Source organism: Nocardia amikacinitolerans NBRC 108937 (genome assembly GCF_001612615.1).
In the GTDB taxonomy this organism is placed as follows: Bacteria; Actinomycetota; Actinomycetes; order Mycobacteriales; family Mycobacteriaceae; genus Nocardia; species Nocardia amikacinitolerans.
The window spans coordinates 57,672-173,014 of the sequence record NZ_BDAU01000012.1; the positions used below are offsets into that span (position 1 = coordinate 57,672).

Sequence of the window (115,343 nt, forward strand, 5' to 3'; positions counted from 1 at the left end):
CAGGGCGTCGGCCCGGATTCGCTGGTTGCGCTCGGCATGCGGCGCAGCATCGACCTGGTGGTCGGCATGTACGCGATCACGGCGGCAGGCGGCGGTTATGTGCCGCTCGACCCGGACCATCCGGCCGAGCGCACGGAACACATTCTCGCCACCGCGATTCCGGTCGCGGTGCTGACCTCCGGCGCGGATCTGGACCTCGCCGCGGCACAGGTCCGCATCGACCGGCTGGACCTGTCCGGCTACTCCGACGCGCCGATCACCGACGCCGAACGTCGCGGGGCGCTGCGCGCCGACAACACCGCGTACGTCATCTTCACCTCCGGTTCGACGGGCACACCCAAGGGTGTCGCGGTGAGCCACGGCGCGATCGTGAACCGGTTGCGCTGGATGCAGTCGGCGTACGTGGCGCTGGACGGCGACGACGTGCTGTTGCAGAAGACGCCGGTCGCCTTCGACGTGTCGGTGCCGGAGTTCTTCTGGCCGTTGCAGGTCGGCGCGCGACTGGTGCTTGCCGGCCCCGACGGTCACCGCGACCCCGCCTACCTTGCCGAGCTGATCCGGCGCGAGGGCGTCACCGCGGCGCACTTCGTGCCGTCCATGCTCGCGGCGTTCGTCGCCGAGGAACCCGAGGTGCCCAGCCTGCGGCACGTCTTCTGCTCGGGGGAGGCGCTGCCCGCCGCCACCGCGCAGCGGATGCGCGCGCTGACCTCGGCGCGGGTGCACAACATGTACGGGCCCACCGAGACGGCGGTCGAAGTTTCAGCGCACGAGGTCACCGATGCGGACACCAGCGTGCTGCCGATGGGTGGACCGGTCTGGAACACCCGGATGTACGTCCTCGACGCGCGCCTGCGGCCGGTTCCGATCGGCGTGCCCGGCGAGCTGTATCTGGCCGGTGCGCAGCTGGCCCGTGGCTATCTCGGCCGTGCCGATCTCACCGGAGATCGCTTCGTGGCCAACCCCTTCGGCGAACCCGGCGAGCGGATGTATCGCACCGGCGACCTGGTGCGCTGGACGGCGGCGGGGGAGGTCCAGTTCCTCGGCCGCACCGATTTCCAGGTGAAGGTGCGCGGCCTGCGCATCGAGCTCGGCGAGATCGAAACGGCGTTGCTCGCGGCTCCCGGGGTGGCCCAGGCCGCCGTGCTGGTGCGCGACGACAACGGCACCGGCGATCAGCTGGTGGCGTACCTGGTGCCCGACACCGCGCTCGATCTCGACCTGGTTCGCGCGGAGATCGCCCGTCGACTACCGGCCTACATGGCGCCAGCGGAGTTCGTCGTGCTGGACGCCTTCCCGGTGAACGCCTCAGGCAAGCTGGATCGCCGGGCGCTGCCCGCGCCCGCGCCGCGGACCGTCGAATTCCGCGCCGTCAGCGGCCCTGCGGAAGCCCTTGTCGCCGAGACCTTTCACGCGCTGCTCGACGCCGAGCGGGTCGGCGCGGACGACGACTTCTTCGCACTCGGCGGCAACTCGCTCATCGCGACCCAGCTCGCCGCGCGGCTGTCCAAAGCGACTGGAACGCAGGTGCCCGTGCGCGCCGTGTTCGACGCGCCCACGGTGCGCGAGCTGGCGAAGCACCTGAGGTTCGACGGCCCGGCCGCGCCGGTGACGCTGCCGCCGCTGCTCGCGCGGGAACGCGGCGAGTCCGTTCCGCTCTCGATCGCCCAGCAGCGCATGTGGTTCCTGAATCGATTCGACAGTGCCGGAGGCGGTTACAACATCCCGTTCGCGCTGCGGCTGACCGGCGCGCTGAACGTGTCCGCGCTGGACGCGGCCGTCGCCGATGTGATCGGCAGGCACGAGACGCTGCGCACCCTCTACCCGGAACACGACGGCGCGGCCACCCAGCTGGTGCTGCCGGCTGGTACCCGGCTGGTCGACCTCGCGCCCCAGGAAGTGCGCGCGGCCGAGCTCCCCGCTCTGATCGCCGCTGCGGCCGACACTGGGTTCGACGTGACTTCCGAAGTGCCGCTGCGTGTTCGGCTGCTCCGGCTCGCGGACGGTGGCGCCAAGGAGGAACACGTGCTGCTGTTCGTCGTGCATCACATCGCGGCCGACGGCTGGTCCTTCGCGCCGCTGACTCGCGATCTGGCCGCCGCCTACGTCGCGCGCTGCGCGGGGTCCGCGCCCGCCTGGCGTCCGCTGCCCGTCCAGTACGCCGATTTCGCGCTGTGGCAGCGGGACGCGCTGGGCGACGCGCAGGACCCGATGTCGGTGCTGGCCGGGCAGCTGCGCTACTGGACGCACCGGCTCGCGGGCCTGCCCGAAGTGCTCGCGCTGCCTTCGGACCGTCCGCGCCCCGCGGTGGCCTCGAATCGCGGCGGCGCGGTCGTCGGACGGCTCGACGCCGCGTTGCACCGCGACATCCAGGAGCTGGCCGCCGAATACCGGGTCACCCCGTTCATGGTGCTGCACGCCGCGCTGGCCGCGCTGCTGAGCAGGCTGGCCGCCACCGGCGACATCGCCGTCGGCGCGCCGGTGGCCGGGCGCGGCGACGAGGCGCTCGACGAGCTCGTCGGCATGTTCGTCAACACCCTCGTGCTGCGCACCGAGGTCCGCGCCGAAGCCACCCTCGCCGAGCTGCTCGCCGAAGTCCGCTCCGCCGACCTCGCCGCCTTCGAGCACGCGGCCGTGCCGTTCGAACAGCTCGTCGACACGCTGAATCCCATTCGTTCGCAGGCGCATTCGCCGCTCTATCAGGTGGCGCTGACGCTCCAGAACCAGACCAAGCCCGACTTCCGTTTGCAGCGCCTCGCCATCGGCGCGCTCGACATCGGTCCGGCCCCGATCCAGCTGGACCTGGACTGGACACTGACCGACCGCTACGACGCGGACGGCGAGCCCGACGGCATCGACGTGCACCTGCACTACGCGCTGGACCTGTTCGACGAGCGCACGGTCACCGGTTTCCTAGCCGGGTTCGAGCGGGTGCTGCGCGCGATGGCGCGCGACACCAGGACCGCGGTCGGCGATGTGGAACTGATGTCGGTCGCCGAGCGCGGGATGCTGCTCGCCGACCGGAACGCGACGGCGCATTCACTGCCCGCCGAGACCCTCGGCGACCTGCTCACGGTGCGCGCCGCCGCCGACGCGGACGCCCGCGCGGTGACCTGCGAGGACGAGTCCCTGACCTACGGCGAGCTGGCCGTGCGGGTGAACCGGCTCGCCAGGCATCTGATCGCCGAGGGCGTCGGCCCGGAAACCATCGTCGGGCTGGCCGCGCTGCGTTCGCTGGACATGCTCGTGGCGATGTTCGCGATCGTGCGCGCGGGCGGCGCGTACCTGCCGCTCGACCCGGCACATCCGGCCGACCGACTGGCGCAGGTGATCGAAAGTGCCGATCCCGCATTGGTGTTGGTCGTCGGCGGCGCGGAACTCCCGCCGCTCGACGCGCGCGTGCTTCGCCCGGCCGAGCTGGACCTGTCCGGCTACTCGGCCGAGCCGGTCACCGACGCCGAGCGCCGCACCGCGCTGCGCCAGGACAACACCGCGTACGTGCTGTTCACCTCGGGCTCCACCGGACGGCCCAAGGGCGTCGCGGTCACCCACCGCGCCATCATGAACCAGCTGCGCTGGCTCGAGCACCGCTACGAGGTGACCGCGGCCGACCGCGTCCTCCAGCGCGCGCCGCTGACCTTCGACGTCTCGGTGTGGGAGTGCTTCCTGCCCGTCGCGGTCGGCGCGCCGCTGGTGATCGCCAAGCCCGGCGGACACCTGGACCTGGCCTACTTCGCCGGGCTGCTGCGCGAGCACGGCATCACCATCGCCGAATACGTGCCTTCGGTGCTCGCCGCGCTCATCGGCGAGGGCATGGGCGACGCGCTGCGTTCGTTCCGGCACCTGCACTGCGGCGGCGAGGCGCTGACACCCGATCTGCTCGCCGCGATCCGCGCCAGCTTCGACGGCGCGGTGCACAATGCCTACGGCCCGACCGAAGCGGCGATCTCGGCGGTCTATCACGAATTCACCGACGCCGACGTGGCTTCCGGCCGCGATGTGGCGATCGGGCGTCCGTGTTGGAACACCCGCGTCTACGTGCTCGACGCGCGGCTGCGGCCGGTGCCGACCGGCGTGCCCGGCGAGCTGTACCTTGCGGGTGATCAGCTGGCGCGCGGCTACCACGGCCGCTCCGGGCTGACCGCCGAGCGGTTCGTCGCCGACCCGTTCGGGGTGCCCGGCGCGGTGATGTATCGCACCGGTGATCTGGTCCGCTGGAACCGCTCGGGCGATCTGATCTATCTGGGCCGCAACGATTTCCAGATCAAGCTACGCGGACAGCGGATCGAGCTCGGCGAGATCGAATCGGCGCTGACCGGTGTGCCCGGCGTGACCAACGCGGCCGTGCTGGTCGCGAAGGACAGCTCCGGCTACGAATGTCTGGTCGGCTATGTCAGCGGGGAGGTCGCGGCCGACGCCGTTCTGGACGCCGTGCGCGAGCGGCTGCCCGGTTACATGGTGCCCGCACACCTGGTCGTGCTGGACGAGATGCCGCTCACCACGGTCGGCAAGCTGGATCGCGCGGCGTTGCCGAAGGTCGAGGTCAGTGGCGGCGCGGTCGCCTACCGCGCGCCGAGGGAGGGCGCGGAATCGGTGCTCGCGGCCCTGGTCGCCGACCTGCTCGGCGGATCGGCGCGCATCGGCGCGGACGACGACTTCTTCGCGCGCGGCGGGAATTCGCTGCTCGCCATGCGGTTGGTCGCGCGCGCCAACGCGGCACTGGGTTGTGCGCTCACGGTGCGCGAGGTGTTCGAGGCGCCGACGGTTTCGGAACTCGCGGTGCGCGTGCGTCATTCGGCCGAGCGGGACGAGTCACGTCCGGCTCTGACGGCGGGTCCTCGGCCGGAGCGGATTCCCTTGTCGCTGGCGCAGACTCGGATGTGGCTGCTCAACCGGATCGATCCGGAATCGGCGGTCTACAACATCCCGATCACCATTCGGTTGACCGGTGCGTTGAATATCGTGGCGCTGGCCGCCGCGCTCGGCGACGTGATCGCGCGGCACGAGTCGCTGCGGACGGTCTTCCCGTCCGATGGTGACGGCCCCTTCCAGTCGGTGCGCGCGGAAGTGCCCGCGCTGGAATTGGCTCCGGTGACGGTTTCCGAGGCGGAACTTCCCGAATTCGTCGCGGTCTTCGCGGCGTTGCCGTTCGATCTGCGCGGCCAAGTGCCCGTGCGCGCCAAGCTCTTCCGCGCCGCGTCGGATGACCACGTGCTGGTCGTCGTCGTGCACCACATCGCGGCCGACGGCGTGTCCACCGCGCCACTGGCCCGCGATCTCATGGTGGCCTACACGGCGCGCAGTGCCTGCACCGCGCCGCAGTGGCGACCGCTCCCGGTGCAGTATGCCGACTTCACGCTGTGGCAGCACGAGGTACTCGGCGCGGCTTCCGATCCGGAATCGGTGCTGGCCAAGCAGATCGCGCACTGGCGCGCCGAGCTGGCCGACCTGGCGCCGGTACTCGAGCTGCCCACCGACCGCCCGCGTCCGCCGGTCGCCACCGGGCGTGGCGCCACGGTGGAATTCGCTGTCACCGCCGAGCTGACCGCGTCGATCGCGGAACTCGCCCGGCGACACGGTGTTTCCTCGTTCATGGTGGTGCACGCCGCCTTCGCCACCTTGCTCGGCAGGTTGGCGAGGATCGAGGACGTCGCGATCGGCACGCCTGTCGCGGGACGCGCCGAACAGGCGCTGGACGAGCTGGTCGGCATGTTCGTCAACACCCTCGTGCTGCGCACCGAGGTGCGCGCCGGCACGTCCTTCGCCGATCTGCTGCGGCAGGTTCGCGAGGTCGACGTGCGCGCCTTCGCCCATGCCGATCTGCCGTTCGAGCGTCTCGTCGAGGAGATCAACCCCGCTCGCTCGCAATCGCATTCGCCGATCGTGCAGACGCTGCTGACCTTCGAGCACCGCGACGACACAGTGCTGGAGCTGCCGGGGCTCGAGGTGTCGGCCTACCCGCTCGACAATCGCGTCGCGCAATTCGATCTGGCCTTGGAGCTGGTCGAACATCACCAGGGTTCGGGCACGGCGCTGCGCGCGCTGGTGCGCTACGCGACCGACCTGTTCGATCGCGCGACGGTCCAGTCTTTCGCGGCGCGGTTCGTCAGGATTTTGGAGACGGTGGTGGCCGATCCGGCTCTCCGAGTCGGCGATATCGAACTGCTGGACGGGGCCGAGCGCTCGCTCGTGCTCGAGCGGTGGAACGACACCGCGCACCCGGTCGCGGCCAGCCCGCACACCTTGATCTCGCTGTTCGAGGAGCAGGTCGCGCGCACACCCGAGGCTGTCGCCATGACTTTCGAGGGAACCAGCCTCGAGTACGGCGAGTTCGCCGCTCGCGTGCACCGGTTGGCGCGCTGGTTGGTCACCCAGGGCGTCGGCCCGGATTCCTGTGTGGCACTTGGCATGCGGCGCTCGCTCGACCTGATAGTCGGGATGTACGCGGTGACGGCGGCGGGCGGCGCGTACGTGCCGATCGATCCCGATCACCCGGCCGACCGCATCGAGTACGTGCTGGCCACGGCACGTCCGGTGTGCGTGCTGACCTCCGGGATGGATCTGGAAGTCGCCGCGGCGCGGCAGGTTCGGATGGATCGCTTGGATCTGTCCGCCTTCGCCGACGACCCGCTCACAGACGCCGACCGGATCGGCGAGCTCGCGCCGGGCCACCCCGCGTACGTCATCTTCACCTCCGGCTCCACCGGCCGCCCCAAGGGCGTCGCGGTGTCGCACGCCGCCATCGTCAACCGGCTGGTCTGGATGCAGGATCGCTACGGGCTGCGCCCGGACGACGCGGTATTGCAGAAGACACCCGCGACTTTCGACGTGTCCGTGTGGGAGTTCTTCTGGCCGTTGCAGATCGGCGCACGCTTGGTTGTCGCGCGCCATGACGGTCACCGCGATCCCGCGTACCTGGCCCGGCTCATCGCGGCCGAGCGCGTGACCACCTTGCATTTCGTGCCCTCGCTGCTCGCGGTGTTCCTCAACGAGCCGCTGGCCCGGGAACGCGCCGCGCTGCGGCGGGTTTTCGCGTCCGGCGAGGCGCTGCCCGCCGCCGTCGCCCAGCGGGCGCGGCGCGTTCTCGGAGTCAGGGTGCACAACCTCTACGGCCCGACCGAGGCCGCCGTGGACGTGACCTATCACGAGGTCACCGACGCCGACACGGACTCGGTGCCGATCGGCAGGCCGGTGTTCAACACCCGCCTGCTGGTGCTGGACGCGCGGCTGCGGCCGGTGCCTGTCGGCGTGCCTGGCGAGCTGTATCTGGCGGGTGGGCAGTTGGCGATCGGCTATGTGGCGCGGCCCGAGCTGACGGCGGATCGCTTCGTGGCCAATCCTTTCGGCGCGGTTGGCGAACGTATGTACCGCACCGGCGATCTGGTGGTCTGGACACCTAACGGCGAACTGGAGTACCTGGGCCGCACCGACTTCCAGGTGAAGCTACGCGGTTTGCGCATCGAGCTCGGCGAGATCGAAGCCGCCCTCACCGCCGTGGCCGGTGTCGACCAGGCGGTGGTGGTCGTTCGTGGCGGGCAGGTGTCCGGCGGCGACCAGCTTGTCGCGTATCTGCTTGGCGCGTCGATCGATATCGGTGCCGTGCGAGCGCGGCTGGCCGCCGGATTGCCCGGCTACATGGTGCCTTCCGCGTTCGTGGTGCTCGACGAGTTCCCGCTCAACTCCTCCGGCAAGCTGGACCGCAAGGCGTTGCCCGCGCCCGTCGTCGAGTCGGCGGCCTTCCGCGCACCGGAAACCGACGCCGAGCGAACCGTCGCGGCACTGTTCGGCGAGCTGCTCGGCGTCGAACGGGTCGGCGCGGACGACGACTTCTTCGCGCTCGGCGGCAACTCGCTGATCGCCACCCAGCTGGCCGCGCGGCTCGGCGCCGAGCTGAACACCGACATCCCGGTGCGGACGTTGTTCGACGCGCCGACGGTCGCGGCACTCGCCGAGCGGGCGGTCGAGCGCACGGGAGCGGCCCGCCGTCCCGCACTCGCAGTGGGACCGCGTCCGGACACGATTCCGCTCTCGCCCGCTCAGCAGCGCATGTGGTTCCTGAACCGCTTCGATCCCGCGGAGACCGTCAACAACATCCCGGTCGCCATCCGCTTCGTCGGCGAGCTGGACACCGCGGCGCTGACCGCCGCGATCGCCGACGTGATCGCCAAGCACGAGACGCTGCGCACGGTCTACCCGGACCGCGACGGCGTCGGCCACCAGCGGATCCTCGACGCCGCCGCGCCGTCGATCACCGAGCTGGACTCCGCCGACCCGGCTGCTGCCCTCGTCGGCTTCGTCGCCAAGCCGTTCGACGTGACCGCCGAGGTGCCGCTGCGGATCGGGCTGGCCGAGCTCTCGGAGCACGAGCACCTGCTCGCCCTCGTCGTGCACCACATCGCCGCCGACGGCTTCTCGATGGGACCGCTGGCTCGCGATCTCGCCGCCGCCTACGCCGCGCGCGTCACCGGGGCGGAGCCGGACTGGACGCCACTGCCGGTGCAGTACGCCGACTACGCGCTCTGGCAGCGCGAATTGCTCGGCGCCGAGGACGATCCGGAGTCGACCGCCGCACGTCAGCTGGACTACTGGCGGCGTGCGCTGCGCGGTCTGCCCGCCCAACTGGACCTGCCCGCCGACCGCCCGCGCCCGGCCGTCGCCTCGCACGCCGCCGCGAGCGCAACCCTGCTGCTCGACCCGGCGCTGCGTACCGGTATCACCACGCTGGCCGCCCGGCACGACGCGACGCCGTTCATGGTGGTGCACGCCGCGCTCGCGGTGCTGCTCGCCCGGCTCTCCGGCACAGCGGACATCGCCATCGGCGCGCCGATCGCCGGTCGCGGCGAACGTCGGCTGGACGACCTGGTCGGCATGTTCGTCAACACGCTGGTACTGCGCACCGAGGTGCCCGGCGCGGACTCCTTCGCCGCTGTGCTGCGGCGGGTGCGCGAGGGCGACCTGGACGCGTTCGCCAACGCCGAGGTGCCGTTCGAGCGGCTGGTGGAAGTCCTCGACCCGCCGCGCTCACAGGCGCGGCACCCGCTGTTCCAGGTCGCGCTGTTCTTCCAGAACCTTTCGCCGATCGAGGTGCGGTTGCCGGGGGTGACCGTCGCCGAGTACGAGTTCGACTACGAGACAACCCGATTCGATCTGCAACTCACCGTCTCCGACGACGCGGTGCGTTTCACCTACGCCACCGACCTGTTCGACGCCGCGACCGTCCACACCATGGGCGAGCGATTCCTGCGGCTGCTGACGGCGGTGATCGCGGACCCGGATCTGCCGGTGGGCGACATCGACTTGTTCGGCGCCGGCGAGTTGCGCAGGGTGGTCACCGAATGGAACGACTCCGCGCACACCGCGTTCGTGGCGGAGATGCTGCTCGACGAGTTCGAGGCGCAGGCCGCGGCCACGCCGAACGATCCCGCGCTGGTGTACGTCCCCGACGGCGGCGCGGCCGCCACGGTGCTCACCTACGGCGAACTGGATCAGCGCGCCAACCGGCTGGCGCGGCATCTCATCGAGGCGGGCGTCGGTCCGGAATCGCTGGTGGCCCTGGCCATTCGGCGGTCCATCGACCTGGTGCTCGCCATGTACGCCGTGCTCAAGGCAGGCGGCGCGTACGTGCCGATCGACCCCGACCACCCCGCCCAACGCATCGCCCACATCCTCGACACCGCACGGCCCGCCGCGCTGCTCACCACCGAACGCGACCGTGCCGAATTCGGCTACACCGGACGCGTCGTCTGCGTGGACACCGTCGCGCTGGACGGCTACGCCGACGATCCGATCGCGACGGAGGAGCGCGGCGCGCCGATCCACCCGGGGAACCCGGCGTACGTGATCTTCACGTCGGGATCGACGGGAAAGCCCAAGGGCGTCGGCGTGTCTCACGCGGCGATCGTCAACCAGATGACCTGGATGCAGTCGGAGTACCGGCTGCGCGCCGACGACGTGTACCTACAGAAGACCGCGACCACCTTCGACGTCTCACTGTGGGGCTACTTCCTGCCGTTGCGCGTCGGCGCGACCGTGGTGCTCGCGACGCCAGACGGGCACCGCGATCCGGGCTATCTCGCCGAGGTGATCGGTCGCTACGGCGTCACCGTCACCGATTTCGTGCCGTCGATGCTGAGCGTCTTCGCCGGACACGTGCACAGCTCCGGGCAGCGCCTGGACGCGCTGCGCACCGTGTTCGTGATCGGTGAGGCGCTACCTGCCGAGACCGTCCGCGCGTTCGGTGCGGTGAGCGAGGCCCGGCTGCACAACCTGTACGGACCCACCGAGGCCGCGGTGAGCATCACCTACCGTGATGTGACGGGCGAGACCGAGCGCACCGTGATGCCGATCGGCAACCCCGAGTGGAACAGCCGTGTCTACGTGCTGGATTCGCGGCTGCGGCCGACCCTGCCCGGGGTTGCGGGTGAGCTCTACCTGGCGGGGACTCAGCTCGCCCGCGGTTACCACGGCCGACCCGACTTGACCGCGGATCGGTTCGTGGCCAACCCCCTCGGTGCTCCTGGCGAACGCATGTACCGCACCGGCGACCTCGTCCGCTGGGACACCAGCGGCGACTCCGCCGAACTGGTGTACTTGGGCCGCACCGACTTCCAGGTGAAGTTCCGCGGCCAGCGCATCGAACTCGGGGAGATCGAAGCCGTGCTGGCCGGAGTGCCCGGCGTGTCCCAAGCCGCGGCGCTGGTGGTCGGCGAGCACCTGGTCGGCTACGTCGTGCCGACGCCGGAGAACACCGCCGAACTCCAGGACGCACTGCGCGCCGCGGCGCGGGTGACGCTGCCGTCCTACATGCTGCCCTCGGCCTTCGTGGTGCTGGACGCCTTCCCGCTCAACGCCTCCGGCAAGCTGGATCGAAAAGCACTGCCGGAACCCGCGTTCGATCGTCGCGCTTACACCGCTCCGGTCACCCCGGCGGAGCGCCTGGTGGCCGCCGCCTTCGAGGACGTGCTCGGTTGCGGACCGGTCGGCGTCGAGGACAGCTTCTTCGATCTGGGCGGGAACTCGCTCAGCGCGACCAGGGTGCTGGCCAGACTCGGCGAAAGGCTGGGCAGGCGCGTGCCCGTGCGGCTGCTGTTCGAGGCGCCGACGGTCTCCGCGCTTGCGGCGGGAATCATCGCCGAGGCGGGCGATTCGGTCGTTCCGCTGATCGCTGGTCCGCGTCCCGAGCCGGTGCCATTGGCGCCCGTCCAGCGCGGCATGTGGTTCCTCAACCGGCTCGATCCGTCGTCGGCCGCGCACAACATCCCGGTCGCGATGCGGATCCGCGGCGAACTGGACGAAGTGGCGCTCGGCGCGGCGTTCGCCGACGTGGTAGCGCGGCACGAGGTGCTGCGGACGATCTACCCCGCGGCGGCCGACGGCACGGCGCACCAGGTGATCCTGCCCGTGGCGCCCGCGCCCGTGCGGCTGGACGTCGAAGCGATCGATGCGAGCGGCTTCGAGGATCGGATCGCCGAATTCCTCGCCGCCGGTTTCGATGTCACGTGCGAGGTTCCGGTCCGCGCGGTGTTGCTGCGCGAGAGTTCGACGAGCCGGGTGCTCGTCGCGGTGCTGCACCACATCGCCGCCGACGGATACTCGATGCGCCCGCTGCTGCGAGATCTGCTCTCCGCCTACCTGTCTCGCGTGCTGGGAGCCGCACCGGCGTGGCCGGGGCTCGCCGCGCAGTACGCGGACTACGCGATCTGGCAGACCGCGGCGGTCGAAAGTGCGGCTGCCGAGGACCTTTCGTTCTGGCGCGAGGCGCTGCGCGAACTGCCCGAGGATCTGGCCCTGCCCACCGACCGCCCCCGCCCGCCCGTCGCGAGCAAGCGCGGCGGCAACGTGCGGGCCCGGATCGGCGGCGGCGTCGGCGGGCGGGTGCGCGAGCTCGCCCGTGCACAGCACGCGACGCCGTTCATGGTGGTGCACGCGGCACTGTCGGTGCTGCTGGCCAGGCTCTCCGGTTCCGACGACATCGCGATCGGCACCCCCGTCGCCGGTCGCGGTGCGGCGGCGCTCGACGACCTGGTCGGCATGTTCGTGAACACGCTGGTGCTGCGCACCCGGCCGCGTCCCGAACAGTCCTTCACCGAACTCCTTGCCGAGACGCGGTCCGCCGATCTGGCGGCGTTCGCGCACGCGACCGTGCCGTTCGAGCGGGTGGTCGACGAGCTCGGTGTGGCGACGACGCAGGCGCGGCATCCGCTGTTCACGGTCGCCCTGAGCTACCTGAACACCGGGGACGACACCTTCGCCGTGCCGGGGCTCGAGCTCTCTGCGGTCGAATTCGACGAGCCAGTGGCGCGTTTCGACCTCCAGTTCACCGTGGCCGCGGACCTCGACGCAGACGGACACTTCACCGTCGAACTGAACTACGCGACCGATCTGTTCGACGCGGACACCGCCGAAGGGCTGCTGCGCCGGTTCGGCCGGGTCCTCGGCACGCTCACCGCCGCGCCGGAACACCCGATCGGCGCGGTCGAACTGCTCGCGCCCGCCGAACGCGCCGAACTGCTCGCCAGGCGCGGCGCCGAGGCGGTGCCGCAGCGGACGCTGGCCGAGATGATGGCGGCGGCCGTCGCCATGAACCCGGACGGTGTCGCCGTGGTCTGCGGTGACCGCGAGCTGACCTACCGCGAGCTGGACGAGCAGTCCGCGCGGCTGGCCAGGCTGCTCGCCGGGCACGGCATCGGCGCGGAGGACGTCGTCGCGATCGTCATCCCGCGTTCGGCCGAGGCGCTGCTCGCGGTGTGGTCGGTGGCCAAGAGCGGCGCCGCGTTCGTCCCGGTCGATCCGACCTATCCGGCCGAACGGATCGCACATATGCTCACCGACTCCGGCGCGGCCTTCGGCCTCACGATCGACGCGGTCCACGCCGCGCTGCCCGGCGCTGTCGAATGGCTGGCGCTGGACGCACCCGCCACCGTGGCGCGGATGCGGCAGACCAGCGCGACGCCGCTCGGCGCGGACGAGCTGGCGCGTCCGGTGCGGGTGGACCACGCGGCGTGGATGATCTACACCTCGGGCTCGACGGGTGTGCCGAAGGGCGTCCTGGCGACGCACGCGGGAATCGCGGGAATTGCTCGCGCGCAACGGGATCGGTACTCGGTGACCGCCGACGCGCGCGTGCTCGCCGTGTCCTCGCCCAGCTTCGACGCCTCCATGCTGGAACTGCTGATGGCGCTCTCGGCGGGCGCGACCATGGTCGTCGCACCGGCGAGCGTCTACGGCGGGGCCGAGCTGACCGCGCTGATCCGCGATCGGCGGGTGACCCACGCGTTCATCACCCCGGCGGTCCTGCAAACCCTCGATCCGGCGCGACTGCCGGAGCTGCGGCAGTTGACCGTCGGCGGCGAGGCCTACGGCCCGGATGTGGTGCGGCGCTGGGGCGTCGGACGGTCGATGTACAACACCTACGGCCCCACCGAGACCACCGTCATCACCACGATCAGCGCAAGGATGCGACCGGGCGATCCGCTCGACATGGGCGCGCCGATCCACGGGATGTCCGCGCTCGTGCTCGACGACCGGTTGCGGCCGGTGCCCGTTGGCGTCGCGGGCGAGCTGTACCTGCGCGGTCCCGGCTTGGCGCGCGGATACCATGCGCGGGTGGGACTTTCGGCGAGCCGGTTCGTCGCGGACCCCTACGGTCCCGAGGGCGGACGGATCTATCGCACCGGCGACCTGGTCAGATGGGTGCCCGCATCGCGAAGCGATTCGATGAGGGGCGGTGGCCGGGCGACGGGTGGGCCGGCGTCCGGCGCGCTCCAGCACCTCGGGCGCACCGACCACCAGGTGAAGGTGCGTGGTCTGCGTATCGAACTCGGTGAGATCGACGCCGTGCTCGCCGCGCACGAATCCGTCGACCACGCGGTGACCGTCGGGCACACCGATGCCAATGGTGTGGCCGCGCTGGTTTCCTATGTGGTTGCCGCACCGGGTCATACGGTCGACACCGCGGAACTGACCGCTTTCGCGGGTCGTTCGCTGGCCGCCTACATGGTGCCCGCCGCCATCGTGGTCCTCGATGCGCTGCCATTGACGCCGGTTGGGAAACTGGATCGGAAGGCGCTGCCGGAACCGGAATTCCGCACTACCGCGTTCCGCGCGCCGGTGACCGCGGTGCAGCGGACGGTCGCCGCGACCGTCGCCGCCGTGCTCGGGATCGACGAGGCCGGTCTGGACGACGACTTCTTCGCGCTCGGCGGAAACTCGCTCACCGCAACGCAACTCGCCGCGCGGCTGGGTGCGGCGCTCGGCGTCACCGTCGGCGTGCGCACGGTGTTCGAGCACTCGACAGTCGAGGCCCTGGCCGCCGAGCTGGGCAGCGAAGACGCTTCGCCCGCCCGCCCCGCGCTGATCGCTCGCAGGGGCGACGAGCCGGTTCCACTGTCGCTGGCGCAGCAGCGCATGTGGTTCCTCAACCGGCTGGACCGCCAGTCCACCGCCTACAACATCCCGCTCGCGGTGCGGCTGACCGGCTCGCTCGACGTGGCCGCGCTGAACGCCGCCATCACCGAAGTGGTGGCCAGGCACGAGGTGCTGCGCACGGTCTATCCGCAGCGGACGGCAGGACCCGTGCAGGTGGTGCTACCGGTCGGGGACGCGGGCGCGCCGGTGCTCGCGCCGATCGCGGTGCCGATCGACGATCTGCCCCTCGCGGTAGCGGATTTCGTCGGTGCGGGATTCGACGTGACCGACGCGGTGCCGTTGCGCGCCAGGCTCTTCCGTCCGATCGCGGAGAATGGCTCGGCGGCAACGGAACACGTGCTGGTCGTGGTGATTCATCACATCGCGGCCGACGGTTCGTCGCTCGTTCCGCTGGCCCGAGACGTGATGCTCGCCTACGCCGCGCGCAGGCGGGGACGCGCACCGGAATGGAAGCCGCTGCCGGTGCAGTACGCCGACTACAGCCTGTGGCAACGGGAACTGCTGGGCTCGGAGGACGATCCGGAATCGCTGGTGGCGCAGCAACTCCGGTTCTGGACCGAGGCGCTCGACGAGCTGCCCGCGCAGCTGCCGCTGCCGACGGATCGGCCGCGGCCCGCGATCGTGTCCACTCGCGGCAGGCACGTCGATTTCGCGGTCGAAACCGAAACCCACGCGGCCCTGGTCGAATTGGGTCGCACGTCGGGCGCGACGCTGTTCATGGTGGTGCACGCCGCCTTCGCCGCCCTGCTCGCGCGACTGTCTGGCACCGGCGACATCGCGGTCGGCACACCCGTTGCGGGTCGCGGCGCGGCCGAACTCGACGACGTGGTCGGCATGTTCGTCAACACCCTGGTACTCCGCACCCGCGTGGACGCGGGCGACGGATTCAGCGCGCTGCTCGAACGGGTGCGCTCCGCCGATCTCGCGGCGTTCGCGCACGCCGACGTCCCGTTCGAGCGGCTGGTCGAGGTGCTCAATCCCGAGCGCTCCACCGCGCGGCACCCGCTGTTCCAGGTCGGGTTCTCGTTCCACAACCAGGCCGAGGCCGACTTCACCCTGGACGGGCTGACCGCGACCGCGGTCGACTTCGACTCCGAGGTCTCGCAATTCGACCTGCACCTGGTGGTCACCGACCGCTACGACGCGCAGGGCACGCCCGCCGGACTCGCCGCGACGATCACCTACGCCACGGCGCTGTTCGACGAGGCGACCGTCGCGGGCTTCGCGGGCCGGTTGCAGCGGCTGTTGAAAGCCGTGTGCGCCGCGCCGCGGCTGCCGGTCGGCGACCTGCCGCTGCTGGACGACGCCGAGACCGAACGCATGCTCCTCGCATGGAACGCCGCCGACCGGGAGTTCGCTCCGGACACGCTGGTCACCGCGTTCGAGGCGCAGGTGGCGCGCACGCCCGACGCGATCGCCGTCGTCGACGACGCGCACACGCTGACCTACGCCGAGTTCGCCGCGCGGGTGAACCGGCTGGCCCGGGTGCTGATCGGCCGGGGTATCGGCCCGGAATCGCTGGTGGCGCTGGCGGTTCCGCGCAGCGTCGACCTACTCGTCGCGATGTACGCGGTGGTGACGGCGGGCGGCGCCTACGTGCCGCTCGACCCGGCGCATCCGCTCGATCGGACCACCGGCGTGCTCGCCGCGGCGAACCCCGAACTGGTGCTCACCTCGGCGCGCAAGCCGATGCTGCCCGCCGAGGTGTCCGACCACGAGGCGCTGTTCGACATCACGACGGTCCCCGATTCCGTCGACGCCACGCCGGTCCGCGACGCCGAACGGGTCCGGGCGTTGTCGCCGTGGCACACCGCGTACGTCATCTTCACCTCCGGCTCGACCGGTGTCCCGAAGGGCGTCGCGGTCCCGCACCGCGCCGTCACGCACCAGCTGGACTGGATGCAGTCGGAGTACGGCCTCGGCGCCGACGACGCCACCCTGCTGATGACCTCGGCCGCCTTCGACCTCTCGGTCTGGGAATTCTGGTGGGCGCTGCGCACCGGGGCGCGGGTGGTGCTCGCGCCGACGGGCGCACAGCGTGACCCAGAAGGGGTACTCGACCTCGTCCGTCGAGCCTCGGTCACCACGGTGACGCTCGTGCCGTCGCTGCTCGCCATGTTGGCCGAGATTTCCAGCGGGCGCCCACTGCCCCGCTCGCTGCGCAGGTTGTTGGTGATCGGTGAGGCGTTGCCCGCCGCGACACTCGCGAAGGTCGGTGCGCTCACCGATGCGCGCGTCGACAACCTGTACGGGCCGACGGAAGCGGCGGTTTCGGTGACTCGGTACCGCACGGCGGTCGGTTCGGCGGCGGGGATCGGCGCGGCGGCGGAGTCCACTGGGGCGGCGGTGTGGGAGCAGGCCGGCTCGATCATGGCTGATCCGACCGGCGCGGCGGCGGGGCGGCTCGGAGCGGCGGTGGTGGAGCCGACTGGTGCGGCGATGCTGACGTCGACCGTCGCCGATACGACGATGCCGACCGGTGGAGCGGTTACCAGGCCGCTCAGCACTGGGATGCTCGTGGCGAGCGGCACCGCGACCCTGACCGGCAGCGTGCCGATCGGTACGCCCGAGGCGGGCACCCAGGTCTACGTCCTCGACGACCGGCTGCACCCGGTCCCCGCGGGCGTCACCGGCGAGCTGTACCTGGGCGGCGCGCAGCTGGCTCGCGGGTATCACGGCAGGCCGGACCTGAGCGCGGAACGCTTCGTGGCCAACCCCTTCGGCGCGCCGGGCAGCAGGCTGTACCGCACCGGCGACATGGTGCGCTGGAACTCCGAAGGGAATCTCTGCTACGTCGAACGGCGCGACTTCCAGGTCAAGGTGCGCGGATACCGCATCGAACTGGCCGAGATCGAGCACGCGATGCGCGCGAGGCCGGAGGTCGCGGAAGCCGTCGTGGTCGCGCACCTAGCGGATGGTGAGAACGCCATGCTGGTCGGCTATTTCACGACGGCGGCGCCGGTCGACACTCCGCAGCCGCACATCGCATCGCGTGTTGAGGGACCGGGCGCGAGGTTGGGCACCGGGTGGCCGCAGGCAGGGTTGGGCGCGGAGGTACCACGCGCTGGTTCGCACGCCGATGGGCCGCGTGCGGGGTTGGGCGCCGAGGGGCAGCGAGCTGGGCTGGACATCGACGGGCAACGTGCCGGGTTGGGCGCGGAGGCGCCACGCGCTGGGCTGCACGCCGATCAGCCACGCGCCGGGTCGGGCGTTGACGGGCCGCGCGCCACATCGGGCATCGAGGGGCCGCGTGCCGGGTTGGGTATCGACGGGTCCCATGCCTCGTTGGACACCGACGCGCTGCGGGCAGCGCTCGCGGGGGTCCTGCCCAGCTACATGGTGCCTGCCGCGCTCGTTCGACTCGACGCACTGCCGCTCAACGCCAACGGCAAGGTCGATCGGGCTGCGTTGCCACGGCCCGAACTGGCGGCGCGCGAGTTCCGCGCTCCGGCGACGGAGCTGGAACAGGCCGTGTGCGCCGTCTTCGCCGAGGTGCTCGATGCGGACCGAATCGGCTTGGACGACAACTTCTTCGAGCGCGGCGGCAACTCGCTGATCGCCACCCGCCTGGCCACGCGGCTGAGCGCGGAACTCGGCGAAACGGTCCCGGTCGTCTGGTTGTTCTCCGCGCCGACGCCCGCCGGACTCGTCACCCAGCTCGAGCTGACCAGGTCCGGCCGGGGCCGGGTCGACGCGGCGGAGGCCTTCGACGTGCTGCTGCCGCTGCGCCAGGGCGGCGGCAAGGCGCCGCTGTTCTGCCTGCACCCCGTCGGCGGCGTGGCATGGTCGTTCGCCGGTCTTGCCGCGCACATCGACCCCGAGCGGCCGATCTACGGCCTGCAATCCCCGGCGCTGAATTCGGCGGAACCGCTGCCGGATTCGATCGAGGACTGGGCCCGGCGCTACGTCGCGGAGATCCGCGCCGTGCAGCCGGAGGGCCCGTACCACCTGGTCGGCTGGTCGCTCGGCGGCGTTCTCGCGCATGCCGTCGCGATCCAGTTGCAGGACGAGGGACAGCACGTCGCGACGCTGGCCATGATGGACAGCCCGCGCACGGAAGCCGTGGCCGAGACCACCGTGCCGCTCGCCGACCTGCTCGGCGGACTGCTCGGCGAAAAGGCCGCTGATGCCGACACCGAACTCGGCCTTGCCGAACTCGCCGAACGCATCGCCGACCTGCCGGAACCGTTCGCCTCCTTCGGTGCCGAACGACTCGGCCGGGTGCTGGACGCGGGAGCCCATTCCCTCCAACTCCTCACCCGCTACCGCCCCCGCCGCTACAAGGGCAACCTCGTGTATTTCACCGCCGCCCTGGACGATCCGACCGGCGCGACCGGCGCCGCCGGATGGTCCGACGCCGTGGACGGCACCGTACACAACCACGCCGTCACCGCCACCCACTGGCGGATGACCTCCGAATCCGCCCTCGCCCGCATCGGCCACGTGCTGACCGCGGCCTTGGCCGACACCGACCGCGCATGAACCCGTCCCACCCGCACGAAAGGTGAACTATGACAAACCCGTTCGACGATGATGACGCCCAGTTCTACGTCCTCACCAACGCCGAAGGCGAACACTCCCTCTGGCCCATCTTCGCCGCCATCCCCACCGGCTGGACCATCGCCTACGGCGCCGCCCCGCGCAGCACCTGCCTGGAGTACGTCGAAGCCCACTGGACCGACATGCGCCCGAACTCCCTGATCGCCGCCATGACACCCAAATCCGACTGAAGGTGCGGCGCGCCGGTTCGCCATCCCCAAGTGCGCAGCGCGTCAGTACGCGCACGGCAGGAGCGAGGGCACAGGCAGGCCCCGCCGACCGGCGCGCCCTCGGCCCGAACGCGTTTCATCGTGCGTAGGGCGCGAGAGCTCCGGCGATCCGCTGGCGTGGCCGAACCCGCTACACGTCCATCCGCTGGGTGTCGATGACCTCCCGTGCTCGCTGCCGCCACTCGCTCACCGCGCGACCGCTGCCGTTCAGCAGGGCCGAGTCGAATCGCTTGGCGCGCTTGGTGACCGTCAGCCCGACGTAGGTGTGCGCGTCGGTGATGGCGGCGGTGGCGACCGCGCAGGCCTCGTCCACTTCGCCGGAAGCCAACAGTGCGGTCGCGTGTTCGAAACGCACCAGCGCGGGCTCCATCGTCTCCTGCGGGTCGTACCGCGAGATGGCTTCGGCTGCGGCGGTCGCCGTCTCGTCGGGCTTGCCGAGCCTGGCGTATCCGATTGCGCGGTAGAAGGCGAGCTTCTCCGGCCGGAACGAGAAGATGCCGATCGGCAGCTCCTCGGACCCCACGCTGTCCAGCGCCCGTGCGGATTTGTCTATGCAGTGGGCGAATTGGTGTTCGTCACCGAGATCGGCGTGCGCGCGCGCCGCCATGCCCCACAACCAGGCGGCGGCCGCGCCGGTCGCCGGGTCTTGCGCGAGACGTGGATCGAGCAGGCGCAGCACTTCCCTCGGTTTGTCGCTGTAGGTGGGCAGGTAGGCAAGACCGGCGAGCGCGATGTCCTCCGAGTAGCGGTCGCCGATGTCCTGTGCGGCGTGGATGGCGGTGGCGTACCACAGCCGCGCCTGGCCGAAATGCCCCTCGTTGAACAAGATCTCACCGACCACGTTGGCCAGCCGCCCGGCCGTGCGGACCAGCCTGATTTGATGGTGGGTGGCCTGGCGCTCACCGAGACAGGCGCGCACCGTGCGGAATTGGTCGAGCGTGCCTTGCAGCAGCTCGTGCGGCGGCACCTGGACGACATGCTTGCCCAGCGCCGCGGTGGATTCTTCCAGGAAACCGAGCCTGCGCTCGCTCATCGACCCGGCGTCCAGGGTCGCGAGCATCCGCTCCGGTTCGCTTGCCAAGAGTTCGGCAGCGTGTCCCGCCAGACCTGCGCCGATGCAGGCCAGCATTTCCCGCCTTCTCACGTCGTCATCCTCGACTTCCTCGTCGAGCCCGATCGGCGTCGACCGAACCTCCGGTCCGGCCGGCGCTTTGTCCCTACCGAGCTTGATTGTCCGATCGAGCGCCGCGCTCGCATCGTCGGTGTGGCCTGCCGCTTCGCGACCCGCCTTGATCGCACGCTCGAATCGCGTGACGACGACTGAATCGGCCTCGGACAGCACTCGATCGAGGAGTCGCCTGCTTGCGGCGTGCATCCGGGTTGTCCGGCCGTTCTCCCACAAGACCACGGTGCGCGGGGTAACGCCCACCAAACGTGCGAACTCGTAACGACTTCGCTTCATCGCCGTGCGAAGGGCAAGCACGTCCTCGCCCGTCCAGTCGACCTCAACCATAGGACCCGCTTCCTCGCATCAGGCCGATTCACTCGAAAATTACTCGCATTTATCGCATTCCGGACTGTTATGTACCCAATCGCAACGCGCAGTCTGTATTCGCACCCGGCGCCGGGGTTGTGCCCAGACCCTATGGGGGCGCCCGCTCTCCGGAATCCGGCGCACGGTCCCGACGCGGTCATGATCCAGCCGCCTCGAGCGCGATTCCGCCGGCGCCCCCGGCGCCGGGTGCACTGAACTCCGCGGAGGTGGACGATGAACGTACCGCATTCGGACTTGCGCGAACTGTGGCTTGTCCAAAGTCGTGACTGCGCAACGGAACCGCAGGTCCTGGACTACGACAAGGCGAGGTTCATCCTCTCCGTGCACGCAGGCCACGGCAGTGGCTGCCGCCAGTACCTAGCCGCCTCCGCCTACTGCTTCCGGCGCGCCGCAGACAAGTGATCCGATGTACTCGACGCTGTCCATCCTGACCGCGTGCGGTCTGGTCGTCTCCCTCATCGGCATCATCGGAACCTGCGTCGGCGACCCCCGATCCGCCACCGGACACCACGCTCCCACAACACCTTTCACTGTCTCCGAAGCACACCGCGCAATGCAGCTGCACCGCGGTTGCCGAGCAGATGCTTGCCCTCGCAAAGGAGCCGCCTTCCGCACTCTGGTCGCGGCAGGTCGCATTGTCCCCGACACCCGCGCCGACGGTTATTCGACATAGCTCTCGAAAGGTCTGCGCGGCAACCGAAGCCGACAGTTCGCGTGCGGGTAAGACGCTAGACCGCGCGGCTCGGAGAAAGTCGCGCGCCCGGAGTCCGTTGCGCGAATGAATCAAATGCCGTTCAAATCTCCGCAGTGCGAATTGATTTCGGTATCGGTGTCGTACTGGGCGAGGATCAGTCGAAATGGTCGATGGTCACCGTAAAAGTGTCGATCGGCAGCCCAGTCCGGTAGTGCGCCACGCTCATTGCGTCCTTGAACCTCGTTGGCACAGCCGCAACCGGCTCCGTAGTCGCAGAGCAGCCTGGAACCGCTCGGCGGTACACCGCAATTGCCAGCCTGACACGCTGTCACCCACGTCCGTAGTCGAGCATCCAGAGCGCACGATCGACGCCAGAGCGTCTGCCTGTCACCCCCGCAACCACCATTTCTCTCCCGTCGATAGAGAAATGGATTCGACGGTAGTCAAATGGTCGCTAGTTGATCTTCCAACGCCACCATCTGACTCGCCTCGATCGCACGTAGTTGTCCGGTCCGACGAGCGGCGTCGCACGCTGTTCGGGACGACCGCCGGTGCCGCCGCCCGTACACTCGCCGTGCGATGCCCCGCAGACCCGAGGGAGCCCGGCAGCACATGAGCGCCACGTTGAAACGACCGTTCCCGCTGCCGCTTCCTGCGTCGACGTCGCGGGCGGACGCTATTCGCGACAACGATTGGGCGGCCTTTCGGCAGCTGTCGGAACTGCACGACCACTGGACGCTGAAGGCGTGGTCGCCAGGGCAATCCGGCTACTACTGGTATCTGACCTTCGACGACGCCGAATTGGTCGATCTCGTCTCCCGGTGTCAGGCTGCGCTGGTCGATGATGGGATCGATCCTGTTCCGACGGACGGCCTGCACCTCACGGTGCTCGGGTTCGGCAAGACCAGCGAGGTGTCCGACGATCAGTTGTCGGAGGTCGTCGCTGCTGCCCGCGAGACCCTGTCGGACCAAGCGGCCTTCGATCTCGAGATCGGCCCGTTGACCGGTTCTCGTAGCGCGATCCGGTTCTCCGTCGCACCGTGGGACCCGCTGCTGAACCTGCATGGTCGGTTACGCGACGCGGTCGCGACAACCAGACCGGCGAACATGCCGCCGCAGACCACCGAGTTCCGCCCGCACCTCGGCATCGGCTACGTCAATCGACAGCAGTGCGCAGCCCCGCTCATCTCGAGTGTTGCCGCCCTGCGTGGCCTGCCACCGGTAACGGCGCGCGTTGACCGAGTGAGCCTCGTCGAACTACGACGTGAGGGGCGTGCGTACCGGTGGAACGATCAGGCGGAGATCCCACTCGGTGGCTGAGCACTGCGCGATTGCCGCGAAATCCATTGCCGTGGAGCGCTGACCACCTAGTCGCCGTCGACACTCCATCTTCTCAGCCCCCATACGACTCTCGTCGATCTCAGCGTTCGGTGTCGAGGTCCTTGATCAGGACGTCGAAGGTCGGGGCGTTCGGCCAGCTCGGGGTCAGGACCCCGGCGCGTGTCCAGCCCCATTTCCGGTAGGCCGCGTAAGCGCGCTCGTTGGTCGGCTCGACGAGTAGCGTCGCTCGTCGCTCGGGGCGGCTGCCCAACAGTTCGTCGTGCAGGTCTCGTGCCAAGCCGCAGCCGGTGTATTCCGCGCACACCATGATTTCCGACAACGCGAACGTACGGGTTCCGTCCTCGGTGATGAAGTCATCGCGGTCGGCGATGCCGGTGTCGGGCTGAAACCGTTTCCACCACGCCGCGTTCGGGCCGAGCGTCCATCCCCACGTCTGACCGGCGGGCTCGCCGCCGATCACCACGAACACCATCGCGAAACCACTGCCGCGCGCGGGGTCGGTATAGCTGTCGAAACGGTGCATGAACTGCTCGGGCGAATGGAACGGGTCGCCCGATGCGATTGCCTCGACATAGGAACGCCGGTAGATGTCCTCGACGGTGGGACGGATCGTGCGGGCTTGTTCGGCGTCGAGATATCCGAATTCGACGGTGCAGGAAAGGTTCATACCGTAGTCGCTTTCCGGGTCAGGGCGTCGAAACGTTCGCGGAACTCTGATCCATCCGACAGCGCGGCGGTGGCGTGCCGGACGGGTTCGAGCACTTTGAGGGTGCGGGGCGACGACACAGTGCCGGCCAAGTGATCCAGCACCGGCAGTGCTTCCGTGAGGGCTCCATTCAGGTCACCTGCCGCCGCTCGGGCGGACGCCAGCCACGCCCGATCGTTCACTCCGTTTCGCGTCCCGTTGTGCTCGCCGACGGCGGCCTCGAGCAGGTCCACGGCTTTGGCGACTTCGCCGACGCGTCCGAAGCCACGTGCCTCGTGAGCGCGAACCTCACCGTCGTTCACGAACCGTAGCCACCCCGGGCATTCCGCGATCGGTTCGTGCTCGGCAGCCTGATCCAGTTCCCGCCACGCTGTCGTGATCGCGCGTTGAAAGCCCGTGCGGTCGCCGAGAAGTGCAAGGGCTTGGGCTTGTCGAATCGCGACGAGGGCGTGGATCCGTCCCGGCGGACGACCCCGCGTGAGATCGCGCGCTCGGTCGACGAGTTTCAGCGCGTGGTGCGGGCTGGCCTTGCCGTTCCTGCTGAGCGCGATGGATTGGTTCGCGGCGTACAAGCAGGTGTGTGCCATCAGATCGGCGTTGTCGGATTCGCTCGCCAATGCCATCGCATCCGAGTAGCAGCGACGCGCCAGCGGATGTATCTCGGCATCAAAGGCCAACCAACCGGTCAGCACCGCCATTTCACCGACGGCGCTGGTGAACGCGTTACCCGTTGAGGTATCGAACGCACCGGTTTCCAGCCGATTCTTGGCGTGCGCCAACTGCTCGAAGGCGATGCTTACTAACTGTGCACCACCTGCTCGCTGGTCTTCCCGCTCCAGCACGTCTACAGCATCGAGCAGACGGCGTACGTCGGTCATGCCGAGCCGGTCCCCGCTGACGTCCCACGGGTCCAGCATCATGGCAGTCCCCGCCACTGCGGCCAACTTCCCGAACTCACGACGCCTCATGTCATCATCGACTTCCCACGAGTAGATTCCAGGCGCGCTAGCGTGCCGAACTGACACAGCCCCATCACCAGGATGCCCGGAATCCGGCTTCTCGGCGAGGGCGACCCAAAAACGTTCGGCTTGCTCGTCCGACAGGCGCGCGAGTTCGGAATCCAAGTCCGCGGCGGATCTGCCGCTTACCGGCCGAGACTCCGTAGCGCGCTCCCACTTCCGCACAGTCGGAGGCTGGTAGCCGATCCGTTCCGCGAACTCCTCCTGCGTGAGTCGCAGGGCAGCACGACGCAGCGCCTTCACGTGTGCGCCTGTCCAATTGGTAACGATCATGGTCCCCCGTCCCCGTGCCGACGATCCGCGGTAGCAGAACTGTATTACTTGCGTGCGTGTTCTGTGCCTGGGATCGAAAAAGCTGGTCAGCGAGGCTTGAACAGCACCACGGCGTCGGGCCGCAGGCGATTGCTCATCTCGTCTCGGATACGTGAACCGGCCGTGCGGGAGGTCGTGTAGGGCTCGGGCCCGTGCGGTCGGTCCGGCGCCGTGGTGCTCCCTAACCATCGCCAGGGGAGAGGCACGGATGTTGTCGTTGATGGACCGTATCGAGCAGTGGGAAGACGAGTATCGGGACTGCGCGAGCGTTCCGGTCGATCTGGATTTCGAGCGGGCCGCTCTGGTGCTGTCGAGGCACGCGGGGCATGGGCCGTGCTGCGGGCAATACCTCGCCGCGTTGGAGCGTGTGTCGACGGTACTTGGTGAATAGCGTTGTCGAAGAGCATTGTTCGCACGTCTGGGTATGGTGACCGCCCGACGCTTCCGCTGTGGCGAGAACTGTCCGCGGCGTTTCGAGGTGTGACCGGGCGTCGACCGGGTGATCATTTGGTCTTGCGATGGGCGCACGCTCTGGCGCATCTGCATCGCGCCCGAAACATGTTTCCGACCAAGGTTGTTCGTATCGACAAGCGCCGCGCCGATGTGCGGGTACTGATCGACAACTGGGTCATCGTCCATGTCCGACCTCGCCATCCGCAGTCGCCTACAGCCGGGTACGGGCAGGTCGTCGATGACATGGCGGGTGCGTACGTCGCCGCCGAACTCGTGCTAGCCGCGGATCACACCGCCGCCGAGCTCCACGCGTCGTGGTCACGCGTCGGCTACCTCGCCACCCACTGGTCCGACCTCGTCCACTTGGCCGTGGACGGCCAGCCGCCCACCGCGCCGTCATGAATGTGGCCAGCCTCGTCGTGCCCGCTGCCAGCAACTGGTCTCGGGAGGCCGGTGGTCTCGTTGTGACGGCCAAGAGTCGGAGCGGTGGAGCCGGGGTGGGTCGCCGCCCCGACGGTTACAGCGGAGCCACCGATACCGGAGCCGCGGCCAATTCGGCGCGGAGGTGGTCCTGCGGGCTGAGGGGAAGATCGGGGTGGTCCCGGATGTGCGGGGCGCTGGAGGTGCCTACCGTCGAGGTATGCGTTTCGTACCGATCGTTGTGGCTGTTTCCGCGGTGGCCTTGCTGACCGCCGGGTGTGCGGCGGACAGCGCGACGGAGTCGGTTGGGGTATCGGATGCTCGGCTCAGTGCTGTGCAGGAGGACATCGACCGGGTGGTCGGGGCGGGGGTTGTCGGGGCGATCGCGACGGTGACCGAGAACGGCGAGACCGTGGTCCGCACGGCGGGGGTGGCCGACCTGAGCACCGGAGCGCCGATCCCGACGCAACCCGCGCAGCGGACTCGCGTCGGCAGCATCACGAAGACGTTCACCAGCGCGCTGGTGTTGCAACTGGTCGCGGAGGGGAAGGTGCGCCTCGATGAACCGATCGACACCTACCTGCCCGGTCTGCTGCGCGGTGACGGCATCGATGGGCGCGCGATCACGGTCCGGCAGATCCTGCGCCACCAGAGCGGCCTGCCGGACTTCGCGGAAGACCCGCGCGTCGACGAATACCGCGCGGGACTCGAGAACCGCACGATGACGCCCGCCGACGGCATCGCGATGGTCAACAGCGGGCGGGCGGCGTTCGCGCCGGGCGAGCGGTACGAATACAGCAATGCGAATTACTTCGTCGCGGGGCTCCTGATCGAGCGCGTGACCGGGGCCCCGTACGCCGAGGAGTTGGAGCGGCGCATCCTGAAACCGCTGGGCCTCGCCGACACCTACCTGCCCGGTCCTGGCGAACGCGACATCCGCGGCCCGCACCCCGCGGGTTACGCCACCCTGGACGGCGTCGTCACCGACGTCTCCCGCATCGAGCCGTCGATCCCGTGGGCGTCGGGCGCGCTGGTTTCCTCGGGCACTGACCTGAACCGCTTCTACGGCGCGCTGCTGGCGGGCCGGGTGCTGGCCGCGGCGGAACTGGAGCAGATGCGCGACGGCGTGCCGATGGACCCGGAGTCGGGAATGGTCTACGGCCTCGGTCTCGGTTCCGTCCGATTACCCTGCGGCGCGGAGTACTTCGGCCACAGCGGCGGAATCCACGGCTACTACACGGTATCCGGCGCGACCGTCGACGGGCGCGCGATCACCGTAGCCCTCACGAAGGCGCCCGAGACCGAGCCCGACCTCATCGGCATGCTCGAACACGCGCTCTGCCCGTGAGCCTCGGCGCCCACGAGACTCCACGACTTCAGCAGATGAGACCCAGCGCCGCTGAACCGCCCACAGCACTCATCGCAGCCCGAGCAGTTCACCCTGCGCACAGTCCAGCGCCAGCTGGAATCCCGAGGAAACCACGGCCACCATGGCGAGCGTGCACACACCGGGCAGTACCGGCGAAACCACCTCGAAACGCGAAAACCACCGCACCCGAGTCCCTTCGGGTACGGACCGGAACGCCATGAACCCTTCGTCGTGCCGCAGCGGCGGCGTCGACCTGGTGATCCGATATCGCAGCAAGGTCGGCGGCCGATACTCGACGATCTCCTCCGTCAGACGCAGCAGCGGCGTGACCACCACCCGCACCGCACCGCGACCGTGGCAGTGCACATCACCGGGACGAATCAGCGTGACGCGCCGAACCACCGGCACCCGACGGTAATTCGTCGCGTCGGTGAGCCAGTCGAAGACGTCGGTGATCGGCGCTCGAATGGTCCGCGCGATGTCGACGGTGTGCATGCCAAGCCCTCAGACGAGGTTCTTTTCCTTGCGCATCCGGCGACGCAGATCGACCATCAGCGCGTGGCTGCCGCCGTGCCGCAGAAACCGAGGGATGAACCGGTTGACGAAGCCGACGAACACGAACAGGTGCTCGAAGCGGCGCTGATCGGCGGCGGTCCACTCCAACCGCATCTGCTCGCGAAAGTACGGCGCGAGGAATCCGATGGTCAAGAACTTCAACAGGTTTCGGAACGGCAGGCGCAGGTACCAGTGGATCATGCGCAGGTTCAGCAGGTCGTCGACGTAGGCGCGCACGTAGTCGTCGAGGACGGCCTGGCGGCAGGCCTGGTTCCAGTAGACGTCGAACTCGGCGCGCGTCTTGGGCCACATGTCCTCGGTGACCTGAAGCGTGGTGCCCAGCGTCGAGGACGAGGCGTAGAAGGCTTCGGCCTGCTCGTCGCTCATCTTGCCTTGCAGCAGCTGGTAGGTGTCCTCGAAGCCGATGTAAAGGCATGCGGCGACCCACAATTGGAGGTTGCGGTCGAAGGCGTTGTACTTCACCGGTGCGCCCGGCTCGGACCGCACGTGGCGATGCACCGAGTCGACCGCCTTGCGGTAGGCCACGCGCTCTTCGTCGGTGCCGAGGATCGCCACCGCCAGGTACTGGGTGGTGGTACGGGCGCGCTTCCACGGATGCTTCATCAGCGCACCGGATTCCACCTTGCTCTCCGCGACGCCGTAACCAACACCGGGCCTTGCCATTTGCATCGCCACGTTGGCCGCCGCGCCCGCGAACGACCAGAAGTCCAGCGCGTCGGACAGTTTGATCGGCCGCTTGGTGAACGGGCGGTGCGCGGAGCTGATGGGGATGCGCGTCTGCTCCTTGGTCAGTGGCGCCGGTTCGTTCTGGTACGAGGGGTGGGCGACCGCGGTCATCGGAGTCCTTCCGTCGTCTTCCTCGGGTGTGACCACCCATCCGTCGATTATGTTACCGATCATTCTGCATGACAAGGCCGCGTCGTGTTCGGAGTTTGCCCAGTTTCTTGGCGGTGTGAGCGGCTAGAAGTGTGGTCGTGTTCTGATCAAAAATATCCGCGAAGGCCTTCCGCTCCGCAGTGAATCGTGCGTAACATACGGGACCATGCCGGACCGGATCTCAGCGGTCGGGTACGCCGCGACGTCGCGATCTTCTTCGGTGTGCGCGGGTGACCTCGATCGAGTGCGGCCGGTGCAGGAAAGGATGCGACGTACATGCTCAAGAGGCTGGATCGAATATTCAGCTACGAGATGAAGGTTTCCGAGTTCCTCGGGACGCTCATCATCCTCGGAATCCCGTACGGGCTGGTCGGAGTCGTCTGGACGCTGACCCACACGAGTCATCTGCGCGAGATGCACGGCATCGACGTGGTGATCTCGTTCCTCGGATCGATCGTGTGCTGGCCGGTGCTCACCTTCTCGAATGTGTGCATGACCTGATGATGATCTTGGTGTGGCTCATCGACATCTTGGTGATCGGCGTCAAGATCCTCGGTGGGCGGATGAAGGTGAATCCGATTCTGCGCTACGGGCTTTGGCTCACTGTGCTGAGCGCCCTCGCCGCGGGCGTCGCCGCCGTCGGCTACGGATTGGTGGAGTTGCAGCACTTCCTCAGCGAACCGGCGTGAGCGGGTGTACCTGCTCGGGGCGCGGTTCTCTGCGTGAGTACCTGCCAACGGATAAGACCGGGTTGCCCGTGCGCCGTCTACACATATGGGCACCTGCCATCCAGGGGTGCGCTGACCGGACGTTACGTGGATGGTGTCCGGAACGGATGTGATTGTCTGGTCACTTCTCCAGCGTCGAGTGTCTGATATGGGCACGGAAGTACGGCGATCACCTGGACTTCTTCGCAGGTGAAACTGCCACTCGGTAATCGAAGCCAGCTCGTCCCGTGGGGAAGTATCCCCTCGGAAATGTTGAGAATTTCTATTCACATGTGACTTGTGTCGCCCGCCATCACTGTGCAACACTTCACACGCTCCGCGCCCTCGAGGGGGTCACCGTTACCGGTCGGCGAAGTGAGCGAAATCAGGCCGAGAAAGGACTCGGGCAGCGTGACAACCATCGAACGACCTCCGGGTCGGATCGAACCCGGGGACTCTCCGGAGCGCACCGACCTGGAGCAGACCGTCGAGGATCTGAAGGGTCTGTGGCGGCGTCATCCGCAGCGGTCGCTGGAAACACTGGGCAGGCAGGTGATGCTCGGGCGTGACGCGGTGATCGAACTGTTCCGCGCGATCGTCGCCCGGCGCTTCCCGTACCACGAGTTCATCCGGCAGTGCGCCTTCATGTCGAGCGTGTCCGCCGCGCCGACGGTGTTCGTCGCGATACCGATCGCCGTCGTCGTCTCGATTCAGGTCGGGGCGCTGGTCAATCAGGTCGGCGCGACGACGTTCATCGGCGCGGTCGCCGGCCTCGGCATCATCCGGCAGGGTGCGCCGCTGGTCACCTCGCTGATGATCGCGGGCGCCGTCGGCTCGGCAATCTGCGCGGACCTCGGCTCACGCACCATCCGCGAGGAGATCGACGCCATGATGGTGATGGGCGTCGATCCGGTGCGCAGGCTGGTCGCGCCGCGCCTGGTGGCGGCGGTGCTGGTCAGCATGCTGCTGTGCGGGTTCATCGTGTTCGTCGGCTTCGCGACGGCCTACATGTTCAACGTGTACGCCCAATCCGGCACGCCCGGTTCGTTCATCGGCTCGTTCGCGTCCTTCGCGGTGGCCAACGATCTCATCGTCGCGCTGGTGAAAGCGGCCATCTTCGGCGCGCTCACCGCGATCATCGCCTGCGACATCGGTCTGCACGCCAAGGGCGGTCCCGGCGGCGTCGCGAACGCGGTGAACTCCGCGGTCGTCACCTCGGCGCTGATGCTCTTCGCCACCAACATCATCCTCACCCAGCTGTACAACACGCTGTTCCCGACGAAGGTGATCTGAGGTGGGCACGAAGTACACCCCGCCCGCCCTGAAACCGTTCCGGGCCGTCGGTACCGCGGTCGCCGTCCCGTACCGGGCCAACCAGCGACTCGGCCACCAAGCCATCACATTCTTCCAGGCGCTCGCGGCGATTCCGTTCGTGCTCAAGCACTATCGCAAGGAAGTGCTGCGGCTGACCGCCGACGTCGGGTGGGGCAACGGCTCGCTCGTCGTCGGCGGTGGCACGGTGGGCGTGGTGATCATCCTGTGCGCGTTCGGCGGCATCACCGTCGGCATGGAGTCGTTCACCGCGCTCAACCTGCTCACGATGGGCCCGCTGACCGGCGCGATCTCGGGATTCGCCACCACGCGCGAGCTCGCTCCGATCCTGGCGACGCTGGCCTTCGCCATCCAGGCAGGCTGCCGGTTCACCGCGCAGCTCGGCGCGATGCGGATCTCCGAGGAGATCGACGCGCTGGAATCCATTGCCATCCGGCCGCTTCCGTATCTGGTGAGCACCAGGATGATCGCGTCCACGCTGACCATCGTCCCGCTCTACACCGTCGGCCTTGCCATGGCGTACCTGGCGACCAAGCTCTCGGTGCTCTTCCTCGGCGGCACCTCGGCGGGCACCTACGACCACTACTTCTTCCAATTCCTCATCGGGACCGATGTCTTCTTCTCGCTGCTCAAAGTCGTCGTCTTCGTGCTGCTCGCGTCGTTCATCCAGTGCTACTACGGCTACGTCGCCTCGGGCGGGCCGGAGGGCGTCGGCGTCGCGGCCGGTCAGGCCATCAAGATGGTGATCGTCGTGATGGTCTTCGCGAATCTGTTCATGACACTGGCCATCTGGGGCATCGACCCCGGCTTCCGGATCTCGGGATAGGGGCCGCGCATGCTTCTCGATCCCAGTGGCCGCGGGCCGAGCGCCCGCCAGCTCTCCCTGGCCGGCCTGGCCATGCTGACCGCCACCGCGATACTGCTCGGCCTGCTCATGCTGCGCTACAACGGCTTCTTCGAGGACAAGGTCCGCGTCACCGCCGAACTGACCAGCACCGGCGACGGCCTGCCCGCGCGCGCCGACGTGAAGTTCCGCGGCATGGTGGTCGGCACGGTCGCGGCCGTCGAGGTGGTCGCCAAGGGCGAACAGCAGCGCGCCGAGATCCACCTGAAACCCGCCGTCGCGCCGACGATTCCGGCCGGAGTCACCGCCAGGGTGGTACCCAACAACTTGTTCGGCGTCACCGCGATCGAACTGGTCGACAACGGCTCGGCGGGAGCGAAACTCGCTGCTGGAGCCGTGATCCCGGAGGACACCAGCACCGCGACGATGCAATTGCAGACCACGCTCACCGTGCTGCGCGACGTGCTCGACAACATCCAGCCCGAGAAGCTCGGCCGGGTGCTCGCGACCCTCGCAGCCGCACTCGATCCCGCCGCGCGCGTGCCGGGTTCGACGATCGAGCGGCTCGATCGCTGGGTCACGGAAGTGCGCGCGATACCCGGTGTCGGCGAGCTGCTCGGCGATCTCGGCCGTGCCACAACGGAGCTCAGCAAGTCGGCGCCCGACTTGGTCGGCGTGCTCGCCGAATCGGTGACGGCGGCCCGAACGCTCACCGAGCGCCGCGACAACCTCGTAGCGTTGCTGGCCAACGCGAGCAGCACCATCGACTCGGTCAATTCCTTGTTCGCCCGAAACCCGGATGCGGCAAAGGATCTGGTTCCCGGCTTGGACGAGCTGTTCGGCAGCTTGGCCCAGGACCCGCAGGCCATCCCGGACACCGCGCGCAACCTCAACGCGTCGCTGGCGAAGCTGGCCACCGTGTTCCACTTCGGCCCGAGCCGCCAGATGGTGTGGAAGATGGACGTCAGCTTCACGCCGTTCCAGCAGTACACTGCCGCGGACTGCCCGACCTACGGCTACCTCACCGGCCCGCGGTGCGGCGGCCCGACGGTGCCTGAAGTCGCACCGGAGCAGGAGTATCCGGCACAGTTGCAGCCGCGCTGGCTCGACGCGGCGGGTCCGCAGCCAACGCTCACTCTCCCGGGAGTCGAAGGGGCGCCTGCGCTTCCTGGCCTCCCCGCCATTCCCGGCCTGGCCATTCCCGGTCTCCCCGCGATTCCCGGAATCACCGTGCCCGCCACGGGCACACCGGCGGCGCGGCCGATCGCGGGCGGCCGAGGGCACGCCGGAGTCGCGGCGATCGTCGGCGGCCAACCCACCGCCGCGCAGCTCCTGCTGCTGACGCCGCTGCTGGCCGGCGGGTCGGTGACCGTGTACGACACCTCACGCACCGAAGGGGGCAACTAGATGAAATCCAGAAAAGCCCTCGCGGGCTTCGGCTTCTTCGCCGTGTTGGCCATCACGCTGACCTACACCATCTGGTCTACCTTGCAACGCTCGGTGCCCGGTGACACGCACACCTACTCCGCGACCTTCTCCGACGTAATGGGCGTGCGTGTCGGTGACGACGTCCGGATGGCGGGCGTGCGGGTCGGCCGCGTCGACCGGATCGACTTCGACGACGACTACAAGGCGGTCATCGATTTCCGCATCCAGGACCGCCAGCGGCTGACCACGTCGACCAAAGCGCTTGTGCGATACCAGAATCTGATCGGTCAGCGCTACATCGCGCTCGTCCCCGGCGAGGATGAGGGCGATCCGCTGCCGCCCGGCGGCCACATCACGCTGGCGAACACCGAACCGTCCTTCGACGTCTCGGCGCTGCTCTCCGGTTTCGAGCCGCTGTTCAGTGTGCTGCAACCCGATCAGGTGAACTCGCTGTCGGAGACGCTGATTCAGGCGCTACAGGGCGATGGCGTCTCGCTGAGCGCGCTGATCACCCAGGCCGCCGATCTGGCGGGCACCTTCGGCCAGCGCGACCGCATCCTCGGCGAGGTGATCACCAACCTGAGCAGCGTGATCGCCGGATTGGCCAACCGCTCAGCGGAATTGGAGACGCTCATCGCCCAGTCCAGGGCGCTCGTCGAGGCGCTCTACGCCGAAGGCGAGTCGCTGAAGCAGTCGGTCGATCTGGTGGCGAAGTCCACCGACTCGCTGGTCTCGCTCATCGCGCAGGTCCAGCCCGACCTGGCAGGGGCGCAGAACGACGCGACCACCGGCATCGCCATGCTGCTGCTGAACGGCGCCGCGCTGGACAAGGCCGCGGTGCAGTTCCCGACCCTGCTCAACGCGCTGGCCCGCTTCACCAGCTACGGCGCGTACGGCAACGCCTACATCTGCCGCCTGGACGTCTCGCTGTGGGGCGTGCTGCTCCCACCGGGCCTGGTCTCGCAGGTCGGCGGCGAATCCCAATCGGAGGTGTGTCGATGATGGCGCGGATTCGATTGCCGAGGTACTCGACGAACCGCTACCTCTGGCTCGGCGTGCTCGCCGCTGGCTTCGTCGCGCTGCTGCTGGTCGGATCCAGCGTGGTGTCCGAGGCGCGGCTGTCGGACAAGACGATCAAGGCCGAGTTCGCCCAGGCGGCGGGACTGCGGGCGGGCGCGACGGTCGACGTGTCTGGCATCGAGGTCGGTCAGGTCCGCGCGGTGCGGCTGGACGGCGACAAGGTGGTCGTCGATCTGCGCGTGCGCCGCGATCTGCGACTCGGCTCGAACGCGCGGGCCGCGATCAAGATGTCGACCATCCTCGGCAGGCTGCACATCGAGCTCACACCGGGCGACGGAAAGGGATTGCCGGACAACATCATCCGGCTGGCGAACACCTCGGTTCCGTACAACCTCGGCAAGGTCATCCAGGACCCGCAGTACAAGTCGTCCTTCGAGCGGATCGAGCGGATCGATCCGGACAAGCTGCGTCAGGCGTTGGACGTGTTCGACCAGCAAATGGGCGACTCGCCGCAGCTGACCGTCGCGGCGCTGGACAGCATCGGCGCGCTGGCCAAGGTGATCAACGACCGCCGCGACGAGGTCGACCTGCTGCTGAAGAGCATGGACGAGGTCTCGCAGCTGGTCGCGGACAACCAGAACAGCGTGCTGCTGCTGCTCACCCGCGGTGAGGCGATCGGCAACGCGGTCGCGCTGCGCCAGGACCTGCTGCGCCAGCTGCTCGACAACGTCGCGGCGCTGTCGGCGCTCCTCCAGGAGATGGGCATCGAGAACAACGACCAGCTCGGGCCGCTCATCCAGAACCTGAACACGATGACCGAGGGGCTGGAGAAGAACCGGGAGAACCTGGACCGGCTGTACGAGATCATGCCGGTGGCCATGCGCCAGTTCAACAACGCGCTCGGCAACGGGCCGTACGGCGAGGTCTGGGCGCCATGGGTTTTCCCGGACAACTGGCTGTGTTTCGCGCAAGCGGTACCGGGGTGCAACTGATGACTATTCGTGGAGTACTGAAACTGGCCGCCCTCTGCGTGGTCGCGGCGGTGAGCAGCGGCTGTTCGCTGCTGCCCGAGAGTGTGAGTTCGCTACCCGACCGATATCTCGGCGAACAATTGCGGATCAGCGCGGATTTCGAGAACGTGGCGGGTCTGTACGCGGGCAACGAGGTGGCCGTTCTCGGTGTTCCGGTGGGCCGGGTCGACACCGTCACCGCGCGCGGCAGCTATGTCGAGGTCACCATGTCCATCGACAAGGACGTCGAGGTGCCCGCCGACGCCATCGCCGCGCTGGTCTCCCCGCAGCTGATCACCAACCGGCACGTCGAGCTGGCACCGGCCTACACCGGCGGCCCGACCCTCGCCGACGGAGCGCACATCCCGTTGGCGCGCACCAGGACTCCGGTCGAACTGGACCGGATCCTGGAGAATTTCGACCAGCTCGGCGCGGCGCTGAAGGGCGACAACGAGAACGGGCCGATGGCGAGCCGGGTGCTGTTCCCGCTGCTCGACGGCAACGGCGACCGGTTGCGCGAGACGCTCGACGCGCTCTCCGCCGCCTTCGAGGTGACCCTCGCCAACAAGGACCAGATCGCCAACACCATCGTCAAACTCAACGAGATCACCCAGGTGATCGCTTCCAACGACCAAACGGTGCGCGACTTCAGCGGCAGGCTCACCGAATTGGTGCGTTTGATGGGTGAACAGTCGCCCGGCCTGCACGCGGTGCTGACCCAGCTCAACGATTTCGTGAACAACACCTCGACAGTGGTCGGACAGAACCGAGACCAGTTGGCGGGCGCGCTCACCCGTTTCGTCGCGATCACCGAACAGATGCGCGCGAACTCGCGCCAGCTCACCGAGATCGTCGACGTCACACCGCTGTTCTTCGAGAACATCACCAACGCGATGAGCCGCGAGCATCAGGCCGTCCGACTGCACGGCCTGCTCGACAAAGCCGTGCTGGACGGTGAAGCGCTCGCACTGTTCTGCGAGCGAATTCAGCTGCGGCTGGACGGCTGTCGCACCGGAAAGATCCAAGACATGGGACCGGACTTCGGTCTCACCGCCGCACTGCTGGGGATTGCGAAATGAGGACTAGGGCGGCGTTGCGCCGCACCATCGCGGCCGGGCTCGTCGCCGCGAGCATCGGCGCCGCGACCGGCTGCGCGGTGACCGTGGACAACGTGCCGCTGCCCAAGCCGGGCATCGGCGCACCCGGCTACAAGATTCACGCCGCCTTCCGCGACGCGCTCAATCTGCCGGATCGCGCGCACGTCAAGATCGGCGGCACCGACATCGGCGTGGTGACCGCGATCAGCACCACCAACTTCGTCGCCGACGTGGAAATGGAGATCCGCGAGGACATCAGGCTGCCGCGCGGCACCACCGCGGAACTGCGGCAGGCCACCCCGCTCGGCGACATCTTCGTCGCCATGACCCTGCCCGTCGCGCAGGACAACACGGAGATGCTGCGCCCGGGCGACACCATCGGCACCGAGCACACCTCCGCTGGTGCGTCGGTGGAGCAGCTGATGGTGTCGATCTCCATGCTGCTCAACGGCGGCGGGCTCAATCAGGCCGCCAAGATCACCGCCGAGATGAACTCCATGTTCGCGGGGCGAGCGCCGCAGCTGTCGCACCTGCTCATCGAATTGAGCAGTGCCATCGATGCCTTGAACCGGCGCACCGCCGATATCGACAGCGTGCTCTCCGGCGTCAACCTGTTGACCGGCGAATTGGCGGCGCGCAAAGCGGAACTCGGCGAGGCGGCCGACACCTTCCCTGCGCTGCTCGCGCTGTTCGCCGAGAACAACAGGGATATCTCGGCATTGATCGGCAAGGTGTCGGTGACCATGTCCGCGCTCGGCGATTTCACCGAGACGACCGGGCCGGAGTTCGTCGGCCTCTTCGACAGCATTCAACGGCTGATGTCCGGATTCACCCAGATGGGCGAGGAATTGGGACAGGCGCTGGAACGCTTCGATCAGATGTATCCGTCGGTCATGGCGTCGTTCGACGGGCCGAATCTGTCGGTGGCGGCCACGGTTTCGTATCTCAGCCTGGGCGCGCTGACCGATCCCAGCGGTAGCCGTCCGCCGGAGCTCGGTGACGTGCCCGCCTTCATCGGCAGCCTCGCACAGGTCATCGAGAAAGTCATCGGCAGGCTCACCAGCCCGCCGCGCACGGAGGGCGGACGATGAACATCCCGCTCTGGAATTACCTGGTACGCAAGCGCATCGCCGTCGCCAACCTCGGCCTCGTATTGGTTCTCGTCGCGGGCTCGGTCTACTTGAGTTCGCAGGTGCTGCGCTTCAACCCGGTGCCGAACACGTACCTGGTCACCGTGCAGTTGCAGACCTCCGGCGGGTTGCTGGCGAACAACGACGTCACGTTCCGCGGCACCAGGATCGGGCTGGTGCGCGAGGTCCGGGTGGCCGACGTCGGCATCGAGGCCGTCGCCGAAATCCAGTCCTCGGCGCGCATTCCGGTCGGCGGCACCGTCGCGGTCGGTCGCCTGTCCGCCGCGGGGGAGCAGTACCTGGATTTCCGGCCGGACTCCGACACCGGTCCCTTCCTCGCTGACGGCGATGTGGTGCCGGTGTCGCGGACGAAGGCGCCGGTCTCGGTGCAGTCCGTGCTGGCGAACGTGAGCGGCATGATCGGCGGGCTGAATCCGCAGCGGCTCACCGTGATCGTCGACGAACTGGACAAGGCGTTGGCGGGCGGTCCGGATCGGCTGCGCAACATGATCTCCGGGATCAGCAGGGCCATGGCGGGTCTCGACGGCCTGCTGCCGCAGACCAGGCAGTTGATCGAGAACCTCGAGATCATCGCGGAGACGACCTCGCACGCCCAACCCGACCTGACGACCCTCACCACCGGTGCGGGCGCGCTGTTCGAACAGCTGACCGCCGCCGATCAGGAGGTCCGGCGCTTCCTCGACCTGGCGCCCGGCCAGCTGGCGACGCTGGGCGGCTTCGTGGCCGAGACCGAGGACCCCGTGACCAATCTGGTGACGAACTTCGTGGCCATCACCAAGTCGGCGAAGCTGCGCCAGCCCGCCATCGCGGCGCTGTTCCCCGCGCTGCGCACCGGCACCGAGGCGATCGGCATCCCGGCGCACGACGGCGCGTTCCACACCCTCGTCGACCCCTGGCCGCGGCCGACCTGCGACTACGAGACGATCCCCGTCGTACCGACGCTGGCAACCACCGACACCAGGGTGCGGCTCTACAACTACTGCGTCACCAGCAATCCGGCGCTTCAGGTGCGCGGTTCGGCCAACGCACCGCGGCCCAACGTGCCCGACAACGGTTCCGGCCCGCCGCCGGGTGTGACCGGAAACGAACTGTCCCGACCCGTTCCCGGGCGATAGGAAGGAAAAGCCATGAGTGACAACGATGTCGACAAAGGCGCCGCGCCCGTGACGACGGGCGCGGCGGACACCGGGTCTGCGGAGCAGGCCGCCGCGGATACCGAGGCGCAGGCTGCGCTGTCCACCGACAAGTCCTCCGCGGATGTGAAGGACACTGCGGTGGCGGCCACCGCCATCGCGTCCGCAGATGCGAAAGGCACTGCGGTGAAGTCGAGTTGGCGTGATCGTCTGCGTATCCCCGGCGGAACCAAGGGCGTCGTCGCGGCACGCGCCGCGGTAGCCGTCCTGCTGGGTGGCGCGATCGCGTCCACCGGATACTTCTTCGTGCAGAACAAGGACAACGAGGCCCTGCTCGCGGCGCACGAGGAGGCAAGGGCGGCGGCCTGCGCGTACGCGCCCGTGCTCGCGAACTACGACGCGAAGAACCTCGATGCCTACTTCACCGCGGTGCTGGACGGCGCGACCGGCGACTGGAAGAAGCAGTTCGACGACACCAGCCGCGAGCTGAAAGAGGTGCTGTCCCAAGGCGAGGTGGTCTCCAAGACCAACGACGTGCAGTGCGCGGTGAAGACCGGCGACGAGACCTCGGCCGAGGCGATCGTGGTGATCGGCCAGACCATCACCAGCGTCGGCACCCAGGGCAAGCCCGCGCCCGGCCAGCTGTCCATGGTGATGCGCATGGCCAAGGTGGACGGCAAGTGGTTGGTCAACAAGGTGAACTCGCCGCTCGTACCCGCTCCGCAGCAATAGGTTTCGGCCGCGCGGCCGCGCAGTGCGGCGGGTGGTTCAACGCGGCGCCGCGGGCCTTCCGAAGAGGATGACCTGCATCAGGTGGATGACCCGTGTCTGCGAGCTGGACGGATTGTCCGGACCCAACCACTGACCGAGGTCGACGACCAAGGCGAAGGCGGCGTGCACCAGCACCCGCGACTCGGCGGCGGACAGTTCAGGGCGCACCCCGACGACGAGCTTCGCCCACTCTTCGACATTGAGCCGCTGGATGTTTCGCAGTACGGTGCGGTCCTCCTGCGGCACGTTGCTGATCTCGGCGTAGTAGACGAAGGTCAACTCCCGCTCGGCGAACGAGCCGGCGACGTAGAGCTCGATGAGCCTGGTGAGCGCGCGCTCCGGGTCACCGTCGGAGGCGGCGATGGCCGGACCGATGGCGGCCGAAACCCGGTCCGCCGCACGGCGAAACGCGGCGGCGAGCAGATCACCCTTGCTCCGGTAGAAGCGATAGACGGCCGAGGACGCGGGCAGCTCGGCGGCATTGGCGATGTCCTCGACGCTGACGTTCGGATAGCCGCGCTCGTGGAAGAGTTCGATGGCGCGCCGCAGCAGCAGCTCGTGCTTGAACCGGAGCGGGACCTCGGTGGCGCCCTCGGTGGACGGCGCGTCGCCGACCGGCGGCAGGTCGCAGCGGACGACGTCCAGGCACGCCGTGCGCAGCAGCTTGGTCAGCGACCGCACCGGGATGGACACGTGGTGATCGGAGATGCTGCCGATGACGCTGAGCACCGCGGTGGCCAGAACGACGCTGTCCGCGTTCGCGAGTCCGGGCCGTGTCTCGGCGAGCAACGCGCCGACCACCCGATACGCCTCGATCAGCTGGTCGATCAGGATCCGGTAGTCGTCCTGCTCGAGGTAGCGGCTCTGCCACCGCAGCAGGGCAGCGCCGCGGCGGTTGGCGATCGACTTCTCGATGAAGGTATCGATGATGTGCTCGAGCCTGCGCTGCGCGTCGGCCTCGGCCAGGTCGTCCGGCAGGCGCACCGCCTCCGCGCAGAGCGCGCTCAGCCGCAGCGCCTCCTCGCGGAACAGCGCGTACTTGCTGGGGTAGTGGCGATACAGCGCGGTGGAGCTGATGTCGAGCCGGGATGCGATCTCTTCCATGCTGACGCCGTGGTAACCGAGTGCGCCGAAGGCCTCGGCGGAGGTCGCCGCGATCTGCGCCCGCCGGTTTCGCGGCCGACGGCGGATCGCCCGTGCGTTCTCACCGCTCGCCGCCTCCCGGCGGGCGCCGCCTTTCTGCGCATCCATGCGGCGATGCTAACCCAAACGGATGCTCGGTAAAGCAGGCTTTCCCAGGCCGGAATCAAACTGAATGATAGATCACAAACAGGGAGTAACGGCCGCTATAACGGGCGCGATTAAACCGATGCGGACCAGAATGCTCGGTAACATTATCGCGGCATGGATCCGGCTGTCGACCCCGGTGCGGTGGTTTCAGCCCTGTGCCGGACGGCCGAACAACGCGACCTGCATCAGCAGTCGCACCCGGTCCTGCGCGGCGATCGGGTCGCTGCCGAACGCGCGGCCGAGATCGATCACCAGCGCGAAGGCCGCGTGGATCAGGAAGCGCGCCTCGGCGGGCGAGAGCTCCGGTCGCACCTCGCGTAGCAGCTTGGCCCACTCCTCGACGCTGAGCCGTTGGATATTGCGCAGGACGGTGCGCTCCTCGGCCGGAACATGTTGGAACTCGGTGAAATACACGAAGGTGAGGTCGCGCTCGGCGAAAGAACCGGAGACGTAGTACTCGATCAGCTTGGTGAGCGCGGCTTCCGGTCCGTCGGATGCGGCGACAGCGGGGCCGATCGCGTTCGAGACGCGTTCGGCCGCCCTGCGGAACGCGGCGGCCAGCAGATCGCTCTTGCCGCGGTAGAAGCGGTAGACCGCTGATGCCGCGGAAAGCCCTGCGGCGCTGGCGATCTCTTCGACGCTCACATTGGGATAGCCGCGGTCGTGGAAGAGCTCGACGGCCTTGTGCAGCAGCAGCTCGTGTTTGAACGACTCCGGGATCTCCACCGCCGCCGTGGGTTCCGCTTCAGCAGCGGCGGGCGGCAGTTCGGTGTTCGCCAGCGACCAGCAGGCCGAGCGGAGCAGGCGCGCAAGGGATTTGGCAGGCAGCGCGGCGTGGTGGTCGGCGATGCTCGTGATGGCGCTCAGCAGTGCGGCGCGGAGCACCCTGGCGTCGTCCTGGCCGAGTTCCGGGCGCAGCCCGCGCAATTCGGTGCCGAGCGCGTCCAACACGGTGGCCTGCTGCTCGGCCAGCGTCCCTTGGTCCTCCGGCTCCAGGTAGCGGCCCTCCCAGCGCACCAGCGTGACACTCGGGCGGTTCTCGATGGTGGCGCCGATCAATGCGTCCAGCACCGCGTGCAGCCGTTGCTCGGGGGAGAGTTCGGCGGCGTCGTCGGGCAGTTGGACCGACTCGGTCATCGCCCGGCCGACCCGCATGAGCTCCTCGCGGAACAGCGCGTACTTGCTCGGATAGTGCCGGTACAGCGCGGCCGAGCTGATCCCGAGCCCGGAGGCGATGTCCTCCATGCTCACGCCGTGATAGCCGAGGGCGCCGAAAGCGGCTGCGGACGCCGCGGCGATCTGCGCGCGCCGATTCTTCGGCCGCCGCTTGATCTCCCGTGGTGCCGAGTCGCCGCTGACTGCCTTTCGCGCCGTACGGCGATTGTCGACACTCATGCCGGACATCGTAACGACTTCGCGCCCGCCGTGATTTGCCCAGGTCGCGCTGCGTCGACCGGCTCGAGCGCTGGGCACGCGACCGAGCACCGCGGCCGTTCCGTGTGGTCTCGATGCGCGGTCGCTTCGAGACCACACGGTTCGCCGCTCGGCTCGCCGCGGCGGCGAGGCGGGATGCGCCGCGCCGAACCGTTCGGAGATCGGCGATCGAGCCTTCCGCACTGGGGGCACCAGCAGTCTGTCTGTGTCGATCGCCGAACGATGATGAACATACAGCAAAGTCAACCGAGGTAGAGCATAAATGAGATAGTGAATTGTCAGTCACTACAGTGCCCTGGTCCGTTGTCGGCGGTGTTACCGTTGCGGTGGTCCGCCGCAGCGGCGGTCGTCGGGAGAAGGGGGCTGCCGTGTCGGCATGTCAAATCGCGGTGGTGTTGTATCCGGGCATGACGGCGCTCGACGCGATCGGACCGTACGAGGTGCTGCGCTTCGCACCGGGTGCGGAAGTCCGTTTCGTCGGACACGAGATCGGACCGGTAGTCACCGACAGCGGCGCGCTCGCGCTCGGGGTGACCCACACCTTCGACGAGACGCCGGCCCCACGGCTGGTCGTGGTCCCCGGCGGCCCGGCCGCGACCGCCGTCGCCGCGGACGAGCGGGTGCTGGAGTGGGTGCGCACCGTGCACACCACCGCCGAATGGACCACCTCGGTGTGTACGGGCGCCCTCGTGCTCGCCGCGGCTGGCCTGCTGGATGGCCAACCCGCCACGACGCATTGGGCGGCGCAGCGCGCCCTGGGCCTGCTCGGCGCCGTGCCCCAACGCGGTGAACGGTTCGTGGTCGGCGACCGCATCGCCACGGCCGCCGGTGTCTCGGCCGGTATCGATCTCGCGCTGTGGTTGGTCGGCGAGGTCTTCGGCGAGGAGCGCGCCGAGGCGATTCAGCTCGCCATCGAATACGACCCCCGACCGCCCTTCGACGCGGGCCACCCCGACAAGGTCGCGCCCGCGGTACGCCGCTCGGCGTTGATCGACCAGGTCCGGCTGCTCGGCGACCTGCGGCACAGCGAAACCCTGCTGCGCACCCTCACGGGCGCGCAGCAAGCGTTGTGGCGCAGCGCGATTCGCCGAATCCGCAGCTGACCGGCGGCCAGCTGGCCGAATGGCGACTACGACGAAGAGGAGGAGTGACCGTGGCACTCGAGGCCCAGAGCTGGAAGGACGTGCGCGCGAAGGCCGAGCTCGATCCGGCCAAGGTGCGGCAGGCTCGGCAGCGGGAACTGGATGCTCAGCGTGCCTTCCGCCGCACTCGGGTGCGCGACCTCCTCACCGGCGCGCGGCAAGCGTTGTGGCGCAGCGCGATTCGCCGAACCCGCAGCTGACCGGCGCTTGGATTCAGCGCGCGGGGCGGATCTTCGCGTACCAGTCCAGCAGGTCCGGGTCGTCGACGGCGCTGCGCTCCACCACGCGGGCGGCCTCGGCGCCCTGGAACAGTTTCTTGATCGGCACCTCGAGCTTCTTGCCGGTGCGGGTGTGCGGGATGCCGGGGGCGACCAGGATCTCGTCGGGCACGTGGCGGGGCGAGACCTCGGTGCGGATGGTCGAGCTGATGCGGTCGCGCAGTTCGTCGGTCAGCTCGGCGCCGGGCGCGAGAACCACGAACAGCGGCATCCAGTACCCGCCGTCGGGCTGTTCCGCGCCGATCACCAGCGCCTCGGTGATCTCCGGCAGCCGCTCGACGGACTGGTAGATGTCCGCGCTGCCCATCCGGATGCCGTGCCGGTTCAGGGTGGAATCCGAGCGCCCGTGCACGACGATGCTGCCGTGCTCGGTGATGGTGATCCAGTCGCCGTGCCGCCAGACACCGGGGAACATGTCGAAATAGGCGTCGTGGTAACGCTTTCCGTCCGGATCGCGCCAGAAGCTCACCGGCATCGACGGCATGGGCTTGGTGATCACCAGTTCGCCGACCTCGCCGCGCACCGGCTTGCCCGCCGTGTCGAACGCGTCGAGCGCTACGCCGAGATACGGCGCCGAGAGCTCGCCCGGCCAGACCGGCACCGTGCGCACACCGCCGATGAAGGCCGAGACAACATCGGTGCCGCCGCTGATGGAGGCCACCGGAACGTGCTCACCGACGTTGTCGCGCAACCACAGCGCCGAGGAGGGCGGCAGCGCAGAGCCGGTGATGCCGACCGTGCGCAGCGCCGAGAGGTCGTGCTCGTCGCGCGGGACGACGCCCGCCTTGATGCAGGCCAGCACGTAGCCGGGACTGGTCCCCACCACGGTCGCGCGGGTCTCGGCGGCGATGCGCCACAGCGCGTCCGGCGCGGGATAGGTCGGACTGCCGTCGTAGCAGACGATCGTAGCGCCGACCAGCAGGCCGGCGATCTGGAAGTTCCACATCATCCAGCTCGGGCTGGTGTACCAGAAGAAGGTGTCGTCCGTGCCGATATCCGATTGCAGCGCAATGGCTTTCAGGTGCTCGAGCAGCACGCCGCCGTGGCCGTGCACGATGCCCTTTGGCAGGCCCGTCGTACCGGAGGAGAAGACGATCCACAGCGGGTGGTCGAAATCCACGCTCTCGGTCTCGATGACGGCCCCGGCGTTGTCGGTGCCGACCGCGTCCGCCCACGGCATGGCGTCCGGGACCTCGAGGCCGAGCCGCGAGACGGCGACCGTCGCGCGCAGCGACCCGAAACCCGCTTGCAGCGCGGCGATGTCGGCGCGCTTGTCGTGCGCCTTGCCGCCGAAACGGTAGCCGTCGGCGGTGACGAGGACGGTCGGCTCCAGCTGGCCGAGGCGGTCGAGGGCGGCCTTCGGCGAGTAGTCCTGCCCGCACGCGCTCCAGATCGCGCCGAGGCTCGCGGTCGCCAGGAAGGCGATCACCGCCTCGGGGATGTTCGGCAGGTAGCCGACGACCCGGTCGCCCGGCCCGACGCCCAGCTCGCGCAGGGTGCGCGCGAAGGCGGCGGTGGCGTCGATCAGCTCGACCCAGGACACCTCGCGGGTCGGCTCGTCCTCGCCGACGGCCAGAATGGCGGGCCGGTCGGTGCGGGCCTGGCGCACGACCTGGTCGACGTAGTTGAGCTTGGTGCCCGGAAACCATTGGGCCCCAGGCATCTCCGTGCTCGCCAGTACCTCGCCGTCGATGTCGCCGAGCTCGAAGTACTCCCACACCGCCCGCCAGAAGCCGGCCAGATCGTCCACCGACCACTGCCACAGCGAGTGGTAGTCCGAGGTGGCGACACCCGTGCGCTCGGCGACGAACCGCGCGAAATCGGTCACCTTGGCGTCGGCGATGTCCCGTTCGGTCGGCACCCACTGTGGTTGCACCGCAATACCTCCTGGCTCGTGGGGTGGATCAGTTCTGGCTGTGTGCGCGCCGCAAGATTTGTTCCGCGTGCCGCAGCACCGGGGCGTCGACCATCCGGCCTTCGAAGGCGAAGACGCCGCGGTGCTTGGGTACCTCGTCGAGTACCCGCCTCGCCCAGGCGATTTCGTCGTCGGCGGGTGCGTACGCCGCCCGGATCACCGCTACCTGGCTGGGATGGATCGCGACCTTGGCGTCGAACCCGATGGCCACCGCGTCGTCGGTCTCGGCCCGGAGACCGTCGAGATCGCGGATGTTCAGGTACACCGAATCGAGCGCGAACTTGCCGTAGGCCTTGGCGGCGAGCAGCGCGCTGGATCGCACGTGCCGCGCCACGTCGCGGTAGCCGCCGTCGGCGTGCCTGCTCGCGGTGCCGCCCAGACCAGCGATCAGGTCCTCCGCGCCCCACATGACGCCGATCGCATTGGGCGCCGTGACCGCTTGCCCGATGGTCAGCGCGCCGAGCGGTGATTCGATGAGCGCGATCACCTCGTAGTCGGACAGCGCCGTGATCTGTTCGGCTGACTCGGTTTTCGGCAGCATGACGCGGCGATATCCGGTCTCGGCCAAGGCGGCGAGATCGAGCGCGTGCTCGTCGGTGCCCGCCGCGTTGACCCGCACCACGGTGGTCTCCGGGTCGAGCGGGGACGCGATCAGGGCCGCGCGCGCCCCTGCCTTGTCACCGGCGGCGACGCCGTCCTCCAGATCGAGGATCACCACGTCGGCGGCCGCGGCCGCCTTCGCGAAGCGTTCGGGTCGGTCGGCGGGGCAGAACAACCAGCCCGGTCCCGCCATCTGCCACGTCATGCCTGCTCCGGAGCCATGCGCACCAGCGTCTTGCGGGTGGCGGTCGCGATGATCTCGCCGTGCTGGTTGCGCCCGGTGTGGGCGAAGGTCACGATGCCCTCGCCCGGGCGGGACTTGGACTCGCGCTTGTCGGTGACCACGGTCTCGGCGTACAGGGTGTCGCCGTGGAACACCGGGTGCGGGAAGTTGATCTCGGAGAAGCCGAGATTCGCCACGATGGTGCCCTGGGTCAGCTGGGCGACCGAGAGCCCGACCAGCGTGGACAGGGTGAACATCGAGTTCACCAGCCGCTTGTTGAACGGCGGCAGCGCGTCGCTGAACGCCGCGTCCAGGTGCAGCGCCTGGGTGTTCATGGTCAGCGTGGTGAACAGGACGTTGTCGGCCTCGGTGATGGTGCGGCCGGGCCGGTGCTCGTAGACGACGCCGGTCTCGAACTCCTCGAACCACAAGCCGCGCTGGACGATTCGTCGTTCGGTCACAGGCCCAACTCCCGTCCGATCAGCATCAGCTGCACCTCCGTCGTGCCCTCGCCGATTTCCAGGATCTTGCTGTCGCGGTAATGCCTGGCCACAGCGTATTCGTTCATGAAGCCGTTGCCGCCGAAGATCTGGGTGGCGTCGCGGGCGTTGTCCATCGCGGCCTCGCTGGCCACCAGCTTGGCGATGGAGGCCTGCTTCTTGAACGGCTTGCCCGCGAGCATCAGCGCGGCGGCGTCGTAGTAGGCGGTGCGCGCGGCGTGCGCGCGGGTCTCCATGCGGGCGATCTTGAAGGCGATGGCCTGGTTGCGGCCGATGGGCTGGCCGAACGCGAGCCGTTCCTTGGCGTAGCGCACGCTCTCGTCGACGCAACCCTGGGCCGCGCCCACCGACAGCGCGGCGATCGCGATGCGGCCCTCGTCCAGGATGCGCAGGAAGTTGGCGTAGCCGCGGCCGCGCTCGCCGAGCAGGTTCTCCTCAGGGACGCGCACGTCGGTGAAGCTCAGCGGATGGGTGTCCGAGGCGTTCCAGCCGACCTTGTTGTAGGCGGGCTCGGCGACGAAGCCGGGGGTGTCGGTCGGCACCAGGATGGTGGAGATCTCCTTCTTGCCGCCGGTCGTGCCGGTCACCGCGGTCACCGTGACGAGCTTGGTGATGTTCGTGCCGGAGTTGGTGATGAACTGCTTGCGGCCGTTGATGATCCACGTGCCGTCGTCCAGTACGGCCTTGGTGGTGGTGCCGCCCGCGTCGCTGCCCGCGTCCGGCTCGGTGAGCCCGAACGCGGCCAGCGAGCGGCCGCTGGTCAGCTGCGGCAGCCATTCCTGCTTCTGCTTCTCGTCGCCGAAGCGGTAGATCGGCATGGCGCCGAGCGAGACGCCCGCCTCCAGCGTGATGGCGACGCTCTGGTCGACCTTGCCGAGCTCTTCGAGCGCGAGGCACAGCGCGAAGTAGTCGCCGCCCATGCCGCCGTACTCCTCGGGGAAGGGCAGGCCGAACAGGCCCATATCGGCCATGCCCGAGACGACCTCGTACGGGAAGGTGTGGTTCGCGTCGTGCTCGGCGGCGACCGGGGCTACCACCTGCTGGGCGAAATCGCGGACCGTCAGGGCAAGGTCGCGGTAGTCCTCGGGCAGCGTGCCGGTGGACAGGAAGTCGGTCATGCGGAAGTTCCTTCTCGCTCAGAGGTATTCGTTTCGGCGACGATGCGGGCCAGCGGCTGGTCGAGGCGCACCTGGGCGCCCGGCTCGACCAGCACTTCGACGACGCCCGCGACCGGCGCGGTGAGCGTGTGCTCCATCTTCATCGCCTCGACAACGACGACGGGTGCACCCGCCGCCACCGTCGCGCCGGAGGTCACCGGGACGGCGATCACCGAACCCGGCATGGGACTGCGTATTTCGGCGTCGCCGACGTGTTCGCCGCCGCCTCGGACGTTGACCTCGGCGACCTCGCGCAGTACCGAGACGCCCGCGGGACTCGCCACCCAGAGCTGTCCGTCGTGTTCGGCCACCCGGTAGTCGCGGCGGACGTCGTCCAGGGTCAGCGTCAGCACACCGCTTTCCGCGGTGTCCGCCGCGAAAGAGGCCGACAGCGTGCGGGATTCGCCGTCGCCGATCTGAACCCGAGCCGCTTCGGGGCGGCCGGTGAGGTAGACGTGCTCGGTGCGGTCGCCGCCCGCGAGCCGGATCGGGGTGGGCGCGTGGACGCCGATCCGCCAGCCGGACGGGACGTCCCACGGATCGTTCGCGTCGGCGGGCCAGCGGCGCAGCCAGTGATAGGCGGCCGCGACGACGAATTCCTCGTCGCGCACCGGTTCGGGCCGGAAGTCGCCGACCCTGCGGTCGAGCAGGCCGGTGTCGAGTCGTCCCGCCGCCACGTCCTGGTCGGCCAGCAGGAAGCGCAGGAACTCGATATTGCTGGTGACGCCGAGCAGCACGGTGTCGGCGAGCGCGCGGTCGAGCGCGCCGAGCGCGGCGGCGCGATCCGGGCCGTGCGCGATGACCTTGGACAGCATCGGGTCGTAGTCGCTGCCGACCACGGTGCCGACGCGCAGACCCGAATCCACCCGCACGCCAGGACCTTCCGGCTCCACCAGATCCAGCACCGTGCCGCCGGTGGGCAGGAACCCGCGGCCGGGATCCTCGGCGTAGACGCGCGCCTCGATCGCGTGGCCGGTGAGGCGGATCTCCTCCTGGCGCGCGCCGATCTTCTGGCCCGCGGCCACCCTGACCTGGCATTCCACCAGGTCGACGCCGGTCACCAGCTCGGTGACCGGATGCTCCACCTGGAGCCGGGTGTTCATCTCCATGAAGAAGAACTCGTCCGGCCGGTCGGCGGAGACGATGAACTCGACGGTGCCCGCGCCGACGTAGTTCACGCTGCGCGCGGTGTTGCAGGCGGCGGCGCCGATGCGCGCCCTTGTCTCCGCGTCCAGCAGCGGGGACGGGGCTTCCTCGATCACCTTCTGGTGCCTGCGCTGCAAGCTGCATTCGCGTTCGCCGAGGTGCAGGACGTTGCCGTACTGGTCGGCGAGGATTTGCACCTCGATGTGGCGTGGCCTGGTGACGAACCGCTCCAGGAACAGGGTGTCGTCGCCGAACGCCGCGCCCGCTTCGCGCCGCGCGCTGACCAGCGCGTCGGGCAGCAGCGCAGGATCCTCGACCAGGCGCATGCCCTTGCCTCCGCCGCCCGCCGACGGCTTGACCAGCACCGGGTAGCCGATCTCGGCGGCCGCGGCGATCAGCTCGTCGTCGGTGAGTCCGGGCTTGGCGATGCCGGGGACGACGGGGACGTCGAAGGCCGCGACGGTGTTCTTGGCGGCGATCTTGTCGCCCATGATCTCGATGGCGCGGGCGGGCGGACCGAGGAAGACGATGCCCGCCTCGGCCAGTGCGGCGGCGAAAGCGGCGTTCTCCGAGAGGAATCCGTAGCCGGGGTGCACGGCCTGCGCGCCGGTGCGCACCGCGGCCGCCACGACTTTCGCTATGTCCAGGTAACTTTCGCGGGCGGGGGCCGGGCCGAGCCGCACGGCAGTGTCGGCCTCGACGACGTGCCTGGCACCGGCGTCCGCGTCGCTGTAGACGGCGACCGAGCGAATGCCCATGGCGCGCAGGGTGCGGATGACGCGCACCGCGATCTCGCCGCGATTGGCGACGAGCACGGTGTCGAAACCGACGGGGTGGGATTTGTTCAGCATCGCGATCACATCCGGAAGACGCCGTAGGAAACCGGTTCGAGCGGCGCCTGGGCGCAAACCGAAAGGGCAAGGCCGAGAATGGTTCTGGTGTCGGCGGGGTCGATGACGCCGTCGTCCCAGAGCCGGGCCGTCGAATAGTACGGATTGCCCTGGTGCTCGTACTGGTCGCGGATCGGCGCCTTGAACGCCTCCTGATCCTCCTCCGACCACGGCTGACCGCTGCTGTCCAGCTGATCGCCGCGCACGGTCGCAAGCACCGAGGCGGCCTGCTCGCCGCCCATCACAGAGATCCGCGCGTTCGGCCACATCCACAGGAAGCGCGGCGAATACGCGCGTCCGCACATCGAGTAGTTGCCCGCGCCGTAGGAGCCGCCGATGACGACGGTCAGCTTCGGCACCCGCGCGCAGGCCACCGCGGTCACCATCTTGGCGCCGTGCTTGGCGATGCCGCCCGCCTCGTAGTCGCGCCCGACCATGAAGCCGGTGATGTTCTGCAGGAACAGCAGCGGGATCTCGCGCTTGTCGCACAGCTCGATGAAATGCGCGCCCTTCATGGCGGATTCGCTGAACAGCACGCCGTTGTTGGCGACGATGCCCACCGGGTGGCCGTGGATACGCGCGAAGCCGGTGACGAGTGTCTTGCCGTATTCGGCCTTGAATTCGTGGAATCCGCTCTCGCCGTCACCGCCGTCGACGATGCGGTGGATGACTTCCCGCACGTCGTAGGGGGTGCGCAAGTCGACAGGCACCACGTCGTACAGTTCGGACTCCGGTAGCGCGGGCGTCCTGGAAGTTGTTATCTCCCAAGGGCTTTGCGGTCGCGGGCGGAGGGTGGCCACGATACGTCGCACGATGCGCAGCGCGTCCTGATCGTCCTCGGCCAAGTGGTCGGTGACGCCCGAGGTGCGTGAGTGCAGCGCGCCGCCGCCCAGTTCCTCGGCCGTGACCACCTCGCCGGTGGCCGCCTTCACCAGCGGCGGGCCGCCGAGGAAGATCGTGCCCTGGTCGCGCACGATCACCGCTTCGTCGCTCATCGCTGGCACGTACGCGCCGCCCGCTGTGCAGGACCCGAGCACGGCCGCGATCTGCGCGATGCCCTTGGCGCTCATGGTGGCCTGGTTGTAGAAGATTCGGCCGAAGTGCTCGCGGTCCGGGAACACCTCGTCCTGGTGCGGCAGGAACGCACCGCCCGAGTCGACCAGGTACAGGCAGGGCAGCCGGTTCTGTAGCGCCACCTCCTGCGCCCGCAGGTGCTTCTTCACCGAGAGCGGGTAGTAGGTGCCGCCCTTCACCGTGGCGTCGTTGGCCACGATCACGCACTCGCGTCCCGACACCCGCCCGATCCCGGCGATCACGCCCGCGCCGGGACATTCGTCGCCGTACATCCCGTTCGCCGCGAGCGGGGAGAGCTCGAGGAACGGGCTGCCCGGATCGAGCAGCTGATCCACCCGCTGCCTTGGCAGTAGCTTGCCGCGCGCGATATGCCGCTCCCGCGCCTTCGCTGGCCCGCCGAGCGCGGCCGCCGCCAGCCGTGCGCGCAGGTCGCTGGTGAGCGCCTCGTGCGCCGCGCGGTTGCCGACCTCTTGGGTAACCGTCATCACGTCCGCCGTCCAGTTAGTCGCCGATAACTGGAATTCAGGTTAATATCGATTAACCGAGTTGTCCAGATCGGGTGAAAGGAGCGGGTGTGACCGGCACGGAAGCTGTGGCACTCACCCGCCGCGAGCAGCTGAAAGCGGAGCGGCGCAAGCAACTGCTGGAGGCGGGGGCGCGGCTCATCGCGGACCGGGGCTTCCTCGGCGTGCGGCTCGACGACCTCGGCGCGGCCGTCGGCATCAGTGGCCCCGCGGTGTACCGGCACTTCCCGAACAAGGAGGCGCTGCTCGTCGAGCTGCTGGTCGGGGTCAGCCAGCGGCTGCTGGCGGGCGGCCGGGCCGTCGTGGTCGGCGCGAACTCCGCCGAGGCGGCGCTGGAAGGTCTGGTCGACTTCCACCTGGACTTCGCGTTCGGCGAGCCCGAGCTCATCCGTATTCAGGACCGGGACCTGGACAACGTGCCCGCCGGACCCCGGCGCGAGCTGCGGCGCACCCAGCGCCAGTACGTCGAGGTCTGGGTGGAGGTGCTGCGCAAACTGCATCCTCGGCTGCCCGAGGACGGGGCGCGGGTCCAGGCGCACGCCGCGTTCGGCCTGCTCAACTCGACCCCGCACAGCGCGCCGCCCGCGACCGCGAGCAAGGCGCGGCCGATCCTGCGCGAGATGGCACTGTCGGCGTTGAACCGAGCAGGCTGATCCCGCGCGGACCGACCGCCTCATCGAGCGCTCCACCCACCGTCCATGGTGTAGGACGCGCCGGTGACCATGCCCGCGTGCGGGCCGGTGAGCCAGCCGACAAGGGCCGCGACCTCGTCGGGTTCGACGAGACGCTTGATGGCGCTCTCGGTGAGCATGATCTTCTCGATCACCTGCTGTTCCGGGATGCCGTGTGTTCTGGCCTGATCGGCGATCTGCTTGTCCACCAACGGTGTTCGCACGTATCCCGGGTCGACGCAGTTACTTGTCACGCCGTGTGGGCCGCCCTCCAGCGCGGTGACCTTGGACAGCCCTTCCAGCCCGTGTTTCGCCGTCACGTAGGCGGCCTTGTACGCCGAGGCGCGCAGCCCGTGCACCGACGAGATGTTGACGACGCGTCCGAATCCGTTGCGGTACATGTGCGGAAGCGCCGCGCGGATGAGCAGGAACGGCGCTTCGACCATCAAGGTGAGGATGTCGCGGAACTGCGCGGGCGGGAAGTCCTCGATCGGGTGAATGCGTTGAACTCCGGCGTTGTTCACCAGCACGTCCACCTCGAGGCGCAGGTCTTCGAGCGCGGCGACATCGAGAAGGTCGACCTGCCAAGGCTTTCCGCCGATCTCGTTGGCCAGCTTCTGAGCGCCGTCGCCGTCGATGTCGGCTACGGTGACTTCCGCGCCGCGAGCGGCGAGTTCCCGCGCGCAGGCGGCGCCGATGCCGCTCGCACCGCCGGTGACCAGCGCGCGTCGTCCGAGTAGGTCGGTCATCGAGCGGTCACCTCGGCGTCGGCCCGATCGACCGCCTGGAGGTCGAGACCGCTTGTCTCCCTGGCGAAGAGCACGGTCACCGCCGTCACGGCCGCGGCGCCCGCCAGGTACCAGGCGATCGGCACCGAGGAGCCGAAGCTGTCGAGCAGCCGGACCGCGATGATCGGCGCGAGCGAACCGGCCACGATGGAGGTCACCTGATAGCCGAGGGAAACACCGGAATACCGCATCCGGGTGGGGAACATCTCCGCCATGATCGCGGGCTGGGCCGCGTACATCAGCGCGTGGAAGACCAACCCGACGATGATCGCCGACATGATGACCACGTGATTTCCGCTGTCCATCATCGGAAACGCGAAGAAGCCCCAGGTGCCCGCGGTGAGCGCGCCGACGAAATACACCGGCCGCCTGCCGAATCGGTCGGACAGGTGCCCGGCCAGCGGGATCGCCGCGAAGTGCACCGCGTGCGCCGCCAGCAGCCACCACAGGATGGTCTTGGTGTCCGCGCCGACGTGCACCTTCAGGTACGTGATGGAGAAGGTGACCACCAGGTAATACATGATGTTCTCGCCGAAGCGCAGACCCATCGCGGTGAAAACGCCTCGGGGATAACGCTTCAGCACCTCGACCACGCTGAACGAGGTCGCCTTGACCTGTTCGGCCTCGCGCTGCGCCTCCAGGAAGATCGGCGCGTCGGTGACCTTGGTGCGGATGTAGTAGCCGACGAGGACCACCACCGCCGACAGCCAGAACGCGACCCGCCAGCCCCAGGACAGGAACGCGGCGTCCGACAGCGTCGAGGTCAGCGCGAGCAGCACGACCGTGGCCAGCAGATTGCCCGCGGGCACGCCCGCCTGCGGCCAGCTCGCCCAGAAACCACGACTGCGATTGGGGCTGTGTTCGGCGACGAGCAGCACCGCGCCGCCCCATTCGCCGCCCACCGCGAAACCCTGGATGAAGCGCAGCGTCACCAGTAGCGCGGGCGCCCAGTAGCCGATCTGCGCGAAGGTCGGCAGGCAGCCCATCAGGAACGTCGCGCTGCCGACCAGCAGCAGGCTGAATTGCAGCAGCTTCTTGCGTCCGTAGCGGTCGCCGAAGTGGCCGAAGACGATGCCGCCGAGCGGTCGCGCGGCGAAGCCGACCGCGTAGGTGACGAACGCGGCGAGGATCGCGTCCAGATCGCTGGTCCCCTTGGCGAAGAACACTTTGCTGAACACCAGCGTCGCGGCCGTGCCGTAGAGGAAGAACTCGTACCATTCGACGACCGTGCCCGCCATCGAAGCGGAGACCACCCGCCGTAGGCCGGCCGGTGTGGGACTGGGGTCGCTGTCCGTCGCGATTTCGCGCACGCTCATCGAACTCTCCTTCATGACCTGGGCCGCATCACCCCTCATCTGTGATGCGGCCCACACAACATGGCTGGAACGAGTATTCGTGCAGATCTGTGTCGGTCGCAATGCCCAGATGTGCACGACCAATCTGCAAAGATGCAGACATGAGTCCGGCTTCCCCCGGATTCGGCCGCCGTCCCAGCGCCGATGACCTGCTGGTGTTGCTCGCGGTGGGCCGATCCGGTCGCTTCGTATCCGCCGCCGACGAGCTCGGCATCAACCACACCACCATCTCCCGCCGCATCGCCGCGCTCGAGGCAACCCTCGGCGGGCGCGTGCTCACCCGGGTGACTGGCGGCTGGGAACTCACCGACCTCGGCCGCGACGCGCTGGCCGCCGCCGAGGCCGTCGAATCGGCGGTCAAGTCGCTCGCCGCGGACCCGGCCGGTAACCGGACGCTCGAAGGAGTCGTGCGCATCTCGGCCACCGACGGATTCAGCGCCTACCTCGCGGCGCCCGCGGTGGCGCAGGTGCAGCGCAGGCACCCGAAGATCGCGGTCGAGATCGTGACCGCCACCCGCCGCGCTTCCCAACAGCGGTCGGGGTTGGACATCGAGGTCGTCGTCGGCGAGCCACAAGTGCACCGCGCCAAAGCCATTCGGCTCGCCGACTATCGGCTGGGGCTCTATGGCTCGCGACAATACTTGCGCGAGAACGGGATTCCCTCCGGCATCGAGGATCTCGCGCGGTATCCGCTGGTCTACTTCATCGATTCGATGCTCCAAGTCGACGATCTCGACTTGGCGTCGAGCTTCGCGCCCGCGATGCGCGAATCCATCTCGTCCACCAACGTTTTCGTGCACGTGGAGGCGACTCGGGCGGCGGCGGGATTGGGGTTACTGCCGTGCTTCATGGCGGATCGGCACGACGATCTGGTGCGGGTTCTGCGTGAGGAGGTTTCGGTGCAATTGGCGTACTGGTTGGTGACGCGGACGGAGACGTTGCGGCGGCCGGAGGTCGCGGCGGTGGTGGACGCGATTCGCGAGCGGGTGTGGGAGCAGAAGGGGATGTTGCTGGGGGAGGATGGGTAGCTGCGCCCGTTAGGGTGTGCGCATGACCTCACTGTCGGATCCCAAGGTGCGCGAATTCCTCAACCACGGCACGCGGACGGGCAAGGTCGCTTTCGTCGCGGCCGACGGGCGTCCGATCGTCACGCCGGTGTGGTTCCTCGTCGAAGGCGAGGAGGTCGTGTTCAACACCGGGAAGGACACCGCCAAGGGCAAGGCGTTCACGCGCGACGGCCGGGTCGCGCTGTGCGTCGATCTGGAGGAGCCGCCGTACGCGTCGGTCCAGATTCAGGGTGTTGTCACGATGTCCGAGGATCCTGACGAGCTGCTGCGCACTGCCACGGCGCTTGGTGGTCGGTATATGGGTGAGGAGCGCGCCGAGGAGTTCGGCAAGCGCAACGGAGTTCCCGGGGAGCTTGTCGTTCGGCTGCGGCCGACCAAGGTGATCGCCAACTTCGACGCCACCGCCTGATCGGGGGCGACGATTCGGCGCCTCGACCTTCGAGGGGAGTCGCGCGCGGTACCAAGGCCGCCCGCTATCCCGTGCGGCAGGCGCGTTGCTCGGTTCGGCCGCCTTTCCGCTCGGCTTGTTCGAGGGCCGTCGAGTCGCCCACTCGTCCGATCGTCGTGCTGCTCGCTAAAGGCGGGCATCATGGTCCTCTCGGACTTCCGCCATCCGGGATCCCAGACGCCGAACGTCGCGAGACGGCCGAACAGCTCGCCTCCACATAGGAACACCTTCAGTGCGCGGACTCCCAGCGGTCTCGATCCGCCGCGGCACCGAGACCGGCTCGGCGGGCCCGTCCTTTGGGGCGGCGGCGATGATCAACATCTGCTCGGGGCTTGCGGCGGGCTCGGCGAGGGCGGTTCTGCGGCCGAGTTCGGCGAAGACATCTCGAGCAGCACTCCGACCACGTGCGGGGCTTGGGGCGACTTCGTCCAACGCTGCCCATTTAGACTCACCCGCATGACCGTGCACTTCATCGGAGCCGGGCCGGGCGCGGCGGACCTGCTCACCGTGCGAGCGGTCACCCTCCTCCGCACCTCCCCGGTCTGCCTCTACGCGGGCACCTACCTGGACCCCGAGGTGCTGGCGCACTGCGCGCCCGACACCGAACTGATCGACACCCAGCATCTCGACATCGACCAGATCACCGCCCACCTGGTGCGCGCCCACGAGTCCGGCCGCGACGTCGCCCGCCTCTGCTCCGGCGACCCGTCCCTCTACTCCGCCCTCACCGAACAGACCCGCCGCCTCGACGCCCACGGCATTCCCTGGGACGTCACCCCTGGCGTCCCCGCCTACGCCGCCGCGGCCGCCTTGCTCGGTACCGAACTCACCGTCCCCGAACTCGTGCAGTCGGTCGTCCTCACCCGCACCCAAGCCCGCTCCACCGCCATGCCGGAATCCGAGGCACTGGCCAACTTCGCCCACACCGGCGCGACCCTCGTCCTGCACCTTGCCATCACCCGCATCCGGACTCTTGCTGCCGAACTGGTCGCCGACTACGGAGCCGACTGCCCCGTCGCGGTCGTGTACCGGGCCAGCCAGCCCGAACAACTGATCCTGCGCGGCACGCTCACCGACATCGCCGACCAGGTCGAAACCGCCGACCTACGGCAGGCGGCCGTCATCCTCGTCGGCCGTGCCCTGACGCCCATGTTGTCCTGCGCCGACTCGCACCTCTACGACCCGGCCCGCGATCGTCACTCGGTCCAAGCGGACGGACCAGGTCGCCACTGACCAGCGCTTGGCGAGTCGGCAACCACCGCCCGAAGTATGCGGTTGCCACACAACTTTCGTACGCCTCACATAGCCACCGCCTATGTGAGGCGTTCAAAGCCTCTGTGGTGACGCCGGCGACGCGGCGCAGAGGCACATCCTGGTTGCCGCAGGTTCAGAAGTAGGACAGCACCTCGGCATCGAACTCGTCGCTGTCCGGCACCTCGGTCGGCGGCCGATAACCCGAATCCCGCACGTGGAACAGGAACTCCTCCGGGAAGTTGAACCGGTAGGTCGCCAAGTAGTGGATCGAGTCCACCCGCCAGATCCACTTCCCGTCCGAGAACAAAGACGGCCCACCGGGGATCACCGTACTGCCGTCCACAAGATCGGTGACATCCTCCAGCACATCGAAAACCGGTGGGGCCGAACGCATGTACTCCAGGATCGCCTGCCGATCCGTGAGCGGCTGCGTCGCCTGAGCCTCCCGCAGCGACGGCAACCCCTCCTTCGGACTCCGATACATCTCCCGGTAGATCCCGACGGTGTTCAAACTGGGCATTCGATCCCCTTGCGTGCTGATTGCTGATTCAGAAGCTCGATCGCGCTTTGGACCCTATTGCTGGTAGGTTCAACCTCCCCCTCGACGCCGTTGGAATAGCTGGAACCCTGTTTTGAGAGATGCGGGTGGATGCTTTTCTGAATGGCAACAAAGGCCGCTAACTCTCAGAAGCTTCGGTTCCGGAAGTGCCCCAACGGAAGTAGGCCTCTCTCCGGGTATCCGGACGGCCTTTAGCCCGTCGGTCGGCCAGCTTGCGTTTGCGCTCGATTACGCCTTCGCCACGGAGGGCGAACCAAGAGGTCACGGAGTTCCACCGCTTCTCAATTCTTCCCGACTCGTCGAGTAGCCATAACGGCGGGTCTGGGTGCGCCAGATCAGCGCCGTCGACTACGACGTAACTGTAGGACCCCCCTTCGGCGACTACGAGTAGATGCTCGGGATCCTGCATCTCGTGCGATTCGGCCTCCTCGAGGCATTCCAGAGCTTCCCTCTTGACCGCAGAGTCCACGGCGTCGACACCGAATGTCGTGCCAGAGAACCATACTGGGGCCTTTTTGCCGAGCAACCTCATGATCTCACGGACCGCCTCCGGGACCATGGTCACGCCCTGGGCGGCTGCCATCGAATCGATCTCCGCATCGGCAGCGCCCTGGGTCATCTCCGACCGATAGCCCGCAGACGTAACCGCATCGAACGTTCGCCGGATTTCGTCGGCTGCCGAAGTGCTGTTGTCAACCACTAGAGGTCACCCCACATAGTCTCTCCGTCCGGGTTCTGTGCTCTGACCGTAACTCTTCCGTCGAATGCGTTTTCGAAATCTTCGAGGACGTCCTGGCATGACTCGCATACCTGCTCTTCCGGGTCCAGGGACTCTCTCCTTCCGCGCGGGTAGTCGATCACCATGTCGACGGAAACGTCGATATTTTCGAAACTGATGTCGAGTTGCTCTGCAGCACGGTGTATTACATCGGCTGCGTCGACAGGGTAGCCGTCATCGGTCTTCTCGGCCGATTCGATCGCCGTTCGGATCGCCTCTTCGACTTCGGCTGCTCCTCTACCTGAACCGGCCTGCAAGATTTCGCGTGTCAGGTACTCCAGGACTTTTGGCTCCGAATCGTAGGCCCTTTCCCAACCATCGACTTCTCGCGTCCGGAATATGCGATGGCCTTCTGATGGTAGATCCTGCAGATCGGCTCCAGCAGTGCCGGCCAACAAGCGGGGCTCTCCACTTGCAGCGGCAAATCGAGAGTGGAATTCATTGCCGCCCACCGTCCCCCGGGCTGCCCCATTGGAGACCGTTCTTTCTGGCCACTTGCTCCGGATCTTTCTGTTTGCACCCTCGGAGTACGGCGTATCACGTATCTCTTGATTCTCTCGGACCAGCTGATCGAAGCTCGAATCCGCCTGACTGGACCGCCCGCGATCCTCCTCTGCGGGTTCGTCGGCGCCCATGTAATCGATGGGTTCATCGGGGTGTGACGGGGTTGTGGGTGTGGCGGGGGTGTGGGTTGTGGGGGCAGGGGTGTGGCCTTCGGGGGTGGTGGGGTGGTGGGTGGTCCAGGTGCCGTTGTTGCGGATGTGGGCGGGGGAGTTGGGTTTGTTGGGGGTGCCTACGGCGTCGGAAGGGGTGTGGACGGGGGCGCCGAGTTCATTGGCTATGTGGCGGGCCAGGGCGGGGTTGTTGGCGGTGTTGCAGGCGATTAGGCGGATGGGGGTGCCGGGTTTGTAGTTGGGGTTGCTGCGGATGGCGTCGACGATTTGGTCGGGGGTGAGGTTGTTGAGGGGGGTGCCGTTTTGGTCGGCGTGGAAGATGACGTCGAAGTCGCCCTCGTTGCGGAGGTTGTTTTGGACTCGGTGGGTGGCGGGGTCGTCGCCGAGGGCGGTGCTGGTGGGGGTGTGGGTGATCGGTGGGGTGGAGTCCGGGGGCGTGGGGTTGTCCGGTGTGGTTGTGTTCGTGGGGGATTGAGGGGTGCTCGGGGTGTTGGTGATCGGTGTTGTCTGGTGGTCTGTGGGGTTGGTTTGCGCGGGGCCGGGGGTGGTTGGGGGAGTTTGTGATTGGGGTGGGGCGGGTGTGGGGTCGGTGGGGAAGCCCGCTGGGGTGGTGGCCCAGGGGTTGGAGTTGGGGTTGTATTCGTGCTGTTGGAACCGGCTTTGCCATTCTTCGAAGCTGCGTCGGTTCGGGTTCTGCGTTTTGTCTTGGGGCGCAGGGTTTTTGGTGTGGTAGCCCGGATCTGGCTGAGTGGGGCGGGGCTCCGGCCGGGTTGGGTGATCGGAGAATGGCTGCCGTGGTTCGGGGCGGGTCGGCTGGTTCGGGGTGGGGGTGCGTTCCTCCGGCCGGGTTGGCTGGTCGGGGGTGGGAGTGCGGTGCTCCGGCCGGACGGACGCGCGGTCGTCGGGGCGGCCGGGTGCAGGAATTCGGTTATCCGGGCGTTTCTGGTTGCCGGGTGTGGTGGGCCGGTTGTCGACGCTGTTAGACGGGTCGCCGGTAGCAGGCGTCGGTGCGGTCGACGGGGCGGATTGTGCTGTCCTGCTACTGGATTGGGCATCCCCGGAGAACGGGCTTTGCGCTGTGGGGGACGTCGCCGGTGTGGTCGTCGGGTCGTTGGCCGACGGGGAGTTCAGAACTCGAACGTCCCGGTCTCCGGCCAGGCTCCCGTCTGGCTGCGGGCTTGAGCCCAGCCCGCGGCCTCCCGGCAAGTCACGTGGATCGCCTCGGTGTTCGTGTAGTAGTGGTGATTGCGCTTGTTGATCGTCAGTTGATGGTCGATCGGCGGCTGGGGCGGCCGGGTCAGCGACTCCGCCTGTACTCGGTACTCGATCTCGGCCGCTGTCTCCCAGTTCCGTTCGAGATGGACCCGCCAGGTCGGCGGGTACACCTGAATGCCCGGTATCGGTTGTCCCGCCTGTATCGCCGCCTCGTACTCCTGGCCGATCAGCCTCGGGGGAAGGCTCCGATGTTCTGTCACCACTCCGGTCTGTTTGTTGACCACGTAATTCCCCAGGCCCAGTCCCTGGCCGCTCTCGATCTCCTCCTGGTTCAGGACCGGTCGGCATACCCAACCGTGTTCGGTCTCCAGAATCCGGAACTCCCGATTCGGACCGAGGATCACCGCCAGGTACTCCAGCACTTGGGTTTTGGTTCGGAACCGATCCGGCATTGTTTCCTACTCCTTGATCAGGGGGTATCGGAATGGACCAGAGGCCGCATGAATCGTCGACCATCCAGTCGGGCGGCGTGTTGGAGGTCGACCCGGACTGCGGATCCCACCACACCGGCCCGGATGCGCCGGGCGGGTAGACGATGACCGTTGCGTGGGACCCGTCGACGACCGGGTTGCCTTTGTCGTCGTACTTGGGTTTGTCATTGGCGTCTCGAGCGTGCCATTCGTTGACGACGAGTGCTGACGAACCGGGGCCGAGGGAAGCGATCAAATTGTGCAACTCGGCGAACTGAGCCGACATCGGCTTGTTGCCTGCGGATTGGTCGACCCACGGGTGGTTCAGCCACGCACCCGCGCGTTCGATTCCGCCGCGCTCGCCGCTTCGCGTGTCGAGACTGCCGTCGGGTAGTCGGTCAGCGTGTCGCGGCGCTGATACCTGCGGGTCGCCATAGAACGACGACAGCGCGGAGAGCGAACAGTCGAGGCAGTTGTTGCTGCGGCCAGGAACAAGCGGTCCGCCGTCGTTGACCAGTCGCCCGTACGGATGGGTGCGCGGGTCCGCGCCGACGGTGAACTCGTTGCCGTTGCGGAGTGAGTCTTCGACATCCCGCTGGTAGGCGGGGTTTTCGACGGGGGAGAGTCGACGCGGTCCTTCGATTCGTGTATCCGACGGATTGTCGAAGCGGGTGTCGGTGTTGGCGGCAGCGATGTCGTTGCTGAGTTGACGGAGGTCGTCGGGGGTGAAGCTGGTGTCGCCGTTGGTAGGGGCCGGCATCAGGCCGAGGTGCATGCGGAGGTTGTCGGCGAGAGTGGTGGGGGTGTCGCCTGGGGACCAGTTGTCGCGGCCCTCGCCGATGGGGGTGGCGTTGATGTCGAGGTGGGCGTTCGTGGGGTCGTCGGTGAAGACGACGTCGACTAGGACGCGGTCGCCGCTGAGAAGGCTGGGTGCGGAGTTGAAGGCGGCGTCGGTGGCGTGCTCGGTGTTGGCTTGGAGGCGGCGGAGGTCGTTGGGGGAGATGCCCGCGGTGGGGGAGACGTGGACGCGGATCGTCAGGATCGAGACGTACTCGCCCGACGGGAGCCGGTGCCGGCGGACTTCGTAGTCGGGTCTTCCGAGGCCCGCGTGGATGCCGCGTGCTTGGACGGAAGTTGTTCCGCCCACTGGGGTTTGGGTGCGATAGAACTCGCGGGCCGAGCGAGCCTGGTCGATCTGACGCTGTTGCGGGGACGTCGGGTTTTGCGGTCGGTTCGGGGGGCCCGGTGGCGTGTTGGGGTTCTGTGCGGTCCGAGCCGGGCCGGGGGTCTGCTGATTGGTGCGGGGGTCTGCGTTTTGGGGCGTGGTGTGGGGAGGCTGGTGCGGTGCGTTGCGTGGGTCGGCGTTTTGCGGGGTGGTGCGTTGTGGCTGTGGTCCCGGGCGGTGGGTTGCGTGGCGCGGGTCGACGTTCTGTGGGGTGGTGCGTTGTGGCTGTGGTCCCGGGCGGTGGGTTGCGTGGCGCGGGTCGACGTTCTGTGGAGTCGTGCGGTGTGGTGGTGCGGGGTGGTGTGGGCTGTTGCGCGGGTCGGCGTTATGTGGCGTGGTGCGGGGAGGCTGGGGTGCTGGCCGGTCCGGTGTGTTGTGCGGGTTGGCGTACCGGGGAGTCGTGTGGGGAGGCTGCGGACCCGCGCGGTGGGGTGTGTTGTGCGGGTTGAGGTTCTGCGGGGTCGCGCGGGTGTGCGGCTGACCGTGTTGCGGGGGAGATGATTCCGGTGCGCGGACGTTGGGGAGGGGCGTCTGTGGGCGGCCCGGATCAGCAGGCGTGCTTGTCGGTGTCGTCGCGTTGGGCTGCGGCTGGACCGGGTAGGCGCTGTTGCCGGGATGTGTTGGGGTGTTGGACGTCTGGTCGGTCGACGTGGTGTTGGTCGCGGTGTCCGTGCCGCTCGAGTTGTTCTGGAGTTGCTCGCGTTCGGCGCGGATTTCGGCTTCGGTGGGCTGGTAGCGGCCGATGTGCGGGTTGTATTGGCCCGCGTAAAACGGGTCGCGGGGGATGGGGCGGCCGTCGTTGTAGTGGGCGATGTATTTGTGAGTCGTCGGGTCGAAGCCGGGGCGGTTGGCGGGGCCAAGCGGGTTCGGTTTCTGTTGCGGGGGAGTCGAATTCGTGGGGGCTTCGGTGGACGGACGGGGCTGTGTCGGGTGGCCGGGGTCGGCCTGACGGTTGGGGATGTCCGGGCGCGCAGTGGTTGCGGGCTGGGTGTTGGTGGGCGTGTCCGGGCGCGGAGGCTGGGCGTCGGTGGGTGTGCTCGGTGCGGCCTGAGCAGTGCTGTTCGGGGTGGTTCCGGGCTGGCCGGTCGTCGGCGTGCCCGCCGGTGTGGACGCGGGCGCTTCGGTGCGCTGGCTCGGTGCGGACCGATCCGCGGCGTTCGGGGTGGTTCCGGTCGGATGGGCGGCGTTCGTGGGGGTTGCCGGAGTGTCGGGGGTTCGCGTGTCTGCCGGAGATGTGCTGGGGGACGCGGGGTTTGGTGAGGTGCCGGGGCGTTGGGTCGGCGGGCTTTGCGGGTTGGTGTTCAGGGTGGGCGCCGCCGGTTGGTTCGAGGTGGTTCCGGGTTGGGCGGTGGTCGGCGTGCTCGGCGTGCTCGGCGCGGTGGCGGCGGGTGTGCTGTCGCCCGGACGTGGGGTTTCGATGGGAGTGGACGCTGGGAACGCGGGTGCCGGTGGGGTGGCGGTCGCCGTTGCGGAGGCGGTGCTGGTGTCCGTAGATACGGGGCTGGGCGGATTCGGCGTGGTGGGGCTCGTTGGGGTGGGCTCGGTGGGGTTCGGCGTGGTGGGTGCGGAGGGGGCGGGGGTGCCGGTGGTCGTTGGCGCAGGGGTGGTCGGAGCACTCGAAGTGGGAGCGCCGGTGGTGCCCGGAGGAGTGGCAGTCGTGTTGTCCGGGTTCGATGCGGTCGGGGTGGACGGTGTCGTTGCGGGGTTCGACGGCGTCGTGGCTACTGAAGTCGACGGTGTAGACGGACCGCCGTTCGCTGGAGTCGACGGTGTAGACGGGGTGCGGTCGTCTGTCGTGCGGGACGGTTCTTGGGGAGGAGTCGTTCCTGGAACACCTGAGGTCGGGGTGGTGGGGTTGCTCGGTGCGGACGGCGTGGTCGGCTGGGTGGGGACCGAACCGGCCGGAGTGCTCGGGGTGGGGTTGTTCTCCCGGCCGGACTGGTCGGAGGTGTCCGGAGCGGGGTGTTGCGTGGATGGGTCGCTGCCGGTCGAGGGATCGGTTGTCGTGCCCGTGGGGCTTGGGGTGGTCGATGGCGAATCGGGGTGCTGAGGCTGGGTCGGGTTGGTGCTCGACGGCTGGTCCGGCTGAGTGTCCTGGCCGGGCTGGGTCGACTGGCCCGTTGGCGGCTGCGCGGGATTGCCCGACTGTCCCGACGGCTGCGCCTGCTGGCCGGAGGGTTGGTCTGCGGGTAGGGACGGCTGGCCGGCCGACGGGGTCTGCTGGCCGGTCGGCCGCTCCGACTGTTGGCCGGAAGGCGCGGTGGGCTGCTCCGACGGCTGCGTCTGCTGACTCGAAGGCCGACTCGGCTGGTCCGACGGCGGGGTCGGTTGCTCCGACGGCTGGCTCTGTTGCCCCGACGGCTGGCTCGACTGATCTGACGACTGCGGCTGGCCGGAGGGCTGCGTCTGTTGGCCTGCGGGTTGGTCCGACGACTGCGTCTGTTGGCCCGACGGCTGACTCGGCTGCTCGGGCTGTGACGGGTGGCCCGACGGCTGCGTCGGCTGGTTCGGCGACGGGTTCTGTTGACCGGTCGGTTCGGTCGGTTGCTCTGACGGCTGGTTCTGCTGGCCCGTCGATGGCTGGGTTGGCTGATCAGACGACTGTGACTGCTGCCCGGATGGCTGACTCGGTTGATCCGGCGGTGCCGGTTGGCCGGACGGCTGCGTGGACTGGTTCGGCGACGGGTTCTGTTGACCGGTCGGCTGGGTCGGTTGCTCTGACGGCTGGTTCTGCTGGCTCGAAGGCTGGGTCGGCTGCTCCGACGACTGCGACTGCTGCCCCGACGGCTGAGTCGACTGCTGCTGCGAGGGCTGCGACTGCTGATTCCCCGGGGGCTGGGTCTGCTGACCAGTGTCGTTCTGTGTCCCCGACGGCTGCGTCCGCCCCGGATCTTGCTGATTCTGCCCCGGACCGTCCTGTTGATTCCCTCCCGGACCGTCCTGCTCATTTCGGCCGGGACCATCCTGCTGATTCCGATCCTGGTTCTGCTGCCCCTGATCATCCTGCCGATCAGCATCATCCTGCTGATTCTCATCCCCGGACCCATCACCGTCCTGGCCCTGATCCCCGGAACCCTCCTCACCCCCACGATCCCCCGCCGACTCGATCCCCGACTGCACACCCCCCGCCAACGACGAAGTCAACGTCTCCGTCGTCAACACCTCCCCCAAATCGAACGGCTTATCGTTCAACGCCGCATCCGTCGCCGCCGCCGCGACCTCCCCCGCCAACCCCGTCAACGACTCCTTCCCCGCCTCCTTCAACCCCTCCGAAAGCGGACTCCCACCCCGCCCCGGACCACCCGACCCACCCAACAACCCCTCCGTCGCCCCCGCCACCCCCGCGGTCAACAACGTCTTGCCCGACTCGACCCACTCCTCCCTCGACAACGGATCCCGCCGATCCGCCGCCACCTGCGCCAACTTCAACCCCACATCCAAAAACGCCTCCTCCAACACCGCCTCCCACGCCCCACGCAACGCCGCCCGCCCCGCCGCCTTCGCCGCCGCCTTCGAGATGATCCGCTTCACCAACTGCTTGATCGCCACCCGAATCGCCACCTGCGTCGCCGCCCGCGCCGCCGCACCCGCCGCCGCCCCCGCCGGCGCACCCACCCCCGTCGCCATCGCCGCCAACGCCGCAGCCATCTCCACCGCGAAAATCACCAACGACGCGATGATCACCAACTTGGTGTGCTCGATATCAGCAGCACCATCCCCGATCTGATCAGCCAACGTCTCCACATGCTTGATCAGCCCATCGAACGCCCCCGCACCCCCACCCAACTTCTCCCAATGCGACGTCAACGCCGCCCCCGTCTCACCATCCAACGCCGAGACCGCGGCCTTCACCACATACGTCGCCTCGGAATCCAACCCCCGCAACGTCTCCGCCAAACCCGACCACGCCGACTCCACCCGACGCATCGCGGTCTCATCACCCTCAGGCCAATCCCCAGCCCCCACAACATATTTCGCAGCCCACTGCAACGGCTCCGGAATCTCGATGCCCACGCCCGACCCCTCCGCTACTCCGCCCCAACCGTGCTGGGCATAGAACATACCGACAACCCACTAGACGTTGCCGAGCTCGCATCGGTTCCACCCGCACTCACGAAAAGTGGACGCCGGACGTGTCCGTGCGGGTGGCGAAGTCGAAGCGGACTGGGCGGCATGGTATGTCCAGATCGCGCCGGGGAAGGCCCTCCGGCGGATCGGGTCTCGGCGCGGGAGCATCATGGACCGACCTCGACCGCTCCACGCGCCGTGAGCGACATCGCTGTGAGAACCGCTACACCGCATTCAGCAAACTCCACCCGAACGCCCTGCCAGCGGTGATGTTCCGACGCTATGGATCTTGGTTGGTCGGTGCGGGTAGGCGCGGGTAGATTGTTCCGGTGATCTGCGAGAAACGTCCCGGCTCGGCCGGTCGGTGGGTAGTGGGCGCGGTCGGCCCCATGTAACAAGATCGGCCCACTGGACAGATAGTGCCAGTGAACTTTTTTGCCTGATTGAGTATGAGAACTGAACCCGGGGAACGCAGGCGCCACGCTGTGAAAGGTGTGCGCCCTGTCCGGGTGTCGTCGGGGAGCGCTTGCGTGGTGTTCCGGAAGCGAGGTTACGGTTGGACCGGCTGGATTTCGGCGGGAACGGCGAAGCTGGTGGCGAATTCTTCCCGCTGTCGCCCGCACAGCTGGGCATCTGGTATGCCCAGCACGTCGATCCGCAGGTGCCGATCAACATCGCGCAGTATGTCGACCTGCGCGGTGACCTCGATGTCGCCGCGCTGGAGCAGGCCAGCCGCGAGGCCGCGCTGGAGCTGGGTTCCGGCTTCCTGAAGGTCGTCGAGCGCGACGGTCAGCCGTTCCAGACCGTCGACCCGACGCAGGACTCGACGCTCGAATACGTCGACCTGCGCGACGCCGACGACCCGGAGGCCGCGGCCGCCGAGTGGATGCGCGCCGAGTACAGCCGTCCGCTGAACATCGTCGGCGATCGCCTGGTCCGCGCCGCCGCCCTGCGGCTGGAAGATTCCCGCTGGTTCTGGTACTCGCGCGCGCACCACATCGCCCTCGACGGCTTCGGCGCGATGACCTTCGTCACCAGGATCGCCGAGCGGTACACGGCCCTGGTGAACGGCGTCGAGCCTGCCCCGGCCAAGAACGCCGACCTGAAGTCGCTCTACGAGTCGGAGATCGCCTACCGCGACAGCTCCCGTTTCCAGTCGGACCGCGAGCACTGGGCCGAGCGGGTCGCGGGTCTGGAGGAGGGCTCCAGCCTGGCCGGTCGCTCCGCGCCGCCCGCGCCGGTCAACGGGGTCTCCAGCGCCGCGCTCTCGCCGGAGCAGGACGAGCTGCTCGCCGAGGCCGTCGCCAAGCACGACAACTCGCCCGCGGGCCTGCTCATCGCCGGTTTCGCGACCTACCTCGCCCAGCTGACCGGCGCCGAGGACGTGATCCTCAGCCTGCCGGTGACCGCGCGCACCACCGCGACCATGCGCCGTTCCGGCGGCGTGGTCTCCAACATCGTGCCGCTGCGCCTGCGGGTCGGGCACGACACGACCGTCGCCGAGCTGCTGAAGTCGGTGCAGGTCGAGGTGTCCGGCGCGCTGCGGCACCAGCGCTACCGGCACGAGGACATCCGCCGCGACTCGGCGGGCGACGGCGTGGTCACCACGGAGTTCTTCGGCCCGTGGGTGAACGTCATGCTGTTCACCAGCGAGATGGCGCTCGGCCCGATGGCAGGCCAGATGCACGTACTGTCCACCGGCAGCATCGATGACCTGGGCGTCAATTTCTATCAGTCGGGCACCCGCTCGCACATCGACTTCGAGACCAACCCGAACCTCTACACCGCCGACGAGGCCCGCGCCCACCACGGCCGGTTCCTGGAGTTCTTCGACCGGTTCCTGGCCGCCGACGCCCAGGCGCGGGTGTGGGAGCTGCCGGTCACCACCGAAGCCGAGCGGGAAACCACGCTGGTGGAGTGGAACGACGCCGAACAGGACGTTCCCGAGACCACTTTGGCGGCGTTGCTCGACGCCCAGATCCCGCTGACCCCGGACAACATCGCCCTCGATTTCGAGGGCGAAACGCTGACCTACGCCGAGTTCGGCGCGCGGGTCAACCGGCTGGCGCGGTTCCTCATCGCCGACGGCGTCGGCCCGGAGTCGCTGGTCGCTTTGGGTATGCGGCGGTCGCTGGAGCTGGTCATCGGCATGCACGCGGTGCTCAAGGCCGGTGGTGCGTACGTGCCGATCGATCCGGACCATCCGGCCGATCGCACCGCCTACATCCTCGAATCCGCCGATCCGGTGTGCGTGCTGACGCTCTCGCACGACGAGCTGGAACTGCCGGAGTCGGTGCGGCGAGTCGAGATCGACACCCTGGACGTGTCGCGGTTCTCCGACGCCCCGATCACCGACGCCGACCGGCTCGCGCCGCTGCGCCCGGCCAACACCGCCTATGTCATCTACACCTCGGGTTCCACGGGTCGCCCGAAGGGCGTGGCGGTCACCCACCACGCCATCGTCAACCAGCAGCTGTGGATGCTCGACGAGTACCGGCTCACCGCCGACGACGTCTACTTGCAGAAGACGGCGACCACCTTCGACGTGTCGCTGTGGGGCTACTTCCTGCCGCTGATGGTCGGCGCGAAGCTCGTCGTCGCCGCCCCGGACGGTCATCGCGATCCGCTGTACGTGGCGCAGATGATCCAGCGCCACGGTGTGACGGTCACCGACTTCGTGCCCTCGATGCTGACGGTGTTCGTCGCGCACGCCACCGCCGAGCAGTGTGCGACGCTGCGCGCGGTGTTCGTGATCGGCGAGGCGCTGCCGCCGGAGACCGCCGCGGGCTTCCGCGCGATCACCTCCGCGGGCCTGCACAACCTGTACGGACCCACCGAGGCCGCGGTCTCGGTGACCTACTGGGAGGCCACCGCCGCCGACACGGTGACGGTGCCGATCGGTATCCCGGAGTGGAATGTCGAAGTCTACGTGCTGGATTCGCGGCTGCGTCCGGCCGCGATCGGCGCCCCGGGCGAGCTGTACCTGGGTGGGCGCCAGCTGGCCCGCGGTTACCGCGGTCGTCCGGATCTGACCTCGGATCGCTTCGTCGCCAACCCGTTCGGCACGAACGGCGAGCGCATGTACCGCACCGGCGACCTGGTGCGCTGGAGTCCCGCGGGCACGTTGGAGTACATCGGTCGTACCGATTTCCAGGTCAAGTTCCGTGGTCAGCGGATCGAGCTGGGCGAGATCGAGACCGTGACGCTAGCGCACCCGGCGGTGAGCCAGTCCGCGGTGCTCGTTGTCGACACCGCGACCGGTCAGCAGCTGGTGGCGTATGTGGTTCCCGCGCCGGGTCATTCGATCGATCCTGCGGAGCTGACGCGTTTCGCCTCCGAGCAGCTGCCCAGCTACATGGTCCCCGCGTCGGTCATGGTGTTGGAGGCGTTCCCGCTCAACACCTCCGGCAAGCTGGATCGAAAGGCGTTGCCGGAGCCGGTGTTCGCCGCGGACGCGGGCTATCGCGCGCCGCGCACGCAGGCCGAGCACATCGTGGCAGGCATCTTCGCCGATGTGCTGAGCCAGCAGCAGATCGGTATCGACGACAACTTCTTCGATCTGGGTGGCAACTCGCTGGTCGCGACCCAGGTGGTGTCGCGGATCGGTGCGGCGTTCGGCATTCAGCTCGGGGTCCGGGCGCTGTTCGAGACGCCGACGGTGGCCGGTATCGCCGCGCGCGCGGAGAGCGCAGGTCCGGGCGAGGGTGCGCGTCCGCCACTGGTGGCGCAGCAGCTGCCCGCCCGCGTGCCATTGTCGTTGGCGCAGCAGCGAATGTGGTTCATCAACCAGTTCGATCCGACCGCGCCGACCTACAACCTGCCGTTCGTGGTGCGGTTGCGTGGCCATGTCGACATTCCGGCGCTGAAGGCCGCGCTCAACGATGTGATGGCGCGCCAGGAGTCGCTGCGCACGGTGTTCCCGGAGTCCGGCGACGGTGGCTATCAGCAGGTCGTGCCGGACGACGAGATCAACTTGGCGATCTCGGTGCAGGCCATCGACGAGTCCGAGTTGTCCGGTGTGCTCACCGAATTCGCCAGCGCGGGCTTCGATGTGGCGCGTGAGCTGCCGATCCGGGTGCGGATCTACCAGGTGACCGGCGGGTCGACCAACGGAACACCCGATCACGCGGTCGCTTTCGTCGTGCATCACATCGCGGCCGACGGCTTCTCCTTCGGCCCGCTCTCGCGGGATGTGGCCACCGCGTACCTGGCGCGGGCCGCCGGCGAGGCGCCCGCGTGGTCGCCGCTGCCGGTGCAGTACCAGGACTACAGCATCTGGCAGCGCGAACTGCTCGGCTCCGAAGCCGATCCGGGTTCGATGGCCGCCCGCGAGATCGCCTACTGGCGACGCCAGCTCGGCGGCCTGCCCGACCAGCTGGACCTGCCCACCGACCGGCCGCGTCCGCCGGTGCAGAGCTTCCGCGGCAGCACGGTGCGCTTCGACATCGACGCCGAATTGCACACCGCGCTCGCGGGTTTGGCGCGCGCGCAGGGCGTCAGCCTTTTCATGGTCGTGCACGCCTCGCTCGCGGTGCTGCTCGGTCGCCTGTCTGGCACCAGTGACATCGCCATCGGCACCCCGATCGCGGGCCGCGGCGAGCAGGCGCTCGACGACCTGATCGGCATGTTCGTCAACACGTTGGTGCTGCGCTCCGACGTGGACAGCGGTGCGTCGTTCGCCGACTTCCTCGCACGCACAAGGGAAACCGACCTCGCGGCGTTCGCCTACGCCGATGTGCCGTTCGAGCGGCTCGTCGAGGTGCTCAACCCGACCCGCTCGCAGGCGCGGCACCCGCTGTTCCAGGTGATGCTCTCCTTCCAGGAGATGGCGCACGGCGCGCTCGAGCTACCGGGGCTTTCGGTGACCGCCACCGAGCTCGAGGTCGACATCGCCAAGTTCGACCTGCAGTGGACCATCACCGAGGAGCGCGGCGGCAACGGCGAGCCCGAGGGCATGACGGCGGCGGTGCAGTTCGCCACCGACATGTTCGACGCCGAGACGGTGACCTCGTTCACCGAGCGCTTCGTGCGCATCCTGCGCAGCGTCGTCGCCGACCCCGCGGTCGTGGTCGGTGACATCGACGTGCTGGCCGCCGACGAGCGGCTCGCCGTCTCGCGCGACTGGGTGTCCTCCGGCACGGACGGCGGCACCGGCCGTTTCGCCGACCCCGAAACCACGTTGGTCGCGCTGTTCGATCAGGCGGTCGCCGCCTACCCCGAGCACGTCGCCGCGCGGTTCGGCGCGGAGTCACTGACCTACGCCGAGCTGGACAAGCGCGCGAATGTGTTGGCGCGCAGGCTGATCGCGGACGGCGCCGGCCCCGAGTCGCTGGTCGCGGTGATCCTGCCGCGTTCGATCGAGCTCGTCGTCGCGCTGCTGGCCGTGGTGAAGACCGGCGCGGGTTACGTGCCGGTTGACCCGACCTACCCGGCCGACCGTATCGCCTACGTGCTGTCGGATTCGCGTCCGACCAGCGTCGTCATCGATTCCTCGGTGGACGTGGCCGTTCCGGACGAGCTGCCCACCGTGGTCCTGGACGAATTCGCCACCGCCGCACACGGTTTCGCCGATACGCCGATCACCGACGCGGACCGCTCCGCGCCGCTGAACCCCGACAACGTCGCCTACGTGATCTACACGTCGGGTTCGACGGGTCGTCCGAAGGGTGTGGCGGTCGCGCATCGGAATGTGGTGCGGCTGTTCGCGAATACCGATCGTGATTTCGGTTTCGGTCCGGATGATGTGTGGACGTTGTTCCACTCGTACGCGTTCGACTTCTCGGTGTGGGAACTGTGGGGCCCGCTGCTGTTCGGCGGCACGGTGGTCGTGGTCGACTACTTCACCTCGCGCTCCCCGGAGCAGTTCCTGGAGCTGTTGCGCGACGAGCGTGTGACCGTGCTGAACCAGACGCCGTCGGCGTTCTACCAGCTCGCCGAGGCCGATCGCGCCGCGGGACCCGCCGCGCCGCCGCTGTCGCTGCGTTACGTCGTGTTCGGTGGTGAGGCGCTGGAGCTGCGTCGTCTGTCGGATTGGGTTGCCCGCCACGGCGATTCGTCGCCGGTGTTGGTCAACATGTACGGCATCACCGAGACCACGGTGCACGTGTCGTACCGTGCGCTGGACGCGGCGACGATCGAGGCCGCCTCCGGTAGCATCGTCGGCCGCGCCATTTCCGGTCTGAGCGTCTACGTCCTCGACAACCGGCTCCAGCCGGTCCCGGTCGGCGTGGTCGGCGAAATGTACGTCGCCGGGCCGCAACTCGCGCGCGGCTACCTCGGTCGCCCCGACCTCACCACGACCCGCTTCGTGGCCAACCCCCTCGCCGACGCCGACAGCGCGGGCTCGCGCCTGTACCGCTCCGGCGACCTCGCGCGTTGGAACCGCTTCGGCGAGCTCGAGTACTTGGGTCGCGCCGACGATCAGGTCAAGGTGCGCGGTTTCCGCATCGAGCTCGGCGAGATCGAAGCCGCCATCCTGGAACAGCCCGGCATCGCCCAGGCCGCGGTCATCGTGCGCGAGGACCAGCCCGGCGGCCAGCGCATCGTCGCCTACGTCGTCGCCGAGCCCGGTATCGAGCTCGACCTCGACGACGTCCGCCGCGCCGCCTCCGACCGGCTGCCCGCCTACATGGTGCCCTCGGCGTTCATGGCGCTCGACGCGATCCCGCTGACCGTCAACGGCAAGCTGGACCGCCGCGCGCTGCCCGCGCCGGTGTTCGAGGTGCGCGAATTCCGCGCTCCCGCAACGCCGATCGAGGAGATCGTCGCCCAGGTCTTCGCCGACGTGCTCGATCTGCCCCGGGTCGGCGTCGACGACGACTTCTTCGACCTCGGCGGCAACTCGCTGATCGCCACCCAGGTCGCCTCGCGCGTTGGTATCGCGCTGGACACCCGCGTCCCGGTGCGCATGCTGTTCGAGGCGCCCACCGTGGCCGCGCTCGCCGCCCGCGTGGAATCGCAGGCAGGCGACGGCGCGCGCAAGGCGCTGGTCGCGCGCGAGCGGCCCGAACAGGTGCCGCTGTCGCTCGCCCAGCAGCGCATGTGGTTCCTGAACCGCTTCGACACCTCCTCGGCGGTCAACAACATCCCGGTCGCCATCCGGCTCTCCGGTGAGCTGGACGTGGCCGCGCTGCAGGTCGCGGTCATCGACGTGATCGACAGGCACGAGTCGCTGCGCACCGTCTTCCCGGAGACCGGGAACGGCCCGGTACAGGTGGTCCTCGACGCGGCCCAGATCGTGCCGGACCTCACCCCGTACCGGGTGACCGAGGAGACCCTGCTCGAGCACCTGATCGACCTGGCAACCATGGCCTTCGACGTGACGAGCGAAGTCCCGCTGCACGCACGGCTTTTCGAGATCAGCGAGACCGAGTACGTGCTCGGCATGGTGGTGCACCACATCTCCGCCGACGGCTGGTCGATGGGTCCGCTGTCGCGCGACGTCATCGTCGCGTACGCGGCGCGCACCACATGGGAGGCGCCGACCTGGGCCGAATTGCCGGTCCAGTACGCCGATTACGCGCTCTGGCAGCGCGAGATCCTCGGTTCCGAGGACGACCCGCGTTCGCTGATCTCCAGCCAGATCAGCTACTGGACGCGCGAACTCGCCGACCTGGCCGACGAGCTGGTGCTGCCGTCCGATCATCCGCGTCCCGCGGTCGCCTCCTACCAGGGCGGCACCTACGCGTTCGTGATCTCCGGCGAAACCCAGCGCGCCCTCGTCGAACTGGGCCGCCGCTACAACGCCTCGCTGTTCATGGTCATGCACAGCGCCCTCGCGGTGCTGCTCGCGCGGGCAAGCGGCACCTCCGACATCGCCATCGGCACGCCCGTCGCGGGCCGCGGTGAGGCCGCGCTCGACGACCTGATCGGCATGTTCGTCAACACCCTCGTGCTGCGCACCGAGGTGGACGGCGCTGGCACCTTCGCCGAGCTGCTCGACCGGGCAAGGGAAACCGACCTGCAGGCGTTCGCGCATTCCGACGTGCCGTTCGAGCGGCTGGTCGAGGTGCTCAACCCCGCCCGCTCGCAGGCGCGGCACCCGCTGTTCCAGGTGATGCTGGCCTTCCAGAACACCAAGCAGGCCACACTGCAGCTGCCCGGCCTCTCGGTCAACGGCATCGACTACGACGCCCGCCTCGCCAAGTTCGACCTGCAGCTGACCCTGCAGGAGACCCAGGACGAGCTGGGCGAGGCCGCTGGCATGTCGGCCGAATTCTCCTACGCCCTCGACCTTTTCGACGAGCCGACGGTGGCCGCTTTCGCGCGCCGCCTCGACCGCATCCTCGCGGCCGTCATCGCCGACCCGGATGTGCCGATCGGTGACATCGATCTGCTCGCGCCCGAGGAGCACGCGCAGGTACTCGTCGACTGGAACGACACCGACCGCGCGGTGCCCGCCGAGACGCTTGTCTCGCTGTTCGACGCGCAGGCGGCGGCAACCCCGGACGCCATGGCGCTGGTCTACGAGGACGAGCAGCTCACCTATCGCGAGCTCCAGGAGCGCGTCAACCGCATCGCCAGGGAACTGATCGCCTCCGGCGTCGGCCCGGAATCGCTGGTGGCGCTTGCCATGCGGCGTTCGACGGAGCTGGTCGTCGCCATGTACGCGGTGCTCCAGACGGGTGCGGCCTACGTGCCGCTCGACCCCGATCAGCCCGCCGACCGCATCGGCCACATCCTCGACACCGCGCGGCCAAGCCTGCTGCTGACCACCCGCCGCGACGGGTTCGTCTCCGAAGGCGCGGTCGCCGCGCGGTACGTCGAGGACCTGCCCACCTCCGCGCAGACCTCCGGTGCCCCGATCACCGACGCCGAGCGGGTGCGTCCGCTGCGGCCGGGCAACACCGCCTACGTCATCTTCACCTCCGGTTCGACCGGTCGGCCGAAGGGTGTGGCGGTCAGCCACGCCGCGATCGTGAACCGTCTGCTATGGATGCAGCACGAGTACCCGATCGGCGCCGACGACGCCGTGCTGCAGAAGACCCCCGCCACCTTCGACGTGTCGGTGTGGGAGTTCTTCTGGCCCTTGCAGACCGGCGCGCGCCTCGTCGTCGCGAAGCCGGACGGCCACCGCGATCCGGTGTACCTCGCGCAGATCATCGCCGAACAGGGCATCACCACGGCGCATTTCGTGCCGTCGATGCTTTCGGTGTTCGTCTCCACGCTGGGCAACGAGAACGGCGATGCCGCCAACGTGCCCGCCCCGCGCCTGCGTCAGGTGTTCGCCTCCGGTGAGGCGCTGCCCGCGCCGACCGCGCAGCGTCTGCGTGAGTTGACCGGTGCGCGCCTGCACAACCTGTACGGCCCGACCGAGGCCGCGGTCGATGTCACCTACCACGAGGTCGTGGACGCCGACGTGGTGTCGGTGCCGATCGGCCGTCCGGTGTGGAACACGAAGGTGTTCGTGCTGGATTCGCGTCTGCACCCGGTCGCTCCGGGTGTCGCGGGTGAGCTGTATCTGGCGGGCGATCAGCTGGCGTTGGGCTACCTGAGCCGCAGCGACCTGACTTCCGATCGCTTCGTCGCCAACCCTTACGGCGCCGCCGGTTCGCGCATGTACCGCACGGGTGACCTCGTCAGATGGACTGCATCGCGAAGCGATTCGATGGGGGGCGGTGGCCGGGCGACGGGTGGGCCCAAGCAGGGCGAGCTGGAGTACTTGGGCCGCACCGACTTCCAGGTGAAGTTGCGCGGTCTGCGTATCGAGCTGGGCGAGATCGAGGCGGCGCTGCTCGCGCAGCCGGGTGTCGCGCAGTCGGTCGTCGTGGTGCGCACGGACCCGCACGCCGGTGATCAGCTGGTGGGTTACGTTGTCGCCGAACCGGATTCCGTCGTCGATAGCACCGCCGTCAAGGCGGGCTTGGCCTCGACGCTGCCCGGGTACATGGTGCCGGCGGCGCTGGTCGTGCTCGACGCGTTCCCGCTCAACGCCAGCGGCAAGCTGGACCGCAAGGCGCTGCCCGCGCCGGTCTTCGAGGCCAAGAGCTTCCGCGCGCCGTCCACCCCGATCGAGGAGATCGTCGCGGACATCTTCGCCGACCTGCTCGGCGTCGACCGGGTCGGCGTGGACGACGACTTCTTCGAGCTCGGCGGCAACTCGCTGGTCGCGACCCAGGTCGCGGCCCGGCTGAGCAAGGCGCTGGACGCCGAGGTCGGCGTGCGCACGCTGTTCGAGGCGCCGACGGTCGCGGCGCTGGCCGCCCGCGTCGAATCGCACGCGGGCACCGGTGTGCGCCAAGCGCTCAGCGCGCGCACCCGTCCCGAGCACCCGCCGCTTTCCCTTGCGCAGCAGCGGATGTGGTTCCTCAACCGCTTCGATCTCGGCACCGAGCCGGGCGCGGCGGCGGGCACCTACAACATCCCGGCCGCCGTCCGGCTGCGCGGTCTGCTGGATCTGAGCGCGCTGCGCGGCGCGCTCGGCGACGTGATCGCGCGGCACGAGTCGCTGCGCACCGTGTTCCCGTCGCACGAGGGCGTCCCGTACCAGCGGGTGCTTCCGTCCATCCGGGCCATTCCGGAGCTGGACCTCGTCGAGGTCGACGAGACCGAGATGTACGGCGCGCTCTACGAATTCGTGAACCGCGGCTTCGACGTCACCGCCGAGCCGCCGGTGCGGCTTCGCATCTACGAACTGGGCGAACGCGATTACGTGCTCGCGGTCGTCGTGCACCACATCGCCGCCGACGGCTTCTCCATGCGGCCGCTGGTGCGCGACCTGATGACCGCCTACGTGGCGCGCACCTCGAACTCCGAGCCCGGCTGGCCGCCGCTGGCCGTCCAGTACGTCGATTTCGCGCTCTGGCAGCGCGAAACCCTCGGCGACGAGGACGATCCCACCTCGCTCATCTCCGAGCAGCTCGACTACTGGCGTACGGCGCTCGCCGACCTGCCCGACGAACTGCGCCTGCCGGGCAAGCCGCGTCCGACCGTCGCCTCGTATCAGGCGGGCACGCATCGCTTCCGGGTGCCCGGAGAGCTGATCGACGAGCTGAACCGGGTCGCGCACGCGCACGGCACCACGCTGTTCATGGTGGTGCACAGCGCCTTCGCGACGCTGCTCGCGCGCCTTTCCGGCGCCGACGACATCGCGATCGGCATCCCGGTGGCCGGCCGCGGCGAGCAGGCGCTCGACGACCTCGTCGGCATGTTCGTCAACACCCTGGTGCTGCGCACCCAGATCGACACCGCAGCCTCGTTCGCCGACCTGCTCGCCCAGGTCCGCGAGCGCGACCTGCAGGCGTTCGCGCACGCGGACGTGCCGTTCGAGCGGCTGGTCGAGGTGCTCAACCCGGCCCGTTCGCAGGCGCGGCACCCGCTGTTCCAGGTGATGCTCTCGTTCCAGAACATGGGCCGCACATCGCTGGAGCTGCCCGGCCTGACCGTGTCCGAACTGGGCATCGATCAGCCGACGGCCAAGTTCGACATGCAGCTCACGCTGAGCGAGGTGCCGGACGGCGAGTCCGAGATGGACGCCGAACTCGTCTACGCCACCGACCTTTTCGACGCCGCCTTCGCCGACACCTTCGGCGCCCGCTTCCTGCGCGTGCTGCGCGGGATCGCCGCCGCGCCGTCCACCGTGATCGGCGACATCGAACTGCTCGACGACGCCGAGCGCGCGCTGGTGCTGCGGCAGTGGAACGACACCGAATTCGCGGTGGACGCGGCGCTGGCCTCGCCGGTGGGCGACGACGCCGCGACGCTGGTCGCGCTCTTCGAGGCGCAGGTCGCGCGCACGCCGGACGCGACGGCGCTGACCTTCGAGGGGACGAGTCTGTCCTACGCCGAGTTCGCGAGCCGGGTGCACCGCCTGGCGCGCTGGCTCAAGCAGAACGGCGTCGGCCCGGAATCGTATGTGGCCCTTGGCATGCGCCGTTCGCTCGACCTGCTTGTCGGCATGTACGCGGTGTCCGCGGCCGGTGGCGCGTACGTGCCGCTGGACCCGGACAACCCGACCGAGCGCATCGAGCACATCCTCGACACCGCCCGCCCGGTCTGTGTGCTGACCTCCGGCTCGGACCTCGGCGTCGCGCTCGCGCGCCAGGTGCGCATCGATGAGCTGGACCTGTCGGCCTACTCCGACGAGCCGCTCACCGACGCGGACCGGCACCGCCCGCTGCGAACCGGCAACACCGCGTACGTGATCTTCACGTCGGGTTCCACCGGTCGCCCGAAGGGTGTCGCGGTCTCGCACGCCGCGATCATCAACCGCCTGGTGTGGGGCCACGCGCAGTACGGTCTCGCCGCCGACGACGTGGTGTTGCAGAAGACCCCGGCCACCTTCGACGTGTCGGTGTGGGAGTTCTTCTGGCCCTTGCAGGTCGGCGCCCGCTTGGTGATCGCCAAGCCGGACGGCCACCGCGACCCGGCCTACCTCGCCCAGCTGATCATCGACGAGCAGATCACCACGGCGCACTTCGTGCCGTCGATGATGTCGCTGTTCGTCGTCGAGCCGCGCGCGGCCGAATGCACCGGCCTGCGCAACGTTTTCGCCTCCGGTGAAGGCCTGCCCGCGGTCACCGCGCAGCGCCTGCGCGAGCTGACCGGCGCGCGCCTGCACAACCTGTACGGTCCGACCGAGGCCGGTGTCGAGGTGACCTTCCACGAGGTGACCGACGCCGACACCGTCACGGTGCCGATCGGCGCCCCGGTGTTCAACACCCAGGTGTACGTGCTGGATTCGCGCCTGCGGCCGGTCCCGGTCGGCGTGCCCGGTGAGCTGTACCTGGCCGGCGCGCAGCTGGCCTACGGCTACGTCACCCGTCCGGATCTGACCACCGAGCGCTTCGTCGCCGACCCGTTCCACGACGGTGTGCGCATGTACCGCACCGGCGACCTGGTGGCCTGGACCCCCGCCGGTGAGCTGGAGTACTTGGGCCGCACCGACTTCCAGGTGAAGCTGCGCGGTCTGCGTATCGAGCTCGGCGAGATCGAGGGCGCGCTGACCGCGCTGGACGAGGTCTCGCAGTCGGTCGTCGTGGTGCGCGCCGACGAGCGCACCGGCGACCAGCTGGTGGCCTACCTCATCGCCAAGCCGGGCACGGCCATCGACATCGAGCGCGTCAAGTCCGCGCTCGCCACGCAGCTGCCCGCCTACATGGTGCCCGCGGCCTTCGTGGTGCTCGACGCGTTCCCGCTGAACACCTCGGGCAAGCTGGACCGCAAGGCGCTGCCGGAGCCGACGTTCGAGGCCAAGGTCTTCCAGGCGCCGGTCACCCCGGTGCAGCAGATCGTGGCCAGCGCGTTCGCCGACGTGCTCGGCATCGAACGCGTCGGCCTGGACGACGACTTCTTCGCGCTCGGCGGCAACTCGCTGGTCGCCACCCAGGTGGCGGCCCGGCTCGGCGAGGCGCTGGACACCCAGATCCCGCTGCGCACGCTGTTCGAGGCCTCCACCGTCGCCGCGCTGGCCGCCAAGGTGGAATCGGCCACCGGTACCGGCGCGAAGGCGCCGCTGGTCGCGCAGGCACGGCCGGAGCTGGTTCCGCTCTCGCTCGCCCAGCAGCGGATGTGGTTCCTCAACCGCTTCGACAACCGCACCGCGGTGAACAACATCCCGGTCGCCATCCGGTTGACCGGCAGGCTCGACGCCGTCGCGCTGCAAGCCGCGATCCGCGACGTGATCGCCCGCCACGAGGCGCTGCGCACCATCTACCCGGAGGTGGAGGGCGAGGGCTACCAGCGCGTCCTGCCCGCCGACGAGGTGGGCTTCGACCTGAACACGGAGTGGGTGCCGAGCACCGAACTGCCCTCTCGCATCGTCGAACTCGCGAGCGTGCATTTCGACGTGACCAGCGAGATCCCGTTCCGCGCCGACCTGCTCACCATCGACGAGCGCAGCAACGTCGTTGTCCTCGTCATGCACCACATCAGCGCCGACGGCTTCTCGCTGCGTCCGCTGCTGCGCGACGTGGTGGTGGCCTACACCGAGCGCGCAGGCGGGGAAGCGCCCGGCTGGGCGCCACTCGAGGTGCAGTACGCCGACTACGCGCTGTGGCAGCGCGAGGTCCTCGGTTCCGAGGACGACGCGGAATCCGTGGCGGCCAAGCAGATCGCCTACTGGACCGAGCAGCTGCGCGACCTGCCCGATCAGATCGAGTTGCCCGCGGATCGGCCGCGGCCGGAGATCGCGTCGAACGCCGGTGGGCTGCACGCGTTCTCGGTGGACGCCGAGCTGCACCGCGCGCTCGAGGACGTGGCGCGCGCGCACGGCGTGACGTTGTTCATGGTCGTGCACGCCGCGTTGGCGACCTGGGCGGCACGGTTGTCCAACAGCACCGATATCGCGATCGGCACGCCGATCGCGGGTCGCGGCGAGCGCGCGCTCGACGATCTGGTCGGCATGTTCGTCAACACGCTGGTGCTGCGCAACGAGATCGATCTGGGCGGCAAGTTCAGCGATCTGCTCGAGCAGGTGCGGCGCACGGATCTGGCGGCGTTCGCCAACGCCGACGTGCCGTTCGAGCGGTTGGTGGATGTACTGAGCCCGGCGCGTTCGCAGGCACACCATCCGCTGTTCCAGGTGGCGTTGACCTTCGAGGCGGCCTCGGCCGCCGACATGGGTACCGTCGCGCTGCCCGGCTTGGATCTGGATGTCGTCGAGTTCGGCGCGGGCACCGCGAAATTCGACGTGCAGCTGACCGTGGGCGAGGCCCGCGACGGTGGGCTGGCGATGTCGTGGAACTACGCGAGCGAGTTGTTCGATCCGGAGACGGTCGCCTCGTTCGCCGATCGTCTGGTGCGCATCCTGCGCGGTGTGGCCGAGGACCCGTCGGTGGTCGTCGGTGACATCGATCTGCTGGGTGAGGCCGAGCGGCTGGACGTTTCGCAGCGTTGGGTATCCGCGGGCGCGGACGCCGGTGTCGGCCGGTTCGCCGAGCCCGGCGTCACGCTGGTCGAGTTGTTCGATCAAATGGTCGCCGCGCATCCGCATCGGGTCGCCGCGCGGTTCGGCGCGGACTCGTTGAGCTACGCCGAGCTGGACAAGCGCGCGAATGTGTTGGCGCGCAGGCTCATCGCCGACGGCGCCGGTCCGGAGTCGCTGGTCGCGGTGATCCTGCCGCGCTCGTTGGATCTGGTCGTCGCGCTGCTCGCGGTGGTGAAGACCGGTGCGGGTTACGTGCCGGTGGACCCGACCTATCCGGCCGACCGTATCGCGTACGTGCTGTCGGATTCGCGTCCGACCAGCGTTGTCCTGGACTCCACGGTCGAGGTCGAGATCCCGGCGGGCCTGCCCTCGGTGGTGCTCGACGGGTTCGCGGTGGAGACCGGCAATGTGGTCGACGCCGACGACGCGCCGATCACCGACGCCGATCGCCGCGCCTCGCTGACACCGGACCATGTCGCCTACGTGATCTACACGTCGGGGTCGACGGGTCGTCCGAAGGGTGTGGCGGTCGCGCATCGGAATGTGGTGCGGCTGTTCGCGAATACCGATCGTGATTTCGGTTTCGGTCCTGATGATGTGTGGACGTTGTTCCACTCGTACGCGTTCGACTTCTCGGTGTGGGAACTGTGGGGTCCGCTGCTGTTCGGCGGCACCCTCGTCGTGGTCGACTACTACACCTCGCGTTCGCCCGAGCAGTTCCTGGAGCTGCTGCGCGACGAGCGCGTGACGGTGCTGAACCAAACCCCGTCGGCCTTCTACCAATTGGCCGAAGCCGACCGCAACTCGGCCGCCGACGCCGCGCCGCTGTCGCTGCGCTACGTCGTGTTCGGTGGTGAGGCGCTGGAGCTGCGTCGTCTCTCGGATTGGGTTGCTCGTCACGGTGACAGCGCTCCGGTGCTGGTCAACATGTACGGCATCACCGAGACCACGGTGCACGTGTCCTTCCGTGCCCTCGATGCCGCGACGATCGAAGCCGCCTCCGGCAGCATCGTCGGCCGCGCGATCGCGGGCCTCAAGGTGTACGTGCTCGACAACAGGCTGCGGCCCGTGCCGGTCGGTGTCGCGGGCGAAATGTATGTCGCAGGACCGCAGTTGGCGCGCGGCTACCTCGGGCGCCCCGACCTGACGGCCGCCCGCTTCGTGGCCAACCCGCTGGCTACTCCGGGCGATCAGGGTTCGCGCCTGTACCGCTCCGGCGACCTGGCGCGTTGGAACCGCTTCGGCGAGCTCGAGTACTTGGGTCGCGCCGACGATCAGGTCAAGGTGCGCGGTTTCCGCATCGAGCTCGGTGAGATCGAGGCCGCGGTGCTCGCCCAGCCGGGCATCGCCCAGGCCGCGGTCATCGTGCGCGAGGACCAGCCCGGTGATCAGCGCATCGTCGCCTACGTCGTCGCCGAACCCGATGTGGTTCCCGACCTGGACGTGGTGCGTTCCGGCGCCGCCGAGCGGCTGCCCGCCTACATGGTGCCCACGGCCATGGTGCGCTTGGAATGGATCCCGCTGACCGTCAACGGCAAGCTGGACCGCCGCGCGCTGCCCGCGCCCGCCGCCAAGGCCAGGGCGTTCCGCGCCCCGGTGACACCGGTGCAGGAGACAGTGGCCGCGGTCTTCGCCGAGGTGCTGGACCTGCCCCGGGTCGGCGTCGACGACGACTTCTTCGACCTCGGCGGCAACTCGCTCATCGCGACCAGGGTGGTGTCCAGGATCGGCGCGGCGCTCGGCACCTCGGTGCCGGTGCGCACGCTGTTCGAGGCGTCCACCGTGGAAGCCCTTGCCGCACGGGTGGAATCGCACACCGGTGGCGACGGACGCGCACCGCTTGTCGCGCGCAAGCGCGCCGCCGACGAACTGGTGCCGCTGTCCTACGCGCAGCAGCGCATGTGGTTCCTGAACAAGTACGACACCTCCTCGGCCGCCTACAACCTGCCGATCGCGATCCGGATGTCCGGCGCGCTCGACATCGAGGCGCTGCGGCTCGCGGTGGCCGACGTGGTGCGCAGGCACGAATCGCTGCGCACCCGCTACCCCGAGCACGGCGGCACGCCGGTGCAGGTGATCGTGCCCGCCGAGGAGATCGCGGTCGATCTGCACCCGGTCGCGGTGCCGCGGGCCGAGCTGCTCGGCGCGGTGACCGAGTTCGTCACCGCGGGATTCGATGTGGCCGAACAGGTTCCGCTGCGCACCAGGCTGTACGCCGCGGGACCGGACGAGCATGTGCTCGTCGTGGTCGTGCACCACATCGCCGCCGACGGCTTCTCGATGGGTCCGCTGACCCGCGATGTCATGCTGGCCTACACGGCGCGCACCCAGGACAGCGCGCCCGGTTGGTCGCCGCTCGCGGTGCAGTACGCCGACTTCGCGGTCTGGCAGCGCGAGGTCCTCGGTTCCGAGGACGACGCGGATTCGCTGCTGGCCCGCCAGGTTTCGTACTGGCAGCGCACCCTCGACGGCGTGCCGGACGAGCTGGCGCTGCCGACCGACCGGCCGCGTCCGGCGATCGCCTCGCACCGCGGCGCGACGCTGCACCACCAGCTGCCCGGTGAGCTGATCGCTTCGCTCGACGAGATCGCCCGAGCCAGCGGCGCTTCGCTGTTCATGGTCATGCACAGCGCGCTCGCCGTGCTGCTCGCGCGCCTGTCCGGCGGCGACGACATCGCGGTCGGTACCCCGATCGCCGGCCGTGGCGAGCAGGCGCTCGACGACCTCGTCGGCATGTTCGTCAACACGCTGGTGCTGCGCACCGGCATCGACAACGGCGAATCGTTCACCGAACTGCTCGACCGCGTCCGCAAGACCGACCTGGACGCCTACGGCAACGCCGACGTGCCGTTCGAGCGCCTGGTGGAGCTGCTCGCGCCGGAGCGTTCGCAGTCGCGCAACCCGCTGTTCCAGGTGATGCTGGCCTTCCAGAACCTGGAGCGGACCGCGCTGGAACTGCCGGGCCTCTCGGTCTCCGCGCTCGATCTCGAAGAGAACGTCGCGCGCTTCGACCTCCAGTTCACGCTGTCGGAGAACGACGCGGTGGCGGGCAACGGCGTCGCGGGCATGACGCTCGCGCTGACCTACGCCACCGAGCTGTTCGACGAGTCGACCGCGCGGGAGATCGTGGACCGCTGGGTCCGTGTGCTCACCGCCGTCGCGGCCGATCCGGCCGTCACGGTCGGCGCCGTCGACGTGCTCGACGCGGCCGAGCTGGCCGATCTCGTCGCGCGCACCGGCGCACCGGCGGTGCCGCCGCGCACGCTGCCCGAGCTGCTGGCCGAGGCCGCCTCGCACAACCCCGACGCGCCCGCTGTGGTGTTCCAGGGCACAAGTCTGTCTTATGCCGAGCTGGATGAACGCTCGAACCGCTTGGCCCGCTTGCTGATCGCCGAAGGCATCGGCGCGGAAGACCTTGTCGCGGTCGGCATTCCTCGGTCGGCGGATTCGGTGTTCGCCGCGTGGGCGGTGTCCAAGACCGGCGCCGCGTTCGTGCCGGTGGACCCGAACTACCCGGCCGAGCGCATCGCGCACATGGTCACCGATTCCGGTTCGCCCCTTGGCATCACGGTCACCGCGGTGCGCGATGGCCTGCCCGAGTCGGCGCGCTGGCTGGTGCTCGAGGACCTCGCGCTCGACGGTTTCGACGGCGCTCCGATCACCGACGCCGACCGGGTCCGCCCGGTGCGTCCGGAGCACCCGGCCTACGTCATCTACACCTCCGGTTCCACCGGTGTGCCCAAGGGCGTCGTGGTGACGCACGCGGGTCTCGCCAACTTCAGCGCCGAGCAGATCGAGCGCTACGGCCTCGACTCCGATTCGCGCGCACTGCATTTCGCCTCGCCCAGCTTCGACGCCTCGATCCTCGAGCTGTTGCTCGCGGTGGGCGCGGGCGGCGCGCTGGTCGTGGTGCCGCCCGGCGTGTACGGCGGCGAGGAGCTGTCCGAGCTGATCCGCGGCGAGCGGGTCACGCACGCGTTCATCACCCCGGCCGCGCTGGCCACCTTCGACCCGAGCGGCCTGGACACGCTGCGCGTGCTGGTCGCGGGCGGCGAGGCGTGCCCGCCGGAACTGGTCGCGAAGTGGGCCGTGCCGCTCGGCGAGGGCGGCACGCCGCGCGCGTTCCACAACGGCTACGGCCCGACCGAGACCACCATCATGACCAACATCAGCGATCCGCTGGTGGTCGGCGAGACGGTGACCATCGGCGGACCGATCCGGGGCATGCGGTCGCTCATTCTGGACGCCCAGCTCAGGCCCGTGCCGGTGGGTGTCGCGGGTGAGCTGTATCTGTCGGGCGTCCAGCTGGCGCGCGGCTACCACGCCCGCCCCGGCCTGACGGCCGAGCGGTTCGTTGCCAACCCGTACGTCGACGGCGAGCGCATGTACCGCACCGGTGACGTGGTCCGTTGGACCCGCACCGGGGAGGTCGAGTACGTGGGCCGTTCCGACTTCCAGGTGAAGGTCCGCGGTTTCCGCATCGAGCTCGGCGAGATCGACGCCGCCCTCGCGGCGCACGAGACCGTCGACTTCGCGGTCACCATCGGCCACAAGAACGCCGCTGGCGCGGTGTCGCTGGTGTCGTATGTGGTTGCCGCACAAGGACATTCCATCGACATCGCGGCCCTCACCGCGCACGTCGAGGACCGGCTGCCCGCCTACATGGTGCCCTCGTCGATCATGGTGATCGACCGGGTGCCGCTGACCCCGGTCGGCAAGCTGGACCGCAAGGCGCTGCCGGAGCCGGTGTTCGCGACCGAGGTGGTGTTCCGCGCCGCCCGCACGCCGGTCGAGCAGATCATCGCCGAGGTGTTCGCCGAGGTGCTCGGTGTGCAGCGGGTCGGCGTCGACGACTCGTTCTTCGCGCTCGGCGGCGACAGCATCGTCTCGATTCAGCTGGTCTCGCGGGCCAAGGCGCGCGGCGTGGTGTTCACGCCGCGGCACGTGTTCGAGCAGAAGACCGTCGCGGGTCTGGCCTCGGTCGCCGAGACCGCCGACGCTTCGGCGCCCGCCGTCGCCGCGCTCGCCGAACTGCCCGGCGGTGGTGTCGGTGACATGCCGCTCACTCCGGTGGTGCGGTTCATGGCCGAGCGCCCCGGCTCCTTCGGCCGGTTCAACCAGACCCTCGCGCTGGAGCTGCCGCTCGGCATCGACCGCGCGGGCATCGCGACGACCGTCGGCGCGGTGATCGACCGGCACGACATGCTGCGCGCGCGGCTGTCCCGCGAGGGCGACGACTGGGTGGTGCGGACCGCCGAGCCCGGCGCCGTCGACGTGGACGCGCTGATCGAGCGCGTCGAGTTCCCGGCCGCGGTCACCGACGCCGATCTGCTCGACATCGCCACCGCCGCACTGGATTCCGCGCTGGACCGGCTCGACCCGGCGGCCGGTGTCGTGGTGCGGTTCGTGTGGCTCGATCCCGCGGAGGGCGGCCGGATGGGCCGCCTGATCGTGGTCGCCCACCACCTGGTCGTGGACGGCGTCTCCTGGCGCATCCTGGTGCCGGACTTCGTCGCGGCATGGGGCCAGCTCACCGCAGGACAGCGGCCCGAGGTGGTCGCCCCTGCCACGTCGATGCGGGCTTGGGCACACGCGTTGCAGCGCGAGGCCGAAAGTGCTTCGCGGGTGGGCGAACTCGCCTACTGGCGTACGGTGACCGACACCCCGGATCCGCTGCTGACCGCGCGTCCGATGGATCCCGCGGTCGACGTCTCTGGCGCGATCGAGAAGGTTCAGGTCGAGGTTTCCGCCGAGACCACCAAGGCGCTGCTCACCACGGTGCCCGCGCTGTTCCACGGCGGCGTGAACGACGGCCTGCTCACCGCGCTCGCGCTGGCGACCGCGAAGTGGCGAGCCGTCCGCGCGGGCGCGCGCACCGACGACGCGCTGCTGATCCGCCTGGAAGGCCACGGCCGCGAGGAAGACGTCGTCCCCGGCGCCGACCTGTCCCGCACCGTCGGCTGGTTCACCGCCATCTTCCCGGTGCGGCTGGACCTGACCGGCGTCGACGTGGACGCCGCGCTCGCGGGCGGTCCCGCGCTGTCGGCAGCCGTCAAGGCGGTCAAGGAGCAGCTGCTCGCGGTGCCGGACAAGGGCATCGGCTACGGCCTGCTGCGCTACCTCAACCGGCGCACCGCCGCGGAGCTGCCCGCGCAGCTGCCCGGCCAGGTCAGCTTCAACTACCTGGGCCGCGTCTCCGACAGCGACGTGCCCGAGCAACTGCGTGGCTTCGGCTGGACCCCCGCGCCGGAACTCGGCGCGCTCGGCGGCGCCTACGACGCCGATATGCCCGCGATGGCGCCGCTGGACGTCAACGCGATCGTGGTCGGCGACAAGCTGACCGCGAACATCGGCTACCCGTCGACGCTGCTCGACGCCGCCGAGGTGCGCGAGTTCGCCGAGCTGTGGACCACCGCGCTGGACGCCGTTGCCCGGCACGCGAATTCGACAGGAGCGGGCGGGCACACCCCGTCCGACTTCGCCCTGGTGCGCGCGAGCCAGCGCGACATCGAGGGCTGGGAACGGCGCTTCCCGGCGCTGGCCGACGTCTGGCCGCTCTCGGCGCTGCAAGCGGGTCTGCTCTTCCACGCCCGCCTCGCCGCGAGTTCGGTGGACGTCTACACCGCGCAGGCGGTGCTCACCCTCACCGGCCGGGTCGACGCGGCCCGGCTGCGGGCGGCCGCGCAGGCGTTGGTGGACCGCTACGAGAACCTGCGCACCGCGTTCGTCAGCGACACCGACGGCAACCCTGTGCAGGTGGTGCTCGACAGCGTGCGCGTCGCGTGGGCCGAGCACGACCGGACCGAGACCGGTTCGGCCGCCGACCTGATCGAGGCCGACCGCATGCGGCGGTTCGACCTCACCGCGCCGCCGCTGATCCGCTTCACGCTGATCCAGGTGGCGCCCGACCGCTGGCAGTTCGTGGTGTCCAACCACCACATCCTGCTCGACGGCTGGTCGATGCCGCTGCTGATGCGCGACCTGATCGTGCTCTACGCGGTGCACGCCGACGCCAGCGCGCTGCCCGCGGTGCGCTCCTACCGGCACTTCCTGGAATGGACCGCGCGCCAAGACCATTCGGCCTCGCTGGCCGCGTGGACCACCGCGCTGCGCGGGGTGAGCGAGCCGACCCTGCTCGCGCGTCCCGACGCGGGTCGCGAGATCACCGCGCTCTCCGGTGAGTACCTGTTCGACCTCGACGAGGCGGCGACCGCGCGCCTGACCGCGCTGGCCAGCTCGCTCGGCGTCACGCCGAACACGGTGCTCCAGGTGGCGTGGAGCATCCTGGTCGGCGGCATGACCGGAACCGAGGACGTGCTGTTCGGCACCACGGTCTCCGGCCGCCCGGCCCAGCTGTCCGGCGTGGAATCCATGGTGGGTCTGTTCATCAACACCGTTCCGGTGCGGGTGCGCTTCGATCCCGCGGAGTCCGCGCGCGACCTGCTGACCCGCACCCAGGGCGAGCAGGCCGACCTGCTCGACCACCACTACATCGGCCTGGCCGACATCCAGTCCGCCGCCGGCGTCGGTGGCCTGTTCGACACCCTCGTGGTGTTCGAGTCCTACCCGGTGGATGCCGACGGTCTGCGCGCGCAGGCCGCCGATATCGACGGCATGGCCGTGGCCGACCTGGAAGCGGCCGACGCGACGCACTACCCGCTTACGCTGATCGCCCAGCTGGATTCGCGCCTGCGCATCCGCGCGGGTTACCTGCGCGACCTGTTCGACGAGCCGACGGTGCGCCGCATCGCCGACCGCCTGGTCCGCGTGCTCGCGGCCATCACCGCCGATCCCGCTGTGGCCGTTGGCGATATCGAGCTGCTCGACACCGCCGAGCGCGAGCTCGTGGTGTCCGGCTGGAACGAGACCGCGCACGAGGTCGACGCGGCGGCGACGCTGGTGTCGAAGTTCGAAGCGCAGCTGGCGAAGACGTCCAACGCGACCGCTCTCACCTTCGAAGGGACGAGTCTTACTTACGACGAGTTCGCGGGACGGGTCTATCGCCTGGCGCGCTGGCTCATCGAACGCGGCGTCGGCCCGGAGTCCTCGGTGGCGCTCGGCATGCGGCGCTCGATCGACCTGGTCGTCGGGATGTACGCCGTCACCGTCGCGGGCGGCGCGTACGTGCCGCTCGACCCGGATCACCCGGCCGAGCGCACGGAATACATTCTGGCCACGGCCGATCCGGTGTGTGTGCTGACCTCGGGCAGCGACCTGGAGATCGACACCGCGCAGGTGCGCATCGATCTGCTCGACCTGTCCGGCGTGTCCGAGGCGCCGGTGACCGACGCCGATCGCCGGGCCCCGCTGCGTCCGTCGAACACCGCGTACGTGATCTTCACGTCCGGCTCGACTGGCCGACCGAAGGGTGTCGCGGTCTCGCACGCGGCGATCGTCAACCGCCTGGTGTGGATGCAGTCCGAGTACGGGCTCACCGAGTCCGACGCGGTCTTGCAGAAGACGCCCGCGACCTTCGACGTGTCGGTGTGGGAGTTCTTCTGGCCCTTGCAGATCGGCGCCCGGTTGGTCGTCGCGCGCCCAGACGGCCACCGCGATCCGGCCTACCTGGCCGAGGTCATCGCGACCGAGCGGGTCACCGTCACCCACTTCGTGCCGTCCATGCTCGCGGTGTTCGTTGCCGACGCGGCCGCGGCCCGCTGCGGCACGCTGCGCATGGTGTTCGCCTCCGGTGAGGCGCTGCCGCCCAAGCCGGCGCACCGCCTGCGCGAGCTGACCGGCGCGCAACTGCACAACCTGTACGGCCCGACCGAGGCCGCGGTCGACGTCACCTATCACCGGGTGACCGAGGCCGACACCGACACCGTGCCGATCGGCGCCCCGGTGTTCAACACCCAGGTGTACGTGCTTGATTCGCGGCTGCGGCCCGCACCGGTGGGTGTCGCGGGTGAGCTGTACCTCGCGGGCACCCAGCTGGCGCGCGGCTATGTGGCGCGTCCGGACTTGACCGCGGATCGCTTCGTGGCCAACCCGTTCGCCGACGGACAGCGCATGTACCGCACCGGCGACCTGGTGGCCTGGACCGCCGACGGCGAGCTGGAGTACTTCGGCCGCACCGACTTCCAGGTGAAGCTGCGCGGTCTGCGCATCGAGCTCGGCGAGATCGAGCAAGCGCTCACCGCGCTGGACGAGATCGCGCAGTCGGTGGTCGTGGTGCGCGGCGATCAGCGCACCGGCGATCAGCTGGTGGCCTACGTCGTTGCCGCGCCGAACGCGCGCGTCGACGGCGACGTGGTGCGCGAGGACCTCGGCAGGCAGCTGCCCGCCTACATGGTCCCCGCGCTGGTCGTTGTGCTCGACGAGTTCCCGCTCAACGCCTCTGGCAAGCTGGACCGCAAGGCGCTGCCGGCGCCGGTGTTCGAGGCCGCGGTGTTCCGCGCGCCGACCACGCCGGTGGAGGAGATCGTCGCGCGCACCTTCGCCGACGTGCTCGGCCTGGACCGGGTCGGCCTGGACGACGACTTCTTCGCACTCGGCGGCAACTCGCTCAGCGCCACCCAGGTGGCGGCGCGGCTGTCCGCGGCGCTGGAGACCGAACTCGGCGTGCGCGAGCTGTTCGAGGCCTCCACCGTGGCGGCGCTCGCGGCTCGCACCGAGTCGAAGGCGGGCGCGGGCGCGCGGGCGGCGCTGGTCGCGCAGCGGCGGCCCGAGCGGCTGCCGCTCTCGCTGGCCCAGCAGCGCATGTGGTTCCTCAACCGGTTCAACATGGGCGGCGGAACCCAACACGCCGCGGCGGCCGCGGCCGACAACATTCCGGCCGCGGTGCGGCTGTCGGGTCTGCTCGACCGGCAGGCGCTCCAGGTCGCCGTCGCCGACGTGCTGGCCCGGCACGAGTCGCTGCGCACCTACTACCCCGAGATCGGTGGCGTCGGCTACCAGCAGATCGTGCCGACCGCGCAGGTGATCCCGGATCTGTCGCCGATCGACATCACCGAAGCCGAACTGCCGCAGCGCCTTTCCGAGGTCGTGCTGACCGCCTTCGACGTCACCGCCGAGGTGCCGTTCCGGGCCAGCCTGTTCGAGATCAGCCCCACCGAGCACGTGCTCGCGCTGGTGGTGCACCACATCTCGGCCGACGGGTTCTCCATGGGCCCGCTGACCAGGGACGTGATGATCGCCTACAGCGCGCGCGTGGACGGCGACGAGCCCGCGTGGCGTCCGCTTGAGGTGCAGTACGCCGACTACGCGCTGTGGCAGCGCGCGGTGCTCGGTGCCGAGGACGACCCGGATTCGCTGATCTCCGGTCAGATCGAGTTCTGGAAGAACGAATTGGCCGGGCTGGTCGAGCAATTGGATCTGCCCGCCGATCGCCCGCGGCCCGCGACCGCCTCCAACCGCGGCGACACGGTGGCCTTCACCGTGGACCCCGAGGTGCACGCGGCCCTGCGGGCGCTGGCACAGCAGCACAATTCGACGCTGTTCATGGTTGTGCACGCCGCGCTCGCGGTGCTGCTCGCGCGCCTGTCCAGCACGTCGGACATCGCCATCGGCACCCCGATCGCGGGCCGCGGCGAGCGCGCGCTCGACGATCTGATCGGCATGTTCGTCAACACCCTCGTGCTGCGCACCGAGATCGAGCCCGGCGTCGCGTTCGAGGAACTGCTGCGCACCGTGCGGCGGGTCGACGTGGACGCCTTCGGTCACGCCGACGTGCCGTTCGAGCGCCTCGTCGAGGTGCTGGACCCGGTGCGTTCGCCGGGCAGGCACCCGCTGTTCCAGGTCGCGCTGACCTTCCAGAACACCGCGCCGACCGCGCTGGAACTGCCCGGCCTGACGGTGTCTGGCGTGGACATGGCGGTGCCGCTTGCCAAGTTCGACCTCCAGCTGACGCTCGAGGAGAAGCTCGGCGCGGACGGCGGACCGCAGGGCATGTCGGCCGAATTCAGCTTCGCGACCGACCTTTTCGACGCGAGCACGGTCCGCGGGTTCGCGGATCGCCTGCTGCGCGTGCTCGGCGCGGTCTCGGCCGACGCGAGCGTCGTCGTCGGCGATATCGACCTGCTCGCCCCCGGCGAGCGCGAACTGGTGCTGCGCGAATGGAACACCGAGGGCGTCGAGGCGCCCGCGGCGACCCTGGTCGACCTGATCGGTGCGCAGGCGCGGCGTCGTCCGGACGCCACGGCGATTCGCTTCGGCGAGACCACGGTCTCCTTCGGCGAGTTCGAGCGCAGGGCCAACCGGATCGCGCGCGCGCTCATCGGACTCGGTGTCGGGCCGGAATCCAAGGTCGCCGTGGCTGTTTCGCGCACCGAGGAACTGCCGATCGCGCTGTACGCGGTACTGCTGTCCGGCGCCGCCTACGTGCCGATCGACACCACCTACCCGGTGCAGCGGCTCGAGTTCACCCTCGCCGACGCGGCGCCGGTGTGCGTGCTGACCACCGCGGCGGACGCGGAAGCCGTTCCGGCGGGCGATATTCCGCTGCTGCTGGTCGAGCGGACCGCGGACGAGTCCGACGCGCCGGTCACCGATGCCGACCGCATCGCGCCGCTGCGCCAAGACAACCTCGCCTACGTCATCTACACCTCCGGTTCGACCGGTGTGCCCAAGGGCGTCGGCGTCTCGCACCGCAACGCGGTGGAGCTGTTCGCCAACACCCAGCCGCTGTTCGGCTTCGACGAGTCCGACGTGTGGACGCTGTTCCACTCGTTCGCCTTCGACTTCTCGGTGTGGGAACTGTGGTGCGCGCTGGCCTACGGCGGTTCGGTGGTCGTGGTCGACTACCTGACCTCGCGTTCGCCGGAGCTGTTCCGCGAGTTGCTTGTTCGCGACCGAGTCACCGTGCTGAACCAGACGCCGTCGGCGTTCTATCAGCTGGTGGAGGCCGACCGTGCGGCGAACGCCGCCGACGACAACGGCGAATTCGCGCTGCGCCACGTGATCTTCGGCGGTGAGGCGCTCGATCTGCGGCAGCTGCGCCGCTGGTACGAGCGCCATCCGGCGGACGCGCCGCGCCTGGTCAACATGTACGGCATCACCGAGACCACGGTGCACGTGTCGTTCCTCGCACTGGACGACCACGACGTCGACAACCCGGCCAGCGTCATCGGCCGCGCCCTGCCCGGCCTGAGCGCCTTCGTGCTCGACAACCGGCTGGCCCCCGCGCCGGTCGGCGTCGCGGGCGAGATCTACGTGACCGGCGCGCAGCTGGCGCGCGGCTACCTCGGCAGGCCAGGCCTCGCGGCGACCCGCTTCGTGGCCAACCCCTTCGGGGAGCCCGGTTCCCGGATGTACCGCTCGGGTGACGTGGGCCGCTGGTTCGGCGCCGGCGACTCGGCCAACCTGGAGTACGCGGGCCGCAGCGACCAGCAGGTGCAGCTGCGCGGCTTCCGCATCGAGCTCGGCGAGATCGAGTCGGCGCTGGTGCGTTGCGATGGCGTGCGCCAGGCGGTGGTCATGGTCCGCGCCGACGAGCACGCCGGCGACCGCCTCGTCGGTTACGTGGTGCCCGAGACCGGCACCGCGGTCGACCCGGTCGCGCTGCGCGAGGCGGTCGCGGAGTTCCTGACCGCGTACATGGTCCCGGACGCCATCGTCGTGCTCGACACCCTGCCGCTCACCCCGAACGGCAAGCTGGACCGGCGCGCGCTGCCGGAGCCGGAGTTCGTCAGCACCGCGGCCTTCCGCGCGCCGAGCACGCCGATCGAGCAGGCCGTCGCGACGGTGTTCGCCGAGCTGCTCGGCGTCGAGGAAGTCGGTCTGGATGACGACTTCTTCGCGCTCGGCGGCAACTCGCTGCTGGCCACCCGCGTCGTCGCGCGGATCAACGAGGCGGTCGATGCCGACCTCGCCGTGCGCGAGCTGTTCGAGGCGCCCACGGTGGCCGCGCTCGCCGCGCGGACCGCGGCGAAGGCGGGCAGCGGACGCAGGCGCGAACTGGTCGCCGGCCCGCGACCGGAGCGGATTCCGCTGTCGCTCGCGCAGCAGCGGATGTGGTTCCTCAACCGCTTCGACAACCAGACCGCGGTCAACAACATCCCGCTCGCGGTGCGGCTCACCGGCGCGTTGGACACCGACGCGCTGCGCAGGGCGGTCGCCGACGTGGTCGACCGGCACGAGGTGCTGCGCACCGTCTACCCGGAGACCGCCGACGGCCAGGGCGTGCAGGTCGTCATGCCCGCGGGCCAGGAGAACCTGGACCTGACGCCGATCGTGGTGTCGGAGACCGAGATTCAGGAGCGCATCGGCGAGCTGGTGCTCACCGGATTCGACGTCACCGCCGCCGTGCCGGTGCGCGCCGCGCTGTTCCGTATCGCCGGTTCGATGGACGGCTCCCAGCCGGACACCCACGTGCTTGTCTTCGTGGTGCACCACGTCTCGGGTGACGGCTGGTCGGTCGGCCCGCTGGCCCGCGACGTCATGGTCGCCTACGCGGCGCGCTCGCGCGGCGAGGCGCCGGGCTGGGCGCCGCTGCCGGTGCAGTACGCCGACTACGCGCTGTGGCAGCGCGAGACGCTCGGCTCCGAGGACGATCCGGACTCGCTGATCGCGGCGCAGGTCGCGTACTGGTCGCAGAACCTGGCCGGTCTGCCGGACCAGCTCGACCTGCCGTCGGACCGCAAGCGTCCGGCCGTCGCGTCCAACCGCGGCGGGGTCTACGAGTTCGAGCTCTCCGCCGAACTCGCGCAGGCCGCCGAGGCGCTGGCGCGCGAGCACGGCGCGAGCTTGTTCATGGTGGTGCACGCGGCGTTCGCTGCGCTGCTGGGACGTCTGTCCGGCAGCGACGACATCGCCATCGGCACCGTGGTCGCCGGCCGCGGCGAGGCCGTGCTCGACGACGCCATCGGCATGTTCGTCAACACGCTCGTGCTGCGCAGCGCCGTCGACCCGGCCCAGCCGTTCGCCGAATTCCTCACGCGGACAAGGGAAACCGACCTCGCCGCGTTCGGCCACGCGGACCTGCCCTTCGAGCGGCTCGTCGAGCTGCTGAACCCGGCGCGTTCGCAGGCGCGGCACCCTCTGTTCCAGGTGATGCTCTCGTTCCAGAACACCGGCGAGACCACCTTCGAGCTGCCCGGCCTCGAGGTCTCTGGCGTGCCGCTGGACGTGGTGACCGCGAAGTTCGATCTGCACCTGAACTTCACCGGCACCGCCGCCGAGGGCATGAAGGCCGAGATCGCCTACGCCACCGACATGTTCGACGGCACGACCGTGGCCTCGTTCGCCGAGCGTCTGGTGCGGATGCTGGACGCCGTGGTCGCGGACCCGGCCGTGGTGCTCGGCGACGTCGACCTGCTGGACGCGAGCGAGCGCGCCACCGTGGTGCGGACCTGGAACGACACGGCGCACCGGGTCGACAGGGACGCGACCCTGGTGTCGATGTTCGAGGCGCAGGCGGCGCGGACACCGGACGCGATCGCGCTGACATTCGAGGGGACGAGTCTCTCCTACGCCGAATTCGCTTCTCGCGTGCACCGTTTGGCGCGGCACCTGATCGCCTCGGGTGTCGGACCGGACACGCTGGTCGCGCTCGGCATGCGCCGCTCGCTGGACCTGGTCGTCGGCATGTACGCGGTGAGCGTCGCGGGCGGTGCGTACGTGCCGCTGGATCCGGATCACCCGGCCGAGCGCACCCACTACGTGCTCGACCTCGCCGAGCCGGTGTGCGTGCTGACCACCTCGCGGGACGGCTTCGACTCCGGCTCGGTCACCGCGCTGGAGATCGACACGCTCGATGTGTCGTCCTACGACGACGCCCCCGTGTCGGACGCCGAGCGGCGCGCGCCGCTGCGTCCGTCGAACACCGCGTACGTGATCTTCACGTCCGGCTCGACGGGTCGTCCGAAGGGTGTCGGCGTCGCGCACGACGCGATCGTCAACCGCCTGGTGTGGATGCAGTCCGAGTACGGGCTGGACGGCACCGACGTGGTGTTGCAGAAGACCCCGGCGACGTTCGACGTGTCGGTGTGGGAGTTCTTCTGGCCCTTGCAGATCGGCGCGCGCCTTGTGGTCGCCAAACCGGACGGCCACCGCGATCCCGGCTACTTGGTCGAGGTGATCAAGCGCGAGCGGGTCACCACGGCGCACTTCGTGCCGTCGATGATGTCGGTGTTCGTCGCCGAGGAGCGCGCGGACGAATGCACCAGCCTGCGCAACGTCTTCGCCTCCGGCGAGGCGCTGCCCGCGGTGACGGCGCAGCGTCTCCAGGAGCTGACCGGCGCACGCCTGCACAACCTGTACGGCCCCACCGAGGCCGCGGTCGACGTGACCTATCACGAGGTCACCGAGGACGACGTGGTGTCGGTGCCGATCGGCGCACCGGTGTTCAACACCCAGGTGTACGTGCTGGATTCGCGCCTGCACCCGGTGCCGGTCGGCGTCGCGGGCGAGCTGTACCTGGCCGGTGTCCAGCTGGCGCGCGGTTACGTGGCGCGGCCGGACCTGACCTCGGATCGGTTCGTGGCCAACCCCTTTGCCGTGGGCGAGCGGATGTACCGCACGGGCGACCTGGTCACCTGGACGAAGAAGGGCGAGCTGGAATACCTGGGCCGCACCGACTTCCAGGTGAAGCTGCGCGGTCTGCGCATCGAGCTCGGCGAGATCGAGGCCGCGCTCACCGCGCTGGACGCGATCGCCCAGGCGGTCGTGGTGGTGCGCTCGGACGAGCGGCTCGGTGATCAGCTGGTCGGCTACGTCATCGCGGCGGCCGGTCAGGCGATCGATGTCGAGTCCGTGCGGACCCAGCTCGGCGGCGAGCTGCCCGCGTACATGGTGCCCTCGGCGTTCGTGGTGCTCGACGAGTTCCCGCTCAACGCCTCCGGCAAGCTGGATCGCAAGGCGCTGCCCGCGCCGGTGTTCGAGGTCAAGGCCTTCCGCGCCCCCTCGACGCCGATCGAGGAGATCGTCGCCAACACCTTCGGCGACGTCCTCGGCGTGGCACGCGTCGGCCTGGACGACGACTTCTTCGAGCTGGGCGGCAACTCGCTGGTCGCCACCCAGGTGACGGCGCGCCTCGGCGCGGCGCTGGACACCCAGCTCGCGGTGCGCGACCTGTTCGAGGCGTCCACCGTCGCCGCGCTGGCGATCCGGGTGGAGCGCATCGCGGGCTCCGGCCGGTCGCGTCCGGAACTGACCGCCGCCGAACGGCCGGAGCGGATTCCGCTCTCGCCCGCGCAGGCGCGGTACTGGTTCCTCAACCAGTTCGACACGGCCACTTCGGCGGTGGACAACATCCCGCTTGCCGTCCGGCTCTCCGGCGCGCTCGACGTGCGGGCGCTCGAGCAGGCGATCGGCGACGTGTTCGCCCGCCACGAGGTGCTGCGCACCATCTACCCGAGCTCGGCGGACGGTCCGCACCAGGTGATCCTGCCCGCGAACCCGCCGCAGCTGGATCCGGTTCAGATCGACGAGTCCGAGTTGATCGGGCGGGTCATCGCGTTCGCCATGACCACCTTCGACGTCACCACCGAGGTGCCGCTCGCGGTCGCGCTGTTCCGAATCTCGGAGCAGGAGCACGTGATCGCGTTCGTGGTGCACCACGTGTCGGCGGACGGCGCGTCGATGGGTCCGCTGGCTCGCGACCTGATGGCGGCCTACGTGGCCAGGGTCGCGGGCGACGCACCGCAGTGGACGCCGCTGCCGGTGCAGTACGCCGACTACGCGCTGTGGCAGCGCGCGGTGCTCGGCTCCGAGGACGATCCGGAGTCGGTGGCCGCACGCCAGGTCGCCTACTGGAAGCAGGCGCTGGCCGGGCTGCCCGATCAGCTGGAGCTGCCAGCGGACCGGCCGCGCCCGCCCGCGCAGTCGTTCCACGGCAAGGCGCTGCGCTTCGAGCTCTCGCCGCAGCGGCACGCCGAGCTGGCGGAATTGGCGCGCGCCAACAACGCCTCGCTGTTCATGGTCGTGCACGCGGCGCTCGCGGTGCTGCTCGCGCGGCTCTCCGGCACCGAGGACATCGCGGTCGGCACGCCGATCGCGGGTCGCGGTGAGCGCGAACTCGACGACCTGATCGGCATGTTCGTCAACACGCTGGTGTTCCGCACCGGCGTGCGACCGGGCGACCGGTTCGCCGACCTGCTCGCCGACGTGCGCGAACGCGACCTGGAGGCGTTCGCCAACGCCGACGTTCCGTTCGAGCGCCTCGTCGAGGTGCTGAACCCGGAGCGCTCCACCGCGCGCAACCCGCTGTTCCAGATCGGTCTGTCCTTCCAGAACCTGGCCGAGACCACGTTGACGCTGCCCGGGCTCCAGGTGAGCGCGGTCAACTTCAACTCGCAGCTGGCCAAGACCGACCTGCACGTGACGCTCTACGACCGGTACGCCGACGACGGCACCCCGGCCGAGATCATCACCGAATTCGGTTACGCCACCGACCTGTTCGACGAGGCCACCGTCCAGGGCTTCGCGGACCGGTTCGTGCGGGTGCTCGACGCGGTGATCGCCGACGTGACGGTCCCGGTCGGCGAGATCGACCTGCTCGCCGACGCGGAAACCGAACGGATCCTGAGCAAGTGGAACGACACCGCGCGTCCCGTCGACACCGACGCCACGCTGGTGTCGCTGCTCGACGCCGCGGTGGCCGAGGCCGCGCCGGGCACCGTCGCGCTGGTCGCCGACACGGCGTCCGGCGAGCGGACCCAGCTGACCTACGCCGAGCTGGACGCTCGGGTGAACCGGTTGGCGCGGTACTTGATCGGTCGTGGTGTGGGTCCGGAGGATCGGGTGGCGTTGGCCATTCGTCGTTCGGCGGATTTGGTGATCGCGATGTACGCGGTGGCCAAGGCCGGTGCGGCGTACGTGCCGATCGATCCGGATCAGCCGGTGGATCGTGTCGACTACATCCTCGGCACGGCCGCGCCGGTGTGCGTGCTGACCACCTCGCGGGACGCGTTCGAGACCGAGGCGGCGCAGACCGTCGCGATCGATGAGCTGGATCTGTCCGGGTACTCGGACGCGCCGATCGCGGCTTCCGAGCGCAATGGTGTTCTGGTTTCGGCGAATACGGCGTATGTGATCTTCACGTCGGGTTCGACGGGTCAGCCCAAGGGTGTGGCGGTGCCGCACGCGGCGATCGTGAACCAGTTGTTGTGGAAGTCGGACGAGTTCGGTCTCGACAGTGAGAACGTGGTGTTGCTGAAGACGGCGGCGACGTTCGACTTGTCGGTGTGGGAGTTCTGGTCGGCGGCGGTCAGTGGTGGTCGTTTGGTGATCGCCACGGCCGACGGGCATCGCGATCCGGCGTACTTGAACGCGTTGATGCGTTCGACGGGTGTGACCACGTTGCATGTGGTTCCGTCGATGCTGGACGCGCTGCTCACCGAATCCGAAGGCCGCATGCCGCATTCGCTGCGGCGCATCCTCGCCATCGGTGAGGCGCTGCCCGCGGTGACCGCGCAGAAGTTCCGGCGCGGCAACGCGGCCGGGCTGTTCAACCTGTACGGTCCGACCGAGGCGGCGGTGTCGATCACCAACCACGCCGTGACCGATGCCGACGAGCACTCGGTCTCCATCGGCGCGCCGGAGTGGAACAGCCAGGTGTACGTGCTGGATTCGCGCCTGCGTCCGGTTCCGGTCGGCGTCTCCGGCGAGTTGTACTTGGCCGGTGCGCAATTGGCGCGCGGCTACTTCGCACGCCCCCATCTCTCCGCGGAACGGTTCGTCGCGAACCCCTTCGGCGAGCCGGGTGCGCGGATGTACCGCACCGGTGACCTTGTCGCCTGGAACGCCGACGGCGAACTGGAATACCGGGGCCGCACCGACTTCCAGGTGAAGATCCGCGGCTTCCGCATCGAGCTCGGCGAGATCGAGGCCGCGCTGCTGCGGCAGGACGCGATCGCCGCCGCGGCGGTGCTCGCGCACAACGATCCCGGTCTCGGCGATCGGCTCGTCGCCTACGTCGTGCCGTCGGCGGCCGGAATCGACCCGGAGACCGGCGAACTGGACAAGCGCAAGCTGCAGTCCGCGCTCGCGGCGGAGCTGCCGTCCTACATGGTGCCGAGCGCCTTCATGGCGCTGGACGCCTTGCCGCTCAACGCGAACGGCAAGCTGGACCGCAACGCGCTGCCGCAGCCGACCTTCGAGAAGGCGGCGTTCCGCGCGCCGGTGACCCCGGCCGAGCAGATCGTGGCCGGCGTGTTCGCCGACGTGCTCGACGTCGAGCTCATCGGCGCCGACGACGACTTCTTCGCGCTCGGCGGCAACAGCATCCTGTCGATCCAGCTGGTCTCGCGGGCGAAGGCGCTCGGCGTCGAGTTCAGCGTGCGCGACGTGTTCGATCAGCGCAGCGTCGCCGCGCTGGCGGCCATCGCCACCGCGACGCAGGCCGAGCGGGAGCAGCCCGCCGAACTGCCCGGCGGCGGTGTCGGCGAGATGCCGCTGCCGCCCGCCGTCGCCGCGGCGCTGGCCGGCGGTGCGCCGTTCCAGCGGTACGCGCAGTCCGCGCTGCTGCCGCTGCCCACCGCGCTCGACTGGTACACGCTGCTCGACGCGCTCGAGGCCCTGTTCGACCGGCACGACGCGCTGCGCACGAAGCTGCGCGCCGACGGTGACGGCTGGGTGTTCGAGGCCGTCGACCGCGTCGAGGTGGAGTCGCTGGTCAGCGAGGTCCGCGTCGAGAAGGGCGCCGACTTGGCCGACCTGCTCGCGGCCGAGCGCGCCGCGGCGGTCGATCGACTCGATCCGGCCGACGGTGTGACGGCGCAGTTCGTGCTGTTCACCTTCGCCGACAACCGTCCCGACGAATTGCTGGTCGTGGCACACCGTTTCGCGATGGACGCGCGGTCGTGGCGGATTCTGCTCGGCGAGCTGACCACCGCGACCGAGCAGCTCGGCGTCGACGCGCCGCTCGAGCTGCCCCCCGTCGGCACCACGCTGCGGCGCTGGGCGCACAGCGTGGCCAACGACGAAGCCGCCGCGCACGAGTCGGAACTGCCGTTCTGGCAGGAGATCTCGGCGACCACCGAGCCGCAGCTCGGTGCGCGGGCGCTCGATCCGGCTACCGACACGGCGGCCACCGTGGACCGGGTGCGGGTCACCGTGCCCGCCGAGGTCACCGAGGCGGTGCTGAGCACGGTCCCCGCCCGCTACCACGGCGCGGCGGCCGACGGCCTGTTCGCGGCCCTGGCCATGGCGTTGGTGCGCTGGCGCGGCGAACAGCACGGCACCGCCGCGCTGATCCGTCGCGCGGGCGACGGCCGCGCCGCACGGGCCGCCCGTGGCACTGAGCTGGCGCGCACGCTCGGCTGGTTCGACCTCGCCCATCCGGTGCGGATCGACCTCGACGGCACCGACCTCGACGACGCGTTCGCGGGCGGAAACGCCTTGGGCCGCATCGTGAAATCGGTCAAGGAGCAGCTGCTCGCCGTGCCCGATCATGGACGAGGCCACGGTCTGCTCGGACTGGCCGATGCCGCGCAGGTCGGCTTCCGCTACCTGGGTGAGCTGCCCGCCGAGATCGTGACCGTCGCCGACGACGAGCGGCCCGCGGACGCGGCGCTCGACGTCGAGGCGATGGTGCTCGACGGTGAACTCGTCGCGTCGTTCGCCTTCCCGACCGGTCTGCTCACGGCCGAGCGGGTCGGCGAACTCGGCGAGCTCTGGGTGTCCGCGCTGACCGCGCTGGCCACGCACGTGCGTCGGCCGAGTGCGGGCGGCCACACGCCGTCCGACATGCCGCTGGTGCAGGTCGGTCAGGCCGACATCGAGCTGTGGGAGCGGACCTACCCCGGCCTCACCGAGGTGTGGCCGCTCACGCCGCTGCAGTCCGGTCTGCTCTTCCACGCGCAGATGACCACGACCACCGTGGACGTCTACAACATGCAGGCCGTCATCGAGCTCACCGGCGAGGTGGACGCCGAGCGGCTGCACGCCTCGGCGCAGGCGCTGCTCGACCGCTACCCGAACCTGCGCACCGCGTTCGTCACCGACGCCGCGGGCCAGTCCGTGCAGATCGCCATGGATCGGATCGAGGTGCCTTGGCGCACAGTCGATCTCACCGGGCTGCCGGAGGACGAGCGGGACGCGGAACTGCGCAAGCGGCTTGCCGAGGACCTGGCGCAGCGGTTCGACATGGCCGTGCCGCCGCTGGTGCGCTACGGCCTGTACCGCACCGCCGCCGACCACTGGCACCTGGTCATCAGCACCCACCACGTGCTGTTGGACGGCTGGTCGATGCCGCTGCTGATGCAGGACCTGCTTGTGCTGTACGCGCTGCGCGGCGACGCCTCGGCGCTGCCGGAGGTCGCGTCCTACCGGACGTTCCTGGAGTGGCTGGCCGGCCGCGACCTGGACGCCTCGCTGCGGACCTGGGCGCGCGCGTTCGACGGTCTCGACGATCCGACCGAGCTCGCCCCGCAGGCGCGTTCGGCCGAGGACTACCGGACCGGCAAGCTGGTCACCCACATCGACGCCGACCGCACCCGCAGGCTCACCAAGCACTGCGCGGAACTCGGCATCACGGTGAACACCTTGGTGTCGGCGGCCTGGGGCATTCTGCTCGGCAGGCTCACCGGTCGCTCGGACGTGGCCTTCGGCGCCACGGTGTCGGGCAGGCCCGCGGAGCTGCCCGGCGTCGAATCGATGGTCGGCCTGTTCATCAACACGCTGCCCGTCCGGGTGCGCATCGATGATCGCGCCACCATCGAGGAGCAGCTGCGGCAGTTGCAGCGCGAGCAGGCGGATCTGCTGGATCACCACTACGTCGGCCTCGCCGACATCCAACGCGCCGCCGGTGCCGGATCGCAGTTCGACACGCTGTACGTGTTCGAGTCCTACCCGATCGACCGCGAGGCGATCGCGGCGGCGAGCTCGATCGACGGCATGTCGGTGACCGGGGTGGACGTCAGCAACACGACGCACTACCCGCTGTCGCTGAAGGTGGCGGCCGAGTCGATCCTGGAGATCAGCTTCGAGTACCTGCTCAGCCGGTTCACCGCCGAGGAGGTGCAGACGCTGTCCACCCGGTTGGTGCGGGTGCTGGAGTCGCTGCTCGGCGACCCGTCCGGGCTGGTCGGCGACATCGACATCCTGGACAGCGAGGAACGGGCCCGGCTGCTCGCCGAGTCGCACGTCGCCACGGCGGCCGTGGTGCCGGAGTCGGCGAACCGGGTCGGCGCGCGGACCGTGGCCAAGGTGCTGGCCGAGGTCGTCGAGGCGGATCCGCAGGCGCCCGCGCTGCTCGCCGACGGCGACGAGATCGCCTACCACGTGCTGGATCGGCGTTCCTCGCAGCTGGCTCGGGTGCTGATCGCGCGGGGCGCTGGTCCGGGCGACGTCGTCGCGGTGGCGCTGCCGCGCGGTGTCGACGCGGTGGTCGCAGGCTGGGCCGTGCAGAAGGCGGGCGCCGCATGCCTGTTCGCCTCGGGTCTGAGCGCGGACGAGATCGCCACGGCCGGAGCCGGTTTCGGTATCGGTGCCGCGCCGGACGGCGCGGGCGCGGTGAACTGGCTGGTGCCGAGCGATCCGCAGGTCCAGACCGAACTGGCCGCGGCCGCGGGGCACCCGGTGTCTTACGCCGATCGGGTCCGCCCGCTCGGCGAGGAGCACCCGGCCTTCGTGGAGCTGGTCGACGGCGCGCCGGTCACGCTGAGCCAGACCGATGCGCTCGACCTCGGCGAGCGAGTCCGCGACGAGAACGACATCGACTACGAGTCGACCACGTTCACCACCGCCGCCGCGGGCCGCGCCGCCCTCTGGGAGTTCGTCGCCACGGCCACCGCGGGCGCACTCTCCGTGCTCCCCACGGCCGACGACCTCGCCGACGACCTCGCCGACGGCGAAGTCACCCACTGGTTCGTCACGCCGGGCGAACCCACCGACGCCGCCGACGAGGAAATCCGAATCATCGTCGCGGAGTAGGTTGTTCGACCACGACGGCCGCCACGGACTTCCGTGGCGGCCGTCGTTTCGACCATCTCACCGAAGGACTGAAGGTCACCCTCACCGGCCCGGACCGACCACATGTCACCCTCGGTAGGTTCGCGCTTTCGGGCGGGGCGGACGATGTCCGCCTCACCTGTGCTGGACTCGCTACGGATGGGTCTACCGGTGCAACGGAGGTGATTCATGGTGATGCGGGGTCGGGGCGCCGACGGTTGGACGGCTGCCGATCTCGACCGCATGCCTGAGAATGGGCTTCGGTACGAGGTATTGAACGGTCAGCTCGTTGTGGGTGCGCCACTGAGCCCGCGGCATCAGTGGCTGATCAAATGGCTCGGTCGCGCGCTCGACGACGTCAAGCCGGACGGCTTCGAGGTGCTGGACGGTGTCGGCGTCCTGGTCGGGGAGGACGAGCCCATCCCCGATCTGATCGTGGTCACCGGACCGATCGACTGGGACGGTCGGGGGATTCCCGTCGAGCAGGTTCAGCTCGCCGTCGAAGTGGTCTCCAAGTCGACCACACTGCAGGACCGGATGGTGAAGCCGGTCCTCTATGCCGAGGCGGGCATTCCGAACTATTGGCGCTTCGAGCTCAACGCCTTCAAAGGGCAACTGCCGGGTGAGTCGTTGCCGGTGGCGTTCGTCCACTCCCTCGGCGGCGACCGCGGCTACGAGCCGACACATCGGATCGCCGCCGGTGAGAAGGTCACCGTGCGAACACCTTTCGAGTTCACCCTCGATCCCGCGGCGCTCTTGCCGTGAATCCGATCGCACGGAAGGCGGTGCGGTCGAGCACGACAGCTCCTGGATCGAGTGGGTCCGGTTGGGGCAGCACGTTATGAGCGCCGCGTGGCACGGGCGGGCCCGATCCCGCCCGTGCCGTCGACCGGTCTACGCGCCGGGAATCTAGGCGCAGCTGTAGGCGGAGCCGCAGCGCAGGAGGCGCAGGATCGGGTCGAGGACGGCGCTACCCGACGACACGCCGCCGGGGGCTGGCTCGCCGGGCGCGACCACCGGGGCGGGGGTGAGCGGCTCGGCGACCGCCGGACCGGCGGTGAGGACTGCGCCGAATGCCAGCGCGGCGACGCCCGCGCCGAGCAGCTTGGTGAACGACATGGTGAATCCTTTGTTCAATTCTGTGGTTGCTGTTGCGGCTCGCAGTCTCGCATATTCGACCGATCGGTCGCAATAGATCTGGTGCGCGTAAAGTGCTGCGTGCCAAGGAATTCGAACCCGAAGTGGTGTTCGACGGTGTGCGGATCTCGGCAGGCGGCGCTGCTACGAGAGGACAGCGCTCGCGGGGCCGCGAGCCGAGCCGAAGCCCGCCGCCGGGTTCGTCGGCGGCGGCCGTCGAGGCGGTCATGCGGGGATGGCGTGTTCCTCGGCGAAGACCTTGCGGCAGACGGGGGCGCAGAAGGCGTAGTCGATGCCGTTGTGGGTGAGGGTGAAATCAGCGGTGGCCAGTTCGACCGTCATCCCGCAGACCGGGTCGATGACGAAACCGTCCGGTGCTCGGCGGGTTTCGCCGGAGCTGCGGTAATCATCGGTCATCAGTTTGGTGATCTCGGTGGTGGTGAGGGTGCGGCCGAGGGTGGCGAGGCCGTGTTCGCGCAGGCCGACGATTTGGACGACGCAGTGCGGTTCGCGGGTGAGGCGTTCCGGGTCGGGCTCGGTGGCCGCGATCGCCTCGGTGATCATCGGCACGACGTGCTCGGCGAAATGCGGATTGTTGCTCCACGCGCCGGGGACCGTGAGGCGGACGAGGTAGCGCGGTGCGGCGGGGCCGCCGGTGGCCCATACTTCCGGTTCGCGAACGAGCACATGGGTGAGTTCGCGTGCCTTGTTCAGTACCGCGTCCGGCGCGCTGTCCTCGGTGGTCAGCGCGTGCAGGATACGTTCGGCGAGCGCCTGTTTGCGCTCGACATCGAGAACGCCTGCGGAGACGAACAATTCGATGGTCATCATGGGCGTGTTCCCTTCTCGGCGAAGTTCGGGATGGTGAGCAGGACGATCAGCGCGAAGGCCAGTAGCGCGCAGCCCGTGCGGGCGAAATGGAATGCCTCCCAACGGTCGAGCATCTCGGCGTAGTCGGCGGGCGGTCCCTCGATCGCCCAGCGCTTGATGTGCTGGTTGATCGGCACATTGCCGAAGCGCGTGATCAAGAAGGACGAGAAGGCCAGTGCCGCAGCGGCTCCGGCGGTCCATCGCTGTCTGCCGGAAACGCACACGACGAGTACGGCACAGCTCAGGATTGTCAGCCCCATCAGCGACTGCATGACGAATCCGTTGACCTGCATCAGCGCGGTGTGGAAGGTGAAGCGGACATCGAGCGGCACCTCGCGAAAGGCGTAGAGCACGTTGACCGCTCCGTATCCGAACGCGCCCGCGAGCAGTCCGCCGGACAGCAGTGCGCACGCCCTGGCGAGTCGGGCCCGCGGAAACGAGACCGGATCTCGCTGTGCGGCGCCCGCCGAACGCGGCCGGGTGAGCGGGCTCATCGAAGCTGCCCGGCGGGCACCAGAGCCAGCAGTTCGTCCACCGACCACTGGTCGTAGACGTGCGTCCCGTGCTTGGACGCCAGCACGCGACCATCGGGTGCGATGAGGAAATCCGCGGGCAGGCCGAGCGGACCGCCGTCGGGCCGAGTGGGGGGAGCGGGACGGTCGCGGCGCAGCGCGGCGCGCAGATCCTGCGCGACGGCGCGGACGATGGCGGGCCAGCCGCGCGGATCGAGCAGGGCGCGCGGCGACGACTCGACGCCGAACTCGCGGTACAGCACCCGATCCGGGTCGGCGATCACGTCGAGCGGCAACTCGTCGGTGTACTTGCGCAGTTCGTCCGCATGCGAGTGGAAGACGATCACCTCGCGGATGTTCGCGGCGGTGATCTCGTGATGACGCACGACGATCGACCGCAGGTGCATGTTGCACACGGGACAGCCCGCGAAGCGGCGGAATTGCAGGTGGACGAGGCAATCGGGATCCGGGACCGGCACCTCGACGCCGGTGACGGTTCGCAAGGTGCGGGGGGCGACGGAAGTCGGCAATGACATGGTCTCTCCTTCGTAGGTGTACGACGTACTCCTACGTCCAGTATGCGCGTACCTTGTACGCTGTCAACCCATGCCACGTCCTCGTTCGCTGACCACCGACGATCTCGGGACCGCCGCGCTCGCCGTCATCGATCGCGACGGGCTCGACGGACTGACCATGCGGGCGATCGCGAAGGAACTGCGCATCGCCACCATGGGCCTGTACCGCTATGTCGCCGACCGGGATCAACTGGAGGTGCTGGTGGTGGATCGGGTGCTGAGCGCGATGGAAACCGCGCCACCGGAGGGGCCGGACTGGCGAGCCAAGGTCACCGTCCTGCTCACTCGGATGCGCGCCGCTGTCGCGGACCACCCCGCCACGGTTCCGCTGATCCTCCGGCACCGGCAGTCCTCGGCCGCCTCGCTGCACTGGATGGAGGCCATGCTCACCGTGCTCACCGACGCGGGCTTCACCGGCTCGGAGCGGGTGATCGCGCAGCGCACGGTGGTCGGCTTCCTGCTCGGCTTCCTGCAGAACGAGCACTACGCCTCGATCGCGGGTCCGGGCACCGCGACCATCGCCGCGCTGTCCACCGAGGATTTCCCGCTGCTGGTGCAGACCGCCAGCCAGGCGCGGACGATGTCCATCGACGACGAGTTCCACGGCGGCGTCGAGATCGTGCTGCGCGGATTGTCGCCGCGCTGAATCGCACTGCCGCCGTTGGCATCACCCGAAGATCGCCGCGAGGTCGACGGACTCTGCCATTGCCCGCGCACCCGCGTCGTTGAGGTGCATGCCGTCACCGCTGTCGAACTCGGGCCGAATGTAGTCCGGTCGCTCGGGATCGGCGACGGCGCGGTCCACGTCGAACACCGAGTCGAAAATGTCCGTCCCGCGCAGCCATTCGTTCACCTCGCGCCGGGTGTCCAGGGTCTCGAAGACGGTCGGGCCTTCGTAGACGCAGCCCGCGTAGGGCCCGATGGTGCCGACGTGGATGGACAGCCCGGCGTCGTGCGCGCGGCGGGCCAGTTCGGTGAAGCCCTCGATGAGTTCCGTTGCGGTGGCGGGTGGCTGATCGCCGAGGCCGCCGAGGATCAGATCGTTGATACCGAAGTGGACGATGACGTGGCGCGCGCCGGGGACGTCGCGGGCGTCGCGCTCGAACCGATCCATGCCGCGCTGCCCGATCTCATCGGTGAGCAACCGGTTTCCGCCGATGCCCTGGTTCACCACCCAGCCGCGTGACACGCGCTCGTTGAGCACGTCCACCGAACGGCGATTGGCGCCGATCGTGCTGCCGAAGCCCTCGAACCACGAATCGCCGAACGCCACGGCGATTTCGGTCTCGGCGGGTGCGAGAACATCGACGCCGCTCACGAAGAATCGCGCGGGAATCACTTGTGCCTCAGGCACTTCGGTGGCCGAGGTGTGGTCACCGGCGGCGACGTAGGCGATTTCGGTGGGCATGTGCGAAAAGGTCGCGAGCCCTGTCGGTTCGGGCAGGTAGAGGCTCAGCAGCAGGTCGTCGTCCGCCTCGACCGCGAGGTCGATCGGATCGCTGATCAGTTCACCGCCCACGGGCACGGTCACCCGCTCCGCGCCGTCGAAGCGCAGTGCGCGGTCGGTCTCCGGGACGATCTGATCGGCGTTCTTGCGCAGCGCGACCCTGGCCGCCCCGACGACGAGCGGCGTCCGCCCGTAGCGGTTGGTCAGGTGAACACGGATCTGCTCGCCGCCGCCCGCGAGGTGCAGCACTTGGCGCAGGGTCTGATCGGCGAACTCGTGCGGTTCGGTGAGCTTGATCCGCTCGTAGGGGCTGATGACGGCCGAGCGGAAGCCGGCGATCCAGCGGGTGGTTTGCGGTGACATGAGAACTCCCCGGTATTTGACGAGCGGAATATTGCGTAGGCATATATCTACTCCGATGTATTCCTCATGTCAACTATCCGCGAGTCAATGAGATGCGGTAGGTTCCCAGTCATGGGCCAGCCAGATCTCTTCGACGACCCCCGACTGACCGCTATGGGCCTGTTCTACGAGGCATACGACGGCTTGGTCGCCAAGATGGAGCCGACCTGGAAGGCGCACGGCCTCTCGGGCTTGGACATGAACGCCTTGCTGCGGTTGAGCCGTTCGCCGGGGCGTCGCCTGCGCATGACGGACCTCGCGACGCAGACCTCGCTGTCGACCAGCGGCGTCACCCGCCTGGTCGATCGTCTGTCCGCGGGCGGATTGGTCGAGCGCGTCCTCGACCCCGCCGACCGCCGCAGCGCCCACGCGGTGCTGACCGACGCCGGAGCGCGCCGCCTCGAACAGGTCCTGCCGGACTACCTCGATGCGGTGCAGCGCTGGTTCACCGGACTGCTCACCCCGGAGCACCTCGACGGACTGACCACCGCGCTGCGGATCATCCGCGACGCCACCAACCCATCCGCCACCGCCCGCACCGACTGACGGGTTGCTCGGACGCGTCCGGAACGGGCGCTACTACCTCGATCACCGGCGCATGCTCCGGTCTGGATTATAGCGCTGGACGCTATACTCTCAGTATGTCCAGCCGGAGCGATCTGTTGCGCGAGGTGATGCTCGAAACGGGCACCACGCAGTCCGAGCTGTCGCGGGTGAGCGGCGTCCGTCAATCCAGCATCAGCCAGATGTTGTCCGGCAAGTTGGATCTGAGCGACGAGCAGCTCGAGCGGCTGTTGGCGTGCATGGGTTACCGCTTGGAGATCGTGCGGCGTCGCACGGCTCCCGACTGGACTCGTTCCGAGCGTCGTTCGTGGCAGTTGCACCGTCGCCTCTCGACGCACTTGACCCGGTCGAGCCTCGAATCCTGGAAGCCGCGTATCGAACGCAATTTGCAGCGATTGCGTCATGGGGTGTCCGGCCAGCCGCATCTGCGCAATATCGATCGTTGGGAATTGCTGATCGAGCGCGGTGATGTGCCAGGCCTACATCGTGTCCTGACCGGTCTCGACCGCGATTCGATCGAGATGCGTGAGGTCTCCCCGATGGGTGGGTTACTTCCGCAAGACGAGCGCGCCGATGCGCTGCGCAGGGCCGGCTGATGCGGCGCGACCAATTGGAGCACGCCATCCGGACGGCGTGCCAGATCATCGGCAGGCCCGAGGTGATCGTGGTCGGCTCCCAAGCGATTCTCGGCACCTTCGATGAAACACGGCTTCCCGCGGATGCCACGATGTCACTGGAGATCGACATTCTCCCGATCGCCGACGACAACGACGAGACCTCGCGGCTCGCGGACCTCATCGAAGGCGTGGCCGGTGAGTTCTCCGCGTTCGAGGATCTGCATGGTTTCAGCATCGACGGCGTCGATATGGAGACCGCCGCGCTGCCTGACGGGTGGCGGAGCCGGCTGGTCAAGGTGCAGAACGTCAACACGGCTGCGCCGTCTGGTGAACCGCAGGTCACCGGGTGGTGTCTCGACAAGGAAGATCTGTGCGTGGCGAAGCTGTGCGCCTTTCGTGAAAAGGATCAGAACTTCGTGGCCGCGCTACTGGAATCCGGGCTCGTCGCCCCGCGCGTGATCGCCGAACGTCTACCGACCGTTTCGGAACGCTATGAGCCCGCGATAGACCGCGGGCTCGGGTGGATTCGCTCCTGGCTGTAAACGGATCCAGTCGAACGGGATCACCGCTCGTCCAGTAGGCGCTCGAGGCCGTCGAGGATCAGGTCGAGGCCGAACTCGAAATCCGCTGTGCCGTCGTGTGTGCCGTCGATGACGCGGCGGGTGAGGGCGTTCATGTGGGGGTGGGTCGATTCCGGGATGAGCGGGAGGAAATGGGTTGCCGCTGCGACGTATTCGGACGGGTCGAGGGGAAAGGTCGACTCGCGCAGGGTGAATCCGTAGATGTGTGCGTCCATGGCGTTCCAGGCTCGGTCGGCCTGTCGGTAGGTGAAGCCCGCGGCGCGTAGGCAGCCGAGGGTGGCGTCGATGTAGCGCAGCATCGCCGGTCCGACGTTCACGCGTGAGCCGATGAGTCCGGTCGCCCAGGGATGGCGGCGCAGTACCTCGTGTGCGGAGATGGCGCGGGTGCGCAGCGCTGCCTTCCAGTCGCCGCCGATCTCCGGCGCCGCCATCTCGGCGACCACCAGGTCCGCGATGCCGTCGAGCAGGTCGTCCTTGTTCGCGACGTGGTTGTACAGCGACATCGCCTCGACGCCGAGGGCTTGGGCCAGCTTGCGCATCGACAGCGCGTCGAGGCCCTGCTCGTCGGCCATGTCGACGGCGGTGCGCAGCACGCGCTCGCGGGTGAGCCGGACGCGGTCGGCGGGCTTGGGCATGAGCACTCCTTGACGGACTTACACCGTAAGCGTAGCGTTCGAGCCAACACACTTACGGTGTAAGTAGAGGTGGTGTCCGTAATGTCGGAGTCGTCCAGTCCGCGCGCGGCGATGTCGAAGCCCGAACGGCATGTGATGGCCGCGGTCGTCGCGCCGCGCTACGGTTCCAGCGACGTCCTGCGCATCGAGGAGGCGCCGAGGCCGGTGCCCGCCGCGCACGAGGTGCTGGTCCGGGTGCGGGCCGCCGCGGTCGCCTCCGGCGACGTGCACCTGCTCACCGGCAGGCCCTACCTGATCCGGCTGATGGGTTTCGGTGTGCGCAAACCGAAGGACCCGGTGATCGGGCACGATCTGGCGGGCGAGGTCGTCGCGATCGGGTCCGCGGTCACGTCGTTCCGCGCCGGTGATCTCGTCTATGGCGCAACAGGTTTCGGTGCCTTCGCCGAGTACGCCTGCGTCGACGAGGCGACGCTCGCGCCGAAGCCGGCCGGTCTCGGTTTCGAACAGGCTGCCGCCCTGCCGGATTCGGGCATGACCGCATTGCAAGGCCTGCGCGATGTCGGCAGGTTGCGCGCCGGGCAGTCGGTGCTGATCAACGGCGCGTCCGGCGGTGTGGGCAGTTTCGCCGTGCAGATCGCCAAGGCGACGGGCGCACGCGTGACGGCGGTGTGCAGCACGCGCCACGTCGAGTTCGTGCGCGAGCTCGGCGCCGATCGGGTAATCGATTACACCCGCGAAGATTTTGTCGAAGAGAGCGAACGCTACGACGTCCTGCTCGATCTCGCGGGCAACCGCCGCCTCTCCGACTACCGCAAGGTGCTCGCGCCCGAGGGCGTCTTCGTGTCCTCGGCCGGAGCCCCGGGCGGTGACTGGTTCGGTCCGATGCTGTGGATCGGAAAGGTGGTGGTGGCAAACCTTTTCGTCCGCCAGACCTTGCGTCCGCTGCTGATGAAGCCGCGGCGCGCCGACCTCGACTACCTCAGCGAGCTCGTCGAGAACGGCAAGCTGCGCCCGGCGATCGAGCGTTCGTATCCGCTCCGTGAGGCTCCGGCCGCGATCGCACACGTCGCCGAGGGCCACGCACAGGGTAAGACGGTGCTGATCGTCGGCCAGGCGAACGCTTCCGAACCTGCGTGAGACTCCCGCAGCGCTCCATCGAGCGCCAGCGGCAACGGCCGGGCAGGTTTTCGGGTCTCGGGCGACAAGCCGACCCGCTCGCCATCACCGTCGCGAAGGTCCCTCGGCTCGCGATGCCGGGCGCCGCCGGGGAATCGAAGCCCCGCCCGAAGCCGGCGCGCGGATCAAGAGACAGCGTCACTGAAGCGCTCGGCCAGGACACGGACGCGCTCGACGAGCTCGGGCGGTTCGTGCACCCGGAACGGGAAGTCGAAAAGGGCGACGTAGATCGCGAGTTCATCGAGCGAATTCGAACCCGTTCGCAGCAGGCAACTTTCGGTATCGAGCGGTTCGATGACGCCCACCGTCGGCGCGATGCGGTCGGCGGCTACTTCGGCGGGAACCAGCAGGGTGATGCGGGCGGCGTAGCGGTAGGGCGAGGTCGTCACCCCGCGCGTGAGGTAGCCGGAGAGGTCCATGTCGGGCGCCTCGCGCGGTGTGAACTTCGGGCCGGTGGGGATGCGCGGGTGCATTCGGTCGACGCGGTAGGTGCGCCAGTCGCCGCGGTCGACGTCCCAGGCGATGAGGTACCAGCGGCGGCCGGTGTGCGCGAGCCGGTGTGGTTCTACGGTGCGTAAAGCGGTGGAGCCCTCGTGGTTTCGGTAATCGAAGCGCAGACGGTGCTGGTCGCGGATGGCGGCGGCGACGGCGGTGAGTATGTCCGGGTCGACGGTCGCGCCCGCCGCGGGAACGGTGACCGTCACCGAGTGCAGCAGCTGCACGCGGTGCCGCAACGGCGAAGGAAGCACCTGTTCGAGCTTGGTGAGCGCGCGCAGCGAGCTGTCCTCGATACCGGCGACGCTCCCGCCCGCCGCGGTGCGCAGACCGATCGCGACGGCCACCGCCTCGTCGTCGTCCAACAGGAGCGGCGGCAGCTTCGCGCCCGCCCCGAGCCGATAGCCCGCGACCCCCGCGCTGGCCTGCACCGGATAGCCGAGCGAGCGCAGCTTGTCGATGTCGCGGCGGACGGTACGCACGTCCACCTCGAGACGCTCGGCCAATTCGGCTCCGGTCCAGTCGCGCGGCGTTTGCAGCAGCGAGAGCAGGCGCAGCAGGCGGGCGGAAGTTTCCAACATGCCGAAAAGTCTGCCGGAAACCTAGGGCCGAACCTGTCCTAGGTGACGCATATCGTCGTTCTCATGACCTTCGAGATCACCGAATTCCGCATCGACATCCCGCAGCAGCAACTCGATGACCTGCACCGACGGCTCGACGCGGTGCGCTGGCCCGAACCGCTGCCCGGTGACGACTGGGACACCGGCGTGCCCACCGCGTGGCTGCGCTCGCTGGTCGAGTACTGGCGCACCGGCTACGACTGGCGCGCCGCCGAGCGCGAGCTCAACGCGCATCCGCAGTTCCGCACCGAGATCGACGGGCAGAACATCCACTTCCTGCACGTCCGCTCGCCCGAGCCGAACGCGCTCCCGCTGCTGCTCACCCACGGCTGGCCCGGCTCGGTGGTCGAATTCCTCGATCTGATCGGACCGTTGACCGACCCGAGAGCACACGGCGGCGACCCGGCGGACGCGTTCCACGTCGTCGTTCCCGCGCTGCCGGGATTCGGATTCTCCGGTCCGGTGCGCGAATCCGGTTGGACCATCGAACGTATCGCCAGGGCGTGGGCGGAATTGATGCGGCGGCTCGGCTACGACCGCTACGGCGTGCAGGGCGGCGACATCGGCGCGGCGGTCAGCCCCGAGGTCGGACGGGTCGCGCCGGACCGGGTGCTCGGCGTGCACACCAACGGCGGAGTGGGCGGGTTCCCCAGCCTGCCGCTGTCGGAGGAGGAACTCGCCGAGCTGACCGACCTGGAGCGCGACCGGATCCGCCGGATCGAGGCGTTCATGAACGAGGAATTCGGCTACATCGCGATCCAGTCCACCCGCCCGCAGGCGCTCGCGTACGGGCTCACCGATTCGCCGGTCGGCCAATTGGCTTGGATCATGGACAAATTCCGCGAGTGGACGCACCCGCGCGCCGTGGAGCCGGACAAGATCATCGACCGGGATCGCCTGCTGACCAACGCGATGCTGTACTGGCTCACCGGCACCGCGGGGTCCGCCGCGTACGTGGGCTACGCGCAGGGCGCGCCTTGGGGACCGCCGAAGGCGAACTCCGGTGTGCCGACCGGTGTCATCGTGTTCGCCCACGACGTCGCCATCCGTCGCTACGACGAGCAGGAGAACACCATCACCCGCTGGACCGACGTGGACCGCGGCGGACATTTCGCCGCGCTGGAGGAACCCGAACTCCTCACCGACGACGTCCGCGCGTTCTTCCGCGACCTGCGCCGATAGTCGGGTCGTCCGCGCCTTGGCCCGGCGGGTCGCCGCCGGACAAGGTGTTCGCCATCTTTCACACGCGGTAGATCGGCGAAACTTGCTTCCCGCAGCGGTGATTCAGCGCACACTCGGAAGGGTACGACCGCGGTGAGCAGGAGCGATCACCATGACCGAACCGTTGCGGATGACGCAGGAACATCGAGAGGCCTTCTGGCGGCGCTGCGGCTGGTCACCCGAGCAATCCGAGGCCCAGCGCCGCGAGATCGAGCAGCGCTGGGGCGACGAGTGGATCGACATGGCGGAGCTGCTCGGCTGGTAGCCGATTCAATCGGCGCCGAGCTCGCCCGCCAGCCGCCACGAGTCGCGCTCGGCGGCAAAGGCTTCCGCCTGTGTCGCGCGGAATCGAGCGATGGCGGCGGCGTTGTCGGCGAGGAACGTGCGATAGTCCGCGAGCCGGAACTCGCCGTCCTCGGCGCGCACCTCCACCTTGCCCGCGGCGAAATCGGCTCGCATGTCGAGCAATTCCTCCGCGCTCACCGGATACCAGCTGATTCGATCGAAATAGCGCAGCAGCCAGGGCGTCTCGGTGGCGGCGTGGTTCCACACCTGGGTGGTGCGGCCGACGAACTGATAGCCGCCCGGCCCTTCCATGCCGTAGATACACAGGTAGGCCCCGCCGATACCGACCGCGTTCTCCGGCGTCCAGGTGCGGGCCGGGTTGTACTTGGTGGTCACCAGGCGGTGGCGGGGATCGATCGGCGTGGCCACCGGTGCGCCGAGGTACACATCGCCGAGACCGAGCACCAGGTACTCGGCCCCGAACACGGTGTCGTAGACGTCCTCGACCGTGTGCAATCCGTTCATGCGCCGGATGAATTCGATGTTCCACGGGCACCACGGCGCGTCGGCGCGCACACCGTGCATGTAGCGGGTGATCGCCTCCCTGGTCGAGGGGTCGTCCCAGGAGAGCGGCAGGTGCACCGTGCGGCTCGGCACCACCAGCTCCGCGACGGCGGGCAGCTCCCGCTCGGCCTCGGCGAGCAGATCCAACAGCTTCGGCACCGGCAGGACGTGCGGATCGACGCGAATCTGCAAGG

Annotated in this window: 62 protein-coding genes and 2 pseudogenes (2 of these 64 cut by a window edge); 35 read left to right on the plus strand and 29 right to left on the minus strand. The window is 69.0% G+C overall.

What is annotated here, in order from left to right; all coding sequences use genetic code 11:
* Window positions 1–18,906: the 3' portion of a non-ribosomal peptide synthetase gene (locus NAM01S_RS12295; RefSeq protein ID WP_084482891.1), read on the plus strand. 7,260 nt of this gene lie to the left of the window's left edge; the window shows 18,906 of its 26,166 coding nt (coding positions 7,261–26,166); its start codon lies beyond the left edge, outside the window; its stop codon occupies window positions 18,904–18,906.
* Window positions 18,907–18,935: 29 nt separating this feature from the next.
* Window positions 18,936–19,154, plus strand: a complete 219-nt coding sequence (locus tag NAM01S_RS12300; protein ID WP_067784061.1) for an MbtH family protein — start codon at window positions 18,936–18,938, stop codon at window positions 19,152–19,154.
* Between the two features lie 169 nt (window positions 19,155–19,323).
* On the opposite strand, the gene NAM01S_RS12305 is transcribed toward NAM01S_RS12300, so the two are convergent.
* Window positions 19,324–20,706, minus strand: coding sequence for a helix-turn-helix domain-containing protein (locus NAM01S_RS12305; protein WP_067784066.1), 1,383 nt, complete (start codon window positions 20,704–20,706; stop codon window positions 19,324–19,326).
* A 255-nt stretch (window positions 20,707–20,961) separates the two neighbouring features.
* Here NAM01S_RS12305 and NAM01S_RS12310 point away from each other — a divergent pair, with 255 nt between their 5' ends.
* Window positions 20,962–21,150, plus strand: a complete 189-nt coding sequence (locus NAM01S_RS12310) for a hypothetical protein (RefSeq protein WP_067784068.1) — start codon at window positions 20,962–20,964, stop codon at window positions 21,148–21,150.
* Between the two features lie 904 nt (window positions 21,151–22,054).
* Complete coding sequence (locus tag NAM01S_RS12315; RefSeq protein WP_067784070.1) at window positions 22,055–22,762, plus strand: 2'-5' RNA ligase family protein; 708 nt, start codon at window positions 22,055–22,057, stop codon at window positions 22,760–22,762.
* Between the two features lie 100 nt (window positions 22,763–22,862).
* On the opposite strand, the gene NAM01S_RS12320 is transcribed toward NAM01S_RS12315, so the two are convergent.
* Together NAM01S_RS12320 and NAM01S_RS34985 are read right to left on the minus strand one after the other, a co-directional pair.
* Entirely contained in the window at window positions 22,863–23,450 is a 588-nt protein-coding gene (locus NAM01S_RS12320; RefSeq protein ID WP_067784072.1) for a GNAT family N-acetyltransferase, read from the minus strand.
* On the minus strand, window positions 23,447–25,009 hold the full coding sequence (locus NAM01S_RS34985) for a helix-turn-helix domain-containing protein (RefSeq protein WP_157107718.1): 1,563 nt from the start codon (window positions 25,007–25,009) through the stop codon (window positions 23,447–23,449). Before NAM01S_RS34985 ends, NAM01S_RS12320 begins: the two co-directional genes overlap by 4 nt.
* Before the next feature lie 31 nt (window positions 25,010–25,040).
* Between NAM01S_RS34985 and NAM01S_RS35720 the strand changes: the two genes are divergently transcribed.
* The 3 genes from NAM01S_RS35720 to NAM01S_RS12340 all read left to right on the plus strand — a co-directional run bounded on the left by NAM01S_RS35720 (window position 25,041) and on the right by NAM01S_RS12340 (window position 27,041).
* On the plus strand, window positions 25,041–25,211 hold the full coding sequence (locus NAM01S_RS35720; protein ID WP_169810846.1) for a hypothetical protein: 171 nt from the start codon (window positions 25,041–25,043) through the stop codon (window positions 25,209–25,211).
* A 167-nt stretch (window positions 25,212–25,378) separates the two neighbouring features.
* Window positions 25,379–25,675 carry a hypothetical protein gene (locus NAM01S_RS12335; RefSeq protein ID WP_157107719.1) on the plus strand — a complete coding sequence of 99 codons (297 nt, stop codon included), beginning with the start codon at window positions 25,379–25,381 and terminating at the stop codon, window positions 25,673–25,675.
* Between the two features lie 238 nt (window positions 25,676–25,913).
* On the plus strand, window positions 25,914–27,041 hold the full coding sequence (locus NAM01S_RS12340) for a serine hydrolase domain-containing protein (protein WP_067784083.1): 1,128 nt from the start codon (window positions 25,914–25,916) through the stop codon (window positions 27,039–27,041).
* Window positions 27,042–27,110: 69 nt separating this feature from the next.
* Here the strand turns inward: NAM01S_RS12340 and NAM01S_RS12345 are convergent, their stop codons facing one another.
* Together NAM01S_RS12345 and NAM01S_RS12350 are read right to left on the minus strand one after the other, a co-directional pair.
* Window positions 27,111–27,557 (minus strand): SRPBCC family protein, encoded by a 447-nt coding sequence (locus NAM01S_RS12345; protein WP_067784085.1) that lies wholly within the window; start codon window positions 27,555–27,557, stop codon window positions 27,111–27,113.
* A gap of 9 nt (window positions 27,558–27,566) precedes the next feature.
* On the minus strand, window positions 27,567–28,475 hold the full coding sequence (locus NAM01S_RS12350) for an oxygenase MpaB family protein (protein WP_067784211.1): 909 nt from the start codon (window positions 28,473–28,475) through the stop codon (window positions 27,567–27,569).
* A 315-nt stretch (window positions 28,476–28,790) separates the two neighbouring features.
* Between NAM01S_RS12350 and NAM01S_RS12355 the strand changes: the two genes are divergently transcribed.
* The 11 genes from NAM01S_RS12355 (at window position 28,791) to NAM01S_RS36535 (ending at window position 38,968) form a co-directional block, all read left to right on the plus strand.
* Window positions 28,791–29,015 (plus strand): hypothetical protein, encoded by a 225-nt coding sequence (locus tag NAM01S_RS12355; protein WP_067784087.1) that lies wholly within the window; start codon window positions 28,791–28,793, stop codon window positions 29,013–29,015.
* The gene (locus NAM01S_RS12360; RefSeq protein ID WP_067784213.1) at window positions 29,015–29,203 is read left to right on the plus strand and encodes a hypothetical protein; all 189 of its coding nucleotides are present in this window, start codon (window positions 29,015–29,017) and stop codon (window positions 29,201–29,203) included. Before NAM01S_RS12355 ends, NAM01S_RS12360 begins: the two co-directional genes overlap by 1 nt.
* Window positions 29,204–29,632: 429 nt before the next feature.
* The gene (locus NAM01S_RS12365; RefSeq protein ID WP_372507950.1) at window positions 29,633–30,514 is read left to right on the plus strand and encodes an MlaE family ABC transporter permease; all 882 of its coding nucleotides are present in this window, start codon (window positions 29,633–29,635) and stop codon (window positions 30,512–30,514) included.
* Between the two features lies 1 nt (window position 30,515).
* Window positions 30,516–31,379, plus strand: a complete 864-nt coding sequence (locus NAM01S_RS12370; protein WP_067784089.1) for an ABC transporter permease — start codon at window positions 30,516–30,518, stop codon at window positions 31,377–31,379.
* Window positions 31,380–31,388: 9 nt separating this feature from the next.
* A complete protein-coding gene (locus tag NAM01S_RS12375; RefSeq protein WP_067784091.1) occupies window positions 31,389–32,804 on the plus strand; it encodes an MlaD family protein in 1,416 nt (471 codons plus the stop codon).
* Complete coding sequence (locus tag NAM01S_RS12380) at window positions 32,805–33,827, plus strand: MlaD family protein (protein WP_067784093.1); 1,023 nt, start codon at window positions 32,805–32,807, stop codon at window positions 33,825–33,827.
* A complete protein-coding gene (locus NAM01S_RS12385; RefSeq protein WP_067784095.1) occupies window positions 33,827–34,837 on the plus strand; it encodes an MCE family protein in 1,011 nt (336 codons plus the stop codon). The genes NAM01S_RS12380 and NAM01S_RS12385 overlap by 1 nt, the downstream gene beginning before the upstream one ends.
* Complete coding sequence (locus tag NAM01S_RS12390; protein ID WP_067784096.1) at window positions 34,837–35,934, plus strand: MCE family protein; 1,098 nt, start codon at window positions 34,837–34,839, stop codon at window positions 35,932–35,934. Before NAM01S_RS12385 ends, NAM01S_RS12390 begins: the two co-directional genes overlap by 1 nt.
* Window positions 35,931–37,043 (plus strand): MCE family protein, encoded by a 1,113-nt coding sequence (locus tag NAM01S_RS12395; protein WP_067784098.1) that lies wholly within the window; start codon window positions 35,931–35,933, stop codon window positions 37,041–37,043. Before NAM01S_RS12390 ends, NAM01S_RS12395 begins: the two co-directional genes overlap by 4 nt.
* Window positions 37,040–38,218 (plus strand): MCE family protein, encoded by a 1,179-nt coding sequence (locus NAM01S_RS12400; protein WP_067784100.1) that lies wholly within the window; start codon window positions 37,040–37,042, stop codon window positions 38,216–38,218. Before NAM01S_RS12395 ends, NAM01S_RS12400 begins: the two co-directional genes overlap by 4 nt.
* A 12-nt stretch (window positions 38,219–38,230) precedes the next feature.
* The gene (locus NAM01S_RS36535; RefSeq protein ID WP_253798458.1) at window positions 38,231–38,968 is read left to right on the plus strand and encodes an Rv1363c family protein; all 738 of its coding nucleotides are present in this window, start codon (window positions 38,231–38,233) and stop codon (window positions 38,966–38,968) included.
* Window positions 38,969–39,004: 36 nt separating this feature from the next.
* On the opposite strand, the gene NAM01S_RS12410 is transcribed toward NAM01S_RS36535, so the two are convergent.
* Both NAM01S_RS12410 and NAM01S_RS12415 read right to left on the minus strand, forming a co-directional pair.
* Window positions 39,005–40,258, minus strand: coding sequence for a TetR/AcrR family transcriptional regulator (locus NAM01S_RS12410; protein WP_067784102.1), 1,254 nt, complete (start codon window positions 40,256–40,258; stop codon window positions 39,005–39,007).
* A gap of 186 nt (window positions 40,259–40,444) precedes the next feature.
* Window positions 40,445–41,692 carry a TetR/AcrR family transcriptional regulator gene (locus NAM01S_RS12415; protein ID WP_067784216.1) on the minus strand — a complete coding sequence of 416 codons (1,248 nt, stop codon included), beginning with the start codon at window positions 41,690–41,692 and terminating at the stop codon, window positions 40,445–40,447.
* 407 nt (window positions 41,693–42,099) lie between these two features.
* Here NAM01S_RS12415 and NAM01S_RS12420 point away from each other — a divergent pair, with 407 nt between their 5' ends.
* Window positions 42,100–42,834 carry a DJ-1/PfpI family protein gene (locus tag NAM01S_RS12420; protein ID WP_255284304.1) on the plus strand — a complete coding sequence of 245 codons (735 nt, stop codon included), beginning with the start codon at window positions 42,100–42,102 and terminating at the stop codon, window positions 42,832–42,834.
* 50 nt (window positions 42,835–42,884) lie between these two features.
* Entirely contained in the window at window positions 42,885–43,073 is a 189-nt protein-coding gene (locus tag NAM01S_RS12425) for a hypothetical protein (protein WP_157107720.1), read from the plus strand.
* Window positions 43,074–43,086: 13 nt separating this feature from the next.
* On the opposite strand, the gene NAM01S_RS12430 is transcribed toward NAM01S_RS12425, so the two are convergent.
* The 6 genes from NAM01S_RS12430 to NAM01S_RS12455 are packed head-to-tail and all read right to left on the minus strand — an operon-like array spanning window position 43,087 to window position 51,141.
* Window positions 43,087–45,027 carry an acetoacetate--CoA ligase gene (locus NAM01S_RS12430; protein ID WP_067784106.1) on the minus strand — a complete coding sequence of 647 codons (1,941 nt, stop codon included), beginning with the start codon at window positions 45,025–45,027 and terminating at the stop codon, window positions 43,087–43,089.
* A gap of 28 nt (window positions 45,028–45,055) precedes the next feature.
* Window positions 45,056–45,871 (minus strand): HpcH/HpaI aldolase/citrate lyase family protein, encoded by an 816-nt coding sequence (locus tag NAM01S_RS12435; protein WP_067784108.1) that lies wholly within the window; start codon window positions 45,869–45,871, stop codon window positions 45,056–45,058.
* The gene (locus NAM01S_RS12440; protein ID WP_067784111.1) at window positions 45,868–46,350 is read right to left on the minus strand and encodes a MaoC family dehydratase; all 483 of its coding nucleotides are present in this window, start codon (window positions 46,348–46,350) and stop codon (window positions 45,868–45,870) included. The genes NAM01S_RS12435 and NAM01S_RS12440 overlap by 4 nt, the downstream gene beginning before the upstream one ends.
* Entirely contained in the window at window positions 46,347–47,507 is a 1,161-nt protein-coding gene (locus NAM01S_RS12445; RefSeq protein ID WP_067784113.1) for an acyl-CoA dehydrogenase family protein, read from the minus strand. The genes NAM01S_RS12440 and NAM01S_RS12445 overlap by 4 nt, the downstream gene beginning before the upstream one ends.
* Window positions 47,504–49,543: an acetyl/propionyl/methylcrotonyl-CoA carboxylase subunit alpha gene (locus NAM01S_RS12450; protein ID WP_067784220.1), complete on the minus strand. Its 2,040-nt coding sequence runs from the start codon at window positions 49,541–49,543 to the stop codon at window positions 47,504–47,506. The genes NAM01S_RS12445 and NAM01S_RS12450 overlap by 4 nt, the downstream gene beginning before the upstream one ends.
* Before the next feature lie 5 nt (window positions 49,544–49,548).
* Window positions 49,549–51,141: a carboxyl transferase domain-containing protein gene (locus NAM01S_RS12455; protein ID WP_067784115.1), complete on the minus strand. Its 1,593-nt coding sequence runs from the start codon at window positions 51,139–51,141 to the stop codon at window positions 49,549–49,551.
* 89 nt (window positions 51,142–51,230) lie between these two features.
* Between NAM01S_RS12455 and NAM01S_RS12460 the strand changes: the two genes are divergently transcribed.
* Entirely contained in the window at window positions 51,231–51,833 is a 603-nt protein-coding gene (locus NAM01S_RS12460; RefSeq protein ID WP_067784222.1) for an SACE_7040 family transcriptional regulator, read from the plus strand.
* 20 nt (window positions 51,834–51,853) lie between these two features.
* Here NAM01S_RS12460 and NAM01S_RS12465 read toward each other — a convergent pair whose 3' ends face one another.
* Window positions 51,854–52,600 (minus strand): 3-hydroxybutyrate dehydrogenase, encoded by a 747-nt coding sequence (locus NAM01S_RS12465; protein ID WP_067784117.1) that lies wholly within the window; start codon window positions 52,598–52,600, stop codon window positions 51,854–51,856.
* A complete protein-coding gene (locus tag NAM01S_RS12470) occupies window positions 52,597–53,955 on the minus strand; it encodes an MFS transporter (protein WP_067784224.1) in 1,359 nt (452 codons plus the stop codon). The genes NAM01S_RS12465 and NAM01S_RS12470 overlap by 4 nt, the downstream gene beginning before the upstream one ends.
* 140 nt (window positions 53,956–54,095) lie before the next feature.
* Here NAM01S_RS12470 and NAM01S_RS12475 point away from each other — a divergent pair, with 140 nt between their 5' ends.
* The 3 genes from NAM01S_RS12475 (at window position 54,096) to cobM (ending at window position 56,742) form a co-directional block, all read left to right on the plus strand.
* A complete protein-coding gene (locus NAM01S_RS12475; protein WP_245910084.1) occupies window positions 54,096–55,022 on the plus strand; it encodes a LysR family transcriptional regulator in 927 nt (308 codons plus the stop codon).
* Between the two features lie 22 nt (window positions 55,023–55,044).
* Window positions 55,045–55,470: a PPOX class F420-dependent oxidoreductase gene (locus NAM01S_RS12480; protein WP_067784122.1), complete on the plus strand. Its 426-nt coding sequence runs from the start codon at window positions 55,045–55,047 to the stop codon at window positions 55,468–55,470.
* A 495-nt stretch (window positions 55,471–55,965) separates the two neighbouring features.
* Window positions 55,966–56,742 (plus strand): precorrin-4 C(11)-methyltransferase, encoded by a 777-nt coding sequence (cobM, locus tag NAM01S_RS12485; protein WP_067784124.1) that lies wholly within the window; start codon window positions 55,966–55,968, stop codon window positions 56,740–56,742.
* Between the two features lie 154 nt (window positions 56,743–56,896).
* Here the strand turns inward: cobM and NAM01S_RS12490 are convergent, their stop codons facing one another.
* The 5 genes and pseudogenes from NAM01S_RS12490 to NAM01S_RS37560 form a co-directional block, all read right to left on the minus strand.
* Window positions 56,897–57,283 (minus strand): hypothetical protein, encoded by a 387-nt coding sequence (locus NAM01S_RS12490; protein ID WP_067784126.1) that lies wholly within the window; start codon window positions 57,281–57,283, stop codon window positions 56,897–56,899.
* A 157-nt stretch (window positions 57,284–57,440) separates the two neighbouring features.
* A complete protein-coding gene (locus NAM01S_RS12495) occupies window positions 57,441–58,022 on the minus strand; it encodes a hypothetical protein (RefSeq protein WP_157107721.1) in 582 nt (193 codons plus the stop codon).
* Window positions 58,022–59,980, minus strand: coding sequence for a DUF8616 domain-containing protein (locus tag NAM01S_RS37550; protein ID WP_505248119.1), 1,959 nt, complete (start codon window positions 59,978–59,980; stop codon window positions 58,022–58,024). Before NAM01S_RS37550 ends, NAM01S_RS12495 begins: the two co-directional genes overlap by 1 nt.
* Entirely contained in the window at window positions 59,902–60,441 is a 540-nt protein-coding gene (locus NAM01S_RS37555) for an SUKH-4 family immunity protein (protein ID WP_067784133.1), read from the minus strand. The genes NAM01S_RS37550 and NAM01S_RS37555 overlap by 79 nt, the downstream gene beginning before the upstream one ends.
* A 103-nt stretch (window positions 60,442–60,544) precedes the next feature.
* Window positions 60,545–61,234: pseudogene (locus NAM01S_RS37560) on the minus strand (toxin glutamine deamidase domain-containing protein); the annotation flags it as partial.
* A gap of 1,798 nt (window positions 61,235–63,032) precedes the next feature.
* Here NAM01S_RS37560 and NAM01S_RS12520 point away from each other — a divergent pair.
* Window positions 63,033–63,734 (plus strand): hypothetical protein, encoded by a 702-nt coding sequence (locus tag NAM01S_RS12520; RefSeq protein WP_157107723.1) that lies wholly within the window; start codon window positions 63,033–63,035, stop codon window positions 63,732–63,734.
* Window positions 63,735–65,042: 1,308 nt separating this feature from the next.
* Complete coding sequence (locus NAM01S_RS36545) at window positions 65,043–65,411, plus strand: hypothetical protein (protein WP_067784139.1); 369 nt, start codon at window positions 65,043–65,045, stop codon at window positions 65,409–65,411.
* Here the strand turns inward: NAM01S_RS36545 and NAM01S_RS37510 are convergent.
* A pseudogene (locus NAM01S_RS37510) lies at window positions 65,309–65,746 on the minus strand (WXG100-like domain-containing protein); the annotation flags it as partial. The gene NAM01S_RS36545 and the pseudogene NAM01S_RS37510 overlap by 103 nt on opposite strands.
* A gap of 562 nt (window positions 65,747–66,308) precedes the next feature.
* Here NAM01S_RS37510 and NAM01S_RS12530 point away from each other — a divergent pair.
* Together NAM01S_RS12530 and NAM01S_RS12535 are read left to right on the plus strand one after the other, a co-directional pair.
* Window positions 66,309–103,430: a non-ribosomal peptide synthetase gene (locus tag NAM01S_RS12530; protein WP_067784141.1), complete on the plus strand. Its 37,122-nt coding sequence runs from the start codon at window positions 66,309–66,311 to the stop codon at window positions 103,428–103,430.
* 213 nt (window positions 103,431–103,643) lie between these two features.
* A complete protein-coding gene (locus NAM01S_RS12535) occupies window positions 103,644–104,213 on the plus strand; it encodes a Uma2 family endonuclease (protein WP_255284305.1) in 570 nt (189 codons plus the stop codon).
* Window positions 104,214–104,357: 144 nt separating this feature from the next.
* On the opposite strand, the gene NAM01S_RS12540 is transcribed toward NAM01S_RS12535, so the two are convergent.
* The 4 genes from NAM01S_RS12540 to NAM01S_RS12555 form a co-directional block, all read right to left on the minus strand.
* On the minus strand, window positions 104,358–104,567 hold the full coding sequence (locus NAM01S_RS12540) for a hypothetical protein (RefSeq protein ID WP_067784145.1): 210 nt from the start codon (window positions 104,565–104,567) through the stop codon (window positions 104,358–104,360).
* Window positions 104,568–104,810: 243 nt separating this feature from the next.
* A complete protein-coding gene (locus tag NAM01S_RS12545) occupies window positions 104,811–105,416 on the minus strand; it encodes a YHS domain-containing protein (RefSeq protein ID WP_067784147.1) in 606 nt (201 codons plus the stop codon).
* Window positions 105,413–105,949 (minus strand): anthrone oxygenase family protein, encoded by a 537-nt coding sequence (locus tag NAM01S_RS12550; protein ID WP_084482894.1) that lies wholly within the window; start codon window positions 105,947–105,949, stop codon window positions 105,413–105,415. The genes NAM01S_RS12545 and NAM01S_RS12550 overlap by 4 nt, the downstream gene beginning before the upstream one ends.
* A complete protein-coding gene (locus NAM01S_RS12555) occupies window positions 105,946–106,503 on the minus strand; it encodes a peroxiredoxin-like family protein (RefSeq protein WP_067784148.1) in 558 nt (185 codons plus the stop codon). The genes NAM01S_RS12550 and NAM01S_RS12555 overlap by 4 nt, the downstream gene beginning before the upstream one ends.
* A 70-nt stretch (window positions 106,504–106,573) precedes the next feature.
* Here NAM01S_RS12555 and NAM01S_RS12560 point away from each other — a divergent pair, with 70 nt between their 5' ends.
* A complete protein-coding gene (locus NAM01S_RS12560) occupies window positions 106,574–107,188 on the plus strand; it encodes a TetR/AcrR family transcriptional regulator (protein WP_067784150.1) in 615 nt (204 codons plus the stop codon).
* 21 nt (window positions 107,189–107,209) lie between these two features.
* Here the strand turns inward: NAM01S_RS12560 and NAM01S_RS12565 are convergent, their stop codons facing one another.
* Window positions 107,210–108,352, minus strand: a complete 1,143-nt coding sequence (locus NAM01S_RS12565; protein WP_067784152.1) for a GDSL-type esterase/lipase family protein — start codon at window positions 108,350–108,352, stop codon at window positions 107,210–107,212.
* Window positions 108,353–108,463: 111 nt separating this feature from the next.
* On the opposite strand from NAM01S_RS12565, the gene NAM01S_RS12570 reads away from it, so the two are divergent.
* The 3 genes from NAM01S_RS12570 (at window position 108,464) to NAM01S_RS12580 (ending at window position 110,114) form a co-directional block, all read left to right on the plus strand.
* Window positions 108,464–108,937 (plus strand): MarR family winged helix-turn-helix transcriptional regulator, encoded by a 474-nt coding sequence (locus NAM01S_RS12570; protein WP_067784155.1) that lies wholly within the window; start codon window positions 108,464–108,466, stop codon window positions 108,935–108,937.
* Window positions 108,938–109,032: 95 nt separating this feature from the next.
* Window positions 109,033–109,551 carry a helix-turn-helix domain-containing protein gene (locus NAM01S_RS12575; RefSeq protein WP_253798452.1) on the plus strand — a complete coding sequence of 173 codons (519 nt, stop codon included), beginning with the start codon at window positions 109,033–109,035 and terminating at the stop codon, window positions 109,549–109,551.
* A 62-nt stretch (window positions 109,552–109,613) separates the two neighbouring features.
* Window positions 109,614–110,114: a DUF6036 family nucleotidyltransferase gene (locus NAM01S_RS12580; protein WP_253798449.1), complete on the plus strand. Its 501-nt coding sequence runs from the start codon at window positions 109,614–109,616 to the stop codon at window positions 110,112–110,114.
* A gap of 20 nt (window positions 110,115–110,134) precedes the next feature.
* On the opposite strand, the gene NAM01S_RS12585 is transcribed toward NAM01S_RS12580, so the two are convergent.
* Window positions 110,135–110,788 (minus strand): TetR/AcrR family transcriptional regulator C-terminal domain-containing protein, encoded by a 654-nt coding sequence (locus NAM01S_RS12585; RefSeq protein ID WP_084482896.1) that lies wholly within the window; start codon window positions 110,786–110,788, stop codon window positions 110,135–110,137.
* Window positions 110,789–110,869: 81 nt separating this feature from the next.
* Between NAM01S_RS12585 and NAM01S_RS12590 the strand changes: the two genes are divergently transcribed.
* The gene (locus NAM01S_RS12590; RefSeq protein ID WP_253798446.1) at window positions 110,870–111,925 is read left to right on the plus strand and encodes an NAD(P)-dependent alcohol dehydrogenase; all 1,056 of its coding nucleotides are present in this window, start codon (window positions 110,870–110,872) and stop codon (window positions 111,923–111,925) included.
* A gap of 164 nt (window positions 111,926–112,089) precedes the next feature.
* Here the strand turns inward: NAM01S_RS12590 and NAM01S_RS12595 are convergent, their stop codons facing one another.
* Entirely contained in the window at window positions 112,090–113,040 is a 951-nt protein-coding gene (locus NAM01S_RS12595) for a helix-turn-helix transcriptional regulator (protein ID WP_067784161.1), read from the minus strand.
* Between the two features lie 63 nt (window positions 113,041–113,103).
* Here NAM01S_RS12595 and NAM01S_RS12600 point away from each other — a divergent pair, with 63 nt between their 5' ends.
* Both NAM01S_RS12600 and NAM01S_RS35730 read left to right on the plus strand, forming a co-directional pair.
* Complete coding sequence (locus NAM01S_RS12600) at window positions 113,104–114,261, plus strand: epoxide hydrolase family protein (RefSeq protein ID WP_067784163.1); 1,158 nt, start codon at window positions 113,104–113,106, stop codon at window positions 114,259–114,261.
* 151 nt (window positions 114,262–114,412) lie between these two features.
* Window positions 114,413–114,565, plus strand: coding sequence for a hypothetical protein (locus NAM01S_RS35730; RefSeq protein WP_169810847.1), 153 nt, complete (start codon window positions 114,413–114,415; stop codon window positions 114,563–114,565).
* A gap of 5 nt (window positions 114,566–114,570) precedes the next feature.
* Here NAM01S_RS35730 and NAM01S_RS12605 read toward each other — a convergent pair whose 3' ends face one another.
* On the minus strand, window positions 114,571–115,343 hold the end of the coding sequence (locus tag NAM01S_RS12605) for a 5-oxoprolinase/urea amidolyase family protein (protein WP_067784232.1). It continues 1,189 nt past the right edge of the window; the window shows 773 of its 1,962 coding nt (coding positions 1,190–1,962); its start codon lies off the right edge, out of view; the stop codon is at window positions 114,571–114,573.

What these genes read in the sequence shown, in the direction of transcription:
- NAM01S_RS12475 (WP_245910084.1), top strand. Translation starts at nt 54,096, where the DNA reads ATGAGTCCGGCTTCCCCCGGATTCGGCCGCCGTCCCAGCGCCGATGAC.
- NAM01S_RS12300 (WP_067784061.1), top strand. Translation starts at nt 18,936, where the DNA reads ATGACAAACCCGTTCGACGATGATGACGCCCAGTTCTACGTCCTCACC.
- NAM01S_RS12490 (WP_067784126.1), bottom strand. Translation starts at nt 57,283, where the DNA reads ATGCCCAGTTTGAACACCGTCGGGATCTACCGGGAGATGTATCGGAGT.
- NAM01S_RS12575 (WP_253798452.1), top strand. Translation starts at nt 109,033, where the DNA reads ATGTCCAGCCGGAGCGATCTGTTGCGCGAGGTGATGCTCGAAACGGGC.
- NAM01S_RS35730 (WP_169810847.1), top strand. Translation starts at nt 114,413, where the DNA reads ATGACCGAACCGTTGCGGATGACGCAGGAACATCGAGAGGCCTTCTGG.
- NAM01S_RS12375 (WP_067784091.1), top strand. Translation starts at nt 31,389, where the DNA reads ATGCTTCTCGATCCCAGTGGCCGCGGGCCGAGCGCCCGCCAGCTCTCC.
- NAM01S_RS12380 (WP_067784093.1), top strand. Translation starts at nt 32,805, where the DNA reads ATGAAATCCAGAAAAGCCCTCGCGGGCTTCGGCTTCTTCGCCGTGTTG.
- NAM01S_RS12340 (WP_067784083.1), top strand. Translation starts at nt 25,914, where the DNA reads ATGCGTTTCGTACCGATCGTTGTGGCTGTTTCCGCGGTGGCCTTGCTG.
- NAM01S_RS12470 (WP_067784224.1), bottom strand. Translation starts at nt 53,955, where the DNA reads ATGAGCGTGCGCGAAATCGCGACGGACAGCGACCCCAGTCCCACACCG.
- NAM01S_RS12350 (WP_067784211.1), bottom strand. Translation starts at nt 28,475, where the DNA reads ATGACCGCGGTCGCCCACCCCTCGTACCAGAACGAACCGGCGCCACTG.
- NAM01S_RS12355 (WP_067784087.1), top strand. Translation starts at nt 28,791, where the DNA reads ATGCTCAAGAGGCTGGATCGAATATTCAGCTACGAGATGAAGGTTTCC.
- NAM01S_RS12590 (WP_253798446.1), top strand. Translation starts at nt 110,870, where the DNA reads ATGTCGGAGTCGTCCAGTCCGCGCGCGGCGATGTCGAAGCCCGAACGG.
- NAM01S_RS12395 (WP_067784098.1), top strand. Translation starts at nt 35,931, where the DNA reads ATGAGGACTAGGGCGGCGTTGCGCCGCACCATCGCGGCCGGGCTCGTC.
- NAM01S_RS12585 (WP_084482896.1), bottom strand. Translation starts at nt 110,788, where the DNA reads ATGCCCAAGCCCGCCGACCGCGTCCGGCTCACCCGCGAGCGCGTGCTG.
- NAM01S_RS12535 (WP_255284305.1), top strand. Translation starts at nt 103,644, where the DNA reads ATGCGGGGTCGGGGCGCCGACGGTTGGACGGCTGCCGATCTCGACCGC.
- NAM01S_RS12310 (WP_067784068.1), top strand. Translation starts at nt 20,962, where the DNA reads ATGAACGTACCGCATTCGGACTTGCGCGAACTGTGGCTTGTCCAAAGT.
- NAM01S_RS12465 (WP_067784117.1), bottom strand. Translation starts at nt 52,600, where the DNA reads ATGACCGACCTACTCGGACGACGCGCGCTGGTCACCGGCGGTGCGAGC.
- NAM01S_RS12565 (WP_067784152.1), bottom strand. Translation starts at nt 108,352, where the DNA reads ATGTCACCGCAAACCACCCGCTGGATCGCCGGCTTCCGCTCGGCCGTC.
- NAM01S_RS37555 (WP_067784133.1), bottom strand. Translation starts at nt 60,441, where the DNA reads ATGCCGGATCGGTTCCGAACCAAAACCCAAGTGCTGGAGTACCTGGCG.
- NAM01S_RS12445 (WP_067784113.1), bottom strand. Translation starts at nt 47,507, where the DNA reads ATGACCGACTTCCTGTCCACCGGCACGCTGCCCGAGGACTACCGCGAC.
- NAM01S_RS12595 (WP_067784161.1), bottom strand. Translation starts at nt 113,040, where the DNA reads ATGTTGGAAACTTCCGCCCGCCTGCTGCGCCTGCTCTCGCTGCTGCAA.
- NAM01S_RS12335 (WP_157107719.1), top strand. Translation starts at nt 25,379, where the DNA reads ATGTTTCCGACCAAGGTTGTTCGTATCGACAAGCGCCGCGCCGATGTG.
- NAM01S_RS12480 (WP_067784122.1), top strand. Translation starts at nt 55,045, where the DNA reads ATGACCTCACTGTCGGATCCCAAGGTGCGCGAATTCCTCAACCACGGC.
- NAM01S_RS36535 (WP_253798458.1), top strand. Translation starts at nt 38,231, where the DNA reads ATGAGTGACAACGATGTCGACAAAGGCGCCGCGCCCGTGACGACGGGC.
- NAM01S_RS12455 (WP_067784115.1), bottom strand. Translation starts at nt 51,141, where the DNA reads ATGACGGTTACCCAAGAGGTCGGCAACCGCGCGGCGCACGAGGCGCTC.
- NAM01S_RS12400 (WP_067784100.1), top strand. Translation starts at nt 37,040, where the DNA reads ATGAACATCCCGCTCTGGAATTACCTGGTACGCAAGCGCATCGCCGTC.
- NAM01S_RS12540 (WP_067784145.1), bottom strand. Translation starts at nt 104,567, where the DNA reads ATGTCGTTCACCAAGCTGCTCGGCGCGGGCGTCGCCGCGCTGGCATTC.
- NAM01S_RS12450 (WP_067784220.1), bottom strand. Translation starts at nt 49,543, where the DNA reads ATGCTGAACAAATCCCACCCCGTCGGTTTCGACACCGTGCTCGTCGCC.
- NAM01S_RS12320 (WP_067784072.1), bottom strand. Translation starts at nt 23,450, where the DNA reads ATGAACCTTTCCTGCACCGTCGAATTCGGATATCTCGACGCCGAACAA.
- NAM01S_RS12435 (WP_067784108.1), bottom strand. Translation starts at nt 45,871, where the DNA reads ATGACGTGGCAGATGGCGGGACCGGGCTGGTTGTTCTGCCCCGCCGAC.
- NAM01S_RS12305 (WP_067784066.1), bottom strand. Translation starts at nt 20,706, where the DNA reads ATGGTTGAGGTCGACTGGACGGGCGAGGACGTGCTTGCCCTTCGCACG.
- NAM01S_RS12390 (WP_067784096.1), top strand. Translation starts at nt 34,837, where the DNA reads ATGACTATTCGTGGAGTACTGAAACTGGCCGCCCTCTGCGTGGTCGCG.
- NAM01S_RS12360 (WP_067784213.1), top strand. Translation starts at nt 29,015, where the DNA reads ATGATGATCTTGGTGTGGCTCATCGACATCTTGGTGATCGGCGTCAAG.
- NAM01S_RS12555 (WP_067784148.1), bottom strand. Translation starts at nt 106,503, where the DNA reads ATGTCATTGCCGACTTCCGTCGCCCCCCGCACCTTGCGAACCGTCACC.
- NAM01S_RS34985 (WP_157107718.1), bottom strand. Translation starts at nt 25,009, where the DNA reads ATGGTTAGGGAGCACCACGGCGCCGGACCGACCGCACGGGCCCGAGCC.
- NAM01S_RS12315 (WP_067784070.1), top strand. Translation starts at nt 22,055, where the DNA reads ATGAGCGCCACGTTGAAACGACCGTTCCCGCTGCCGCTTCCTGCGTCG.
- NAM01S_RS35720 (WP_169810846.1), top strand. Translation starts at nt 25,041, where the DNA reads ATGGACCGTATCGAGCAGTGGGAAGACGAGTATCGGGACTGCGCGAGC.
- NAM01S_RS12415 (WP_067784216.1), bottom strand. Translation starts at nt 41,692, where the DNA reads ATGAGTGTCGACAATCGCCGTACGGCGCGAAAGGCAGTCAGCGGCGAC.
- NAM01S_RS12385 (WP_067784095.1), top strand. Translation starts at nt 33,827, where the DNA reads ATGGCGCGGATTCGATTGCCGAGGTACTCGACGAACCGCTACCTCTGG.
- NAM01S_RS12545 (WP_067784147.1), bottom strand. Translation starts at nt 105,416, where the DNA reads ATGATGACCATCGAATTGTTCGTCTCCGCAGGCGTTCTCGATGTCGAG.
- NAM01S_RS12600 (WP_067784163.1), top strand. Translation starts at nt 113,104, where the DNA reads ATGACCTTCGAGATCACCGAATTCCGCATCGACATCCCGCAGCAGCAA.
- NAM01S_RS12550 (WP_084482894.1), bottom strand. Translation starts at nt 105,949, where the DNA reads ATGAGCCCGCTCACCCGGCCGCGTTCGGCGGGCGCCGCACAGCGAGAT.
- NAM01S_RS12560 (WP_067784150.1), top strand. Translation starts at nt 106,574, where the DNA reads ATGCCACGTCCTCGTTCGCTGACCACCGACGATCTCGGGACCGCCGCG.
- NAM01S_RS12345 (WP_067784085.1), bottom strand. Translation starts at nt 27,557, where the DNA reads ATGCACACCGTCGACATCGCGCGGACCATTCGAGCGCCGATCACCGAC.
- NAM01S_RS12570 (WP_067784155.1), top strand. Translation starts at nt 108,464, where the DNA reads ATGGGCCAGCCAGATCTCTTCGACGACCCCCGACTGACCGCTATGGGC.
- NAM01S_RS12410 (WP_067784102.1), bottom strand. Translation starts at nt 40,258, where the DNA reads ATGGATGCGCAGAAAGGCGGCGCCCGCCGGGAGGCGGCGAGCGGTGAG.
- cobM (WP_067784124.1), top strand. Translation starts at nt 55,966, where the DNA reads ATGACCGTGCACTTCATCGGAGCCGGGCCGGGCGCGGCGGACCTGCTC.